The following is a 114547-nucleotide window of genomic DNA, read 5'->3' on the forward strand; positions in this document are numbered from 1 at the left end:
CAACGTTCAACGCCGCACGCACTGACATGCACGACGCAACACAGAGGACAACATGATGGCCAGCGAAAGCCTGAAAGCTCAAGGCAAGAGCATCAAGCGGGCGGTATTGACGGGAAGTCTCTTACGGAGTTGTTAGTCCGACCGACCTGGAGCAGAAACATCGCGTACCCTGCACACCAAGCGAACCAGCTTACGAAAAGAAAACGCTGCACGATGCCAAAGTATGGCTTGATAACAGGCCACAGACTCGCCGGCCGTACCAATGGAATGAGGTTAACTGCAATGGCGAACAACACCACCGCATACATGATGATTGAAAAAAGGGCGATTTGTCTCGCACGTGGCACGTTCCAGCAGACCAGGGCCGCGACCAGAGGGGCTTGCAGGCCCACCGTTTCGGACAAGCCGAAGACGTTATGAAGCGGATGCGGAAAGGAAAATATGCCAACACCTGCACACGAAATTGCCAATGCAACCACGAAATAGGCTGGAAGTGCCGAGCAACCTAGCCCGCGAAGTGAACGCGCGACGGCGCTTGCGAAGATGACAAGGCATGCAGCTATGACGCAAAGTAAGGCGCTGAAGGCAAGTTGCCACGGGGAGCCGAACTCGCCCAGTTCGCTGACCGTTTGGCGAACATGGCTGTAGCCCGGCGTGAATGCGCCGATTGTAAGAGTGCCTGCGATAAAGAGCAGGAGTGCAATGGGACCGAACCAAAGGCGAATGCTTGTCATAAGGCCTGACGCTCACAATAGCCGGCGTTGTCCAGCACGCCTTTGAAGTCGCCGCCGAGGTAGCCGATGTTCGCACTCTCGCCTTTTGGCGCGCCGGGCACCGGGATGTCGAACGTGGGATGCGCGCCACCCTGATGGCGCTGGTCGTTCGACGGATCGCCGTTGACGAAGCGGTCCGTCATCACGAAGTAGATCGCGTTGGACGCGAACGGCGCATCGGTGCCGACGAATTCGGGTGTAGTGGTGGCTTGGGCGAAGCCCGCGACCAAGCTCAGGACCCATGCTGCAACCATGTTCTTTACCATCGTGTTTCCCCGGCAAGACGCGACACACGGCTGGATGTAGGAGCCCGCTGGCGGGCGATGCTGTTGTTTTGATTTTTCCTACCCAACCATCAAAGCAACAGCATCGCCCGCGAGCGGGCTCCTACGGGATGGAGGGGGCTGGTTCGCGCACGCGCAAGGTGACCAGGCCGGCGACCAGCAGGCAGGCGCCGCCCAGCGCCAGTGCCCAGATCGGCTGGTTGTGGAAGCACAGCCGCAGCAGCAGGCCGAGCACGCTGGCGGCCAGCAGCTGCGGGATCACGATGAAAAAATTGAAGATGCCCATGTAGACGCCCATCTTCGCCGCCGGCAGGTTGTCCGACAGCAGCGCATACGGCAGCGACAGGATCGATGCCCAGGCGAAGCCCACGCCGACCATCGAGGCCAGCAGCCACTGCGGATTGCGGATGATCAGGAACGACAGCAGCCCGGCGCCGCCCAGGCACAGGTTCACCAGGTGGCTGATGCGCAGGCCCCAGCGGCGCACCATCAGCGGAATCACCACGGCGGCCAGCGCGGCGAAACCGTTGTAGGCGGCAAACAGCACGCCGACCCAGTTGGCGCCCTCGTTGTAGGCGGCCGAGCCGGTATCGGTGGTGCCGTACAGGGCCTGGGTCACGCCCGGCGTGGTGTAGATCCACATCGCGAACATCGAGAACCACGAGAACAACTGCACCCAGGCGAGCCGGCGCATCGGCCCCGGCATGCCGTACAGGTCGCCCATCACTTCGCGCAGCATGCCGGAGCTGCGGGTGAAGCTGAGCCAGGCGAACAGCAGGCCGAACACGACCAGGCCGCCGGCCAGCAGGTACAACTCTTTCTCCAGCGCGAAATGGCGGATCGCGAACAGCACCAGCACGCCAGCCACCAGCAGCAGCAGACCGAGTTTCCAGGCGGGCGAGGCGTCCACCGCAGGCTGTTCGGCCACGCTGTCGGTGAACGATTGCAGCTGGGCAGGCGGGTATTCGCGCGTGCGCAGGATCGTCCACAGCACCGCGCCCAGCAGCACCGCGCCGCCGGTGTAGAACGCGTACTTCACGGTGTCGGGTATGCCGCCGCCCGCGGCCACGTTGGCCACGCCCAGTTGCGCCAGCATCCACGGCAGCGCCGAGGCCACCACCGCGCCTACCGCGATGAAGAAACTCTGCATCGCATAGCCCAGCGGCCGCTGGGGCGTGGGCAACTGGTCGCCGACGAAGGCGCGGAAGGGCTCCATCGACACGTTGATCGAAGCATCCAGAATCCACAGCAGGCCGGCGGCCATCCACAGCGCCGGAGCGTTCGGCATCCACAGCAGCGCCAGCGAGGCGAACACCGCACCGACCAGAAAGTACGGCCGGCGCCGGCCCAGCCGGGTCCAGGTGCGGTCGGAGAAGTGGCCTATGATGGGCTGCACGATCAACCCGGTCAGCGGCGCGGCGATCCACAGCGCCGGGATGTCGTTCACGTCGGCGCCCAGGGTCTGGAAGATCCGGCTCACGTTGGCGTTCTGCAGCGCGAAGCCGAACTGCAGGCCGAGGAAGCCGAAGCACATGTTCCAGATCTGCCAGAACGACAGCGACGGTTTGGTGTTCAAGTGGGTGCTGTCCTTCATGGGATGGCGTCACCGGCGGCGAGCGGAGCGATCAGCAGATCACGCACGTCGGCCTGGTTCAATGGGCCATCAGTACCGCCGCTGCCACCCGTGTAATGGGCGAAGTGGGCGAGGTAACTCATGTTGAAGCCGTCGCCGAGATCGAACCGGCAGGCGGCGCCGGCCCTGGCGCTGAAGCGGCCCCAGCTGGATGGCTGCATACGCACGCTGTGCGGCATCACGATCGGCAGCTGCTGTTCGTCGCTGCCATCGCAGCGGACGTGCAGCATCTTCACCGCGGCGGTGATGCCTGTATTGATGGGGCCATGGTTGTTGGCGTAGTCCAGCGACACCCGGTAGTCGCCGGTGGCCGGCGCGGTCCAGTTGCGCGGCCAGTGGCCGGCGACCTTCACTACCTCGCCCGCGCAGGTGGTCGGACTGTGCAGCGATTCGATGCCGTACGCATCCACGCGCGTGGCGCTCATGCAGGTGAGGTCGGCCTGCCGTGCAAGGCGGTCGCTGCCTTCGACGTTGCCGTGGCGCCGGCCGTTGACATAGAGCTGCACCTTGCCGTCCACCGTGACCTGCCAGCCATCGCCCTCGGCACGCGCTATCGGCGCAGGCGGCGCAACCGGTGCGTACAGCGGAGCATCGGTGCGCAGTGGCACGTCCTTCACCTGCACCGCCTTGAGCAGCACCGTGGTGGCGGTGCCGTGCGTGGTGCTGCGATCGGCGACCAGCAGGTTGCCGGCGTACTTTTTCGGAAGCTGCAAGGTGATGCTGCGGTCGGCGAGCTTCAACGTGATCGACGTGCGCTGGCCGAACAGCATAGGCACCAGCGAGGTCGGCAGCTTCGGTTCCACCCGGCCGTCTTCGCCGAGGCCGAACACGCCCTCGGTGACCACCGCGAGATACGCCGCCACCGACCACAGCTGGCGCGGCGAATTCACCACCGGGCCGCTGAGCGGGCCTTCGTCAACGTGCTGGCCCTGGGTCAGCAGCTCGTAGTTCTCCATGTTGGAGCCGTACAGCGCCGCGCCGCGCATCACCGACGTGATCTCGTGGGCGATGCGCGCGGGCTGCTCCAGCTTGCGCGCCGCGCGCAACGCATAGGCGCTGACGAAGGGCCAGATCGCGCGGTTGTGATAGATCGGCTGGTCGGATCGCTCGGGCCAGATCACCGGGCTGCCGGCGGGCCAGGTGGGATAGTTCGCCAGCGTCTGCTGCGCGCGCTGACCGTCCGCCACGCCGCTGTCGATCGCCAGTGCGATGCCGAGCAGGTCGTAGGTGTCGTAAGGCGTGCCGTCGCCGCCGATGTAGCTCATGTACATGGCGCGGTCGGCGCGCCAGAAGTGCGCGTTGATCGCGCTCTTCAGCGCGGCGGCCTGGCTGCGGTAGCCGGCCGCCGCCCTCGTGTCGTGCCGCTGGGCGGCCATCGTGGCGGCGAGCTGCAAGGCCTGGTAATGCAACACGTTGGTGGACAGCGCGTACGACTGCGCGATGAAGGTCACTTCGTCGGCCGTCCAGGCCGGATAGGTCTGCTCGCGCCAGTCGAGGAACGAGGTCTCGCCGCGGTACAGGCCGAACGTAGCATCGAACGCGTACTGCCGATCCTGCGCCACGGTGGCGTCCAGCGCCTTGTAGACGTCGCCGGCGAATGTCGGATCGTCGAGCAAGTGCCGTGCGCCGAGAAACCACACCACCCGGTCGGTACTGATCGGCCAGCTGCCGCCCGAGCCGGTGTCCTGCATCGGGTAGGGACCTTGCGGTGCGGCGGGGACGCGCACATCGGACAATTTGAACATCAGCCCGTTGCGCGAACGCGCCGGGTCGAAGCGCCACAGGCCGAGGTCGATCGAATACGCCAGGTCGCGCGTCCACACGTACGGCCACTTCAGGCCGGTCTCGAAACAGTGGCAGGGAATCGGCTGGCCTTGGTCGAACGCGCCGTCGCGGATCGCCGTGACCGAGTCCTGCCGCAGATCGTCCTGCGCCATCGCGAACAGTCCGTCGAACAGCACGCTGGCGGTATCCGTGCGCAGCGGCTGCGCCGCGATCACGCGCTGGCCGTACGGCCACGCCAGCGTGTAGTTGTCCTGCGCATCGCGGCTGATGCCGGCGTGCACGCCATGCCAGTCCAGCCCGTCGTGCCAGGCCGGCGCGCCCGTGCTGGCGGTGATCGCCGCGGCCAGCAGCACGCTCAACATGTGCGCGCCGGGTACTGTTTGCTGCAGGGTTTGCAGCCCATGGTGCTGATCATCGAGTGAGCCCTCCGGTGTCTGTTATGTCACGGTGCGGCCCGTCCTGCATGTTGCAGTTGCAACATCCGCAACGGGCCGGCGCGGGGGATGGACTGCGCATGGTAGGTAGCGTCGCAATGCAGCAACCAGTGGTTGCATACGTATTCATGAGATCGGACGAGACGCGGCGCGCACCGGGCGGTCCACCGCGGCGGCCGCTCCCGGCAGAGCCGGACCTTGTAAAGCGAACGGCGATGGCGGCATAGTCGATCGACACCAGCAATGACAGCGGGAGATTCCATGCGGGTACGCCTCGAAGATGTGGCGCGCGCAGCGAGCGTATCGCCCAAGACGGTGTCCCGCGTGCTCAACGATGAGGCCAACGTAAGCGACGAAACGCGCAAGCGGGTGCGCGCCGCGATGGAGGCGATGGATTACCGTCCGCACCCATCGGCGCGCAGCCTGGCGGGCAGCCGTTCGTTCCTGGTGGCGATGCTGTACGACAACAACGACAACCCGGCCTCGACCTACCTGGCCGAGATCCAGGACGGTGTGCTCGAGGCCTGCGATGCGCATCGCTACAGCATGATGGTGCGCCCGCTGCGCATGCGCAGCGATGATTTCATCCGTCGCCTCGACACCTTGATTTCCGATCACCACCCCGACGGCGTGGTGCTGACGCCGCCGATCACCGACTACGCGCCGCTGCTGAAGCGCCTGCGCGAACGCAACGTGCCGTATGCGAGCGTGTCGCCGATGCAGCGTGGCAACGCCATCGGCGTAAGCATGGACGAGCAGCAGGCCGCACGGGCGATCGTGGAGCACCTGCTGGCACTGGGCCATCGGCGGATTGCCCATGTCATCGGCATCGCCGATCACGGCGCCAGCCGCTGGCGCCTGGCCGGCTACCGCGAGGCGATGGCCGCCGCAGGCCTGCCCGAAGACCCGGCGCTGGTGGTGCAGGGCGCGTTTACGTTCGGCTCCGGCGTCGCCGCGGCGCGCCAGCTGTTCGCGCTGGAGCAGCGGCCTACCGCGGTGTTCGCCGCCAACGACGACATGGCCACCGGCGTGATGTGGGCGGCCGGCGAGTATGGGTTGAAGGTGCCGCACGATCTTTCCGTGTGCGGTTTCGACGATACCCCGCTGGCGCGCCAGCTATGGCCGGCGCTCACCACCATCCAGCAGCCCAGCCGCGAGATGGGAAAGATCGCCGCGCAGCAGCTGCTGAACCTCCTGCGCGGCCGTGGTCTGGGCCAACTGGTGGAGATACCGTTCTCCCTGCAGATCCGCAACTCCACCGCTCGCGTTCCCTGATACCCACCCGCCACGTCACCCTTTGTAGGAGCGACCTCGGTCGCGATGGCCGCGCCAGCGGCCTGTGTCGCGCTTGCCGATGAACGGCAGGAAACCGCGGCACGCTCCGCCGGGTTTCGCGACCGAGGTCGCTCCTACACGCTTCCTGGAAATGTTGCCGGTTCGTGGTGGGTCCCGCGGCGGGTGGCCATGCTGCTAAGCAAATTGACAGCGCTGTCATCCATGTCACTATGCGGTTTCGATGCGCGCCGCCGGCGCGCCAGCCTGGAGCCCTGCCGTGCCCTTGTCGCCCCCATCGCCCCTGTCCCTGCCCCGCATTTTTCTGGCCGTATCACTCGCTGGCGCGTTGCTTATGCCCACTTATTCCGCATCGGCCGTCGACGCCGCCACCGTCCATCCCGCGTTGTGGCCGCAAGGGCGTTCGCCGCTGCCGCGCGATCCCGCGCTCGAGGCCCGGGTCAGCGCGCTGCTGGCGAAGATGTCGGTGGCGGACAAGGTCGGCCAGATGATCCAGGCCGACATCAAGTACGTGACCCCGGATGACGTGCGCACCTACCGCCTCGGCTCGATCCTGGCCGGCGGCAACTCCGGGCCGGATGGCCAGCAATACGGCACGGCGCAGCAGTGGAAGAAGTTGTCCGATGCGTTCTACCGCGCCTCGATGGATACCTCGGGCGGGCGCCTGGCGATCCCGGTGCTGTTCGGCATCGACGCGGTGCACGGCCACAACAATCTGGTCGGCAGCACGCTGTTTCCGCAGAACTCCGCGCTGGGCAACGCGCGCGATCCGGAACTGCTCCACGAAATCGGCCAGATCACCGCGCAGGAGCTGCGCGCCAGCGGCATCAACTGGACCTTCGCGCCCACGCTCACGGTGCCGCAGGATGGCCGCTGGGGGCGTGCCTACGAAGGCTATTCGCAGAATCCGGCGCTGGTGGCGCAGTACGCCAGTGCGGTGATCGGAGGCCTGGAAGGCAAGCTCGGCACACCGCAATACCTGGATGCCGATCACGTGATCGCCACCGCCAAGCACTTCCTGGGCGACGGCGGTACCCGCGACGGCAAGGACCAGGGCGATGCCCAGGTCAGCGAAACCGTGCTGCGCGACGTGCACGCGGCCGGTTACCTGCCGGCGATCAAGGCCGGCGTGCAGGTGGTGATGGTGTCGTTCTCCAGCTGGAATGGCGTGAAGATGGCCGGCAACAAGGCATTGATCACCGACGTGCTGAAGGATCGCATGGGCTTCGGCGGCATCGTGCTGGGCGACTGGAATGCGCACGGCCAGGTGCCCGGCTGCACCAACGAGGATTGCCCGGTGGCGTACAACGCCGGGCTGGACATGCTGGAGGCGCCGGACTCGTGGAAGGGTCTCTACAAGAACACGCTGGCCGAAGTGGAATCCGGCGTGATCCCGATGGCCCGCGTCGACGATGCGGTGACCCGCATCCTGCGGGTGAAGCTGCGCCTGGGCATGTTCGAGGCTGGGCTGCCGTCGGCCAATCCGCTGGCGGCCAGGTCGGCGCAGGTGATCGGCAGCCCGGCGCATCGCGCGGTGGCGCGCCGCGCGGTGCGCGAGTCGCTGGTACTGCTGAAGAACAAGGGTGCGGTGTTGCCGATCGATCCGCGCAAGCATGTGCTGGTCGCCGGCGACGGCGCCGACAACATCTCCAAGCAGAACGGCGGCTGGACGCTGACCTGGCAGGGCACCGGCCTGACCAACGCGAATTTCCCCGGTGCCACCTCGATCTTCGCCGGCATCCAGGCGCAGGTGAAGGCCGCCGGCGGCAGCGCCGAGCTGTCGGTCGACGGCAGCTACAAGCACAAGCCCGACGCCGCCATCGTGGTGTTCGGCGAAGATCCCTACGCCGAGTTCCAGGGCGACCTGCCGAATCTGGCGTACCGGCCGGGCAACGACCACGACCTCGACCTGCTGCGCCGTCTGCACGCGCAAGGCATCCCGGTGGTGGCGGTGTTCCTGACCGGAAGGCCGCTGTGGATGAACCGCGAGATCAACGCGTCGGATGCGTTCGTGGTGGCGTGGCTGCCGGGCAGCGAAGGCGAGGGCATCGCCGACGTGCTGCTGCGCACGCGCGACGGCCGCATCGCCCACGACTTCCACGGCAAGCTGGCGTATGCGTGGCCGCGCACGGCGGTACAGATTCCGGTCGCGGCGGCTGCGCGCGGCGAACAGCCGCAGTTTCCCTACGGCTTCGGCCTGACCTACGCCGACCGCGGCGACACCGGTCCGCTGTCCGAGGATGCCGGAGTCGAACTGAGCGGTGCGCGGGCCGGCGTCTACTTCACCCATGGCAAACCGGCCCAGGGTTTCGCGCTGCGCCTGACCGGCGCCGACAGCGCGGCCGTCAATGTCACCGCCACGCCCGCGGCGACCAGCGACGGCGGCCTGCACATCAGCGCACTCGACTACAAGGCGCAGGAGGACGCGCGCAGCCTGGACTGGTCGGGCCACGGCACGGCGCGTGCCGCGCTGGTGGCGCCCGCGCCGCTGGATGTGGACCGCGAAACGAACGGCGACATGATGCTGGTGACCACGTTGCGGATCGACACGGTGTCGCCCGCAGGCACCACGATAGGCGTCGGCTGCGGCAGCGGCTGCAGCGGCGAAGTGCCCATCGGCACGCAGCTGGCCGCCCTGCCGCGCGGGCAGTGGCTGCGTGTCGGCGTGTCGCTGAAATGCTTCCGCGACGCCGGCGCCGACATGACCAGGCTGGACCGCCCGTTCGAATGGATCAGCAGCCCCGGCGAGAACATCGCCATCACCGAGGTCTCGCTGGGCACGGTGGCGGACCGCACGCTGGACTGCCGCGCGCACTAGGCAGCCCCGTACCCCGAACGCGCCGCGCCGCCGACCGACCGCCCGCGCCGCCGCGTCGACCCCGGCCATGTAGGAGCCCGCTGGCGGGCGATGCTGTTGCTTTGATGGTTGTTGGGTAGGAAGGATTCAGGGCAGGAGCATCGCCCGTTAGCGGGCTCCTACCCCCTCATGGTCCTTGCGGGATTTCGGCGGGTGGGTGGAGGAGCCAAAAAAAAGGATGCCCCGTTGCGGGGGCATCCAGCGGCGACGGGAGGGGAGGTCTCCGTGGCCAGGGGGAAACGATGAAACCTAGAACCACACCCCGAGGTTGACGCCGAAGGTGCGCGGCGGCAGGTACTGCGAGGTGTAGGCGAAGCTGCCGCCCGGCAGCGCGAAGCGGTCGGCACTGGTGCGTACCTTGCCATCGGTGACGTTCTGCACGTAGGCCCCGACCCACCAGCGATCCTGCGGCTCGGTGTAGCGCACGGAGACGTCGCCGCGGCCATACGCCTTCTGCTTGTCGCCGTCACCCAGGTTGAACGTGCTCAGCCACTGCGAGCTCTGGTATTGCGCCGACAGGCGTGGCGTCAGCCGGCCGCCGTTGGACAGGCGGAAGTCATGCTCGTAGATCGCGGTGAGCGAGGCGTTCGGCGCATGCGGCAGATCGTTGCCGCTGACGTCGATACAGTTGCTGATGCCGGATGCCGCAGGGCAGGGGGGCAGGCCCTGGTAGTCGTTGCTGCCGGCATACTTGAGGGTGCCCAGTTCCTTCTTCGGGATCGCCGAGAACACCAGGTTGAGGCGGTCGTTCTCGCTGGACAGCGCCAGCTCGGATTCGAAGCCCAACACCTTGGTGGTGCCCTTGACGTTGGAGAAGCCCAGTCCGCGGTTGCCGTTGGGATAGGTGATCGGCGCGGCCAGCTGGAAATTCTTGAACTGCTCGTAGTAGATCGCGCTGTTCCAGGTCAGGTGGCCGTCGAGGAAGCTGAACTTCGAGCCGACTTCGTAGTTGGTCAGCGTCTCCGGTTCGTACAGCGTGCCGGCGTCCTGGGTACCGCCGGACTTGTAGCCGGTGGACACGCTGGCATACAGCAGGCCGTGCTGGCCGACGTCGGTATCGATCCGTCCCAGCCAGGTGACCTTGCTCTTGTCGTACTTCGCATCGTTGACGGTGGAGACACTGAAGCCCACGTTGCCCGGCTCGACATCCGGCGAGATCGGCACCTGCGGCACGGTCGGATCGTAGGCCCAGCCCCAGCCGCGGCCGCCCTCGTTCTTCTTGATGTCGTTGGACCAGCGCGCACCGCCGGTCAGGCGCAGGCTGTCGGTGATGTGCCAGGTGGCCTGGCCGAAGAACGCCTTGGACTCCACCGTCTCCTTCGGCTGGATGAACGAGCCCTGCCAGGACACCGTGCCCTGCGAGGTGCCGTTGAGGATCGGGATGTCGAAGCGGATGTTGTTGTCCTCCGCCGCGTAGTAGGCGCCGAGGATCCAGTCCACCGCGTTGTCGCCGGTCGACTTCAGGTCGAACTCGTGGCTGTAGTTCTTGTAGTTGGAGAAGTTGGTGCGATCGGCCTGGTAGGACGCGCCGGTGGCGAAGCTGGTCGGCACCTGCACGCCGTTGTCCTGGTCGAAATTGCTCTTGCCGGAAAAGCGATTGAAGCCGAACACGTAGCTCAGCATCATCGAGTCGCCGATCTTGAAATCCATCCGGCTGCGCACCGTGTGGGAGTCGCGCTTCAGGTAGGGCGCGGTGTCGATCAGCGCCGACCAGAAATCCTGTCCGGCTCGCGGCTGCTGCATCAGGCTCATGCCGGGCGTGCCGCGATCGCGGAAGTATTCGTAGGACAGGTTCCAGGTGAAGTTGTCGCTCGGCTGCCACAGTGCGCTGACGCGCGCCGCCGACTGATCCTGCGCGTTGTACTTGTCGCCGCCGGTCACGTAGTCGCTGGCGTTGATCGGCTGGAACGTGGCCAGGGTGCCGCCGCTGGCCAGGTACGCGGCCTGCTGGCTGGCCAGGCTGGGGAGCTGCTTGGACGGGTTCTGGTAGTCCACGTAACCGTCGTGCTGTTCCTGGGCGATGGCCACACGCATGGCGAAGGTGCTGCTGATCGGCAGGTTCACCGTGGCGCGGGTGCCGACGTGGCTGTAGTTGCCGGCCTCGATCTGGGCGTTGCCGTAAAAGCCGCTGAGGTCCGGCTTGGCGGTCTGGAAATTGACCACGCCGGCGGTGGAGTTGCGCCCCCACAGCGTGCCCTGCGGACCGCGCAACACTTCCACGCTGTCGATGTCCAGCAGCAGGCCGGCGGCCGCTTCCGGGCGCGGCGAATACACGCCGTCGATGAACATCGCCACTTCGGGATCGGCGTACTCGGTCTTGGCGCTGTCGTTGCCGATGCCGCGCATGGTCAGGGTGACCACGCCGTGGTCGCCTTGCGAGGTGGCTTCGAAACCGGGCACCAGCTTGGTGATGTCCTGCACCGTCATTACCCGCTCCTTGTCGAGCGAGTCGGCGCTGATCGCACTGATCGCGACCGGGGTCTTCTGCAGCGGCGTTTCGCGTTTGGTCGCGGTGACCTGAACCGTGTCCAGGTCCTTGACCTTTCTGCTGGCCGCCGCGTTCTGCGGGGCGGGATCCTGTGTCGCGGCGTGGACGGCGCCGGCAGCAAATATGGCGGTCATGGCGACGTACAAAGCCGAATAACGTAATTTCATTTCACCCTCTCCCCAATAAATCGTCGTGGACATGCAGGTAGTCGCGAACATGCGGTAGTCTGTACATGACAGCGCTGTCAAATTGAATGACAGCGCTGTCATCGGAGGCGATCCTACTGCGAAAATCTGCAATAGGCTTGTTGCTAAGCAGCAAGTGGGAGGAAAGTGAAATGGCGCGTATCCAAAAGATTCTGGTCGTCGGCGGCGGCACCGCCGGCTGGCTGACGGCTTGCTACCTGGCCAAGGCGCTGAACAGTTCGGAGCCTGAAAGCATTCAGGTCGAACTGGTCGAATCGCCGAACATCGGTCTGCTCGGCGTGGGCGAGGCCACGTTTCCCTCGATCCGCGGCACCCTGGCCGCGATCGGCCTGGACGAGCGCCGTTTCCTGGTCGGCGCCAGCGCGACATACAAGCAGGGCATCCAGTATGTGAACTGGGTGCGCGCGCCCGGCGAGCCCGGGCCGGATCGCTTCTTCCATCCCTTCAGCCTGCCCAGCCAGCGCAGCGGCAATCCGGAGCTGTTGCCGTACTGGCTGCTCGGCGGCGCTCCCGACGGCATGGCCTTCGCCGAGGCGGTGACCATGCAGAAGCGCCTGATCGATCATGGCCGGGCGCCGAAGCGCGCCACCGATGCCGACTACCAGGGACCGATGAACCACGCCTACCACTTCGACGCCGCCTGCTTCGCCGCCGTGCTGGCCGAGCACGGCCAGAGCCTGGGGGTCAGGCGTCATCTGGCCACGGTGGAACGGGCCGAGCTGGACGAATCAGGCGCGATCGCGCGCATCGTCACCAGGGAAATCGGCGAGCTCAGCGCGGACCTCTACGTGGATTGCACCGGCTTGCGCGGTGCCCTGATCGGCAACGCGATGCAGTCGCCGTTCCACAGCCGGCGCGACGTGCTGTTCGCCGACCGCGCGGTGGCGCTGCAGGTGCCGTACCCGCGTCCGGACGCGCCGATCCTGCCGTTCACCCGCGCCACCGCGCAGGAAGCGGGCTGGACCTGGGACATCGGCCTGCAGAAGCGGCGGGGCATCGGCTATGTGTATTCGTCGCGGCATAGCGACGCCACCCGTGCGGAACAGGTGGTGCGCGATTACGTGGGCGACGCCGCAGCCGGACTGGAGGCGCTGCATATCAAGTTCGAGACCGGCTACCGGCCGGAGCACTGGCGCCGGAACTGCGTGGCGGTGGGCCTGGCCGGCGGCTTCGTCGAGCCGCTGGAATCCACCGGCATCGCGCTGGTCGAACTGGCCGCCTACCTGATCACCCACCTGTTGCCCGGCGACGCGGACGACATGGAACGTACCGCGCGCCAGTTCAACCAGATGATGGTGGCGCGCTACGAGCGCATCATCGACTTCATCAAGATGCACTACTGCCTGACGCAGCGCCGCGACAGCGCGTTCTGGATCGACAACGCCGATCCCGCCGGCATCCCGCAGACCTTACAGGACCGCCTCGCGCTATGGCGCCATCGTCCGCCGCACCGGCTGGACTTCGTCACCGACCTGGAAATGTTCATGCCCGCGAGCTGGCAATACGTGCTGTACGGCATGGAGTTCAGGACCGACCTCGAGCCGATGCGCAGCGCGTACCCGCAGATGGCGGCGGCGCAGCGCGAGTTCGCGATGATCCAGCAGATGGCCGGCCGTGCACTCGATGATTTGCCGGATCATCGGGTGCTGGTCGAGCAACTGTGCCGCGAGCACGCGCAGCGGCTGGGGCAGAAAGATCTCGTTGGCGTGAGCTGAGCGGTGCTCAGCGCAGCTCCACCACCACCAGGCCCTGCACCGGCACCGTAATCGCGAACCTGCCGTCGCTCACCGCCACCGATTCGGGCGCGGCCAGTTGGCCGGCCTCGCGCAACTGGGCGATCTGCTCGCGGCTGGGGAAGTCGGGGCGGCCCATCCGGTCGAACGCGGCGACGGCGTTGCCGTGGGTGGCGTCCACCCGCCAGACCGTGGCGCGGGCGCCGGCGGGCAGATGCCGCACGTCGATGCTGAAGTGCTTCGGCGCGCCGACGGGTTCGCCGCGCGTATAGCTGGCGGTGTCGCCGACGGGCGGGGCGTAGTTCCACAATGCGATGACCACGCTGCCGTCCTCGCGCCGGGTGGCCAGCGCGGCATCGGAATCGATTGCGAGCTGTTTGTCGCCCAGCTTGTGCAGCACGGCGAACGCGTTGAAGGCGGGCTTGGGAATGCGGTCGGCGGCGATCAGGCCGAAGCCGCCGTAGAACGGATTGCGCACCACGCCCTGTTCCTCGAACACGTCGGAGAACGACCAGTGGCTCATGATTTGCACCTTGCCGGCGCATTCGCGGATCGTGTTGGCGATCCACGGCCCCATGAACACGGTGTCGGTGACGTTGGGCAGGTTGGCGTAGCTGGCGTTGTGTTCGCTGAAGATCAGCGGCATCTGCGGATACGGCGACGCGGCGATTTCCTTGTGCACCTTGTCCACCGCGCGACAGACCATGTCGGCGCGCGGGATCTTCTCGCTGGTGTGGAACACGTTGTCCGCGGTGTCGTCGCCGTAGACATGCGTGCTGACGAAATCCACCGGCACGTTGTTCTTGTGTGTGTGGGCGAGGAAATCGGCGGTCCAGGCGGCCTGCGCGGTGGCCGGGCCGCCCACGCGGATGCGCGGGCTCACTGCCTTGAGTGCACGGGCGGTGTGGTCGTACAACGTGAAGTAGGTGGCCTGCGGCGGCGTGCCGGCCCAGAACCCGATGTTCGGTTCGTTCCACACCTCGAAATACCAGCTGGCTACTTCGTCGATGCCATAGCGCTCGACCAGGTGTTTCGCCAGCGCGCCTATCATCGCGTCCCACTCGGCGTAGTGCTTGGGCGGCGCGATATTCGGGTGGTACCAGAACGCCTGCAGCGCGTCCGGGTTCGAAGTCAGCTCGGGCGGCATGAAGCTGAGTTCGACGAAGGGTTTCACGCCGCGTTCGAGCAGGCCGTCGTAGATCTGGTCGACGTAGGAGAAGTTGTAGGAAATCTTTCCCTGCGCGTCGCGCTGCACCAGACCCACGTCGCGGTCGAGGATGCCGTGAAAGCGGATGTAGCTGAAGCCGGTGGCCCGATGCACGGCTTCCAGGTCCTTGCGGTAGTCGTCGCGCAAGGCCAGCGAGGCGCGGCCGGAGCCGAGCATCTGTTCCCAGAAATGCGGAAACGGCGAGGCGGCGGCGGTGGCGTCGATGCGCAGGCTGGTGTTGGTTGCCGCGGGTGCCGCGGCGCCGGCCGTGCCGGTGATCAGCAGGGCGGTGCAGGCCGCCAGGGCCAGGTTTCGTAGCAGGGCGGGAATAGCCATGGCAGGTCCTGTTCGATACGTGGTGCGACGCGGATCGGACTGGCCTGGGCCAGCAACCGTCGGGATGTAAACGTTTACATCGAGGCGCAGTTTCCTACACGCAAGCGATGACGTCCAGCCAATCGCCAGCGCTCAGCAGATTTGAGCTGGTCAGCGGTGGTGCCAGCAGTAGCCGCTGACGCCACCATCATGGACTGCGGACCTCGAAAAGCCCGTCATGCCTGCGCAAGCAGGCATCCAGTGACTTTCAAGCTTTTGAAAAGCAACGACACTGGGTCCCCGCTTGTGCTGGGATGACGAGCAACTGCGGGTTTTCGCGGTTCCCTTACTGAGCCAGGATCGCGCCGTAATGGCCGTTCACCGTGACGGTCACGGTGCCGTTCTGCACGGTGTATTGCGTGCCCGAGATCAGCTCGGTGAGATGGCTGCCGTTGATCACGCTCATCTGGCCCACCGGCACCGTCATCGCATGCGCGACGGTATCGTTGTTGAGCGCCACCGCGATGCGGTTGGTGCTGTCGAAACGGCCGTAGGCGTACAGCTTGTTGGTGTCGTCGGTGAGCAAGGTCATGAACGAGCCGGTGCGCAGCGCCGGATAGGCATTGCGGATGGTGGTGAGTTTCTGGGTCAGCGCCACCGCGCTGTTGGTGATGCTGCCGAGGGTCCAGTCGAAGGTGCGGCGGTTGTCCGGGTCGGCGCCGCCCTGCATGCCGTACTCGTCGCCGTAGTAGATCGTCGGCGTGCCGACGTAGGTCATCTGGAAGAACAGCGCGAGATAGGTCTTCCAGATGTCGCCGCCGGCGCGGTTGCCGAAGCGGGTGATGTCGTGGCTGCTGAGGAAGTTGGACATCGCCTGCTGCACGTCGGTCGGATAGTTCGCGCGCGTGCCGTGCAGCCAGCTGTCGAACTGCGAGACCGGTATCGACGCGGCGTTGCCGCTGTAGTCCTGGCCGGTGATCCATTCGGACACCGGCTGGGCGAAGCCGTCGTAGTTCATCGCGCCGTCCCACTGGTCGCCGGTGTCGGTCCAGGGTCCGGCATTGCCCCAGAATTCGCCGAGGACGTCGGCATTGGGGTTGACCGATTTCACCGCGGTGCGCAGCTCGGCCATGATCTGATGGTTGGTGGTGTCGCTGCCGTTGTTGCCGTTGGCGTCGAGGTATTGTGCCGCGTCGAGCCGCCAGCCATCGATCGAGTACGGGGCTTGCAGCCAGGTCTTCACCACCGAGGTGCTGCCGGCATAGATCGCGTTGCGCACGGCCGAGCCGGTGGCGCCGTAGTTGAGCTTGGGCATGCTCGGTACGCCGAAGAACGTGGAGTACGTGCCCGGCCAGCTCTGGAAGTTGTAATAGCCGTACCACGTGCTGGACTGCGACTCGTAGGCGCCGTTGGTGGCCCACCAGTTGTAGCGGTCGAACCACGCATGCGTGTCGCCGGTGTGGTTGAACACGCCGTCGAGGATCAGGTAGCCCCTGGGCCCGTTGCTGGTGCTGTGGATGTCGGCGCTCAGCGTCTGCAGCGTCGCGTTGGTGCCGAACGCCGGGTCCACCGTGGTGTAGTCCTCGGTGTCGTACTTGTGGTTGGTCGGCGAGTGGAAGATCGGGTTGAGATAGATGATGTCGGCGCCGACGGTATTCTTGATGTAGCCGAGCTTCTGGTCGATGCCGGCAAGGTCGCCGCCGAAGAACACCGCGCTGTTGCAGCCGCCTACGTTGGATACCACGCTCGTGCCCCAGGCATGCTTCTCGGTGGCGCAGCCGGCGTAGGTGTACTGGCCGTTGGTGACGTCGTTGGCGGTGCTGCCGTTGTAGAAGCGGTCCGGGAAGATCTGGTACATCACGCCGTTCTTCATCCATGCCGGCGTGGTGAATCCGGGCAGGATGTAGAAATCGCCCGACGAGGGCTCGGCCGAGGTGGTGCCGGCCGCATTGAGCCAGGCGGTCGCGCTGCCGTCGTTGATCTGGAAGCGGTAGTACTTGTGCGAGGCGCTGGCCGGTACGGTGCCCTTCCAGTAGTCGTACACGCCGGTGGCATCGTTCGACGACCAGCTCATCGCCACCCAGTGGAAGGCGCCATCGGCGCTGTCGTAGTACTTGATGTTGGCGCTGGTGATGTCGTTCTTGAACGTGCGCAGGGTCAGCGTCACCGCCTGGGCGGAGGTCGGTTCGACGTGGTTGTCGAACATCGGGCCCTGGTCGTGGAACAGTCCGGCCCATTCCACGTTGTTGTCGTTGCTGGCAGCGCTGGCCGGGCTGTTCAGCGCGGGCAGGGCATAGAGTGCCAGTGCTGCGCAGATCGCCAGCGCCAGGGACGGCTTCACGCCGAGTATCGTCTTTCCGTCATCGCACATCAGGTAGATCTCCTTCAGTGACTGCATGAACGCGCGCCGCGGCGCGGCGCGCGTCGGGCGACGGAGATGGCTCAGCCGTTGTCGCCCAGGGTCAGTGCGATGTCGCGCACTGTTGCCGCCATCACCCGTACATAGGTGACGGCGCCGTATCGATCGTGGCCGCTGGCCCAGCCTTCGCCCTGGCCGTGCTGCAGCGCATCCAGGCTCTGGAATGTCGGCAGGGCGGTGCCGCCGCTGCGGACGGTCGCGGCGGCGGCGCCATGGATCTTCAGCAGATAGAACTTCAGTGCGGGCCGGAAACTGCCGGAGACGGCGCCGGTTTCGAAGCGCACCGTGCTGCCTTGCCGCCGTACGGACAGCGCCTGCGCGAAGTACGCGCCTTTTTCGTAGTCGTAGGTGTTGCCGTCGTCGTCGTAATAGTCGAACTGCGTGCGCGTGGCGGCGGGAAATACGTCGACGTCCAGCTGCGTCAGCGGCTTTTCGCCGACGTAGTCCATCGGCGGCTGGGTCGGGATGATCGCGCCGTCGCGGATGAACAGCGGGATGTCGCCCCAGTGCTTGCTGTCGATGGCGAGGCGGACGGTCTGGCCGCCTCGGTAAGCCTTGCCGCTGAACCAGTCGGTCCAGCGGCCGGCCGGCAGGTAGATGTCCTTCGAAATCTGCCCCGGCTCGACCACCGGCGACGCCAGCAGCCAGTCGCCGAACAGCCATGCGTCGACGTCGTTGCGCAGCTGCGGATCGTGCGGCCAGTCGAACAGCAGCGGGCGCACCAGGCCTAGGCCGCTCGTGTGATGACGCCAGGCGTAGCTGTAGATGTATGGAATCAGCGCGTAGCGCAGCCGGATCGCATCGGTGGCGGCTTTCTCCGCGACCGGCCCGTAGACCCACGGCTGCCGCTTCTGGCCGAAGTCGCCGTGTACGCGGAAGATCGGCGTGAACGCACCGAACTCGATCCAGCGCGCGTAGTTCTCGTCCGACGGGTGGCCATGGAAGCCGCCGCCGTCCATGCCCCATTGCATCGCGCCCACGTCGATCGCGCTGAGCATGCGCGCACGCTGACCGGCCATGCTGGCGAAGCCGGTGGGAATGTCGCCCGACCACAAGCCGTAGGCGTAGCGCTGGGAGCCTAGCCAGAAGTTGCGGTTGATCGACCACACGCGCTGGTTGGAGAACGCGCGCTGGCCGTCGTAGAGCGTGCGCTGCATGTTGAGGAACTGGGTGTTGCTCGGCGTATTGTCGGCCTCGTCGTTCCACCAGCCGGCGATGCCGGTGGCGAAACTCCGTTTCAGCGCGTCGTTGAAGAACCAGGCGCGCGCGGCCGGCTTGTCGAAGTCGATGTCCTTCACCAGTTTCAGCGAAAAGTAATCCGGCGCGGCCGTCTCGTCGGGACGCCACAGGTCGTGCGCCGTGGCATAGCGGCCTTCCACCGTGTCGACGTGCACGCGCGGCTTCATGATGCCGGTGAGGTGGATGCCGCGCCGGTCGAGATCGGATTTCAGCTTGCCGCTGGGTGCGTCCGGAAACTTGGCGGCGTTCCAGCGGAACTCGCCGTAGTTGTCCTCGCCCCATGCCTTCCAGTCGAAGTCGAGCGTGAAGTTGTCGATCGGTATGTGTTTGGCGCGGTAGGTGTCGGCGATCTGCAGCAGCTCCTTCTGGTCGATGCCCCACTGGCTGTTGGTGAAGCCCATCGCCCACTTCGGAAACAGCGGCGACCGACCGCTGAGCTGCGCCAGCGCGGTGAAGATTTCGCGGGGTGTGCCGACCAGGATGTAGTAGTCGGGATGCCGGCGCGCGCTGCTGTCGACGCTGATCGCACCGGGCTTCAGGGTGAACGTGGCGCCATCGCTGTCCAGCAGCACGCCGTAGCCGGCGGTGCTCCACACGAACGGTGCGCCGGCGTGGCCTTGTTCGCCGGCATCGGCGACTTGTTTGCCGGTACGCAGCAGGCCGGCGCCGGCATCTTCGGTCGCGTTGTAGCCGCCGATGCCGTACAGCGCGTCCTGCGGTTCGTGCTGCAAGGTCAACCCGCCGTGTTGCAGCGAAGCGAGGTCGAGCTGCAGCAGGCGGTGATGCTGCGCGTCGTCGATCTGCAGCTGGCGATGCTGCCCGTCCCAGCGGATCGATGCGCGCGCGGTGGCCATGCCCGCGTCGTTCGCGTCGGTACGTACCTGTTCGAACACCGGGTGCGCGGTGTCACGGTCGATCACCAGAGCGGGCGCATCGGCAGGGTCGCTGCGCGTGTTCTGCACGTGCACGACGCCGGGCGCGACGAAGCGGATGCTGAGCTGATCCGCACCCTGGCCGATCAGCATGACGTGGTCGCGGATATGTGCCATGGAGGTCGCCTGCTGCGGCGGTGATGTCGCGGCGGTCGCGCCGATCGGCGCCAGCGCAAGGCCCAGCCAGAACCCTGTCGTCATACCGAATCGGTCGCGTCGTGCTGAACTTTTCATCGCATCACCTCAGTGTTCATTGCAGGATCGCCGTAGTGTAGGGCGGCATCTGCAGTCGGTTGTTCCGCAGCGTGACGCCGGGCCTGCTGTGCAGCAGCACGGCATGGAAACGGCGATCACCCAGCGTCGTGTTCTGCGCCCGGCCGGACAGGTTGTGCACGACCAGCACCCGGTTACCGGCGTCGTCGAGTTGCCATGCGGCGAGGTGCGGGTTGCCTGCGGCATAGGCATGGAAGGTGCCGTCCCGCAACACGCCGAGCCGACTGCCCCAGTGGATCAGCATCGTGTAGTAATGCAGCAGCGAATCCGGGTCGGCCTGCTCCGCCTCGACCGACACCGTCGGACTCTCGTGCGAGGTCGAGGCCTCCCAGGTGGTTTCGCCTGGTGCATCGGTGGCGCGGTTCCAGCGCATCGGTTCGCGCAGATTGGGATCGGGCTTCCGCCCGCGCATGCCCAGTTCCTCGCCGTAGTAGACGAACGGCTGGCCGGGCAGGGTCAGCAGCATCGCGGCGGCCATGCGCATGTGCTGCGGGTTGCCGCCGAGCTGGCTCATCACGCGGTCCTGGTCGTGGTTGGAGAGGAACGGTGCATCCACGCCCGACTTGCCGGCGACCTTGCGATAGGCGGCATCGGTATGCGCGATCCACGCAGCGAGGTCGCCGGCACGTTCGCTCCCGGCGCTGGCGATCAGCCGCTTCGCCAGCGGAAAATCGAACGCCGCATCCAGCGGCTTGAAATACGGCGCCAGCTGGTCGGCCGAGTCGCGGGTCACCTCGCCGACGATGTAGGCGGCGGGGTCGACCGCATTCATGCCGCGACGGAACTCGGACCACCAGGCGATGTTCTTCGCCAGCGTCTTGGGGTTGTCGAGATCCGCCTTGAAGTCGAGGTAGATGTGCTGCGCGGCGTCGAGGCGGAAACCGTCGACGCCTTTCTTCAGCCAGTACTGGCCGACCTTGATCATCTCCCGCCGTACGGCCGGAGTGTCGTAGTCGAGGTCGGGCATGGCGCCGGAAAAGTCGCCCAGGTAATGCGCCGCGCCCATGGCGTGCCACGCCTGCGGTCCGGCCGCGTCCTGCTCCTGCAGGTCGGTGTGCGGACCGGCCCAGCTGTACCAGCCGTGATACGGGCTGGCGGGATCGCGTGCGGCCTTGAACCAGGGATGCTGATCGCTGGTGTGGTTGATCACCAGATCGATGATGACCTTCAGATGGCGCTTGTGCGCTTCGTCCAGCAGGCGCTGGAAGTCGGCCATCGTGCCGTATTGCGGATTGATGCCGTAGTAGTCGGTGATGTCGTAGCCGTGATAGCTGGGCGACGGATTGATCGGCATCAGCCAGATGCCGCTGACGCCCAGCGACTGCAGATAATCGAGCTTCGCGGTGACGCCGTTGAGATCGCCGATGCCGTCGCCATTGCTGTCCGCCCAGCTGCGCACGAAGATCTCGTACCAGACGCCGGAGGGTGCCGATGCGGCAGGGGCGGCGGGTGCGGCCGCGGCCGGCGCGGAGCCGCCCAGCGCGAGCAGGGCGAAGAGCAGTGACGAAGCGATGCATCGGATCATGGTTGGCTCCAGCTGCGGCGAAAGATCGTGACGCTCATGCGGCGAGGCTGCCGCCTGCACGCGCCACGAATTCGTGGTGCGCTGGCAGCGAGTTCTTGGCGCGGCCGACCAGGGAGCGGATGTCGGCGAGGAACCCGTCCAACTGCTCCGCAGTCAGAGCGTCGGCCAGCGGGTTATGGCGTTCCGGCTCGATGTGCTGGCCCAGCAGAACCTGCAACCAGCCGGTCTCGGTGAACAGCTCGTCGGCCTCGCGGAAGATCAAGCCGGTGCGGCGGAACAACTCGATGCGGCGCGCCAGCGACGGCGGGATTTCCATCGCGCCGCATTGCTGCCAGAACGGCGTGTCGGTGCGCTCGGTGGCCTTGTAGTGCAGGATCAGGAAATCGCGTACGCGCTCGTACTCGAAGCGGGTCTGGCGGTTGTATTCGTCGACCAGCTGCCGCTCGCAATGGCGGTCGGGGAACATAGCCAGCAGGCGATTGATGCCCGACTGCACCAGATGGATGCTGGTCGATTCCAGCGGTTCCATGAAGCCGGCGGCCAGGCCCAGCGCGAGGCAGTTGCGGTTCCACGCCTGCCGGCGCATGCCGGTGACGAAGCGCAACGGGCGCGGATCGTCCAGCGCTTCGGTCTCCAGGTTCTCCAGCAGCTGGGCGGCGGCTTCGTCGTCGCTGATGAAGCGGCTGCAATACACGTGGCCGTTGCCAACGCGATGGCGCAACGGGATGCGCCATTGCCAGCCGGCCGTGCGCGCGCTGGCCTGGGTGTACGGGCGCATCGGGCCGCCGGGGGCGCTGGGCACCGCAAGCGCGCGGTCGCAGGGCAGCCAGTGCTGCCAGTTCTCGTAGCCGGTGTTCAGCGCGCCCTCGATCAGCAGGCCGCGGAAGCCGGAACAATCGATGAAGAAGTCGCCTTCGACGACCTCGCCGTTGTCCAGTTGCAGCGATTCGATGAAGCCGTCGCCTGCGCGCAGGTGCACGTTTACTACCTTGCCCTCGGTACGCCGCACCGCGCCCGGCGCGATGCGTTCGCGCAGGTACTGGGCGTAGCGCGAGGCATCGAAGTGGTAGGCGTAGCGGACGCCGCCGATCGGGCTGTCCGGTACTGTTTCCAGCGGCGCGAAGCGGTTCTCGGCTGCGGCCGCTGCGTTGAGCGAGTACGCCCACAGCCCAGGCGCATTGGGGTTCTCGCGCCGGCTGCGCAGCCAGTAATGGTGGAATGGCGCCAGACCCAGCGGCAGGCCGATGTCGCCGAAGGCATGCAGGTAGGAATCGCCGAGGCGGCCAAAGTCGTTGAGCTGCACGCCCAGTTTGTAAGTGCCGTGGACGGCGCGCAGCAGCTCGTCCTCGTCGATGCCGAGGAAGCGGTTGATGTGGCGGATCTGCGGAATGGTGGCCTCGCCTACGCCGACGACGCCGATCTCGCTAGACTCGATCAACCGGATATCCCGTTGTGGACCAAGTGCCTGGGCGAGCAGGGCTGCCGTCATCCACCCGGCAGTGCCGCCACCCACGATCACGACGCGGCGGATGCGGGGGTCGTTCATGTCATCGCTCCTCGGCGTCCTGCCTCAGTTGCCGCGCCACCGTCGCTGCGGATGCGCGGATCATGAAAAAAAACCCCGCCGGAAAACGCACAGCGGGGCACCTTGGGGAGGTAAGGTCGATACGACTTACTTGAACTTGTACGAGGCGCCCACCGAGTAGGTGCGACCGTAGCGTTCCCAGGTCTGTACCTGGCGAGGGTCGTTGTTCTGGAACGTGGTGAAGATCTTGTTCGACAGGTTCTGGCCCTGTGCGATCAGGGTCAGGCCCTTGAAGCGGCCGCTTTCGAACGTGTAGCTCACCTGGGCGTCGTAGGTGTTGCCGCCCTTCAGCGTCTGCTCGATGCGCGTGGCGCTGATGCCCGACACCTCGCCCAGGAAGTTGGAGCGGTAGCTGTCGCTGATGCGCGCCTCGAAGCCGTCGTGCTGGTAGTACAGCGTGCCGTTGGCGACCCACTTGGACAGGCCCGGCACGGTGATCGCCGTGGAGTTGCCGGCATAGACCAGCGAGCTCTTGGTACGGTTGGCGGTGAGGATCGTGCCGAAACCGTCGAGCACCGGGGTGAGCAGGTTGAACGGCAGGTTCAAGGTGCCCTGGATGCCTTTCACGTAGCCGTGGCCGTCATTGGTCGGGCCGGTGACGACGCCGTAGTGGGTGCCCAGCTGGGCCAGCTGCGCCTGAGTCAGGGTGAATGGCAGGAAGGGGCTGAAGTTGTACAGGAAGGACGAGTTCGGGTTGATGTAGTCATGCAGATCGATGAAGTAGCCCGACACCGAGAAGTAGCCGCCGCCGCCGCTGCGGCACAGATCCGAGTTCTTCTGGTCGGCCGAATTGCACTGGAAGCCCGACGCTGGACCCGAGAAGTAGTGTTCATAGCTGACGTTGTAGTTGTCGGCCATGGTGGGCGTGAGCTTGGGGTTGCCGCCCGAGGCGCTGAAGAACGCCTGGTTCGGGTTGGTGCTCTGCAGGAGAGTGACGTTGCCGCTCACCCCGAGGCCGGCGTTCATCTGGTCCATGCGCGGGCGGGACAGGGTGCGGGCGGCGCTGAAGCGCAGGTCGTCGTGGTCGGTGAAGCCGAAGATCAGGTTGGCGCTGGGCAGGTAGCGGGTGTAGCTGGTGCTGCCGGCTACCGGGATCAACTCGATCGCGTTGCCGGTGATGGCGCTGCCCGGCGCCACGCGCTCGCCGGTTGCACGCTGCGCGGTGTGCTGCGCCTGCATGCCGAAGTTGCCGCGCAGGCTGACATCGCCGAGGTTGGTGTCGATGTTGAGCTGGAAGTACGGCGTGAAGACGTTCTCATGCGTCGTCCAGTTCGGCGGCGTGCCGGTATTGGAGCCGAAGGTAGGCACGTTGACCAGCGAGCCGTTGTCGATCAGGGCGAACGGGTTGTAGCAGAGCTCCGGGCCGATGCCCATCCACGACAGCGGATCGCAGCTGCTGCCGCCCTGGATCGGTGCGGTCTTGACGGCATTGCCGCCGCTGAGGGTACCGCCGCCAAGGGTCAGGAAGGCCTGGTCGATGTGGTAGGACTTGTTGCGGCGGCTGTTGCTCACGCCGAACTCCAGGCTTGAGAACGGGCCGCTGGCGAAGCTGCGCTCCACCGAGAGGCGCAGGTTGGCGAGGTAGTCGACGGTGCGCGGCGCGTTGATGAAGCCGGCCTGCACCACGTCGTTGCCGCCGCCCCAACCCTGCGGGTCGGTCAGCATCACGCCCTGGGTGTAGTTCAGCGACGGGCTGAGGTTGAGCAGGCCGTTGCCGAGCTCTTGGAAGCCCACGGTGTCGAGTGCGCCGCCGCTAGAGCCGTAGCCGGTGCCGGAATAGCTTTCGAGTTCGACCTTGCGGCTGGTGGCGCGCGAATAATTCGCGGCGGCATCCACCGACCAGTTCTCGTTGATGGTGAACTTGTTGTCCCAGTTGAAGTTGTAGACCCGGGCACTGTTGCTGTTGTAGTCGTTGCGGATCACCGGCTTGACGTTGCCATAGGTGCCGCTCTGCACGAAGCCGCCGCCGTTGACGTGGGGATCCGGCACTACCACGCCGCCGGGCTGCAGCTGCGCTGAGCTGTAGAACAGCGGAAACTCCATGCCCTTGGCCTGCTGGGTTTCCTTGAAGTTGTCGTAGGTGACGTCGATGGTGCCGGTGTAGAACTCGTTCGGCTGCCACTGCACGGTGGCCAGCAGGCCGTTGCGCTTCAGGGAGTCGGTGATGCCGTAGTTCTTCGAGCCGCCGATCACGGCGTCGCCGTTCGCATCGGTGGCGTAGCCCCACGGCCCCTGGTGCTCGATCTGCGAGGGGTTGTCCTCCAGGTCCACGCCCAGGGTCACGCCCACGGTATGGTTGGCGAACTGGTCCACCCACACGCCGTTGAGGTTGTGGCCCGAGTTGCTAACGCCCGAGCCGTTGGCCAGCTGGGACATGCTGTTCCAGATGTACTTTGCGTTCACCGCCGCCTCGGGGCCGGACTTGTCCAGCGGGCGGATGGTGTGCATGTCCACGGTGCCGGCCAGGCCCTGGCCGATCAGGTCGGCTTCGGGGCTGAGGTGCACCACCACATTGTCGAACCAGCTCGACGGGTACTGGTCGAATTCCACATCGCGGTTGTTGGAGGTGCTGACCTGCTGGCCGCCGTTGACCAGCGCGGTGGAGAAGTCGGGGCCCAGGCCATGGATGGTCAGTACCTGCGGGCGGCCGTCCACGGTCTGCACGGCGAGGCCGGGCAGGCGGCCGAGGGTGTCGGCGATGCTCACGCCAGGCAGCTTGCCGACCTGCTCGGCCGACACCGCCTCGACGATGGTGCTGGCATTGCGCTTGAGCGCGGTGGAGTTCTCGATGCTGCTGATGAAGCCGCTGACTTGGACTGCCTGCAGCTTCTTGGCATCGAGCTGCTGCTGCTTGTTGGTGCTGGCCTTCTTGGTACCGGCCTTGTCGTCCTTGGACGGCGGCGCCTGGGTGTCCTGCTGCGGCGCGCTGCCCACAGGCGTGCTGCCGGCGTGGGCGACGGTGCAAAGTCCAAAACAGATGGATGCGATTGCCACGGCCAGCACGTTGTGTTTCAAAACCATGTCTTCCCCTCCCACGAAAAGTGCCGCCGCAAATCTTGATTTTTGAGTTTCCCCGCGCTTCCGTCGGCGACGACCGTCGGCAGGTGCGCCGGTAGAGAGACTCCATCAGCGTGTCCGCATGGTAGGGCCGCATTTTGCGGGCGAAGCGGTTTGTGCATACGTATTCATTCTGCTGCTTTGCATCGCAAACATGCGCCTGGCGATCTCGCCCAAGGCACATCGAGCACGCAGGTCCCGATATGCCGGACAGTCGCCGACGCCAGCATCAGAAGCCATTGCGCGCCCTCCAGCGGATTTTCATATGGACGTCCAAACGCGCATTCCCTCTGTATGCTGCAATGCGATATCCGTCGCCCATGAATACGTATGCACAGTCACCGCGGCACCCTTATGCAGCCGGTAAGCTCCCCCACAAGCTGCGAAAGCACCGCCTTGGGCGTGTCGCTTAGACTCGGGAAAGAACTTAAGGGACATGCGAATGAGTGATGCACCCTGGTGGCGCGGAGCCGTCACCTACCAGATTTATCCACGCAGCTTCCTGGACACCGACGGCAACGGCGTGGGCGATCTGCCGGGCATCATCGAGCGGCTCGACTACGTGGCCAGTCTGGGCGTCGACGCGATCTGGATCGCGCCGTTCTTCAAGTCCCCGATGGCCGATTTCGGCTACGACATCGCCGACTACCGGGACGTCGATCCCTTGTTCGGCACGCTGGCGGATTTCGATCGCCTGCTGGCCAAGGCGCACGATATCGGCCTCAAGGTGATGATCGACCAGGTGCTCAGCCATACCTCGATCGAACATCACTGGTTCAAGGAAAGTCGCGAGAGTCGCGACAACCCGAAGGCCGACTGGTACGTGTGGGCCGATGCGAAGGACGACGGCAGCGCACCGAACAACTGGCTGTCGCTGTTCGGCGGTTCGGCCTGGCAGTGGGAGCCGCGGCGCGGGCAGTACTACCTGCACAATTTCCTGATCTCGCAGCCGGATCTGAATTTCCATCATCCCGAAGTACGCGCGGCGATTCTCGACAGCGTGCGCTTCTGGCTGGACAAGGGCGTGGACGGCGTGCGGCTGGATGCGATCAACTTCTGCTTCCACGACCGCGAGTTGCGCGACAACCCGCCCAAGCCGAAAGAGAAACGGGTCGGCCGCGGTTTCAGCCCGGACAACCCTTACGCGTTCCAGTACCACTACTACAACAACACGAGGCCCGAAAACCTGGGGTTTCTCGCCGAGCTGCGCACGTTGATGGACCGCTATCGGGATGTGGCCGCGCTGGGCGAGATTTCCTCCGAGGATTCGCTGGCCACGATGGCCGAATACACCCGGCATGGCCGACTGCACATGGGCTACAGCTTCGAGCTGCTGACCGACGATTTCAGCGCCGCCCACATCCGCGGCACGGTGCAGGCGCTGGAAGCGCAGATGACCGAAGGCTGGCCGTGCTGGGCCATCTCCAACCACGACGTCGAGCGCGTGCTGACGCGCTGGGGCAAGGGCCGGTCCTCGACCCAGCTGGCCAACCTGCTCACGGCGATGGTCTGTTCGCTGCGCGGTTCGGTGTGCGTCTATCAAGGCGAGGAACTTGGCCTGACCGAGGCCGAGGTGCCGTACGAATCGCTGCAGGACCCTTATGGCATCGCGTTCTGGCCGCAGTTCAAGGGCCGCGACGGCTGCCGCACGCCGATGCCGTGGAGCGACGATCAGGCCCATGCCGGTTTCAGCCACGGCATGCCGTGGTTGCCGGTGCCGCAGGAACATCGCGCGCTGGCGGTGACCAGGCAGGAGGCCGACCCGCATTCGGTACTGAACGGTTTCCGCACCTTCATGCACTGGCGCCAGTCGCAGCCGGCACTGCGCTGGGGCGACATCGAATTCATCGACACTGTCGAGCCGGTATTGGCGTTCACTCGCCGATTCGACGGGCAGACCACGCTGGTCGTGTTCAATCTGGCCGATGCCGCTGTCGACGTCCGCTTGCCCGCGATGCTCGGCGTGCCGCATCGACTGGACGGCCATGGTTTGCTGCAGGGACATTTCGATGGCGACGAGCTGCAGCTGCCCGGCTATGGCGTATGGTTCGCCAGCGTGAAGTAATGAACCCGGCGCGTCGCGTGGTTCGCCACCGACCCGCGGCATGCGTGCTGTTGGGCATGCTGTTGGGCGGCGGCATCTGTCCCCCAGCTGCGGCATCGAAAGCATCGCATGCGCAGATCTTCGAAAGCACGGTGGTACGTCTGCAGCTCGATGCGCCGGCGTTTGCGCCGGAAAAGATAAAAGTCGACATCTACCTGCCGCCGGGCTACGACCAGACCAGCCGCCGCTATCCGGTGCTGTATGCGAATGACGGCCAGGACATGGCCGCGGTGGGCCTGCGGCCGACGCTGGCGCGACTCTACCGGGTGCATGCGATCGAGCCGGTCATCGTGGTCGCGATCGACATGCTGGCCGATCGCGCCGCCGCATACGGCCTGTCTGACCGTGCCGCCTCGCGCAGTCTCGTCGGCGGCTCGCCGATCGGTCCGATCGGCACGCGGGCGCAGGACTATTCCGCCTGGGTCGCCGGTGCGCTGGTGCCGTACGTCGACGCGCACTACCGCACGCGCAAAGTCGCGCGCGAACGCACCATGCTGGGCTGGTCGCTGGGCGCACTGAACGCGTTCAATCTCGGCTGGCAGTATCCGGACGTGTTCGGCCGGGTCGGCGCATTCTCGCCCTCGTTCTGGCTGGCGGCGGACCGCACGAGCGCCACGGCGGTGCAGCACACGCGGCTGGCGCAGGCGATGGTCGACCGTGGCGGCAAGCGCGCCGGCCTGAAGATGTGGTTTGCGGTGGGTACGGCGGAGGAGGCCAAGGATCGCGATGGCGACGACATCAACGACACCGTCGACGACGCGCAGGACGTGATCGAAGGCTATCGCGGCGCCGATGGTTTCCAGGTCCGCGGCCTGAAGCAGCTCGGCTATTCGGTCGACATGGATTACGCGAAGCATCCGTCGCGGCGCGCAGATGCGTCGCTGTTCCTGCTGCAGGGCGGCGTACACAACCAGGCGTCATGGAAGCAGATGCTGCCGCCCTTTTTGCGGTGGGCCTATGGCAGCCGTCCCGTCGACTAGATTGCGCTGTTGCAGGAGCCCGCGCGCGGGCGATGCTCTTGCTCTGAATCCTGCCACGCGACCATCGAAGCTGAGGGTATCGCCCGCTAGCGGGCTCCTACAGAAACGCGGGCGGTCTGCTTCATGGAGGCGGGAGCTGCCCTCCTTTTTGCCGTGGGGCCTATGGCAGCCGTCCCGTCGACTAGATTGCGCTGTTGTAGGAGCCCGCGCGCGGGCGATGCTCTTGCTCTGAATCCTGCCACGCAACCATCGAAGCTGAGGGTATCGCCCGCTAGCGGGCTCCTACAAAAATGCGCGGGGCCTATCGCCGTTCGGCCGCCGTCTTGTCGCGAATGCCGCAGAATTCCGAATCCGCGTTCCAGTTCGGCCACGCATCGGAATTCGCCAGATCGCCGCCTACCGTGTAGAGCAGCTGCAGATCGCGAGCCATGCCGGTGAACGGCCAGCTGGCCTGCCACTCGTCGGAGGGCTGGTGATAGTGCTTGGCGATGTAGTCGTCTTCCGCGGCTTTGCCGGCGGCAAGTCCGCCGTCGATCCAGTCGTTGCCCGATTCGAACGAGATCGCCGGCACGCCGCGCTTGGCGAACGAGAAATGATCCGAACGGAAGAAGCTGCCGGCCTCCGGCCTCGGGTCAGGCGTGTAGGTCATGCCATAGGTTTTCGCGTCCGCGATCAGGTCGTCCAGCAAACCGAGCCTGGCAATGCCGGAGATGGTGAAGTTGCGGGCGGGCCCGTGCGGATCGAGCGCGTCCACGTTGATCACGCCGGCGGTCTTCGCCAGCGGATACAGCGGTTTCGACGCGTAGTATTCGGAGCCGAGCAGGCCTTTTTCCTCGGCGGTGACATTGAGGAATACCACCGAACGTTCGGGCCGCGATCCCTGCGCGAACGCCCGGGCCATTTCGATCAGCGCAGCGGTGCCGGTGGCGTTGTCGACCGCGCCGTTGTAGATGCGGTCGCCTCTTGCGTCGGGCGCGCCGATGCCAAGATGATCCCAGTGCGCGCTGTAGATCACGGTCTCGTCCGGGCGCTTGCTGCCTTCGATGCGGCCGACGATGTTGTGTGACGTGACTACGCTCGTATCGACCTTGAAACTGGCCGACAGACTCTCGCCTTTCAATATCACCGGCTTGAATTCGCGCGTCTGCGCCTGCTTCTTCAAGGCATCGAAATCCAGACCCGCGTGCTTGAACATCTGCATCGCCAGATCGCGCTGGATCCAGCCCTCCAGCTTCGGATGCACCGCGGATGGATTGTCGCGCACGATGTCGAACATGGCGTTGGTGTTGGAGTTCTTCACCGTGGCCCAGCCGTACGAGGCCGGCGCGGTTTCGTGCACCACCAGCGTGCCCAGCGCGCCCTGCCGGGCGGCCTCCTCGTATTTGTAGGTCCAGCGGCCGTAGTAGGTCATCGCCTTGCCGCCGAAGTCGCCCTTGCCGGTCTCGAAGTCCGGATCGTTGACCAGCACCACCGCGATCTTGCCATGCAGATCGATGCCCTTGAAGTCGTCCCACTTGCGCTCGGGCGCCTTCACGCCGTAGCCCACGAACACCAGCGGCGCGTTCGCGATCGCCACCATGGTCGAGCCGTCCATGGGCGCGCGCATGGCGATCTGTTCACCCTGGCTCAATGCTTCGCTCTTGCCGCCGAGGTCGAGGATCAGCGTCGGCGTGCCGATGATCTGGCTACGCAACAAGGGCACGGCCTGAGTCCATGCTCGCTTGCCGTCTTTCAGGTCGCCGCCGGGCTGCAATCCCGCGGCTTTCATCTGTGCCACTACGTAATCGATGGTTTTTGTCTCGGCCGGCGTGGCCGGGCCGCGGCCTTCGAACGCATCCGAGGACAATGTCCGGACCTCGGCGGACAGCCGCCCGGTACTGAAGGTGAGCGTAGTGCCGGCGGCCAGCGCGACATGGCACGCGGCCGCGAGCAAGGTGCAGAGTAGCAATCGTTTCACGGAGTCACCGACCGGGGATGGGGTACTCCGATACTAAGTGAGCATCGGGTGTCCGGTCCATCCACCGGCGGCCGGCAAGTGATGGCGCGCCGACGGTTTTGCCGTCCGACTTGCCTGTGTCAGCGACTTGCCTGCATCAGTCGATGCCGATCACCTTGCCGGTGTCGGCGTCGATCCTGAGTTTGACCTTGTTGCCGGACGGATTGTGGGCCTTGGCCTTCCAGATGCCATCGTCGAAGTCCACATCATGCACATGGGTATAGCCCTGGGACTCCAGTGCCGCGCGTACGTCCTGCCTGCTCAGTTTCGAAACCAGCTTGTCCGGATAGACCTGGCCGGTCTTGGCGTCGATGCGCAGATCCACTCTGTCGCCGTTGGCGCTCCTGGCCTCTGCACGCCACATGCCGTCCTTGAACTTCAACTCGTGGACCTTGATATAGCCCTGTGCGGTGAGCTCGCTTTGCACCTGCGGTTCGGTCATCGCCTGCTGTTGTGCCATGGCGATGCCGGGAAGCGAGAGCGCGCCAAGCGTCAGGGCGAAAGTCAGTGCGGGGATCTTGTTCATGGACCGTACCTCATTGCTCGCAGGAAACCCGAGTCTTCGCCGCATCATGCAAACGTGCGGTGAATCCCCGCGATGAGACTGAATCGTGGCTGACATCGACCGCGCGGTATGTCAGCTGCGCACCGGCGCCGGTTGCTCGTCGAACCAGTGTCCGGTGTGGTTGACGATGCGCACTACCGACAACATCACCGGCACTTCAACCAGCACGCCGACCACGGTGGCCAGCGCCGCGCCCGAGCGCAGTCCGAAGATGCTGATGGCTGCCGCCACCGCCAGTTCGAAGAAGTTGCTGGCGCCGATCAGTGCGGAGGGTCCGGCCACGCAGTGCGGCACCTTCAGCCAGCGGCTCAGGCCGTAGGCGATGCCTGCATTGAGATACACCTGGATGACGATGGGCACGGCCAGCAGCGCGATGATCAGCGGCTGCGCCAGGATCGCCTCGCCCTGAAAACCGAACAGCAGGATCAGCGTGGCGAGCAGGGCGGCGGTCGACCAGGGATCGATGCGGCGCAGCGCCGTATCGAGCGCCACTTGTCCGCGACGCCGTAGCAGCCATCCGCGCCACAGCTGTGCCGCGATCACTGGTACCACGATGTACAGCAGCACCGACAGCAGCAACGTGCCCCACGGTACACGGATCGACGCCACACCCAGCAGCAACGCCACGATCGGCGCGAACGCGACCACCATGATGCTGTCGTTGAGCGCCACCTGCGCCAGCGTGAAATTCGGCTCGCCACCGCACAGGCGCGACCACACGAACACCATCGCCGTGCACGGTGCGGCCGCCAGCAGGATCAATCCTGCGATATACGCATCGTGCTGCCCCGCCGGCAGCCAGGCGGCGAACACGTGCCGGATGAACAGCCAGCCCAGCAACGCCATCGAGAACGGCTTGATCGCCCAGTTCACCAGCAAGGTGATGCCGATGCCGCGCATCTGGCGTCGCACGCCCGCGAGCTGCGCGAAATCGACCTTGAGCAGCATGGGCACGATCATCAGCCATACCAGCGCGGCCACCGGCAGGTTGATGTGCTGCACCTCGGCCGCCGCCAGCATGGCGAAGAAGCCGGGAAAGAGATGGCCGAGCGCTACGCCGGCGACGATGCACAACGCGACCCACACGCTAAGGTAGTGCGCGAAGAATCCGATCTGCGGCGACGGCACCGCCGCGACGGCTTCACTTTTCATGATTGGCTGCCGTCTGGCCGATGGCGCGCACTTCTCGCTGCGTCGCCAGGTGGTCGAGTTTTTCCAGCGGCAACGCCAGCAACAGATCGACGCGCCGGCGCAACATCAGCCAGGCCGAATGGAACGCACGCCGGCGCGCCTCCTCGTCGCCGTCGGCCGCCACCGGATCGGGTGTGCCCCAATGCGCGGTGATCGGATGGCCGGGCCAGATCGGGCACATCTCGCCGGCGGCGTTGTCGCAGACGGTGATCACCATGTCGATCGACGGCGAATCGGCTTGCGCGAATTCGTCCCAGCTCTTGCTGCGCAGCGGCTCCGTGTAGCCGACCGAGCGGGCCAGTTCGGCGGCGATCGGTTGCACCTGGCCGCTGGGGAAGCTGCCGGCGCTGTACGCACGGAACCGGCCTTTGCCGAGCACGTTGAGCAAGGCTTCGGCCATCACGCTGCGTGCGGAGTTGCCGGTGCACAGGAACAGCACGTTGTACGATTGAGTACGCATGGTCGTCTCAGCAGCAGTTCGCGTTCGGTCCGCATGCAGCGGTGGGCTTGGCATCTGGTGCCGGGCCGCAGCACGACGTACCGGTTTCGTTCGGTGCGTCGGTGTAGCTGGTGGCTTCGCCGTGCGTGTGGAAACTTTCCCAGCGGATGCCTTGCGGATCTTCGGCCCAGAACTTGTCGGAATGCGCGTAACAACAGGTAATGCCTTTCTCTGCCAGGGCCACGGCACCGGCAGCCTGCAGCCGCGCGCCGATGGCGGCGAGTTCGGCGGCGTCTTCGGCCTGCAGGCCGAGATGATCCACGCCGCTCCGGCGGTCGCGCTGCGAGATCGCGAAGTTGACCCGCGGGTCGTCCAGCATCCACTTCGCGTAATCCGGCTTGATCACGCTGGGCGTCGTGCCGAACAATGTCGTGTAGAAACGGATGCTGCTGTCGAGCTGCTCGACGTTCACGTGCACGTGGAAGCGTTTCATCGTTTTCTCCTCGCCGGTTGGCATGTCGTGGCGGGCGCGCAACCGGCGGCAGCCGAACCTGCGCAGCAGTTTTCGGTAAGGAAGCCGAGCAGGGCGTTCATCTGCGGATAGTTCGCGCGGCACTGGATCACCCGCCCGCGCCGCTCGTCGCCGACCATGCCGGCCCGGCGCAGGATGTGCAGGTGATTGGTCAATGTCGCTCCGGCCAGCCCGGTCGCCGCGGCCAGTTCGCCCACCGCCATGCCTTCTTCGCCGGCCTGCACCAGCAGGCGATACAGATTCAGGCGATGCTCCTGGGCGAGTGCGCTGAGGCAGGTGAGGGCATCTGTTGATTTCATATTTCCAGAATTATGGAAATATTGAACGGAGTCAAGCAGGCACTTCCGGTCGAGTGTCGCGGCATGGATCAGGTCCTCGAGGTGATTTGTGCAGAGAGCAGAGAAACGGGTGATGGCCGGGCAACGCGACCCGACCGGGCGGCGCGCCGGCGCTCAGCCGGCATTGGGCGCTTCGGTGGTCTTGCGCGTTCGCCGGGGCTTCGCCTGCGCCGCGGCGATGAGCTGCTGCAGGTAGGCAATGCCTTCTTCTTCGGGAAAGAAAGCCACGACGTCGGCCACGGTCAGGTCATGCCGCTTGCGCAGCACAAGGAATTCCTCGCGCGCCATTGCCATGCGCTGGGCCGCCACCGCCTTCTTGCCCATCGGTTTGGACGGTTGCTGCTTTTCCACCTTGCGTTCGAGTCTGGCGAGCTCTTCCTGGAACTGGCGGAAGTCGTATTTCTGGGAGTTCATGGATTACGCGGGTCATCGAGGAGTGGGAGGATTTTCGCACGTCGCTCCGGTGCCGCGGAGCGATCGAGGGAGGCTCGGGTGAAACCATGACCTTCGGCACTGCTTCCGTCTGCAATTGATACGATATATCGTTACAATCCGGTGTCCTCATTCTCGAAGAAGCGCTCGCATGAACAAGACGTGGGTCGATGCGCCTGCCAAGACCCGAGGAGCGATCGATGAGGCGATGGCGAAAACTTCGCCCGGGGTTCATGCACCGTCATCGCGCGCGCTGCTTTTCATCATGGTTTCCGCTTGCCTGCTGCTTGCCGGCTGCGCCGTCGGTCCCGACTTCAAGAAGCCTGCCGCGCCCGATGTCGGCGGTTACACCGCGCATCCGCTTTCGACCACGGCCAGCAGCGCGAACGTCGCCGGTGGAGAAGCCCAGCGCTTCGACAAGCGCGGCGATATACCAGGCGACTGGTGGACCTTGTTTCATTCCCGGCAGCTGAATGCGCTGATCGAACAATCGCTCGCCAGCAACCACGACCTCAAGGCCGCGCAGGCGGCGTTGGCGGTGGCCAGGGAAAATACGCTGGCGGGGCGGGGTGCCTACTATCCCAGCGTCACGGCAGGATTTTCGGCCAGCCGCCAGCAGGATCCGCCCGGTGCGCTCGCACCGGTGCCCAGCAACAACGCCTTTCTGTACAACCTGTTCACTCCGCAAGTCAGCGTGTCGTATGTACCCGATGTGTTCGGACTGAACCGTCGCACGGTGGAGTCGCTGAAGGCGCAGGAGCAGTCCGTTCGCTACCAGACGATCGCGGCGCAAATCACGTTGAGCGCGAATGTGGTGGCCGCCGCTGTCCAGCAGGCATCGCTGCGGGCACAGATCGACGCCACGCACAAGTTGATCGACATCAACAGTCACATGCTGCGGATATTGCGTTACCAGCTGGCCAAGGGTTACGTCGGCCGGCTGGATGTCGCCGCGCAGGAGTCGCAGCTCGCGCAAGTCAATGCCACGCTGCCGGCACTGGTCAAGCAGCTGGGTCAGCAGGACCACCTGCTTGCCGTCCTGTCTGGCCGGTTTCCAGGTCAGGCTCCGGCTGAAAACTTCGAGCTCGCGGATTTGCAGCTGCCCCGCGAACTGCCGCTGAGCCTTCCGTCGCAGCTGGTGGCGCAGCGTCCGGATGTGCTGCAGGCCGAGGCCAGCATGCATGCCGCCAGCGCGCAGGTCGGCATCGCCACGGCGAACCGGTTGCCGAATATCTCGTTGACTGCGAACGCCGGCAGCACGGCGCTGGCGATCGGTCAGCTGTTCAAGTCGGGTACGGGTTTCTGGAATCTGGGTGCGGCCGCGACGGCGCCGATTTTTCAGGGTGGCACGCTGCTGCATCAGCAGCGCGCCGCGAAGGCCGCCTATGTGCAGGCGGCCGAACAATATCGCAGCACGGTCCTCACCGCATTCCAGAACGTTGCAGACACCTTGACCGCGCTCGAGCAGGACGCGGAAGGCCTGAAAGCGGCGGCAACCGCCGCCGATGCCGCCAAGGTCACGCTGGACCTGTCGCAGCGTCAATGGAAGGACGGCTACGCCAGCTACCTCTCGCTATTGAGTGCCGAGCAGGCCGACCAGCAGGCGCAGATCGCGCTGGTGCAGGCGCAGGCCAATCGTTACGCCGACACCGCCGCCTTGTTCCAGGCACTCGGTGGCGGCTGGTGGCATCGCGCGGAATCAGATCGGGCTGATCCGGCCAAAGCCGATTCAATGAAGGCTGAAAATGAAAAGTGAATCCATACGCCGGGGCAGATTCCCGCGCGCTCTTGCCGCTACCTGCCTCACAGTGGCGACGTTGTGCAGCGGCTGTTCGTCCAAGCCTGACGAAAGCGTACAGGCGGCTGCAGTAACGGCCAGCAACGTGACGCTGACCGCCGCCCAGCGCCAGCACATCCATCTCTATACCGTGGCGCCGTCAATGTTCAGCGAGACGGTCGAGACCACGGGTACTGTGGATTTCGACAACGATCAGGCCACCAGCGTGCTGGCGCCGTTCTCCGGCCCGGTGTCGCGGCTGCTGGTCTCGCCCGGCGACAAGGTGAAGAAGGGCGACCCGCTGGCCGTGGTGGAGTCGGCTGATTTTGCGGCGGCCACCAGCGCTTACAGCAAGGCGCTCGCCACCGCGAGCAACGCTCGCCGGCTTGCCGATGCGGACAAGGATCTAGCCACGCACGACGGTGTTTCCCAGCGCGAGCAGCAGCAGGCGCAGACCGACGCGATCAATGCGGAGGCGGACCGCGACGCCGCGCTGCAGGCGCTGGTTTCGCTGAATGTCGACCCCAAGACGATCAAGGACATCCAGGCCGGCCGGCCGGTATCGCGCGTCGAGGGCACGATCCGTTCGCCGATCACCGGAACCGTGGTGGAAAAGCTGATCACTCCCGGCCAGCTCCTGCAGGCGGGCACCACACCGTGCTTCACCGTGGCCGATCTTTCGCGGGTCTGGGTGATGGCGCAGGTTTCCGGTTCGGAGCTGGCGTCGGTCAGCGTTGGCGATCCGGCGGACGTGGTGACAGGCATCGCATCGAAAAATATTTCCGGCACGGTGACCAACATATCGGCGCTGGTGAACCCCGATACGCGCGCGATGGTGGCCCGGGTGGTCGTCGACAACCCGGGCGATTTCCTGAAGAAGCAGATGTATGTCCGTGTGCGCATCCATTCGCGGCAGCGGAACAGCGGATTGCTGGTGCCGGTATCGGCGATCCTGCGCGATGACGAGAACCTGCCGTTCATCTACGCCTCACAGCGCGACGGCAGCTTTGCGCGGCGGCATGTGACCCTGGGCTATCGCGTCGGCGACCGCTACGAGATTGCCGACGGGCTCAAGGCGGGCGACCGGATCGTGGTCGATGGCGGCATCTTCGTACAGTTCATGCAAAGCCAATGAGTGACCAACTGCCTTCCAGCGAGCCGCCGTCGCGCACGGCTTCGATCATGAACCGGATCGTCTCCACGTCTCTGGTTCAGCCCTTCCTGGTCATCCTGCTCACGCTGGTGCTGACCGGCGCCGGCACGCGCTCGCTGCAGCGCCTGCCGGTGGATGCCTATCCCGACCTCTCGCCGCCCAGCGTGGAGCTGGTCACCCAGTGGCCCGGGCACGCCGCCGAGGAAGTGGAGCGCCTGATCACCGTGCCGGTCGAGCTCGGCATGAATGGCATACCGAAGACGGCCAATACGCGCTCCGTCTCGCTGTACGGGCTTTCCCACGTCGTCATCACGTTCCAGAACGGCACCGACAAAAACTTCGCCCGACAGGAAGTTTTCAACCGGCTTGGCGACCTCAGTCTGCCTGGCGGCGTGACGCCATCGGTATCGCCGCTGGCGTCGCCTTCGGGCTTGATCTATCGCTACGTGCTGCAAAGCTCCGACCGTTCGCCGATGGAGCTGAAGACGCTCGAGGACTGGACCATTGAACCCCAGTACAGATCCGTCCCCGGCGTGGCGGATGATTCGGGTTTCGGTGGCGGCACCATGCAGTACCAGGTGCTGCTCGATCAGGCGAAGCTCGCCGGGGTCGGCCTGTCCGCCACGCAGGTGGAGGCAGCGCTGGCGGCCAACAACGGCAACGCCGGTGGCGGCTTCTATTCGCAAGGGGGCCAGTTCTACTACGTGCGCGGCGAGGGGCGGCTGAGCACGCTGGAGGACATTGGCAATGTGGTGCTGGCCGTGCATGACGGCATCCCGGTGTTGTTGAAGGACGTCGGCCGCGTGGTCATCGGCATTGCTCCACGGCTGGGCGAATTCGGATTCGAGAAACAGGACGACGCGGTGGAGGGCGTGATCTTCCTGCGCACCGGCGAGAAAACCCAGGACGTCCTGCGGCGGGTCGAGGCAAAGACCAAGGAACTCAACGATCACGTGCTGCCCAAGGACGTCAAGATCCATCCGTTCTACGACCGCAGCGACCTGGTCGCCGTGACGACCCAGATCGTCGAGCAGAACTTGCTGCGCGGCATGTTCCTGGTCGTCGTGATCCTGATTTTCTTTCTCTACGATTTCCGCGCGGGCCTGATCGTCGCCACCACCATTCCGCTGGCCTTGCTGTTCGCATTCGTATGCCTCGACCTGCAGAACGCCTCGGCCAACCTGCTTTCCATCGGCGCGGTGGACTTCGGCATCCTGGTCGACGGCGCGGTGGTGATGGTGGAAAACATTTTCCGCCAGCTCGCCGAGCGCAAGGGCACGCCGCTCAACATCCGGGAAATCATCGTCGATGCGGCAGCGGAAGTGGATCGCCCGATCTTCTACGCCGTCGCGGTGATCGTGGTCAGTTTTCTGCCGATCTATGTCCTGTCCGGGCCTTCGGGGACGTTGTTCAAGCCGATGGCGGACACGATGGTGTTCGCGCTGGTCGGTTCGCTGATCGTCACGCTGACGCTGTTGCCGGTGCTGTGCGCGTGGCTGATGCGCAAGGGCGTGCGCGAGCGGCGTAACGGCGTTTTCGAGGCGATCAAATCGGTCTACATCAAGGGCCTCGATTTCTGCCTGGCCCACAAGTGGGGGACGACGTTCGCCTCGGCCATCCTGCTGGTCGGTTCCCTGCTGCTGATCCCGCGCATCGGCGCCGAGTTCATGCCGCAACTGGATGAAGGCGCGTTGTGGGTGCGCGCCACCATGCCCTACACCATTTCGTTCGACGAGTCGGCGAAGATCGTGCCCAAGATACGCGAGATCCTGAGTTCGTTCCCCGAAGTCACCACGGTTGCCTCTGAACACGGCCGGCCCGACGACGGTACGGATTCGACGGGTTTCTTCAATGCCGAGTTCTACGTGGGTCTCAAGCCGTACTCGCAATGGACCGGCAGCTATCGCACCAAGTCCGAGTTGATCGAGGCGATCAACAAGAAACTGCAGACCTTTCCGGGCATCATCTTCAATTACACCCAGCCAGCCGAGGACGCGGTGGACGAGGCCGAGACGGGTCTGAAAAGTGCGCTGGCCGTCAAGGTGTTCGGCCCTGATCTGGGCACGCTCCAGCAAAAGGGCAAGGCGATCAAGAAGGTGCTGGAAAACGTGCGCGGCATCCGCGACGTGACCCTGGTAAAGGAGCTTGGGCAGCCCAGCCTCAGCATCAAGATCAACCGCGCCGCGATTGCACGCTACGGCTTGAACGTCGCCGACATCAACGGGTTGATCACGACCGCCATCGGCGGCGACGTGGCGACCCAGGTGGTGCAGCAGGAAAAGCAGTTCGACCTCGTCGTGCGGCTCGAACGCCAGTACCGGAACGATCCCGAGGAAATCGGCAACATCCTGGTAGCTACGCCGGCCGGGCAGCAGATTCCGCTCAAGGAGCTGGCGGATATTCGTGTGATCAACGGCGCCTCATTCATCTACCGCCAGGACAATTCACGCTACATCGGCGTGCAGTTTTCGGTGGAGGGACGCGATCTGGCCGGCGCGGTGGAGGATGCCATCGCGCAGGTCAACAAGAAGGTCGGCCTGCCGCAGGGCTACCGCCTGGACTGGGGCGGCGAATACTCCGAATACACGGCATCGCGCGCGCAGCTGAATGTGATCCTGCCGTTGACCTTGTCGCTGATCTTCCTGCTGCTGTTCACCCTCTACAACAATTTCAAGTTCCCGTTCATCACCGTGCTCGGCGTGCTGCTGTCGGCTCCGGTGGGTGGCATCGTGGCGCTGTGGCTCACCGGCACGCCATTCTCGGTTTCCTCCGGCATCGGCTTTCTCGCCCTGTTCGGCGTCTCGGTGCAGACGGCCGTCGTCTACATTTCCTACGTCAACGAACTTCGGCGCGGCGGCGGCACCCTGGATGGGGCCATCCGCGAAGCGGCGATCCTCCGTCTGCGCCCGATCATGATGACCGCGCTGGTCGCGGCACTGGGCCTGCTGCCCGCGGCCATGGCCACCGGTGTAGGCACCGATACCCAGCGGCCGTTCGCGCTGGTCATCGTCAGCGGCCTGTTCACCCGGCTGTTGATCAGCATCTTCCTGATGCCCGCGCTGTATGCGCTGGTGGCGCGGCCGGACGACCGTTTGGAGGTATGACGCAGTCGCCGTCGGCGAGTTGCCGGTTCCGGCGGTGGTTCGCCAGTTCCGTCTTTCGGGCCGCTCCGGCGCCGTGCGGGTCCTGGATCGCCCCTTGCATGCGGGGTTGGAGCATTGCAGCGGAGGCGCCGGTGTAGGACTATCTAGAAGGGGGGATATCTCGGGTCGGCTCGGTTCGTGTGTGGGTTCGCAGTTTCGATGCGATTTCGCAGGCATGATCGCAAACGAAGCATGATCCCCAATCGTTCTCGCCGTAAGGACGTCTGATCATCGAGGGGCACCGGATGAGTCATGGAACGCGATGGAATGTATGGCTGCGCCACGGCGCGGTAGCCTTGTCCTATGCGCTCGGGTATGCGCTGCTGCGGCAGGTGTCATGGTCGCACTGGGAACTTTTCACCGGCTATCGCCTGTCCGTGCTTCTGCTGGTTCCCTATCGCTACTGGCCAGCGCTGGTGGTCGGCGAATTGGGTCCTGTGGCTTACGCCAGTCTTTCTTGCGTTGAAACCTTCGGCTGGCTCTGGGCCAGCCTCATGCTGGTTCCGCCGATTGCGCTTGCAATGCCTGTGGTCAAGGTGTGCCGTGACCGTTTGAACATCGTTCCGGATCGTGGCCCGGTGCACATGGGTGTCCTACTGGTATGCACATTGGTAGTTTCCGGGCTGTGGACCCTCGCGAACGTCATAGTTCTTCTGACGGCGAACGTTCCTTCTGGTTCTGCGCCCATAAATTATAGTGTGGTGGCTTCAAGGTGGTTCATCGGAAGCTATCTGGGCATTCTGACGCTGGTGCCGCTGGTGCTGATGGTATGGGAGGGGCGACCGAAACGGGCCGAGCTCTGGCTGCATACCGTCGAGAGGGCCCTGCGTGGGCGTTTAGGTGTCGAGACGGCGGCATTCGTGCTGCCCGCGCTGGCGCTGCTCGTATGGATAGCGCTGGATGCCTCCGGCGATGGATCGCGGCAGATGGCGCGAATGCTGATGTTCCTGCCCGTCATCTGGCTCGCGCTGCGCCACGGCCTGCTTGGTGCTGTGGTCGGTGGCGCGATCGCGAGCATCGCGGTGGCGGTGACGATGCCTGGACTCTACGACACGTCGACACTGCAGGCCGAGGTTTTTGTGGCCTTTGCCACCACGTCGATGTTGCTGTTTGGGGACCGGATTGCCCAGCTGCATAGGCAGAAGGGGCAGGGCGCCGGACACGAGGACAAATCCCTCGATCTGGCCCGTCGCATCCAGGCACAGTGCGAAGCGCAGCTGCGCCAGACCTCGCTGGGGATCGAGCAGGCAAGCGAGGCCGTACATGCAACCGACGAACTGTTGTTCGAGCGGCAGCTACGGCCCGCGGCGGATTCCCGTGAACTGCGGCGCCGGGCAACGGCGGCCAGGGAGCAGTTGTTTCAGCTCGCCGATGGCCTGCACCCGGTAGCGCTGCGCGAGCGAGGACTGGTGGCGGCGCTGCGCCACGGCGGCATCGCGCGAACCCTCAACACCCGCCGCATCGGCTATTGGTGCAACACGCGTGGCGGAGTCAATCAGCTGTCCGACACCTTGCAACTGGCGATCCACCGTCTGGTGTGCGAGGGAGTCAGCTATCTGTGTACCACGCACAGCATCGGCGATCTCACAGTTCACCTGCGCAGCGGCCGATCCGCCGGCCGGCGCTGGGCGGTGGTCCGCATCGACGCGCTGTTTTCGACCGATTCGGATCTGAGGGTGCGCGGCAGCTTTCTGCTTCACCGGCTCGCCGCAAGCGGCCTTGGTCTGGACGTGATCAGGGATCGTGCTGCACTCCATGAAGGCAAGGTTCGCGTTCATGCCACCGAGCATGGCGAGTGCATAAGCGTGATGGTGTACGAACCCGACCCCCAGCCGGTGCGTGCGGTGGAACGAGTGGTGCCGGAAAAGCGCACCACTCTTGAGTTGCTCAATTGATGTGAGTAGTGCACTCGACCGGATTGGTGCAGGTGGCAGCCTGGAAAAGCGTCGCGCCGCTGGTTTGGGGCGTGGCCGTGACCTGTACCGATCCGTCCTGATAGAGCGTTACGCCGCTTGTCGTGGACGTCGTGCTGGTGGTACCGGCCTGCGGCGTTTGAAGGTTGTTCGCACTGCGGCCCATCGGCAGCGGCAGGAACGCCCCGTTCGCCGTGGCCACGGCCACCAGGACATTGCCCGCGTAGTCGTTGACCTGGATGTATTTAACACCTGAATTCGTCCAGGTATAGACGTGGTAACCGGGCGCCAGGCTCACGTCGGTCGCATCGGTGGGCCACGCGCTGCCAAGCCCGGCAGTCGGTTGCTGCTGCGCCGCAGCGGGTCCGGCGAGCGTGATGGCCATCAGCCCCACGAGCAACGCCGTTGAAACGGCGAATCCTTTTCGATTCATCTGGGTATCCCCTTCGTTGTGGAGTGTTGCCGGCCGAATGTAGCACTGTTATCGGCCGACAAAACGTGCCGGGCACCATGACTTTAGTCTGTTCGGGTGGGCTCCGCGGCGCAGGCTTGGCGACGCACAAATGAAAAAGCCCACTTGCGAAAGTGGGCTCGGGCATTGCTGTACATGGTGGCCGAGGACGGAATCGAACCGCCGACACGGGGATTTTCAATCCCCTGCTCTACCAACTGAGCTACTCGGCCGGAAACCTTGTGATCATGGGACAACCACGCGGGTTGCCGTCGATGCGTGGAGCCGCGCATTAGACCCAATGCGCGGCGTTTCGTCAAGACTCGGCATCGGGAGCGGTGAAGCCGGAAGCCTTGGCGAAGTCGCCGCCGAACAGGAATTTCTCCATTTCCTCGCCGAGGTATTTGCGTGCTTTCGGGTCTAGCGGGTTGAGCCGGTATTCGTTGATCAGTGTGGTCTGGTGCGCCAGCCATTGTTGCCACGCGGGCTTGGATATCTCGGCATAGATGCGCTGGCCGAGCGGACCGGGCCACGGGGCGAAATCGAGACCCTCGGCGTCGATGCCGAGTTTGGCGCAGTGAATGATGCGGCTCATGGGTTTTCCTCGGATCTTTGTCGGTGCCTGTAGGAGCGCACCTTGTGCGCGATGCTCTTCTTCATCTCTCAAAAAAGCATCGCGCACAAGGTGCGCTCCTACACGATGGTCTGGAGCAGGGTGCGTACGGGGGCCGGCAGTCCCAGCGCGGCCAGCTCGGCGCTGCTGCACCAGCGCAGTTGGGGATTATCGGCGATGCCGCGGTGCGCTGTCGCGCGATCGAACAGCAGCGGCTCGATGTTCAGCCGATAGTGGCTGAATACGTGGGTGAACGGGGTGAGCATTTGCGCGTCGTCGATCTGCGCATGCTGTTGCGCCGTGCGCCACGCGATGTCCGGATTCGCCGCCTCCGGCAGGCTCCACAGACCCGACCACACGCCTTGCGGTCCGCGTCGCTCCAGCAGCACGCGGCCGTGGGCGTCGCGCAGGATCAGCATCAAGGTGGTGCGGCTGGGAATGGATTTGCCGGGTTTGCGGTTGGGCAGCAGTGCGGTGAGATCGTTGCGGTACGCGGTGCAGTCACCGGCCAGCGGGCAGTCTTCGCAGCGCGGGCGCGCGCGCATGCAAAGGGTGGCGCCCAGGTCCATGATCGCCTGAGTGTAGTCGGCGACGCGGCTGGTCGGCGTGTGCGTTTCGGCGTGCAGCCACAGCTGCTTTTCCACTGCGCTTTCACCGGGATGGCCGTGGATGCCGTGATGGCGGGTGAGCACGCGCTTGACGTTGCCGTCGAGGATGGCGAAACGCAGTCCATGCGCCTGCGCCAGGATCGCGCCGGCGGTGGAGCGGCCGATGCCGGGCAGGGCGCGCAGCGCATCGAAGTCGCGCGGCAGTTCGCCGCCATGTTGCTCGACGCAGATCTGCGCGGTGCGATGCAGGAAGCGCGCGCGACGGTAGTAGCCCAGCCCGGACCACAGCGCCAGCACGGTGTCCTCGTCGGCGGCGGCGAGATCGCGCAGCGTCGGCAGCGCGTCGATGAAACGCTGGAAATAGCCGATGACGGTGGCGACCTGGGTCTGCTGCAGCATCACCTCGGACAGCCACACGCGGTAGGCATCGCGCCGGCCGTCGTCGAGCGCCTGCTGCCAAGGCAGATCCTTGCGGCCGTGCCGGTCGAACCAGCGCAGCAGTCGGGAGGACAGGGGCGCGCTCATGGCTTCTTGCTGGCGACGGGTTTCGCCGGTGCGGCGGCGGTGCCGGCGGCTGCGGGCACGCTGTCGCCGGCCTGTACGGTGAGGCCTTCGATGCTGACGCTGCCGGTTTCGATCCTGGCGATTTCCGCATGGCCGTTCATCGGCGGGACGCTCAGTCGCGAGGTGCGTTCGTCACCGAGCTGATTCCACCAGTGCGCCAGCGCCAGCGGCGGCAGGCGCAGGTCGGCATGGTTGTCGGGGCCGTCGAGTTTCAGTGCGAGCAGCAACGGGTTGTTCTGGTCGGCCGGCGTCAACGCCAGCGAAATGTCGTATTGCCCGGCACCGGCCTGGTCGAGTTTGCCGGTGAAGCGGGCGGAGGCATCGGCGGCGCCGTGCCAGTGGGCGTTGCCGGTGAGCGTGAGCGTCATGGCGCTGCCTTGCGACAGGCGCAAGATGATGTTGTCCAGCTGCAGCGTGTTGCCCTCGATGCGGGGCGTCGCCGACAGCCGCAGCTGCAGCGGCGTGTTCGCCGCGGTGGTGGCGGACAGAGCGAGCGGAAACGGCTGGCCGGAAATCAAGCTGCCGGCTTGCAGCGCCACGTTGTCGAGCAGAACCTCATTGCCGCGCACCACGCTGCCGCGCTTGATGCTGATGCCGGTGTCGATTCGCGGGATGTTCGGCGGCACGCTTCCGGGCTGTGCGGGCAGGGCGGCCAGCCATTCCTGCAAGGCATCCAGGTCGACCCTGGGCGAGTCGATCTGCAGTTGCGAGATCACTGTGGGGCCGCCGAACAGCGTACGCCAGGGCAGCGCGAGCCGGCCGCGCGCGGCAAGCAGGATCGGCGCGTTGGCCCCTTCGGCGTTGAGCGTGATGCCGTCGAGATCCAGCGCCGGGCGCGGGAACAAGGTGGGGCTGGCCGGACTGGCCAGATTCAGTTCGAGTCCGGCCGAGCGGGCCTGGCCTTGCAGCATCCGGGTGAAGCGATCCGGCTGCAGCACCAGGTAGACGGCAATCACCGCCACGAGCACCAGCGTCGTCGCGAGGCCGCCCAGTGCCAGCAGGATCAACCGCAGTCCGCGCGACATCGCTCAGCCTCGCCGCTGCGGTTCAGTCATGGCCATGCCCTTCGCCGAGGCTGGCCGGCAGCAGCCCGTCGACAAACGCCTCGGCCTCGAACACGCGCAGGTCGGTGGCGGTTTCGCCCAGGCCGACGTAGCGGATCGGCAGGCCGAACTCGCGCGCCAGGGCGAACACCACGCCGCCTTTGGCGGTGCCGTCGAGCTTGGTCACGACCAGGCCGGTGACGCCGACGATCTGGCGGAACTGGCGCACCTGGCTCACGGCATTCTGGCCGGTGGTACCGTCGATCACCATCAGCACTTCGTGCGGCGCATCGGCGTCGAGCTTCTTCAGCACGCGGGCGATCTTGCCCAGCTCGTCCATCAGGCCGCCCTGGGTGTGCAGGCGGCCGGCGGTATCGGCGATCAGCACGTCGATGCCGCGCGAACGGGCGGCCTGCAAGGCATCGAAGATCACGCTGGCGGCGTCCGCATCCTGGCCCTGCGAGATCACCGGCACCTGGTTGCGTTCGCCCCAGGTTTTCAGCTGCTCGACGGCGGCGGCACGGAAGGTATCGCCCGCGGCCAGCATCACCGCGCGATGCTCGTCACGCCATCTGCGGGCGAGTTTGCCGATGGTCGTGGTCTTGCCGGCGCCGTTGATGCCGACGACGAGTACCACGAACGGTTGCTTCCCTCGCACCTCCAGCGGGTGCGCTACCGGCTTCAACAGCGCGATCAGCGCCTGGCGCAAGGCGGCCAGCAGCGCGTGCGCGTCGGCGAATTCGCGCTTGTGCATGCGCTTGCGCAAGTCTTCGACCAGTTCGCTGCTGGCCTCGACGCCGACGTCGGCGGTAATCAAGGTGGTTTCCAGCTCGTCCAGCAGATCGTCGTCGAGCCTGGGATGGCGCACGAACAGCAAGCTGAGGCCGCGCGCGAAGGCGTTGCCGGACAGCCGTTCGCGCCAGCTGCGCCTGGCCGGCGCCTGCTCAGCGGCGGGAGCGGGTTCGACGGCAGGCGCGACGAAACGTTCGGCTTCGGGCTGGGTTTCGGTCGGCGCGGGGACTTCCGCCAGCGCTTCCTGCAGCAACGGATCGCCGCTTTCCGGCGCGACGGCATCGGCGGGTTTGTCGCTGGGGGGCTGCGCCGGCCCCGTTTCGGTGGGCTTCTTCTTCCAGAACTTGAGCATTGCGGCAGTGATTCAAAGACAATGGGCGGCATGCTAACACCCCAACCTGTACAGCCCGTTGAGAGTCCGACCGCTGAGCGTCCCGCCGCCGGGGACGCCGCGCCTTGAGCGGCGCACGCAAGGCGGCGCCGGGTCGAATCCGCATCATCGGAGGCAGTCTGCGCAATTCGCGGCTGGAGGTACCTGATCTGCCGGGTCTGCGGCCCACCGCCGACCGGGTGCGCGAGACGCTGTTCAACTGGCTGGCGCCGATGATCGACGGCGCACGCTGCCTGGATCTGTGCGCCGGCACCGGCGCGCTGGGCATCGAGGCGTTGTCGCGCGGGGCGGCCAGCGTGCAGTTCGTCGAGCGCGATCCTCGCGCGGCGCAGGCCTTGCGCGACAACCTGGCGCGGCTCAAGGCCACCAACGGCGAGGTGGTGGCGCTCGATGCGGCGCAGTTCCTGCGCGGTGTGCCGCGGGCGCAGGATCTGGTCTTTCTCGATCCGCCGTTTGCGCTGGAGCTGTGGCCGGCGCTGACCCGGCAACTGGAACAGGGCGGCTGGCTTGCCGCGCAGGCCTGGATTTACGTGGAATCGCCGCGTACCACCGTGCCGGCCCTGCCGCCCAACTGGCAACTCTACCGGGACGGCCATGCCGGCGAGGTGCGTTTTGCGCTCTATCGGCGCGCGCTTCCGTTAAGCTAGGGTCAATTTCAGCTGCCGCTTTCGTCTCGTGAACAAGCTCCTTGGCAACCCGCGCCTGGCCGTCTATCCGGGCACCTTCGATCCGATCACCAACGGCCACACCGATCTGGTGGCGCGCGCCGCGCCGCTATTCGACCGCGTCATCGTGGCGGTGGCCGACAGCTCCAGCAAGGGGCCGGGCTTCAGCATCGGCGAGCGGATCACCCTGGCGCGGCTGGCGCTGGCCGACCTGTCGAACGTGGAAGTGCGCGGTTTCGATTGCCTGCTGGCCACCTTCATCGAGGAGGTCGGGGCCGGCGTGATCATCCGCGGCCTGCGCGCGGTGTCCGATTTCGAATACGAATTCCAGCTGGCCAGCATGAACCGGCATCTGATTCCGCGCGCGGAAACACTGTTTCTGACGCCGGCGGAACAATACAGTTTCATTTCCTCGTCGCTGGTGCGCGAGATCGGCCGCCTGGGCGGGGATATTTCCGGTTTTGTGCATCCGGCGGTACAACAGGCCATGCGGCAGCGCTGGCACAAGAGCCGGACCGGCTCCCACAAGCAACCCGAAACAGAAGGTGATAACCATGCGTAAGTTCGCTCTCATCGCTGCCATCGCACTGACCGCCACCCTTGCCTTGAGCGCCTGCGGCAAGCACGAAAACGATCAGGTCGGCCAGCAGCAGGCGCAGCAGGCGCCCAAGCCGACCGATCCCAACGATTCCAAGGGGTGGAATGCCTATCTCGGACAGATCGTGCAGAAGAACCTGCAGGGCATGAGCGCCAACCAGCCCTACGCGTACATGGTGACAGCGGGAACCACCGACGATGCCAAGGCGCAGAACGACCGCCAGCTGCAGAGCGTGCAGGACACCGTGGCGCGTGGCGTCCTGCCGGGCAACCTGCTGGCTTTCGGTGGTCCGAGTTCCGCCACCACGGCCGATCTGGTCATCGCCGCCTTCAAGGATGCCAAGCCCGGTTCGTTCAAGGACGTGATCATCCTGTTCATCGGCGACCAGGCCGACGAACAGCGCGTCACCGATGCGTTGAAGCCGACCGGCGCCACCGTCCGCTTCGTCGTCATGTAAGAAAGCAGGAGTGAGCAGAGAGGAGCGAGCAGGGAGGGGCTGCGTTTTGCCTCTCTCTTTTCTCGCCTCTCTTCCCTCATTTCTGCTCCGATGCCATGTCCCTGAAAATCCTCGATACCTGCGTCAACTGCGACGTCTGCGAGCCAGCTTGTCCGAACAAGGCGATCTCGCTGGGCGAGGAGTTCTACGTGATCGACCCGGCGTTGTGCACCGAGTGCGTCGGTCATCATGACGAACCGCAATGCGTGGTGGTGTGCCCCGTCGAATGCATCATCAGCGATCCCGAACATGTCGAGTCGCCCGGGCAACTCGAACTTAAATACCGCCACCTGATGGCCAAGGAGTCCGCCGCATGAGCTTTCCCCTGAATTGGCGTGTGCTGTCGCTGAGCCTGCTGCTGGTCGGCAGCACGGCATTCGCGGCCGATGGTGCTCCAAAAACGGCGGCGGCAGTTCATTCCGCGACGCTGCAGCCGCGCCCCGGCCACGCGGCGATCGCCAGCGCGAATTTCATTGCCACCAACGCCGGCCTCGAAGTTCTGGCCAAGGGCGGCAACGCATTCGACGCGGCGATCGCGGTGGCCTCGACCTTGTCGGTGGTGGAGCCGGAGAGCTCCGGTATCGGCGGCGGCTTCATGGCCGTGCTGCATCGGGCGAAGGATGGGCACGACATTTTCATCGACGCCCGCGAGACCGCGCCGGCGGCGGTCGACCGCAAGGACTACGTCAATCCGGACGGCAGCCCGAATCGCGATACCGCGCTGAAGGGGCCGCTCTCGGCCGGTATTCCGGGCGAGCCGGCCGGCCTGGTGCTGATCGCCAAGCGCTACGGTCGCCTGTCGCTGCAGCAGTCGCTGGCGCCGGCGATCCGGATCGCCCGCGACGGTTTCAAGCCGGACGCGCGCCTGCGCGGCGCGATCGCGGGGGAGCAGAAGGATCTGCAGCGCTGGCCGGCATCGGTGGCGAAGTACCTGCCGGACGGCAAACCGCCGGCGGAAGGCGCGATCTGGCGCGATCCGGACCAGGCGCGCGCCTGGGAACTGATCGCCGCGCACGGCGACGACGGCTTCTATCGCGGCGAGACGGCGCAGAAGCTGATCGCGGCGGTGCATGCGGCCGGCGGCAACTGGACGCTGGCCGATCTGGCCAATTACCGGGCCAAGGAGCGCACGCCGATCGTGTTGAACTATCGCGGCTACCGCGTCGTCACCGCGCCGCCGCCGTCCTCCGGCGGCGTGGCGATCGCCGAGATCCTCAACATCCTGTCCGGTTTCGATCTGTCGAAGATGGATCAGGCGCATCGCGTGCACACCATCGTGGAGGCGATGCGCCGCGCATTCCGCGACCACAACGATTATCTGGGCGATCCGGATTTCGTGAAGATGCCGCTGGACATGCTGCTGTCGCCGTACTACGCCGACGGCCTGCGCCAGAGCATCCTGCCGGACAAGGCCACGCCGTCGTCGATGCTGCCGCGCGCCGAGGCCAACGAGCCTGGCATGCACACCACCCACTTCTCCATCATCGATGCCGACGGCAACATGGCGGCAGTGACCTCGACGGTGAACTACACGATGGGCTCCACCTTCGTCGCCGAAGGCACCGGCGTGCTGCTCAACGACGAAATGGACGATTTCGCGCTGGTGCCGAACAAGCCGAATGTCTACGGCCTGCTGGGCAGCACGGCGAATGCGCCGGAGCCTGGCAAGCGCATGCTGTCGTCGATGTCGCCCAGCATCGTGATCGGTGCCGACCGCACCGCGGTGATCGGTTCGCCCGGCGGCTCGACCATCATTACCCAGGTGCTCGAAGGCATCCTTCATTTCATCGACGGCGAGAGCGCCCAGCAGATCACCGCGCACAAGCGCTTCCATCATCAGTACATGCCGGACGAGGTGATGGTGGAGGATGGTACATTCGATGCGGCCACCAGCGACGCGCTGACCAGGATGGGCTACACGCTGAAACAGCGCGAGTCGTGGGGCTTCATGAACGTGGTGACCTGGGATCGCAAGACCAACAAACTCGACGCGGCCAGCGATCCGCGCCGGCCATCGGGACTGGGCAAGGTGCAATAGATGCAGCAGGAGTAAAGGCCTCGAAAACCGGCCGTTGCCCGTCATCCCGGCGAACGCCTGGGTGACGATCCAGGATCGCGGGTTTTCGAGGTTCCCAGTCAAGGCCAAACCATGGAATTGTTCTCGATCCTCGGCAACTCGCAGCAACTTGACGGCGGCGCGATGTTCGGGAATGCTCCCAAGGCGCTGTGGTCGCGCTGGATCGCGCCGGACGGGGAGAACCGCATTCCGCTGGCCTGCCGCAGCCTGCTGGTGAAGGATCTCGACGGCAGGAACGTGTTGTTCGAGACCGGCATCGGCGCGTTCTTCGAGCCGGCGCTGCGCGGACGTTATGGCGTGGTCGAGTCGCGCCACGTGCTGCTCGATTCGCTGGCCGAGGTCGGTCTGACCGACGCGGACATCGACGTGGTGGTGCTGTCGCATCTGCATTTCGATCATGCCGGCGGGCTGCTGGCGGCGTGGGAAAAAGATCAACCGCCGCGGCTGCTGTTTCCGAACGCGCGCTTCGTGGTCGGAGCCGACCATTGGCGTCGTGCCTTGCAGCCGCATCCGCGCGATCGCGCCTCGTTCGTGCCCGAACTGCAGCCGCTGCTGCAGGCAAGCGGGCGGCTGGAGCTGGTCGAGGGCGAGTTTTCGCAGACATTGGGCAAGGCGGTCCGCTTCAGTTTTTCGGACGGCCATACGCCGGGCCTGATGCTGGCCGAAGTCGGTGGCGTGGTGTTCTGCGCCGACCTCGTCCCCGGCCGCTTCTGGGTGCATCTGCCGATCACGATGGGCTACGACCGCTGGCCGGAGAAACTCGTCGACGAGAAACGCGTGTTTCTGGAAGACAAGCTGGCGCGCGATGTGCGGCTGTTCTTCACGCACGACCACGATTGCGCACTGGCACGGGTGACCCAAGACGAACGTGGCCGTTTCGGTACCGTCGACGAGCGGCGCGTGCTGCGCGACATGCCGCCGCACACCTGCGGCGGAGCGGCTTGATGGATATGCGCAAGGGCATTGTCGTGCACTCCCTGGTCCTGAACATGGTCGGCGCCTTGCTGGTGCTGGCCGGGGTCGGACTGGCGGCGACGACGGCCCGCGGCCTGCTCAATTATCGGATGGCGGCCAGCCGGCATGGCGGTGAGGTGACCAGCCTGGGCAGCGACATGCTGCCGCAGGCCGGCCAGTACGGTTACATGGTGCGGCTGGTCGGTACGCCGACCGTGGTGGAGGCGCCCCGCGATCCCGAGTTCAACCTGCGGGTGAACACGCCTGTGCTGCTGCGCCATGTGGAAATGTTCCAGTGGCGCGAGGTGCGCATCGGCGACGCAGTGCATTACGAGATGGACTGGGTGGACCGGCCGCTCGATGCCAGTCGCTTCGAGGAGCCGGCCGGCCACGCCAACCCGGCCAGCTTCCCGATCAGCGGCAAGCAGTTCGATGCCGGTCTGGTGCAGATGGGCGGATTCAAGCTGGATCCCGTGCTGTTGCACGCGCTGCCCGGTTCGCAGCAGGTCGCCCCGGACACGAAGTCGCTGCCGGAAAACCTGGCGGCGAGCTTCACGCTCTACCGCAATCATCTGGTGACCAGCGCGCACCCGGACGATCCTCGGCTGGGCGATCTGCGGGTGAGCTGGGATGAGGTGCCGCTGCAGCAGCTGACCATCGTCGGGCGCGTCAGCGGCGACCGGATACTTGCTGCCGCCGATGCCGCCGACGGCAAGGGCTATGACGTGGAGCTGGGCGACGTGCCGCTGCTCGACATGTTTCCGGACCTGCCGGTGCCGCCGGAATTCGTGATGAGCCGGCAGATACTGGCCGTGCTGCTGGCAGCGCTGGGCGCGTTCCTGTTGCTCTGTGCGCAGCATCGCCAGCGTGACGTCCTGCTGGCGCTGGGGCTGGGCGGGCTGGCGGTGGGAATCGTGGCCTGCGTGATGTGGATCGGAGCGGACTGGCCGGCCACCTGCGGCTGGCTTGCGGTCACCCTGATCGGCTTCTCGCTCACCGCCTGGCGGCTGCGCCGCCGCCGCTGAGCGCAACGGCGGCGGATCAGTTGGTCTGCTTTTCGTTTGCCGTGGAGTAGACCTGGTCCGCCCACTGCGTGGCCTCCAGGTAGATGCCGGCCATCCTGCGGATACGCTGCGGCAGCACATGCTCGCTGGTGAGCTCGCCCACTTCCCAGGCGATGATCTGTTCCAGCAACGGGCCGAACGGACCGCCGCGACGGGTCAGCGCATCGCTGATTTCCGGCACCAGGCGCAGATGGGTCAGCAGGAACTCCATCGGCGCGCACATCAAGGTGTCCAGCAGCGAGAACAGGCCCACGGTGAACGCCATTTCCGAATGCCCGTTGGGCATGCCGCCGGCCAGTTTCTCGCACATGTGCGCGCGGATCAGCGCGGCGCGCAGCAGCTCCGGCGGTCGATCATCCATGCTGCACATCGCCATCGTGTCGATCCAGTTGCGCATGCGCGTGACGCCGAAGAAGATCGCTGCCTGCTGCACCGACTTCAGTTGTCGCGGCAAGGCGAAGTAGGCCGAGTTGACGCAGCTGAGCAGCTTGTAGCTGAGCACCGCATCGTCGCGGATGATGTTGCCCAGCTCGACCGGCCCGGGGTTGCTTTCCTGCAGTACGCGCATCAGCCGCAGCATGCTCAGTCGGTTGGCGGTGAGCACGGGTACGGCCACCGGTTGCGGGATCAGAAGATAGCGTCCCTGGATCGCCTGCAGCGGCAGTTCGAGGCAGCGCTCGTAGGTTTGATGATCGTTGACCTGGCCCGCGATGACGCGAATGCCGCGCGTGTGCAGATATTCGGCGCGCTCTTTCATGGTTTCCATGCTCATGCGGCCGGCGTCCAGCCGCACCATCTGCACCATCTGCAGCAGAGTCTGCAGCGGCAGGCTGCTTTCCAGGTCGACATCGTTGGCGTCGAGCATGAACTGGCAGCCGCGCTCCGCCATCTGCTGCAGACGTTTCATCAACGGCGCGTCGGTGGCGACGCCTGGCTGCAGTACGACACCCAGCCGCGGCTGATGCAGCAATACGTCGGAGTCTTCCGGCAGCAATTCGGCGGGCATGTTGAGGAAAGCACGGTTGCCGCGTACCAGCCGGGTCAGTGCGCCGTCGGTGATGGTCGACAGCACGCTTTCCAGCAGGTGCTGCTCGTCACCGGGTTCGCGATGAAAGACGATCTCGTAAGCGAATAGCTGGCGTTCGCGATCGAGCATCGGCACGCGCAATACCGGCAGCGGAATCGATATCGACATGAGCGCTCCATGGTTGCCTTGTGCACCGGCTTTGGGGGAGACAGCGGGGGAAACGGCAGGGGAGGCGTGGATATTGCTCATGATCAGTCATCGCGATTAACGCAAGAGCAAGCCGGAGGCCGCCTCGCAGTCAGTGGGAGGACCGTCTGCTCGGGCAGGCGGGGGTGCCGTCTTGTGTCATCGATGTCATGCCGCCGCCAGCACCTGCGAACGCAAGCTGGCATGCAGCTCGCCGGAGCGGCCGTACAGTTCGCCTTCGCCCGCATGTCCGGTCAGCACCGCCAGCGCCTGCCGCACCTGGCTCAGGCGCTGGTTGACCGCGCTGCCGTTGCGCTGGTTGAGCAGGTGGCTGTGGCGCAGCGACTGAACGATCCGGGCCCAGACGGGCTCCAGTGCGTCGGCCAGGGCAGGCTGTTCGCGCGAGAGCAGGCGACGCTCGGCATCGAGCTGCTCCAGTTGCTGCATCAGCGCCTGCTTGCGCGCACCGGCGTGATCCAGTGCCTCGCTATTGGCGGTGTCCAGTGCCGTACGCTCGGCTCCGAGCACTTGCACGAGTTGATCGACGGCCTGCTGCATGTCGCCCAGAACGGCCCCGAGCGCATCGTTCAGTTCATTCTGCAGCGGGATATTCATGGCTTGCTTACGCCGCCGAGCTGCTGCTCCAGTGCAAGCATGCGATCGGCGATGCGTCCGGCGTCGATCTTGTAGCTGCCGTCGGCCAGCGCCTTGCGCACCTGTTCCACCCGCTGCGGGTCGATCGAGGCCGTGTCCCCTGGACGCGCGGCCTCCTGCAGGGCCAGCGCCGAATCAGTCAGCTTGAGCTGATCGTCGGACGTCGCCGCGGCGGCAGTGGAGCCCGTTGCAGTGGCCGCTGTCGCCGCCGAGCCGGTGCCCGTGCTGTTGCTGGCTTGTGGAAACTTCGGCAAGCCGTTGTTGGAAATGGTCGTATTCATGGGTCCGTTCTCGCTGGGTGTCGCCCTGTAATTGTCAGATCGGCAGGTTTCGCAGAAACTTTAGAGGCAAACAGTAAAGACTAATGCAGCGGCCTTCGATTCGCCGGTTCACGGCAGCGCGATCACCACGCCGGGTGCGCTGACCATCGCGTCGACCACCTTGCCCGAGCTCTCGTTGCGCACCCGCAGGCGGGCGCCGTTGTCGCCGCTGCCCAGCGCCACGCCGCTGGCGCGTACCTCGATGTCGTCCAGCCGTGCCACCATTTCCACATGGTCGCCGGCGCGCACCATGCGCCGGCCACCCAGCATGCCGGGATTGAGCACGCTGCCGCTGGTCACGTCACGGGCCAGCGACCGGCCCCCGGCCTGGCCCAGGTTCTCGATGTAGCCGTAGCCCAGCCGGGTGACGTCGCGCTCCTCGACATGCACGTCCCCGGCGCTGACGCCGTCGCCGCGCAGCAATGGCCGGCTGGTCACCAGCACATGGCGGAACGACTTCACCTGCAGCGGCACGCGGACGGTCCAGCCGTCGTCCTGCAGGCACTGCACCGGCACGGTCATGCGCGACGCCAGCCGGGCATCGGGGGCGACCACGGCATGCAAGGGCTGCATGCACTGGGCCAGTTGCCGGCGCAGGTCGAGCGAGCCGGCAGTGACTTCGATGCGGCTGCCGGGCATGGCGTATTGCCGACGCAGGGCCTGGGCGGCCGTTGCCTGCACGCTGTCCAGCGACTGGATCGCGCTTGCGCCGGCGGTCGCGCCGCCGCCGCAGAGTGCGCCTAGCCAGAGCAAGGCGATTCCCAGGCCAGTGGTGCGGGATCGCCAGGTTCTCACGCGTCCGCCAGCAAGGCGCCGAGCTGCCCGAGCAGGTCTTCGCGGCCGGCTTCGAGCTGCTGCGAGAGCGCCGCGGCCTGATCGAGCTGGCCGTCGCACAGCAACGTGACAAAGCGGCCGCCGCGTTCGCTCAGTTGCGCACCGGCATCGGTGATGCCGCTGATGTCGCGTTCGTTCTGATGCAGCGCGGCCAGCCGGCCGATGCTGCGGCTGATCGTATGTGTGTCGAACCAGCGCCGGTCCAGTGCGCCGGGTTCCAGCAAGGCCAGTTCCATCGCCTGGCGAAGATTCAGCGCGCCCTCCCGCACGGTCAGGCTGAGGCTGGCCGGATCGTTGCCGCTCACCCCCTCAAGCCAGTCCAGTCCCAGCCGGTGCGCCAGCAACGCAGCGCGGTGGAGCGATTCGGCCTGGCGGCGAGCCTCGACGCCGCGGCGTTGCAGTGCGCCCAGCGCCGCCTGCGCCGCGGTGGCGCGGGCGTGCTGGATGTCGTGGGTCTGCTGCAGCTTGTCGATGCGCTCGCTGGCAGTGCGCAGCGCATTGCTGCCTTCGCCCAGGGTGGTGCCGGACTGGCCCACCCCGGTCTGCGCACGTTCGAGTTGCTGCAGTCCGTGCCGCACATCGCCGTCGAGTTGCAGCGAGAAGTCGCCGATCGAGCCGGTGACGGTTTCTATTTCGGTCGTGGTAAGCGCGGTCCTTTCGGCCAGCTGCTTGACCTCGTCGGCGACCACCGCGAAGCCGCGGCCTGCTTCGCCGGCGCGCGCCGCTTCGATCGCCGCGTTCAATGCCACCAGATTGGTCTGGTGGGCGATCTCCTGCACCGTGCCGGTGAGCTTGCGGATCTGGGCGACCTGTTCGGCCAGCTTGCTCTGCTTGCGGTTCATCGACGACAGCGTGCTGCGCAGCAGCCGCAGCTGGCCATCGAGTTCGCTGACGGTACCTGCGCCGGCCAGTCCGGCCTGGCTGGCCTGCTTCAGTTCGGCGCCCACGTCGTGCAAGGCCGTCGAGATACCGGCGCTGCCATCCGTCAAACGATCGACACTGACACGGCTGTCGCCGGCGGCCTTGTCCAGTGCGGTCTGCTCGCGCGACAACTGCTGTACGGCACCGAGCACCAGACTCTGCTGTTCCACCGTCTGCAACGCCACCGAGGCCGGTGGCCGGCTGGCGACACGGGCAAGCAGGGGTGCCAGTGCCAGCGCCGCGCGCGGATACCTGCGTCGCAACACGGCGACCTGCGCGTCGTTGCCGCTGATGGCGGCCTCGACCAGAGCGACGATATGCTGATTCCAGATCAAGCTCATGGGGCGGGCATCACCTCTGTGGAGTGCGGGAGCGCAACAGCTGCATCGTCAAAACCTTCCGAAACTTGAGAAAGCAAGTCGCATGCCAGCATCGTTCCCCTAAAGCCTGCGGCACCGGGGCCGATAGTTACGCAGAGAGTCGCCGCGGCGGCGCGCATCCTGGGAGTCCGCATGGGCGGCACATTGCTGGAAAAGGTGGAACGGCATACCCGGCTGGCCGGCCACAACCGGGTGGCGATGCTGTTGTTCCGGCTCGGCGACGAGCAGTTGTTCGGCATCAACGTATTCAAGGTGCGCGAGGTTCTGCGGCGTCCGCCGCTGGAGCGGATGCCTGGCGTGCACGAGTTGCTGGCCGGCAGTTGCGACTATCGCGGGCAGACCATTCCGGTGATCGACCTGGCCGCCGCACTTGGTTACGCGCCGTTGCGCGACGTGGATTCGGCTCATCTGATGGTTACCGAGTTCAGCCGTTCGCTGCAGGGTTTTCTGGTGGCCGACCTGCAGCGGATGGTGCAGTGCGAAGGCGAGGCGCTGGTTGCGCCGTCCAGCACGCTGGGCTTCGGCGCGCGGGTCAACGCGGTGACGCGAGTCGACGGCGCACTGCTGGCGGTGGTCGACGTGGAGCACGTGCTGGCCAGCATCGACGGCACGCCGGCCACGCTGTCGGCGCACATGCAGCGGGCTGCCGGTGTGCGGTCGCTGGCGCCACGCCGGGTGATGGTGGTGGACGATTCGGTCATAGCCCGTCGCCGCCTGGTCAGCCTGTTCAAGCAGATGAATATCGAGTGTGTGGTGGCGAAGGACGGCCGCGAGGCGCTCGATCGGCTGCTGGAGATGGCGGCGGCCGATCCGGTCGAAGGGATCAAGCTGGTGGTGTCCGACATCGAGATGCCGCGGCTGGACGGCTACGCGCTCACCCGCGCCATCCGCGAGACGCCGAGCCTGCGCCAGCTCAAGATCCTCTTGCACAGCTCGCTCAGCGGCATGTTCAACGAGGCGATGGTGAAGGAGGTCAAGGCCGATTGCTTCGTCGCCAAGTTCCAGCCGGACCTGCTGGCACAGGCGGTGCTGGAGTTGCTGCCGGAACCGGCACTGCAGCCGGTCCCGGCGTCGACGGACTGATTCCCCGCACCCACGGCGGCACGCGTCAACAAACCGTCTCTCGGCGGCCGCGCCGCGTTGAGGGCGCCGCGCGCTACCGCACCAGCCCAGTCATAGCAAGGGTTTTCCCAGGGTGGCATGCAATTTGCCTCCAGCTCCATGCGGCAACTGCATGCGGAGCGAAGCGATGACCCTGACCCCAGACAACTTATTCGGCATCCACACCCGGGCTCTGGACTTGTGGCAGCGCCGCACCGAAGTGCTGGCCAACAATCTGGCCAATGCGGACACCCCGGGCTATCTGGCCCGAGACGTGGATTTTCGCAAGGTGCTGGCCGCGGCGGGCGGCGGTCCGGGCAACCTGCCATTGCAGGCGGGCACGCCCGGCCAGATCGGGACCGCCGGTCAGGCGGCGGACGGACTGGCCTACCGCGTGCCGACCCAGCCGAGCATGGACGGCAACACCGTCGACGAGCAGACCGAACAGGCCGCCTTCGCCGCCAACGGCGTGCATTACCAGGCCAGCCTTTCCTTCATCACGGCGCAGATCCGCATGTTGCGCACCGCGATCACGGGAGGACAGGGCTGATGTCGCTGTTCTCGATTTTCAACGTGGCCGGGTCCGGCATGGCCGCGCAGTCGCTGCGGCTGAACACGGTGGCCAGCAACCTGGCCAATGCCGACAGTGTGGCCAGTACGCCCGAAGCGGCCTACCGGGCGCGCGAGCCGCTGTTTGCCGCGATGCAGGGCCAGCCGGGCAGCGGCAACGCCGCCGGCGAAGGCGTACAGGTGCTCGGTCTCTCCGAGAGCCAGTCCGCTATCCCCAGCCGTTACGAACCGGGCAATCCGCTGGCTGATGCCGACGGCAACGTCTACGCCAGCAACGTCAACCCGGTCGATGAGCTGGTCAACATGATTTCGGCCTCGCGCTCGTACCAGAACAACGTCGAGGTCATGAATACCACCAAGCAGTTGATGGTGAAGACCCTCGACCTCGGCAAGTGACCGGAAGGAGCATCGCATGACCATCAACACCAATAACACCTTGCCTGGCAGCAGCACGCCTACGAGTTCGCCCAGCACCGCGGCGCTTGCCGGCGGCATGAGCCAGAGCGATTTCCTGAAGCTGATGACGACCCAGCTGCGGGCACAGGACCCCACCAACCCAGTCGACAACTCCCAGTTCGTATCCCAGATGGCGCAGTTCAGCCAGCTCTCGGCCACGCAGGATCTGCTGACCTCGGTGAATTCGCTGGGCAGTACCGTGAGCGGCGCCCTGCAGACTTCCCAGATGCTCGGCTCTTCGAGCCTGCTCAACCGTCAGGTGCTGGTGCCGTCGTCGGCGATCAGTTACAGCGGCAGCAGCGTGACCGGTGCTGCGAATGTCAGCACCGCGGGCAATGTCACCGTGAACATTGTCGACGCGACCGGAAAGGTCGTGCGCAGCATGAATCTGGGCAGCCAGAGCAGCGGGCTTTCCCAGTTCACCTGGGACGGCAAGGACGACAGTGGCAACCCGGTGGCGCAAGGCGCCTACAGCATGGCGGCGAGCAGCAACGGCAGTTCGCTGGATACCTATGTCGCCGGTGCCGTGACCTCGGTGGGTTACGGCGGCACGGGCGTGGGCACTTATCTGCAGGTGGCCGGTGTGGGCGGCGTCGCGCTCAGCCAGGTGGCACAGATTCTCTGACGACGTGTTTCACGCATCCATTCATTCGAGGAATACATCATGGCTCTGAATACAGCGCTCAGCGGAATCAATGCGGCCCAGTCGGACCTCAACGTCATCGCCAACAACATCTCGAACGCCAACACGACTGGCTTCAAGGGCTCGCGTGCGGAGTTCTCCGATGTCTTCGCGGTGACCGGGCTCAATCTGAACTCGACGGCGACCGGCAGCGGCACGCGTCTGCAGGATGTGGCGCAGCAGTTTGCCCAGGGCGACATCACCACCACCAACAACAGTCTCGATCTGGCGATCAGCGGCAACGGCTTCTTCGTCACCAACGACGGCAATGGTGTCGGCTATACGCGCGCCGGCGCTTTCCAGAAAGATCCCAATGGTTATGTGGTCACCAACAGCGGTGCCAAGCTGCAGGTCTATCCGTCCAATGGCGTTGGTGGATTTGATAGCAGCACGTTGACCGACCTGAAGCTGGTGACCGCCCAGAGCAATGCCAAGGCCACCTCGGTGGTGACCATGACCTCGAACCTGCCGGCGAGCGCCGCGGTGCCTGCGGTGCCGTTCAGTACCACCGATTCGACCAGCTACAACGATGCCACGCCCGTCACGGTCTACGACTCGCAAGGCGGTTCGCACCAGGGCACGGTGTATTACGCCAAGACCGGTACCAACACCTGGGACGCGCACCTGTACGTGGATGGCAACGCCGCCGGCGTCCAGTCGCTGACCTTCGACACCACCGGCAAGCTGACCACGCCGGCCAACGGCAATCTGACCTTCAATCCGGTGAATCTGGGCAACGGCTCCAATGCGCTGGCGCTGACGGTCAACGTCACCAACACCACCCAGTTCGGCACCGATTATTCGGCTGGCACGATCAGCCAGGACGGCTACGAGGCCGGCACCTTGTCCAACATCGACATCGACAGCAAAGGTGTGGTGACGGCGCATTACTCGAACAACCAGAGCAGCCAGATCGGCCAGCTGGCGATCGCCAATTTCGCCAACCTGCAGGGCCTGCGCCAGACCGGCAACACCTCCTGGGCGGCCAGCGGCGATTCCGGCACCGCCGTGATGGGAACGGCGGGGATCGGTCAGTTCGGCGCGATCCAGTCGGGTGCGCTGGAAGATTCCAATACCTCCGACACCACCGCGCAGCTGGTCAACATGATCAAGGCGCAGCGCAACTACCAGGCCAATGCGCAAGTGCTGACCACCGACAACACGCTGGCTTCCGCACTGTTCACCGCGGTCTCCAGGTAATCGACCGACATGGATCATTCGATCTATGTGGCAATGACCGGAGCGACGCAGATCATGCGCGCGCAGGAGGCCGTGAGCCACAATCTGGCGAATGCCTCCACGGTGGGTTTCAAGGGCGAGCTGAGCGCATTTCAAAGCCTGCCCGTGCTTGGCGGCGGACAGGCCACGCGCATCAATGCGGTTGCGCAAGGCCTGGGCCAGGATTTCAGCCAGGGTTCGACGACGAGTACCGGCCGTTCGCTGGACGTGGCGGTGCAGGGCAGCGGCTGGATCGCCGTGCAGGCACCGGACGGTTCGGAAGGCTACACGCGTGCCGGCGACCTGCAGCTGACCGCCGACGGCCAGTTGACGGATGCGCGGGGCAATCCGGTCATCGGCAACTCCGGTCCGATCAGCGTGCCCGACAGTGCCCAGATCAGCATAGGCAACGACGGCACGATCTCCACCGTGCCGGTCGGGGAGGGGCCGAACGCGGTATCGGCGCTGGATCGCATCCGTCTGGTCAATCCCGATCCCACCCAGCTGGTGCAGGGCAGCGACGGCTTGATGCACATGGCCGACGGCAGCCAGGCCGATGTGGACACCAGCATGCGCGTCACCTCCGGGGCGCTTGAGAGCAGCAATGTCAACGCCTCGGCCGAACTGGTGAAGATGATCGCACTGTCGCGGCAGTACGACATGCAGGTGAAGGCGATCAAGAGTGCCGACGACAACGCCGCGGCCGCCACCAAACTTCTGCAGTCCAGCTGATACGCGGCTGCCATCATTCACTGGAGTGACTCATGCTTTCTTCCCTCTGGATCGCCAAGACCGGCCTCGATGCGCAGCAGACGCGCATGGATGTCATATCCAACAACCTGGCCAATGCCAACACCACCGGCTTCAAGAGCTCGCGTGCCTCGTTCCAGGACCTGATCTACCAGAACAAGGGCCAGCCCGGCGGCCAGACCACCGAGCAGACGCAGTCGCCTTCGGGGCTGATGCTGGGCACCGGCGTGCGCGTGGCCGGCAGCGAGAAGCTGTTCACCCAGGGCAATATTTCGCAGACCGGCAACTCGCTGGACGTGGCGATCCAGGGCAACGGTTTCCTGCAGGTCAGCATGCCCGACGGCAGCGTCGCCTACACCCGCGACGGCTCGCTGCATACCGACGCCAACGGGCAACTGGTGACCGCCGAAGGTTATTCGCTCGATCCGGCGGTGACCCTGCCCAGCAACGTGCAGAGCATCACGATTGGCAGCGACGGCACGGTCTCGGCGACCGCCGCCGGCTCGGCGACGGCGGTGCAGGTTGGCACGCTGCAGCTGGCCGATTTCGTCAATCCGGCCGGCTTGCAGCCGCAGGGCGACAATCTGTATCTGGAAACCGCATCCAGCGGCACGCCGCAGACCGGGCAGCCGGGCTTGAACGGCATGGGTACGCTGCAGCAGGGCGCACTCGAATCCTCCAACGTCAACGTGGTGGAGGAGATGGTCAACATGATCGAGACGCAGCGCACCTACGAAATGAATTCCAAGGCGATCAGCAGCACAGACCAGATGCTGCAAGACCTCACGGACAAGATGTGAGAACGCCATGACATCGATCAACTCATGGTTGCGCGTCGCCGCCGTCATCGGCGGCTTGACACTGGCCGGTTGCACCATGGCACCCGTGCACGACGACGCACAGTGGGCAGCCACTGCGCCGATAGCTCCCGAGGCTCCGCCACCGGCCGATGGCGCCATCTATCACGATGCGAGGAACATGGAATTGTTCGCCGACCCGCGCGCGCATCGCGTCGGCGACATCCTCACCATCGTGCTGGCCGAGAGCACCCAGGCCAGCAAGAAGGCCACCACCAGCACCAGCAAGACCGACAAGACCTCGATCGAGGCGCCCACGATCCTTGGCCAGGGCCTGAGCATCGGTGGCAAGGCCGCCGGCATCAGCACCAATGGCGACCGCAGCTTTGCCGGCGACGGTTCCAGCAGCCAGAGCAATCAACTCACCGGCCAGATCACGGTGACCGTGGCGCAGCGGCAGTCCAACGGCAACCTGATGGTGCGCGGCGAAAAGTGGCTGACCATCAACCAGGGCCAGGAACTGGTGCGCATCTCCGGCATCGTGCGCCCGCAGGATATCGGCCAGGACAATACGGTCGCTTCCACCCGCGTGGCCGACGCGCGCATCAGCTACACCGGTCGCGGCTCGCTGGCCGATGCCAACACGCAGGGCTGGCTGTCGCGCTTCTTCAATTCCAAGTGGATGCCATTCTGATGCATGCCCCACGGCCTTCTTCCTCCTCCGTAGGAGCCCGCTGGCGGGCGATGCTCCTGCTCTGGATATCCCATGGAAAAGCATCGCCCGCCAGCGGGCTCCTACGGAACATGTGGGGCGTCGTGGCTTTGTGCGCGTGCGTTTCGACACCGGCGCATGCCGACAAGATCCGCGACCTGGCCCAGGTGGCCGGTGTGCGCAGCAACCAGCTGATCGGCTATGGCCTGGTGGTGGGCCTGGACGGCAGTGGCGACCAGACCACGCAGGCGCCCTTCACCACGCAGAGCCTGGAGAACATGCTGCAGCAGTTCGGCATCACCGTGCCGGCCAGCGCTCGTCCGCAGCTGAAAAATGCAGCGGCGGTGACGATCACCGCGGAACTGCCGCCGTTCGCCAAGCCGGGCCAGAACATCGACGTCACGGTGGCCTCGATCGGCAACGCCAAGAGCATTCGCGGCGGCGAGTTGCTGATGGCGCCGTTGCGCGGCGCCGACGGCAATGTCTACGCCATCGCGCAGGGTAGCGTGGTGGTGGGCGGCATCAGCGCGAAAGGCAAGAGCGGCTCCAGCGTGCAGGTGAATATTTCCGCCAGCGGACGTATTCCCAATGGCGCCTCGGTCGAGCGCAGCGTTGCCTCGTCGTTCGGCAACGGCGGCGCCATCATGCTCAACCTCAACACACCGGACTTCGTCACCGCCGCGCGCATCGCCAAGGCGGTGAACCAGGCTTACGGCGCCGGCACCGCGCAGGCCGTGGATGGCGGCTCGGTATCGGTGCGCGGTCCGCTCGATCCGTCGCAGAAAGTCGCGTGGCTCGGCGCGATCCAGGAACTGGATGTGATGCCCGGAGACGCGCCTGCACGCGTGGTGATCAACTCCCGCACCGGCACGGTGGTGATCGGCGCGGACGTCAGGGTCAGTGCCGCGGCGGTGGCGCATGGCGCAATCCAGGTGACGATCAGCGAACAGCCCCTGGTCAGCCAGCCGGCCCCGTTTTCGAACGGCCAGACCACCGTCGTTCCGAGCAGCAACGTGCAGATCAGCGAGGATGGCGCGCACATGTTCAAGTTCGGTCCGGGCGTAAGCCTGGATGCGATCGTTCGCGCGATAAACCAGGTGGGGGCAGCGCCGAGCGATCTCATCTCGATCCTGCAAGCGTTGAAGCAGGCCGGCGCGCTGCATGCGGAACTGGTCGTGATCTGATGGCCGCCGGCGACAGCACCATGCAGAGCGTCAATACCTGGACCGACCTGTCCGGGTTCAACGCCCTGCGCCAGAGTGCCCAGGCCGACAGCAAGGCGGCGTTGCCGGTGGTGGCGAAGCAGTTCGAATCCATCTTCACCCAGATGATGCTCAAGTCGATGCGCGACGCCAATTACGGCGACCCGCTGTTCGACAGCCAGGCGGGCGATGCCTGGCAGGGGCTGTTCGACCAGCAGCTGTCGGTGAATCTTTCCAGCCAGGGCCACGGGCTGGGTATCGCCGACCTGCTGATACGCCAGCTGGGCGGGAAAGACGCGCAGTCAGGCACGCCCACCCCGTCGGCGGCCGCCGCATCTTCGGGGCAGGCGGCGGCAGCCACGCTGGCGGATGAATGGCGCAAGCGTCTGTCGTCGGTTGCCGGCGTGGCGCGTTCGGCCGGGCAGGCGGTGTCCAAGTGGGTGCCGGACGACGCGCAGGAATTCGTCCGTGAGCTTGCCCCCCATGCACTGCAGGCGGCCAAACTGCTGGGTGTCTCCTTGCGCGCCGTGCTGTCCCAGGCCGCGCTCGAGACGCAGTGGGGAAAGCGCATGCCGGTGCGCGGCGATGGCAGCAGCAGCAACAATCTGTTCGGCATGAAGGCCGGTGGAAGCTGGGGCGGCGATCGCGTCAGCGTGCCGACCCTGGAATTCGAGGACGGTGTCGGGGTAAGGCGCAAGGCCCAGTTCCGCGCCTATGGTTCGCCGGCCGAGTCATTCGCCGACTATGCGCACCTGATTGGCGACAATCCCCGATATGCCGAGGCGCTGGGCAAGGGCGACGATGTGCTCGGTTTCGCGCGCGGACTGGTCAGTGGCGGTTACGCCACCGACCCCGCGTATGCCTCGAAGATCGCCGCCATCGCCAACAGTCCGGCCATGCGCCAGGCGCTGGCGGCACTCAAGAATGTCGGCGCAACGCCGACAACCTCCGAATAAAGCGCCCGGGAATCGCTCATGACGAATCTGCTCAATATCGGCATATCGGGTCTTTCCGCCGCCCAGGTGGCGCTCAATACGGTCGGCAACAACATCAGCAATACCAATACCGACGGCTACAGCCGTCAGGTAGTCCAGCAGGTCGAGCGGGTGACCCCGTCCAATGGGCGCTACACGATCGGCAGCGGCGTCGACGTTGTTTCGGTGCAACGCGCCTACAGCCAGTACCTCACCAGCGCGGTGTGGAACAGCAATGCCAGCCTGCAGCACGCGACCACTTTCAACGGCCTGACCGGCACGCTCAATAGCGCGTTCAGCTCAAGCGGCAATCTGCAGGGATCGCTGGATGCTTTCTATGGCGCCTTCAGCACGGTGGCCAATGCGCCGAGCAGCACGTCCGCCCGCGAAGGCTTGCTGGGCAGTGCCGGTTCGATGGTTGCGGTGTTCAACACGCTCGGCCAGCAGATGGGCTTGCAGCAAAGCCAGATCAACAGTCAGATCGGCAGCACCGTCACCAGCATCGACAGCGTCATCGGCAATATCGCCGATCTCAACAAGCAGATCCGCGAGGTCGGCGCCACCGGCCAGCCGAATGCGTTGCTCGATCAGCGCGACGCCCTGGTCAAGACGCTTTCCGGTTACGTGGGCATCTCCACTGTCGCCGAGAACGACGGCACGATGAGCGTGTACACGACCAACGGGCAGAGCCTGGTCAGCGGCAGCAATGCGTATCCGCTGTCCACCGGCGGCAATGCCTACGACGCCACTCGCAGCGATATCTTCGACAGTTCGGGCAACAACATCACGACCCGCCTGAGCGGCGGTTCGCTCGGTGCGTTGCTGGACTATCGGACGAATGTGCTCGATCCGGTGCAGAACCAGCTGGGTCAGGCGGCCCTGGCGCTGGCTTCTAGCGTCAATGCGCAGCAGGCCAAGGGGCTCGATCTCCACGGCAAGCAGGGCAGTCCCATATTCAATACGCCGTCGCCGACCGTGCTCGGTTCCAGCGCCAACCAGGGCAGTGCCGCCGTGACGGCGAAAGTCAGCGACATCTCCCAGCTCACCGCGTCCGACTATCTGCTGAGCTACGACGGCAGCCAATGGAACCTGCGGACCACCGCCGGGCAGAACGTCGCGCTGGCGACGAACGCGGATGGCAGCCTGTCGGCGGCTGGCCTGACCTTCAATGTATCCGGCGCGGCACAGGCCGGCGACAGTTACCAGATCCAGCCAACGCGCAACGCAGCCACCGGACTGGCGGTGAGCATGACCGATCCCGGCGGCATCGCCGCGGCGGCGGCGCTCACCGGCACGGCAGCCGGCGCCAACACCGGGACCGGCGCGGTCGGCACGGTCGGCGTGGCCGATGCATCGAATGCGGGTTTGCTGAGTACCGCAACCGTGAAGTTCAGCGCGCCCAATGCATATCAGGTCACCGATGCCAGCGGCAACGTGCTGGCCAGCGGCAGCTACACCTCGGGGCAGCCGATCACCGCCAACGGCTGGAGCCTGACGCTTACCGGTGCGCCGGCGGCCGGCGACAGTTTCCAGGTCGCGGCCAACACCAACGGCCTCAACGACAACAGCAACGCGCTGACGATGGCCGGGTTGGCCGATACCGGCGTGCTTGGCGCGGGCGCCACGTCGGTGCTCGGCGCCTACGCTAGCGTCACCACCCAGGTCGGCAGCGTGGGCAGCCAGGCGGCCACCACGCTGACCACGCAGACCAGTCTCTACGGTCAGGCCGTGTCGGCCCAGCAAAGCGTGTCGGGCGTCAACCTGGATGAAGAGGCCGCAAACCTGGTCAAGTACCAGCAGGCCTACCAGGCTTCGGCCCAGATCATCTCCACCTCCCAGTCCATCTTCACCAGCCTGTTGACGGCCATTCAGAGGTAATCGTCATGCGCCTTTCCACCAGCTGGATGTATCAGCAGTCGTTGAGCACCATGCTCAACCAGCAGAGTGCGCTGGCGGCGAGCCAGAATCAGGTGAGTACGGGCAAACGCATCAACGTGGCCTCGGACGATCCCGTCGGCGCCGGCAAGGTGATCAGCCTCGGCCACATTCTGGCGGCCAATACGCAGTACACCAGCAACATCGACAGCGCCAACACCCGGCTTTCCACCGAGCAGACGGCGCTCACCGCAGTGACCAACCTGCTGGACAGCGCGCGTTCGATGGCCGTGCAGGGCATCAATGGCTCACTGTCCAGCAGCGATCGCAAGGACATGGCGACGCAGCTCTCGCAGCTCCGCGACCAGCTGGTCCAGCTCGCCAACACGAGCGACAGCAACGGCAACGCCTTGTTCGCCGGCACCAGCACCACCGCGACACCTTTCGTGAAGGGCCCGAACGGTGCGGTGAGCTACACCGGCAACGATGCCCAGCTGATGGCATCGGTCGGTTCCGGCCTGCAGATCTATACCGGCGACGCCGGCAGCGGGCTGTTCATGAACATTCCTGCCGGCAACGGCAGTTTCACCGCCAGTGCCGGCGGCACCAACAGCGGCACGCTGGTGGTGGGCGCGAACAGCGTGAGCGATCCGGTCGCGTGGAACAGTGCCAGTGCGGCAAGCGGTGGCGGATATACCGTCAGTTTCGCCGCCGGCGGCAACTGGACGGCGAACGATGCTCACGGCAACCCGGTTCTCGACAGCAGCGGCAACCCTGTAGGCGGCGCCTATCAGGATGGCGGCAGCATCAGCTTCAACGGGATGTCCATCACGCTCAGCGGCACGCCCGCCGCAGGCGATACCGTCGCGGTGAAATCCGGCGGCAGCCAAGACATCTTCAGTGCGCTAGGCAACATGGTCGCCGTACTGCAGGGCAATGGCAGCGATGCCGATGTGGCCAACGGCCTCAACCGGCAGATCGAGTCGATCGACCAGGCGCTGGGCAGTGCGAGCAATGCCATGGTGGCGGTCGGCGGTCGCATGAATACGCTGGATCAGCAGAAAAGCGCGTATGCCGACCTGAGCGTGACGTACAAGAGTGCGCTGTCCGATACGCAGGATGTGGACGTCTATACGGCCATAAGCAATCTTTCCATGCAGACGGCTTCGTTGCAGGCCTCGCAGCAGGTATTCGCGCAGGTCAAGTCGCTCAGCCTGTTCAACTACATCAAGTAGCGCTCCCGATGTGCAGTGAAGCAGGCAGCAAACTCGCTGGAACGGAGGGCGATCCACGATCCAGGGTACGCAACGGTCGGTACGGCGCAAGTTTTCGGGTTTCCCGCATCAGCTAAGGCTTCCCGATGACTCCATGTCGAAAATAGCCACGGCCAGACGCTCAAGTATTTTTTTCGGGTGCCGAAAAACTCTCTGAGGCGGATGGCATTCCAACGTTGGAATCTTGCCGCTGGGACGCAGAACGTCCAAATAAACCGGCCTTTGGTTCCCGCAGGAGATACCCATGACACTTAGCATCTACACCAACATCAACTCGCTGACCGCGCAGAACAACCTGTCCAAGTCGCAGAGTGCCCTGTCCGAGGCCACTCAGCGCCTGTCGTCCGGCCTGAAGATCAACAGCGCTACCGACAACGCGGCGGGTTATGCGATCTCGACCAATTTCACCACCCAGATCGGCGGTCTCGGTCAGGCGAGCTCGAACGCCAGCGACGCGATCAACCTGGCGCAGACCACGCAGTCCGCGCTGAGCCAGGTCACCGCCAACCTGCAAGCCATCCGCGATCTGGCCGTGCAGTCGGCCAACGGCAGCTACACCAACGCCGACCGCACATCCATCGACACCGAAGTGCAGCAGCGTCTGTCGGAGATCACCCGCATCGCCAACCAGACCGATTTCAATGGTCAGAAGGTGCTGGACGGTTCGCTCGGCAACCTGAGCTTCCAGGTCGGCGCCAACGTCGGCCAGACCATCAGTGTCAACGTGAGCCAGGGCGTCAAGACCAGTCAGATCGGCGCGATCGCCGAAGTTTCCAGTGGCGCGATTCCGGCAGCCGCGTTTACGGCCAGCTCCGGCTCGGTCACCGGTTCGGCGGCAGCGGATGTTACCGGTACGCCGTATACCTTCAGCGTCGACGGCCATTCCGTCACCACGGCGGCGGCCGATACCTCCGCTGCCCTGCTGCAGACCGACGTCCAGAACCAGCTGAACGCCTCGGCACCCGGCGCTTACACGGTCAGCAACACGGCCGGCAAGTTCACCATCACGAACAACGCCACCGGCACCGCGTCGACGGCACCGGTGATCAGCGGCACGGGCACCACCAACTTCGTCGGCGCTGCGCCGGTTTCGGTGGCAGGTGCCGCCAACAGCCTGGGCAGCGAAGGCCTTTCGGTCAATGGAACGGCGATCAACCTGAGCGGCGTAACCAATGTGCAGGGGCTGTCCGACGCCGTCAATGCAGCGAATATCTCGGGCGTCACGGCCGCGGTGAATGCGGCGGGCACCGGCATCAACTTCTACTCCAGCGATGCCACCAAGGGCCTGACCATTACCGATACCGGCGCTCAGGTGGTCACTGCCGCGGCGACGAATGGCAACGGCGGCGCCTATACCGTCGGCACCAAAGCAGCGGTCGGCGGCAGCCTCGCCACCGGCACGGTGGGTACGGTGGACGGGGCCAATGACCTGATCTCGCGCATCGATGTGGCGCTGAACACGGTGAGCAATCTGAACAGCACCCTGGGTGCGGTACAGAACCGTTTCCAGTCGACCATCTCGACGCTTGGTTCGCAGCAGAACAACCTGGCCTCCTCGCAGAGCACCATTCGGGACGCCGATTTCGCGGCGGAGACGGCCAACCTGAGCAAGGCCAACATCTTGCAGCAGGCGGGTATCTCGGTGCTCGCACAGGCCAACTCGGCGCCGCAGCAGGTACTGAAGCTGCTGCAGTAACAGTAGTAACCGGGCCTGCCGCGGGAATCGCGCGACAGGCCCGGGCAGGCTTTGAAGCGATCGGGCGGCGCATGCGAAAGCATCGTCGCCCGGCCGACAGGAGCCGCCGGCAAAGCCCTTGCTCGCGATTGCGAGGTCTTTGCCGGAGACTCGCGGCTCTCGCCCCCGATGGGCGGGGCAGGATTCAACCCAACGAGACTCGCCATGACCAGTGTCACATCCGGAGGCAGCCTGAGCTCACTGCTCAATGCTTTGACCGGCTCATCCAGCTCCAGTGGTACCCCGAGTTCTTCCACCGGGACCGGCCAGGCGATTCTCAGCTCCGCCGGCATCGGTTCGGGCCTGGACGTGACCTCGATCGTGACCGCCCTGGTCAACGCCAAGCAGGCGGCGCCGCAGGCCCAGATCACCAATGCCGTCAATGCGGCCAACAGCACGTTGACCGGCCTCGGCACGCTGAGCAGCACGCTGAATTCGCTGCAGTCGGCGGTGACTGCGCTGACCAATGCCAGCACGTATGACAGCTACACGGCCTCGTTGGCCGCCACCACGATCGGCACCGTCAGTACGCTGAGCAATGCGTCGCCGGGAAGCTATGCCCTGAATGTGACGCAGCTGGCCACGGCGCAGCAACGCACCAGTTCGGCCTATGCCGGCACCGCCGCCATTGGCAGCGGCACGCTGAATATCGCCGTCGGCAGCAGCAACGTCAGCATTGCCGTCTCGTCCACCGCCACCTTGTCGGACATCGCCACCGCGATCAATGGCGCATCGGGCAATCCCGGCGTGATCGCCACGGTGATCAACGGCACCGGTGGTTCGCAGCTGTTGCTGAGCTCCGGCAAGACCGGCGTGGTCAACGGCTTCACGATCAGCGCGGCCGGCGGCAGCAGCTCCGGACTGGCCAGCCTGGCGACCGGCCTGAATACGGCGGGCAGCAGCGAAGCCAAGGATGCGCAGCTGACGCTCAACGGCATCGGCGTCAGCAGTGCCAGCAATGCGGTCAGCGGCGCCATCGATGGCGTGACTCTAAACCTGGCCGCCACGGGCAGCACCACCTTGAGCGTGACGCAGGACACCAGCAGCACGGTGACCGCCATCCAGGCCTTCGTGACCGCCTACAACAGTTATGCGAGCTCCATCGGCACGCTTTCCAGCTACAACGCCACCACTCATGCGTCCGGCCCGTTGCTGGGTGATTCCACCCTGAACTCGGTACAGAGCCAGATCTCCGGCGCCCTCAGCAAGAGTGTGCCCGGCAACAGCATCGGTTCGCTGGCCAGTCTGGGGATCACCCGTCAGGCCGACGGCACGCTGTCGGTGAACTCGACCACGCTGAACGCCGCTCTCAGTGCGAACCCGGCCGCGGTGAAGGATCTCTTTTCCGGAACGAACGGCTATGCGACCCATCTCGACACGGTCATCGGCACGTTCACGTCGAGTACCGGGATCATCCCGACGCGGCAGCAGAGCATCACCAGCAGCCTGAGCACGCTCTCGACCCAGCAGACGGCCTTGAACGCCCGAATGGCGGTCTATCAGCAGCAATTGCAGGCCCAATACACCAACCTCGACACGTTGATGTCAAGCCTGAACAACACCAGCAGCTTCCTGACGACCACGCTGGCCCAGTTGAACAACACGTCGAAGAACTGATCTGGCAGGAGACCGAAATGACCAACGGGTACATGCGCAAAGCCAGCGCGATCTATCAGCAGAACAGCGCGCGCGGCAGCGTCGAGGACGCCGATTCCCACCAGTTGATCGGCATGCTGCTGGAGGGCACCATCGATCGGGTCATCCAGGCGCGCGGCCACATGATCCACGGCAACACGGCCGAGAAGGGCGGCAACATCACGCGGGCGGTGGCCATCGTGGGCGAGCTGCGCAATAGCCTCGATCACAAGGCGGGCAGCGCCATCAGCGAACGGCTCGATGCGCTGTATGAATATGTTTCCCGCCGGCTCCTGTTTGCCCAGCTCAATGACGATCCCGCTGCACTGGACGAAGTGGTGCAACTGCTCACCCCCATCCGTGATGGCTGGCAGGGAATCCGCGGCAGCTATCTGGCGGGCGGCCGGCAAGCGGCAGGTGCGATGCGATGAGCGGCCTGGGGCAAGCCGCATCGCAGCAGGCCGCATTGCAGCAGGCGCTGCAGTTGAGCGCGCAGATGCTTGGCGCGGCACGGGCACAGGAGTGGGGTGTCATTGTCGACCTGCGTCCCGGATACGATGCCGTACTCCAGCGGGGAACCCCGGCGACGGAGGCAAACCGCGGGATACTGCTGGAACTCCAGTGCCAGCATCGGCAGCTGGTGGAGCTCGTCGACCGGGCCCGCGACCGGGTACGCACGGAGCTGGAGCAGCAGCAGCGCAATCACCGGGCGCTGAACGCCTATCTGATGCCGTGCGACGAAGATTGATCGGATCGCAGCAGACGCGGGTAGGTCCAGTGCGCCTTATCGGTTATGGTGGCCACCGCACGGTTTGATTGCCCGCCTTCGCCGCAGGGCAAATCCGTCTGCCGGCGGCCGGGTGGATCCAATACAGGATGATTGCCTCATGCAAGACGATGCGTGGCTGACATTTTCAGAGCGCGTGAGCTGCGAGGACGACTGTCATTTCGACTGCGAACCGCTGGAGAACCCCCTTTCGCCGGCGCAGGCCCTGCGCCAGAGCGAACGAAACGCCCATGTGCTGGCCACCATCGGCGCGCTCGAGGAGCACCACGCGGATGCCGGCGAGGACGACAGTCCGCTGATGCAGGAAATGCTGCGGATGGACGCGAAGCTCAACGCACTGATCGAGATCGTCAATCATCTGCTGGTGCGCGGAGGGGACCTGTCGCCGCGGCAATCGCTGCGTTTCAATGCGATTGGTGCGGTGTTGCCTGCGGCGGCTGTGCCGGCAGGTCGGACATCGTTGCTGCTGCGCCTGCGTTTCGATGTCTGTCGCAGCCTGCCGCTTGAGCTGGCCGCGCGCGTAGAGCGCGCGTTGGACGACGGACGGATCTTTGTGGTGTTTGCGCCGCAGAGTGACGCGGTGAGTGACGCAATTGAGCGTCTGGTTTTTCGCCATCACCGACGCAAAGTGGCAGAGGCGCGCCAGGTATCCATCTGACTTGGTCTGACTTGCGAATCCAGTCGACATTTTTCGTGTGATGCAATTCGCATATTCGAGCGTCGACCCGCGAATCTTTTGACTCCCGTCGCACATGCCACCAGCGGCACGTCACATTGCGGATTGCAAAAAACATTCTCTGTTTCATGCAGTTACGTCGTATTTCTGCACATGGCCCAGGTGGTCGCGGCCTCCAGTTTTTCCGACACGTGACGTTTTGCCGGCACGATCGCCCGAAAAGCTGGCCCTCTTATTGCTCATGGTTCATCAGGCCGGCGACGGAAAGTCGGCGACGATGAAAAAGGCAGTCCCGCTGGAAGCATGGGGTTTGCCAAATGTGCAATACGGAGAGAGTGATGCAGAAATTCGACTTCCTGGTAATCGAGTCCAACGAGACGCGCGCGAATTCCATGCTCTCGGCACTCCATTTCCTGGGCTACCGGCCGCAACACGGAGCGACCTGCAGCGGGATCGACGAATCCACTCATGCGTGGCGCGCGGTCTATATAGGCGGCATCGACGACGCGGCCGAGGCAGAGCGCCAGTTCTCGATGCTCGGCGCCGCCGCCGCTCACATACCGGTACTGCTGGCTGAGGATTCGCCGTGGACCGAACGCTTCAGCGCAGCGGCCTCGCCGTTTGCGACGCGGCTGGCCACGCTGGCGTTTCCGTTGAGCTACGGCAAGATGGTCGAGGCCATGCGCAGCATCTATGCGCGACTGCTCGGCAGCCAGGCCAGCGGCCTGCGCTTCGTCGGCAACTCGGCGCCGATGGTTCGCGTCAACGCGCTTATCCGCCAGGTGGCGCCGTTCGATTCCAGCGTGCTGGTGCTGGGCGAGTCGGGCACCGGCAAAGAGATGGTGGCGCGCGCCATCCATGAAGGTTCGCCGCGCCGCGACAAGCCGTTCGTGGCGATCAACTGCGGCGCGATTCCGGCCGAGCTGCTGGAGAGCGAGTTGTTCGGCCACGAAAAGGGCGCCTTCACCGGTGCGATCACCGCGCGCAAGGGCCGCTTCGAAATGGCAGAAGGCGGCACCTTGTTCCTGGACGAGATCGGCGACATGAGCCTGCCGATGCAGGTGAAGCTGCTGCGCGTGCTGCAGGAGCGCGCCTATGAACGGGTCGGCGGCAACAAGACCCAGCGCTGCGACGTTCGCATCATCGCGGCGACCCATCGCAACCTGGAGCAGTCGATCGCCAACGATCGCTTCCGCGAGGACCTGTTCTATCGCCTCAGCGTGTTTCCGCTGGAACTGCCGTCGCTGCGCGAGCGGCTGGAAGATATGCCGCTGCTGATCACCGAATTCAACCAGCGGCTGGCCCGCCGGGGGCTGGGCGTGGTGCGCTTCAGCGCCGGCGCGATGCAGTCGCTGCGCGCCCATGCATGGCCGGGCAACGTGCGCGAGCTTTCCAATCTGGTCGAGCGCATGGCGATCCTGTTTCCGCACGGCGAGGTGCGCAGCAGCGACCTGCCGGAAAAATATCGCGGCGAGCACGCCGGCGACGAAGTGCACGGCGCGGCATTGCTGGCGCTGATGGAAGACGAGATGCCACTGGGCGAGTGCGCATTGCATCCGGTATCCGAATCGCAGCGCATGTTGCCTGAGAACGGACTCGACCTTAAGGATCACCTGGCCGACATCGAGGTGGGCCTGATCCGCCAGGCGCTGGACGCCACCGGCGGCGTGGTGGCGCATGCGGCGCGGCTGCTGCACATGCAGCGCACCACCCTGGTGGAAAAGCTGCGCAAGTACGGCCTGCAGAACGGCCTCGCGGCCTGATCCGCATGCGGGTTTCAGGGGAACGGCAAACCGCAGCGGCGCGACACGCGCGGCCGGTTCGCGCCGGTCATGCACGGTCCCGCGGCGCTGTTTTCCCTCTGCATTCCGATGGCACGGCTCGTGCTTTTACCCCTGTAAACCCGTCACGCGCCGGGATTCCGTCATGAGGCAAGCGACATGAGCACGATCGACGTCAACAACCTGCTTGCCCAGATGCGCCAGATGTCGGCGCAGGTGCGTGCGCCGGAAACCGCGTTCAAAGCGGCGCCGATCGGCGCGCAGCCGGATTTCTCTTCCCTGCTCAAGCAGTCGATTTCCGCCGTGGGCCGCAGCCAGATGGAGGCGGGCAATATGGCCGCGAGTTTCGAGCGCGGCGATCCCGGCGCGGATCTCGGCCGCACGATGGTCGCGGTGCAGAAGGCCGACCTGTCCTTGCGCGCGATGGTTGCGGTGCAGAGCAAGCTGGTGGATGCCTACAAGGACATCATGAACATGCCGGTCTGACGCGTCTCGCGTCGATCTTCACCTTATTCTAGACAACGAGCAGCATCATGGCCGACAACGCCATCGCGAATACCGGGAACAACGGTTCGCGCCTGGATCCCTTCAAACAGATCGCCCGCAATCCGGCAATGCGCCAGCTGGTGCTGCTGGTGGCGATAGCCGCCGCGGTGGCGCTCGGCGTAGCCGTGGTGCTGTGGTCGCGCGGGCCGAACTTCGGTCTGCTGTATGCCGGCCTGGAACAGAAGGACGCCTCGGCGATCACGCAGGAGCTGCAGTCCAGCAACACCCCTTACCAATTGAGCGCCGATGGCTCGTCGATCATGGCGCCGGCCGCCGACCTGGCGGCGCTGCGGCTGAAGCTGGCGGCGAAAGGATTGCCGCAGGGCAGCGCCGCCAGCATGCTGCCGGCCGCCGATTCGCCGTTCGGCATGAGCGACCTGGCCGAACGCACGCGCTATCAGCAACTGCTGGAAACCGATCTGGGCACCACCATCGGCGGGCTGCAATCGGTGCGTGCCGCGCGCGTGCACCTGGCCCTGCCCAAGCCGTCGGCCTTCATCCGCGACAATCGCGCGGCCAGCGCATCGGTACTGGTCACGCTGTATCCGGGCCGCCAGCTCGACGCCGGCCAGGTGGCGGCGATCGTGCATCTGGTGTCGGCCAGCGTGCCGGACCTCGATGCGCGCCAGGTTTCGGTGATCGACCAGCAAGGCCAGTTGCTCACCAGCGATCCGGACAGCCCCGGCGCGGTGGACGACAACCGTCTGCGCATGGCAACGCGGATCGAGAACACCTATGCCCAGCGCATCGAGGATCTGCTGACGCCGCTGGTCGGCCCCGGCCGGGTGCGCGCGCAGGTATATGCGGATCTGGATTTCAGCCAGAGCGAGAAAGCCACCGAAACCTTCGGTCACGATCATCCTGCGCTGCGCAGCGAGCAGACCAGTAGCGAGCAGCACGGAGGCGACGCGGCGGCCGCCGGCGGCGTCCCCGGTGCACTGAGCAACCAGCCGCCGATACCGACGGCTCAGCCGACGGCGGCCAAACCCAATGCGGGCAAGGCAGCGGCGGCCACCGGCGCGGCCACCAGCACGACCAGTTCGGGCGACAGCTCCAGCAGCGCCACCCGCAATTACGAGCTCGACCGCACGATCAGCCATGTCAGCGATCCGGCCGGCCGGCTTGCCCGCCTCACCGTGGCGGTGGTGCTGGACGACAAGCTGGTCAATCCCGCCGCGCCGGCCAGCAGCTCGTCGAGCGCGACCGAGAACAAGACGGTGCCGTTCACCGCGCAGGAGCTGCAGCGCCTGACCGAGCTGACCAAGAACGCGGTGGGTTTCGACGCTGCCCGCGGCGACAGCGTCAGCGTGGTGAACCAGGCCTTCCATCACGGTGCCGTGCCCGATGCATTGCCGGAGACGCCGCTGTGGGAGCGCCCCGGCGCGATGGACCTGATCAAGCAAGGCCTCGGCGTGCTGATGGCGCTGCTGGTGGCGTTCGGCCTGCTGCGTCCGCTGCTGAAGGGGCTGGCGCGGGGCGAGACCGCATCGCGCGCATTGGCCGCGCCGATGCCCAAGATTTCGGTAAGAGTCGATGACGAACCCGCCGCCAACGAACCGGTGCGGCTCGCCGGCGCCGTGCCGACGCTTGCGTACGAGCAGCGCATCGGCCAGGCCCGGCGGATGGTGGGCGAAAACTCCAAACAGGTGGCGCAGGTCGTGAAGAACTGGGTGAGCGAAGATGGCAACTAACCGGTCCGACGCGCCCATCAACGGCGCACAACGCGCGGCGATCCTGCTGCTCACGCTGGGTGAGCAGGATGCCGCCGAGGTGCTCAAGCATCTCAGCGCACGCGACGTGCAGGCCGTCGGCACCGCGATGGCCGCGCTCTCCAGCGTGTCGCGCGAACACGTCGAACACGCGCTGGAGAAACTCAACGAAGACATGGGCCGGCAGACCTCGCTGGGCGTGGGCACCGAGGAATACATCCGCAAGATTCTGGTCAACGCGCTGGGCGAGAACAAGGCCGGCGGCCTGATCGACCGCATCCTGCTGGGGCGCAGCAGCAAGGGGCTGGAATCGCTGAAGTGGATGGAGAGCCGCGCCATCGCCGAGATGATCAACCAGGAGCACCCGCAGATCATCGCGCTGGTGCTGGCGCACCTCGAGCCCGACCAGGCGGCCGAGGTGATCGGTTACCTGCCGCCGCGCGTGCGCTCCGATGCGGTGATGCGCATCGCCACGCTGGACGGCGTGCAGCCGCATGCGCTGAACGAGCTGGACGAGATCATGGAGCGCCAGTTCTCGGGCAACAACAAGAAGCTCAAATCCGCCAACGTTGGTGGCCTGAAGGCCGCCGCGGACATTCTCAACGCGATGGAAGGCAGCCGCGAGGCCGAGCTGATGACCGCCATCCGCAGCCATGACGATGCCTTGGGCGGGCGCATCGAGGACTTGATGTTCGTATTCGAGGACCTGGCCGAACTGGACGACCGCGGCATGCAGACGCTGCTGCGCGAAGTGCCGTCGGGCACCTTGATCACGGCGCTGAAGGGCGCCGAGCCGGAGATTCGCGAAAAGATTTTCGCCAACATGTCCAAGCGTGCCGCCGACATGATGCGCGACGATCTCGAAGTGAAGGGGCCGGTGCGTCTGAGCGAGGTCGACGCCGCCCAGAAAGAAGTGCTGGCGATCGCCCGCAAACTTTCCGACGCCGGCCAGCTCAGCCTCGCCAGCGGCGGGGATGAGTTCGTCTGATGGCCGTCGCGATCCACACCCTGGCACAGGATTTCCAGCGCTGGGAACTGCCCAACGTGGGTACCCAGCCGACGGCATCGAAGGCGGCCAATGCATCGCCCCAGCCCACCGTGCACGAACTGGCTGCGCTGGAACAGCAGGCGCGCGACGAGGGCTACGCCGCCGGCCAGGCCGAGGGCAGGGCCGCAGCGCAGGTGCAGTTGCGCCAGCGCATGGCGCAGCTCGATGCGTTGTACGAGGCGGCCGCGCGGCCGTTGCAGACTCTCGACGAACAGACCGGACAGGAACTGGCCCGGCTGGCGACCATAGTGGCCAGCCGGGTGATCGTGCGCGAGCTGAAGCTGGCGCCGGGACTGATCGCCAACGCCGTACGCCAGGCGGCCAGCGCGCTGCCTGCGGCCACCCGCGAGCTGCGCGTGCATGTGCACCCGGACGACCTGGCCTTGCTGCAGGAACTCGGCGCGGCGGAAAGCCATTGGCAGCTGCTGGCCGATCCCGCGCTGGCGCGCGGCGATTGCCAGCTGGAAAGCGCGCGTTCGCGGCTCGACGGACGGGTGGAAACCCGCCTGGCCGCGATCGTCGATGCGGTGCTGGGCGACGACGCCAACGGCCCCGACGAATGAACAACCCTCCCCACAATCCCCGTAGGAGCCCGCTAGCGGGCGATGCTCTTGCTCTGATGCCGATATCACGTAGGAGCCCGCTAGCGGGCGATGCTCTTGCTCTGATGCCGATATCACGTAGGAGCCCGCTAGCGGGCGATGCTCTTGCTCTGTTGTCGATATCACGTAGGAGCCCGCTAGCGGGCGATGCTCTTGCTCTGATGTCCGGTAGGGAAAATCAAAACAGAGGCATCGCCCGCGAGCGGGCTCCTACGGGTTTGGGGTTGGGTGGGGGAATTCAAAACAGAGGCATCCCCCGCGAGCGGGCTCCTACGGGTTTGGGGGTGGGTGGGGGGAATTCAAAACAAAGGCGGCCGATGGTGGTGTCGCGGGAGTGTGGCGCGTGACCACAGGGGCAATCCTCGCCGCGCGTCAGGCGCGCTGGCAGCAGCAGCTGGCGCGGCGCAGTGCGCGGGCCGAGGTGGCGCGCACGTTGACCGTGGAGGGTAGCCTGCGCCGCGTGGTTGGCCTGACCCTGGAAGCGGAAGGCTGCGAGGCCGCGCTCGGTGCGCGTTGCCTGGTCGATACGGCCGATGGCGCGAAACTCGAAACCGAGGTGGTCGGCTTTGCCGACGAACGCCTGCTGCTGATGCCGGTAGGCGACATGCATGGCGTGCTGCCCAATGCGCGGGTTCGCCCGTGCGTACACAGCGGCGGCCTGCCGGTGGGCTTGGGCTTGCTGGGCCGGGTGATAGGCGCCGATGGCGTGCCGCTGGACGGGCTGGGTCCGCTGGACTCGGACGAGCATGCCGCGCTCAAGCGCGAGCCGATCAACCCGATGGCACGCAAGCCGATCGACGCGCCACTGGATGTCGGCGTGCGCGCGATCAACGCGCTGCTCACCGTCGGACGCGGCCAGCGGCTAGGCCTGTTCGCCGGCTCCGGCGTCGGCAAGTCGACTTTGCTGGGCATGATGACCCGCTACACCAACGCCGACGTGGTGGTGGTCGGACTGATCGGCGAGCGCGGCCGCGAGGTGAAGGAATTCGTCGAACACACGCTGGGTCAGGAAGGTCGTCGGCGCGCGGTGATCGTCGCCGCACCGGCCGATGCGCCGCCGCTGAAGCGGCTGCGCGGCGCGCAGTACGCCACCGCCATCGCCGAGTGGTTTCGCGATCGGGGCCAGCGCGTGTTGCTGCTGATGGATTCGCTGACCCGCTACGCCCAGGCGCAGCGCGAGATCGCGCTGGCGATCGGCGAGCCGCCTGCCACGAAGGGATATCCGCCGTCGGTATTCGCGATGATGCCGGCGCTGGTCGAGCGCGCCGGCAACGATGCGGAGGGGCGCGGTTCGATCACCGCGTTCTACACCGTGCTGACCGAGGGCGACGACTACCGCCACGATCCGATCGCCGATGCCGCACGGGCGATTCTGGACGGCCATATCGTGCTGTCGCGCGATCTGGCCGAGGCCGGCCATTACCCGGCCATCGACATCGAGGCATCGATCAGCCGCGTGATGCCCGCGGTGGTGACACGCGAGCATCTGCGCTCCGCGCAGCGCTTTCGCCAGGTCTATTCGGCCTATCGCCAGCAGCGCGACCTGATCGCGGTGGGCGCTTACCAGAGGGGCTCCGATCCACAGGTGGACCAGGCGATCGAGATGTGGCCGCAGCTGCGCGCGTTCCTTCTGCAGGAGGTCGACGAACCGATGACACTTGAAGTGGCGATCGCCAATCTGGGCGAACTGGCCAGGCAGGTGGCCGGATGAATTCGCGCGCCAGGCAATTGCAGCCGGCGGTGGAGCAGGCTCGCCAGCGCAGCGAGGATGCCTTGTTGAAGCTGGCCGCGCAGCAACAACTGCTGGCCAGGGCCGAGCACCAGCTGGGCGAGCTGCGCCGCTATCGGCAGGAATACGCGGAGAGCGGCGCGGGCGCCCTGAGCGTGGCGGCGCTGCTCAACCGGCAGACTTTCATCGAACGGATCGATCAGGCCATCGTGCAGCAGACCGCCGAGATAGCCCGCCAGGTCCGCCAGCTGGAACAGGTGCGCGATCACTGGAAGCGATCCCATGCGCGCGAAAGCGCGCTGGACAGCGTCGTCGCGCAGCACCTGGAACACGAGCGCCGTGCCGAGGACCGGCATGAGCAAGCCGAAGTCGACGAGCGCCAGCAGCACCGGCGGCCGCGATGAACGGCTTTTACCCGCACCGACGGTTGTCCGCCGCCAATCCATGCATTGAAGGAGCGATCACACCATGACCGCCTACGCTGTTGGTTCCACGCCCGCCGCCGTGCCGGCTCCGAGCAGCACGCCGGCTGCCGGCGCGCAGGATGGGGCCGCGCCAGGTCATTTCGAAAACCAGCTGGATGCCGCCAGGCAGCGCGCCGCACCGCGCGATCGCGAGCCCAGGCCGACGGAGCCGAATGCCCGTGACTCGGCTTCGAAGCCGAGCACGCCGAACAACCATCGGACAGACGCGGCGCGGACGACCGATCCGCGGGACCCGTCGAAGACAGCCTTGGCAAAACCGCCGGCGACCACGCCGGCGGACGTGCCGACATCGGCGGCGCTCGGGATGCCGGTGGTGGCGGCTGCCGAAGCCGGGGCGGCGGACGCGAAGACGTCGACCGATGCCACCAAGGTGGACGACCACGCCGCTTCCGCACTGGCCGGCGCCATGCTGGCCCTGATCGGGCCGGCGGTGGCCGGCGCGTTGCGGCCCGCCGCCGCTGCCGGAGCCGCCGACGCGCTCGGGCAGACCGGCAAGATCGTGGCGACGGATGCACAGGCGGCGATGCTGTCGCTCGCCGATGCCGCGGGTGCGGCAGCCGCAACCACCAGTCCTTGGCCCGGCATGTTGACCGCGGCGAAGGACCTGCTGCCGGTTTCCACGACCGCAAAGGATTCCTCCACAGCCGATGCCGCGCCGTCGATGGCGATGTCCGCCTTGCCGACGCCGGTCACCGCGCCGGCGTTGCCGGTGCTGCACCTGCAGTCGCCGGTGGGAAGCCAGGGCTTTGCCCAGGAGCTCGGCCAGCAGGTCGCCTGGCTGGGCGGCCAGGACATCAAGCAGGCGCGGATCCGTTTGCATCCCGCGGAGCTGGGATCGCTCGACGTGCAGGTCAGCCTGAGCCATGGCCGTGTCGATGTGGTGTTCAGCGCGCAACACCCTGGCGCGGTGGCGGCGGTGCAGCAGAGCCTGCCGCAACTCGATCACATGCTGGCGCAAAACGGTCTTTCGCTGGGCCACGCCGAGGTCGGCCAGCACGATCGCGGCGATCGCCAGGGTCGGGCCGCCGACGCAGGCGGCGCGACCCTGGACGAGCCGGGAGAGATCGACGCCGTCGGCAGCATCACGCTGGGTCAGATCGGTCTGCTCGACGCGTTCGCCTGACCCTTTCCGGCGCCATCGCGCGCCGTTCCGCTCCGCAGGAAACCCCCGGCACCGCTTGCCCGCCACCGTGCGTTCGCAGCCGTCGCCGCGCCCGCCGTGATCGCGTCGTGACGCGATCACGGCGGGCGTCAAGAAAGCGCCGCGAGTCTCCGCCCGACGTGCTCGCGAAGACGGCAAATCCAGCAGCAGCAACGTATTTCAACGATGGCACGCGGATTGCATTTGCTTCATGGCACGGCGTCAGACCCACCGCCCCACAACCGGGCACATCCCAGCCGATGCGCTTGCCCATCAATGAAGGACGAAGTTTTCATGGTCGACGAAGAACAGCCCGAAGCGGTGGCGGACACGCCGGCGGAACGCCGCAGCCGCATGCCGCTGGTGATCGGCGCAGTGCTGCTGCTGGCGCTGGGTGGCGGCGGCTATCTGTGGCAATCGCACCGGGCCGGGCATGCCACGACCAAGGCGGCCGCGGTGGACCTCAGCAAGGCCGAACTCTATCTGCCGCTGGAGCCCGCGTTCGTGGTGAATTTTCGCGACGACGAATCGCTGCGCTATCTGCAGGTGGGGGTCACCTTGATGTCGCACGATCCCGATGCGATCAACGTGGCGAAGGCCGCCGATCCGGTGTTGCGCGACGGCCTGGTGGCGCTGTTCAGCAATCAGAAGTTCTCGATCATCAGCGATGCTGCCGGCCGCCAGAAGCTGCAGGAACAGGCGCTTGCCGTGGTGCGCAAGATCGTCCAGGCGCGGCTCGGCCGCCCCGGCATCGATGCGCTGTATTTCACCAGTTTCGTGATGCAGTGAGAGCCTGCTTATGGTCCCCAAGCACCCCGCGTTGTCATCGAGTGGCCCTCAGGTGGTAGTGCGTGGCGCAGCGCTTGACCGGCCGTCAGGTCAAGCCGCGCGCTGCCGCGTGGCGGCCACTCGATGGCAATCCCAGCACCTATCAAATCGGGGACCGGGTCTGTTTGCCCGCATGCCGGCGTCATCACTCAGTCGTGGACGGACGTCCACTCCTTCGTTCTTCCCTGGCCTGCACGCAAACAGCTCCCGGCACGGGGTGCTCGGAGAGCATAAACAGGCTCTGAGGATGCCGCGCCCATGAGCGACCTGCTTTCCCAGGACGAGATCGACGCGCTGCTCGATGGCGTCGCCGGCGGCTCGGTGAGCACCGGCAACGACGAGCCGTTGCCCGCCGATGCAGTGATCTCCTACGACTTCACCCAGCAGGACCGCATCGTGCGCGGCCGGCTGCCCACGCTGGAAATGGTCAACGACCGCTTCGCACGATTCTTCCGCACGGCCATCTTCAGCGTGCTGCGCAAGACCTGCGAGGTCTCCGTGCTGGGCGTCAAGATGGTGAAGTTTGCCGAGTACGTGCACGGCCTGGCGGTGCCCAGCAACCTCAACCTGGTACGCATCAAGCCGCTGCGCGGTACCGCGCTGGTGCTGTTCGAGCCGCGCCTGGTGTTTACCGTGATCGACAACTTCTTCGGCGGCGACGGCCGCTTCCACGCGCGTATCGAGGGCCGCGATTTCACTGCGACCGAGAGCCGGGTGATCCAGATCATGCTGGACGCCCTGTTCGGCGCGATGTCCGAGGCGTGGGCACCGGTGCTGGATCTGCAGTTCGAATACCTGAGTTCGGAAATCAACCCGCAGTTCGCCAACATCGTCAGCCCGACCGAAACGGTGGTGGTGTCGCGCTTCCACGTCGAGCTCGACGGCGGCGGCGGCGACATCAACCTGACCTTGCCGTACGCGATGGTCGAGCCGATCCGCAACCTGCTCGACGCCGGCGTGCAGAGTGACCGCGTCGACCGCGACGACCGCTGGGCCGAGATGCTGCATGAAGAAGTGCTCGATGCAGAGGTGGGCCTGAGCTCGCTGCTGCTGGAGAAGCAGCTGAGTCTGGGCGAGTTCCTGCACCTGCGTCCGGGCGATGTGATTCCGGTTCAGCTGCCCGAGCTGGCCACCGTCTACGCCGAGGATGTGCCGGTATTCCGCGGCCGCTACGGCCAGTCCAACGGCCGCAACGCCGTACGTTTCCATGTCCAGGCCGGCCGGCGCGAAAGGCGCACGGCCGGCGACCATTCCACAGAGAAGAATCCCGCATGATCCAGTCCACCGATGGTGCCTTCGCCGACGCCGGCGAGCGCGTTCAATTCGATCCGCTGCATGGTGCCGCCGCAGACGGCGGCGACGTCAACCTCGACATGATCCTCGATGTGCCGGTGACGCTGGCGATGGAGGTTGGGCGCACGCGCATCAGCATCCGCAACCTGCTGCAGCTGAACCAGGGTTCGGTGGTGGAGCTGGATCGCGCCGCCGGCGAGCCGCTGGATGTCTTCGTCAACGGCACGCTCGTGGCGCATGGCGAGGTGGTGGTGATCAACGAGAAGTTCGGCATCCGCCTGACCGACGTGATCAGCCCGGCCGAACGCGTGCGTAAGCTGCGCTGATGGTCGCCCTGGCCCTGATGCTTGCCGCGGCTCCGGCGGCGACGCCGGAGTTCAACGCGGCTGGCGAACTGGTGCGTGTCGTGCTTAGCCTGGTCGGCATCATCGGGCTGATCGTGGCGGCCGGCTGGCTGACCCGCCGCATGCAGCGCCGCCCCGGTGCAGCCGGGCGGCGCATCCGCTGCGTGGAAACATTCGCGGTAGGCGCGCGCGACCGGCTGCTGCTGCTGGACGCCGACGGCAAGCGCCTGCTGATCGGCATGGGTCCGGGCGGCATGCGCACGCTGCATGTCTACGACGGCACGCTGACCGAACCGGCCGTTGCGGAGCCGCCGGCCGTGGCACCGATACCGGCATTCGGCGAGCTGCTGGCCCGCTGGAAGCGCGGCTCATGAAGACATGGCGCTGGATCATCGCCGCGTTGCTGCTGGTGTTGCCGCTGGCGGCACTGGCGGCGCCGCCGGGCATTCCGCTGGTGAACGTGCAGAACGCGCCGGGCGGCGGCCAGAACTGGACGATGTCGCTGCAGGTGGTGGCGCTGATGACGGCGCTGACGCTGCTGCCGGCGATCGCGCTGATGATGACCTCGTTTACCCGCATCATCATCGTGCTCGGCTTTCTGCGCCAGGCGCTGGGTACGCAATCGACGCCGCCGAACCAGGTGCTGTTGGGGCTGGCGTTGTTCCTCACGTTGTTCGTGATGTCGCCGGTGCTCACGCGCGCCTACGACGATGGCGTGAAGCCGTATATGGACGGCCAGATCACCGCCGAGCAGGCGCTGCCTGCCGCGTCCGCACCGTTCAAGCGTTTCATGCTCGACCAGACCCGCGAGGCCGACCTGCAGCTGTTCACCCGGCTGGCAAAGGAAAAGCCCTATGCCAGCAAGGCCGATGTGCCGTTCAAGGTGGCGATGCCGGCGTTCCTCACCAGCGAGTTGAAGACCGCGTTCCAGATGGGCTTTCTGCTGTTCATCCCGTTCCTGATCATCGACCTAGTGGTGGCCAGCGTGCTGATGTCGATGGGCATGATGATGGTGTCGCCGATGATCATCTCGCTGCCGTTCAAGATCATGCTGTTCGTGCTGGTGGATGGGTGGACGCTGCTGCTGGGTACCTTGGCCGGGAGCTTCTACACATGATCGTGCGGGGTATCGCGATTGGACGGACCGTGGCTTTCGTAGGAGCCCGCTGGCGGGCGATGCCCTTGCTTGTTCCTGCATCCGGAGCGAAGAGCTTTCGTGCGCCTTTGGCGCCCGAGTCACTTTTCTCTTGTGTGGCCAAGAGAAAAGTAACCAAAAGAGAAGGCCACCCCGCTTGGCGCTTGCCGCCCATCCATGGGCGGCAAGTCCGTGAGCCGGGGCCGGGCTTTTCGACAGGGCATCCTGCCCTGGCGAAAAGGCATCGACATCCTTGTCGATGCCCGCTTCGCGGCCTGTCGACCCCGCCTCACCGCCGCACAGGGGCCCCAGGTAGAGCAGCGGGTCATCCTGCCCCGCACTCGGTGCGCAACGGCTGTGCCGCTGCGAAAGCGGAAGAGCATGTGGCTTCGTCGTTTCCCCCAATCCCCGTTCGCCCCAGCTTTTTGCGCGCTCGTGCCTCTGTTTTTGACTCTGCTGTTTCCGTCTTTGCTTTTGATCGAGCTCTTCCCGGAGTGCGCGCAGGATGCGCGCCGCTCTACCGGGGCTCCTGTGCGGCGGTGAGGGACGGACGACAGGCCCGCAGGGGGATCGGCAGGGATGCCGATCCTTTTTCGCCCGGACAGGAGTCCGGTCGAAAAACCCGGCCGGCCCTCACGGACTTGCCGGGCAGGAAGCCCGGCAAGCGCCAAGCGGGGTGTCGTTTTCTCTTGGTCACTTCTCTTTTGGACAAGCAAAAGAGAAGTGACTCGTCCTCCGCAGGAGGACGAAAGCGCTTCGCCCCAGATGCACAAACGAGCAGGAGCATCGCCCGCAAGCGGGCTCCTACAGGGAGTCTGCCATGACGCCTGAATCCATCATGGAGATCGGCCAGCACGCGCTGTACGTGGCGATGCTGGTGGCTGCGCCGCTGTTGCTGACCGCGCTGGCGGTGGGCTTGCTGGTGGGTGTGATCCAGGCGGCCACGCAGATCAACGAGATGACTTTGAGCTTCATCCCGAAGTTGATCGCGATGGCGCTGGTGGCGCTGATCACCGGGCCGTGGATGTTGCGTCTGCTGGTGCAGTACACCACCCAGTTGATCGAGAGCCTGCCCGGTGCGGTGAGATGACAGCACTGGATCTGGCGCAGTTGCCGATGTGGCTGGGCAGCCTGTTCTGGGCGATGGGGCGGGTGGCGGGACTGTTCCTGGTGGCGCCGGTGTTCAGCGCCACGGTGATTTCGGTGCGGATCCGCATCGGCCTGGTGGTGGTGCTGACCCTGGTGCTGGCGCCGCTGGCGCCGGCGACGATCGATCCGTTGAGCGGCGCCGGCGTGGCGACCATGGTGGGGCAGGTGCTGGTCGGCGCGGCGGTGGGTTTCGTGCTGAAGCTGGTGTTCGAGGCCGTCTCTTTCGGCGGCGAGCTGGTGGCGCAGAGCATGAGCCTGGGTTTTGCCGAGGTGGTCAATCCGCAGGCGGGCGGCAGCTCCACCGTGTTGAGCCAGTTTTACCTGTTGCTGGTGACTTTGTTGTTCCTCGCGATGGACGGCCACCTGCGCGTGATCGCGCTGCTCGCCGACAGTTTCCGCAGCCTGCCGCCGGGGATGCCGGCGATCGACGCGAACGCATTGCATGCCGTGGTCGGCTTCGGTGCGGAGCTGTTCTCCGGCGCGGTGCGCGTCGCGCTGCCGGCGATGACTTCGTTGCTGGTGGTGAACATCGGCTTTGCCGCGATCAGCCGTGCGGCACCGTCGATGAATCTTTTCGCGGTGGGTTTCCCGATCACCGTCTCGCTGGGCTTCATCGCGCTGTGGCTGGCGTTGCGCAGCCTGCCTGGCGCGTTCGAGGCGCTGCAGAACGATGCCTGGTCGATGATGCGCCATCTGCTGGGGAGCTGACGGCGATGTCGGACGACAGCGACCAGGAAAAAACCGAAGAACCCAGCGAAAAAAAGCTGCGCGAATCGCGCGAGAAGGGCGAGGTTCCGCGATCGCGCGACTTGTCCGGCGCGATCGTGGTGCTGGCCGGCGTGGCCGCGTTGATGAACAACGGGCAGAGCGCGTTCCTGCACGCCCGGCGCATCTTTGCGCTGGGCCTTGGCTACTCGCGCGAGGCGCTGTTTTCCGATGCCTTGCCCGGGCGCGCATTGCATGCGGCGATGCACGAGGCGTTCAACCTGTTCGCGCCGGTGGCGGTGGCCACGATGCTGGCCACGCTGGCCGCGCCGCTGCTGCTGGGCGGACTGAATTTCAGCGCGCAGGCATTGCAGCCGAAGTTCGAGCGGCTCGACCCGATCAAGGGGCTGGGCCGCATTTTCGCGATGCGCGGCCTGGTCGAGCTGGGCAAGGCATTGCTGAAGTTGCTCTTCATCGGTGCGGTGCTTGGCCTGCTGCTGCGGCACTGGCAGGACGAGCTGCAGGCCACCGGCCGTGGCTCGGTGGTGGCCGGCATCGCGCAGTCGATCGGTCTGCTCGGGCGCGCGGCATTGTGGTTCGGCTCGATGCTGGCGCTGATCGGCGGCATCGATGCGCTTTACCAGAAGTTCGACCACGCGAAGAACCTGCGCATGACCAAGCAGGAGATCCGCGACGAGATGAAGGAAAGCGAGGGCAACCCCGAGATGAAGGGGCGCATCCGCCAGGTGCAGCAGGCGCAGTCGCGCCGCCGCATGATGGAGGAATTGCCCAAGGCGGACGTCGTGGTGGTCAATCCCACGCACTTCGCCGTGGCGCTGCGCTACGACGACGGACGCATGGGTGCGCCGCGGGTGATCGCCAAGGGCGTCGACGTGCTGGCCCAGCAGATCCGCCTGGTGGCGGGCAGTCATCGCATCCCGATGGTCGAGTCGCCGCCGTTGGCACGCGCCTTGTATGCAACCACTGAACTGGGTCGGGAAATCCCCGCCGCGCTGTATGTGGCGGTGGCCCAGGTCCTGGCCTACGTCTACCAGCTGAAGCAAGCCGCGGCGCAGGGCGAGACACCACCGGCAGCGCCAACTCCTGAGGTCGATCCCGACCTGATGGGGCCTTACCGCGAATAACGACGAGTCAAATCCATGACGGGTGCAGACGTACTAGGCAATTTCAAACACCTGGCGCGACGTGGTGTTGGCGCTCCGGTGATGCTGCTGGTGATGCTGGCGATGCTGATGCTGCCGCTGCCGCCGTTTCTGCTCGACATGCTGTTCAGCTTCAACATCGCCCTGTCGCTGGTGATCCTGCTGGCGGTGGTCTACGTGATGCGCCCGCTGGAATTCGCTGCGTTCCCCACCGTGGTGCTGATGGCCACCTTGCTGCGGCTGGCGCTGAACATCGCCTCCACCCGCGTGGTGCTGTTGCACGGACATGACGGCCCCGGCGCTGCCGGCAAGGTGATCGAGGCATTCGGCGAGTTCGTGATCGGCGGCAATTTCGCGGTCGGCCTGGTGGTGTTCGCGATCATCACCATCATCAACTTCGTGGTGATCACCAAGGGCGCCACCCGCGTGTCCGAAGTGACCGCGCGCTTCACCCTCGATGCCATGCCCGGCAAGCAGATGGCGATCGATGCCGATCTCAACGCCGGCCTGCTGACCCAGGAGCAGGCGCGCGAGCGCCGCCAGGAGGTGCGCGAGGAGGCCGACTTCTACGGCTCGATGGACGGTGCGTCCAAGTTCGTGCGCGGCGACGCCACCGCCGGCATCCTGATCCTGATCATCAACATCGTCGGCGGTTTCTTCGTCGGCGTGATGCAGCATGGCCTGTCGGCAAGCGAAGCGGCCAAGACCTATACCTTGCTGACCATCGGCGACGGCCTGGTGGCGCAGGTACCGGCGCTGATGCTGTCGGTGGCCGCGGCGATCATCGTCACCCGCGTGTCCAAGTCGCAGGACATGGGCAAACAGGTGATCGGCCAGGTGTTCGGCCAGCCGCGCGCGCTGGGCGTGGCGGCGGCGGTGCTGATCGTGATGGGCGTGATCCCCGGCATGCCGAACGTGGCGTTCCTGCTGCTTGGCGCGGCCTGCGCCGGTGCCGCGTGGCTGCTGTTCAAGCGCGAACGCGATACCCGCACCAAGCTGGCCGAGTCGGTCGCCGCCGCGCCCGCGCCCGCCACGCCGGCTGAGCGGCTGGAACTGGGCTGGGAAGACGTCGCCAGCGTCGATCCGCTGGGGCTGGAGGTCGGCTACCGGCTGATCCCGCTGGTCGACGTGCACCAGGGCGGCGAGTTGATGGGGCGGATCAAGTCGGTGCGCCGCAAGCTGTCGCAGGAGCTGGGCTTTCTGGTCCCGGCGGTGCATATCCGCGACAACCTGGATCTCGGCCCGAACACTTACCGGATCACCTTGATGGGCGTGCCGATGGGCGAAGCCGACGTGCACAACGAACGCCTGATGGCGATCAATCCCGGCCAGGTGCACGGCAGCTTGCAAGGCATCCCCACGCAGGACCCGGCGTTCGGGCTGGAAGCGGTGTGGATCGAGGTGGGCCAGCGCGAGCTGGCGCAGAGTTACGGCTACACCGTGGTCGACCCGGCCACGGTGATCGCCACCCACCTGTCGCACATCTTGCAAGGCCACGCGCACGAGCTGCTCAGCCATCAGGACGCGCAGCAGCTGCTGGACCGGCTCGCCGCCACGGCGCCGAAGCTGGTCGAGGACCTGGTGCCCAAGCGGCTGTCGCTGGGCGTGGTGGTCAAGGTGCTGCAGAACCTGCTGGCCGAGCGGGTGCCGATCCGCAACATGCGCAGCATCGTCGAATCCTTGGCGGAGCACGCCGGGCAGAGTCAGGATCCCGGCGTTCTGACCGCCGCCGTGCGCGTGGCGCTGGGCCGGCAGATCCTGCAGGAGATCACCGGACTGGGCACCGAGGTGCCGGTGATCACGCTGGCGCCCGAGCTCGAACAGATCCTGCTCGGCTCGCTGGCCAGCGGTGGCGGAGTGGCCGGCGCCGCGGTGGAACCGGGCCTGGCCGACCGCCTGCAGCAGAGCGTGGCCGACGCCGCGCGCCGGCAGGAATTGAGCGGCGAACCCGCGGTTTTGCTGGTCGCGCCGCTGTTGCGGCCTTGGCTCGCGCGGTTCACCCGCCATGTGGCACAGAACCTGCACGTACTCGCCTACAACGAAGTGCCCGACAACCGTCGGGTGCGACTGGTACAGGCCCTAGGTCGATGAAAAGCCGGGAATCGGGAATCGGGAATAGGGAATCGGAAAGGCAAATGACGCCGCGATCGTGCGGCGCCCCTGTTTTTGACGATTTCCGATCCACCATTCCCGATTCCCGCTCCCGGAGCAAGCAATGAAGATCAAGCGATTTGTCGCAGCCGACATGCGTCAGGCGATGCGCGAAGTGCGCGAGGAGCAGGGGCCCGAAGCGGTGATCCTGTCCACTCGCCGCATGGAGGACGGCATCGAGGTGATCGCCGCCATCGACTACGACGAAGCGTTGATGCGCGAAGCGTCCCGCCACGGCGCGCCGGCGGAGACGCCGCCGGCCGACAGAAGCGAGCCGACGCTTCACGTCGCGTCCGAGCCGGTCGCGCGCGCGCCGCGGGCTTCGGCCGCGCCAGTCGCGGCAGCGGCCGAACCGCCGGGCATGCGACCGCTGATGGAGCGTGCCGCGCAGGACACCGCGCAGCTGCGCAGCGAACTGGGCAGCATGCGCGAGATGCTGGAAATGCAGCTGTCCAGCCTCGCCTGGAACGACATGGAGCGGCGCCAGCCGCTGCGTGCGCGTGTACTGCGCGAGATGACCCGTCTGGGCATCGAGGCGGATGTGGCGCGCGCGCTGGTCGACGAACTGCCCGACCAGATCAACGCCGAGCAGGCGCGCTACCTGCCGCTGGGCATGCTCAGCCGCCATCTGGCGGTGAGCGGACGCGGCTTGCACGGCGACGACCGCGGCATCACCGCGCTGGTGGGTCCCACCGGCGTGGGCAAGACCACCACCATCGCCAAGCTGGCTGCCCGCGCGGTGATGCGTCACGGTGCCGACCAGGTGGCGCTGGTCAGCACCGATCATTACCGCATCGGCGCTGCCGCCCAGCTGGAACATTACGGACGCCTGCTCGGCGTGCGCGTCTACCCCGCCTACGACGCGGAAAGCCTGCGCAAGGTGCTGGAGATGCTGCGCAGCCGCCACACGGTGCTGATCGATACCGCCGGCGTGGCCGGCAGCGATCCGCGCCTCACGCAGCAACTGGAAATTCTGGCCGATGCCAGCGAACTGCGCGCCTGCCTGGTGCTGGCCGCCAACGCGCAATCGCAATCGCTGGACGATGCGGTGCGCGCTTATCTGCCGCTGAAGCCGCACGCCTGCATCCTGACCAAACTCGACGAGGCACCGAGCCTGGGCGGCGCGCTGTCGGTGCTGATCCGTCACCGGCTGCCGCTGGACTACACCACCGACGGCCAGCGAGTGCCCGAGGACATCGCCACGGCGGATGCGCGCGTGCTGGTCTGCCGCGCCGCGCAGTCGGCGAGGAGCCACGCACCCGACGAAAGCCTGATGGCCGAGCGTTTCGGCCTCGCCGTGGCAAGCGCATGAACGGAGTACTTGCAATGGATCAGGCGTCGGGACTGATGCACATGTTGTCGAACATGGTCGGCCGCGGCACGCCGCCGCCGGCGGTGGCCGGCGACCACCAGGCCAGCAGCCTGCTGGCCACCGCGCCGGCCGCGCGCCGGCATTGCCGCGCGATCGCCGTGGCCGGCGGCAAAGGCGGCGTCGGCAAGAGCACCGTGGCGGTGAACCTGGGCATGTCGCTGTCGATGGCTGGCCGCGACGTGATGCTGCTGGATGCCGACATGGGGCTGGCCAACGTCGACGTGATGCTGGGCCTCACGCCATCGCGCCATATCGGCCATCTGCTCGACGGCGACTGCACGCTGGAAGAACTGCTGATGCCGGCGCCGCGCGGCCTGCAAGTGGTACCGGCCGGTTCCGGCACGCGCCGCCTGGCGCAGCTGGACAACGGCGAACATGCGGCGATCATCCGCGCGTTCGACGAGCTGGCGCGGCCGCCGGAATTCCTGCTGGTGGATACCGCCGCCGGCCTGTCCGACAACGTGACGATGTTTGCCGCCGCGGCCTCCGAGGTGATCCTGGTGGTGTGCGACGAACCGGCTTCGCTGACCGACGCGTATGGGTTGACCAAGGTGCTCAGCCGCGACTTCGGCGTGCGCCGCATACGCATGGTCGCCAACATGGTGCGCAACGAGGGCGACGCGCGCCAGTTGCACCAGAAGCTGGCGCGGGTCAGCGACCGCTTCCTCGACGTGGTGATCGATTTCAGCGGATGGGTGCCGCACGACGAACGTCTGCGCCAGGCCATTCGCAGGCAGTGCGCGGTCGTCGATCTGTGGCCATCGAGCCAATCGGCGCTGGCATTCAAGAATTTGGCTGGTGCGGTCGATAAATGGGCGGAACCCGACCGCGCAGGTCTCGACCGGATCGCCTTCTTTGGTGGCCGGACCACACCGGCCAGTGGGGTCCCGAGATGAGTGTCGCTTCGGAATATCTGCAAGTCTCCCGCGAAAGCGCCGACGAACTGGTACGTCGGCACGCGCCGCTGGTTCGGCGGATCGCCTATCACCTGATGGGGCGGTTGCCTGCCAGCGTCGACGTGGGGGACCTCATTCAGGCGGGAATGATCGGTTTGCTGGAAGCATCGCGCCACTTCGCCCTCGATCGGGGGGCCAGCTTCGAGACGTATGCGGGTATCCGCATACGTGGCGCCATGCTGGACGAATTGCGCCGCACCGACTGGACCCCGCGTTCGGTCCATCGCAAGGCCCGCGAGGTGGCCGAGGTGATCCGCCAGATCGAGACCGAGACGGGTGCCGAGGCGGACGACGCGGAAGTGATAAGGCGACTCGGGATCAGCGCGGAGGAGTACCACCAGGTGCTCGCCGACGCGGCCTGCGTGCGTCTGCTCAGCCTGACCGCGTCGGACGACAGCGAGGAGAGCGGGGTACTCGACGTGGCCGACGAAAGCGGCCTGAGCCCGCACGAGAACATCGAGCGCGACGGCATGCGCGACGCTCTGGCCGAGGCGATCGGCGCCCTGCCGGAGCGAGAACAGTTGGTGATGTCGCTGTATTACGAGCAGGAGCTGAACCTGAAGGAGATCGGCGCCGTGCTGGGCGTGAGCGAGTCGCGCGTGTGCCAGATCCACGGCCAGGCGGTCATCCGGCTTCGATCGAGGCTTACCGGCTGGCGTGGTTGACCGAGCGGCATCCAGAAATCCCGGAATGAATTCCCGAGGCTGCGCAGTGGCCTGTATTGCATGTGGAGAGAGCGTTTGGACAAGAACATGAAAATCCTGGTGGTGGACGACTTTTCCACCATGCGGCGAATCGTCCGCAACCTGCTGGTCGAGCTGGGTTTCAGCAACCCGCTGATCCAGGAAGCCGACGACGGCGAGAGCGCGATCGCGATGTTGCGCAGCCTGCCATTCGACCTGGTCGTCACAGACTGGAACATGCCCAACATGACTGGCATCGACCTGCTGCGCGCGATCCGTGCGGAAGGCGCGCTGAAAGGCTTGCCGGTACTGATGGTCACGGCCGAGAACAACCGCGACCAGATCATCGCGGCGGCGCAGGCCGGCGTGAACGGCTATATCGTCAAGCCGTTCACCGCAATCACCCTCAAGGAAAAGCTCACCAAGATATTCGAGCGGATCGCTGCCAGCGGAGCCAGCGCATGAACGTCATTTCGCCCCTCGCCATCGACGACTCGCTGCCCGCCGAACTGCGCGATCTGCTGAACAGCCCCGATGGCCTTGCGTTCGAACAGGCGCTGGACGTGATGGTGCGCCAGCGCGAGCAGCGCCTGTTCCGCGCCCTGGGCCAGCTCGCGCGGGACCTGCACAATGCCGTGCGCCGGCTCGGCGGCGACCTGGCGCAGGACGGCGTGCCAGGCAGCGTCGCCGACGCTCGCCAGCATCTGCAGGACGCGCTGGAAATGAGCGCGCAAGCTGCCCACCGCAGTCTCGATTTCGCCGAACGCATGCGGCCCCAGGCCGAGTCGCTGGCGCACAACGCGGGCGAGGTTCTGGAGTGGACCAACGGCAACGACGCCGCCGCCGTGCTGGCGCGCGAAGCCGTGGAGTTCGCCGGCAACTGCCGCGACGGCCTCGCCGACATGGTGCTGGCGCAGTCGTGGCAGGACCTCACCGGCCAGCGCATCAAGAAGGTCGCCAGCTTCATCGGCACGGTCGAATCGTCGCTGCTGGAACTGGTGCGGCTGACCGGCGCACTGGCCGGCAGCGAGGCGCCGGCCAGTGTGGAAAAGGTATCCAGCCAGGACGACGCCGACCGCCTGCTCAGCGAATTCGGGTTTTGAGGAGAGCCTGCTTATGGTCCCCAAGCACCCCGCGTTGTCATGGCAATCCCAGCACCTGTCAATTCGGGGGGCGGGTCTGTTTGCCATAAAGGCAGGGCCGCGATGAATGCGGAATTCGATCTGGAGCTGCGCCAGGATTTTCTGGTCGAGGCCGGCGAGCTGTTGCAGCGGCTCGGCGAGCAACTGGTCGGACTGGAAACGGCGCCGGGCGACAGCGAGCTGCTGAATGCCGTGTTCCGCGCATTTCACACGGTCAAGGGCGGCGCCGGCTTCCTGGCGCTGGACCCGATGGTGGTGCTGTGCCACCACGCCGAAGATCTGCTCAACGAGGCCCGCAACGGCAACGTGGTGCTCGGCACCGGCCATATGGACGCGCTGCTGGAGGCGCTGGACCTGCTCAACGACATGATGGCCGCGGTGAGTGCGGACGCGCCGCTGAGCATGCCACCTGCTGCTCTGCTGACCTCACTACTGCCGCGAGCACCAGCGCCGGTGACCGCCGTGATGCCGACGCCGGCGGCACCTGCGGCAGAAGGCGCCGCGATCGACGACAGCGAATTCGAGGCCTTGCTGGACAGCATGTACGGCACCGCCGCGCCCGGCAGCATGCCGCCGGTCGTGCCGCCGGCCGCGCCAAGCGCGAATTCGGGGATCGACGACGACGAGTTCGAGGCCTTGCTGGACGCACTGCACGGCAAGGGCGGCCAGCCCGTCGCCGCACCCACGGCACCCGTTGCAACCGCGGCGCCCGCACCGGAAAACGTGCCGGCCGCTGCCGCGGCGCGCCACGCGGTGCCGGTGGAAAACACCGTGCGGGTGGATACCGCCCGGCTCGACGTGCTGGTCAATCACGCCGGCGAACTGGTGCTGGTGCGCAACCGGCTGCTCAGCCTGGCCGCGCGCGACGGCAGCGAGGCGCTGGTGGCCGCCGCCGGCGAACTGGACCGCATCGCCGACGCATTGCAGACCGCCGTGATGGGCATGCGCATGCAGCCGGTAGGGCGCCTGTTCCAGCGCTTTCCGCGCATCGTGCGCGATCTGGCCCGCCAGCTCGGCAAGGACGTGGAGCTGGTGCTGGAAGGCGAGGGCACCGACCTCGACCGCAGCCTGGTCGAGGCGCTGGCCGATCCGTTGATCCACCTGCTGCGCAACGCGCTGGACCATGGCGTCGAAATGCCCGCCGAACGCGAACTCGGCGGCAAGCCCCGCAAGGGGCGCATCTGCCTGTCGGCCAGCCAGCGCGGCGAGCGCATCGTGATCTCGGTTAGCGACGACGGTCGCGGCATGGATCCGGAGGTCCTGCGCCGCAAGGCGGTGGAGAAGGGCGTAATCGATCCGGCGCATGCTGCGCGGCTGACCGAAAGCGAATGCTACGAATTGATCTTCCGCCCCGGCTTCAGCACTGCCGCGACGGTCTCCGACATCTCCGGCCGCGGCGTCGGCATGGACGTGGTGAAGACGCGCGTGGCCGAACTCGGCGGCACCTTGCAGGTGCACTCCCGCCGTGGCCACGGCAGCGAACTGGAACTGACCGTGCCGCTGACCCTGGCGGTGCTGCGCGTGCTGATGGTGCGGGTGGAGGCGCGCCTGCTGGCGCTGCCGCTGAGCAACGTGGAAGAGGTCTTCGAGCTTGTCGACGGACAGGATCGCCTGCTGGATGGCCGTCTGGTCGCCCAGCATCGCGGCCGCGCGCTGCCGCTGGCCGATCTGGGCGGCTGGACCGGTGCTTCGGGAACGGGCCGCCATGTGGTGGTGGTGCACATCGGCCACCAGCGGCTGGGCTGCCTGGTGCACGAAGTGCTGGGTCGCGAGGACGTCATCGTCAAGCCGCTGGGTCCGCTGTTCGCCGATGTCTCGGGCATCGCCGGCGCCACCGTCACCGGCGACGGCCGGCTGGCCCTGGTGATGGATCTGGCGGGCCTGGCCGGCGGTGCCGGGCAATGGCTCACTTCATTGCAACCGGCCGGCTGACCGTCATGGATATCGTAAGCATCATCGGCACGATCCTGGGCTTCGTGGTGATCATCGTCGGTACCGTGCTGAAGGGTTCCACGGTGGGTGCGCTGTGGAATCCCGCGGCCTTCGTCATCGTGTTCTTCGGCACGCTGGCCGCCTTGCTGGTGCAGAACCAGGGCAAGGTGCTCAAGCATGCGTTGTCGATGATGCGGATGATTTACCAGCCGCCGGCGCATCAGCCCACCGACCTGATCAGCCGCATCGTGGGCTGGAGCGAGATCTCCCGCCGGCAGGGCCTGCTCGGGCTGGAGCCGCAGATCGAGGCGGAAACCGATCCGTTCATCAGCAAGGGTCTGCAACTGCTGGTCGACGGCAGTGAGCCGGATGCCATCCGCGGCGTGCTGGAAGTGGACCTGGATACCCGTGAAGCGATCGATCTGGCGGGCGCCAAGGTGTATGAGAACGCCGGCATCTACGCGCCCACGCTGGGCATCATCGGCGCGGTGATGGGGTTGATGGCGGTGATGCAGAACCTGGCCGATCCCAGCAAGCTCGGCCACGGCATCGCGGCGGCATTCGTGGCGACCATCTACGGCGTGGCGCTGGCCAACATGTTCATGCTGCCGATGTCGGCGCGACTCAAGGGGCTGGTGGGCAAGCAGACCAGGATGCGCGAAATCCTGATCGAAGGCCTGGTGTCGATCGCCCAGGGCGACAACCCGCGGCAGATCGAGGCGCGCCTGCAGGGTTACGTCGCATGAGAAAACACAAACATGAGGAACACACCAATCACGAGGCATGGGCGATCCCCTATGCCGACCTGATGACTTTGCTGCTGGCGTTTTTCGTGGTGATGTACGCGGTGTCGGTGGTCAACGAAGGCAAGTTCCGGGTGATGTCCGAATCCCTGATCGAGGCGTTCAACGGCTCCAGCCACGTGATTGCGCCACTTCCGCCGACGCAGGTCCGGCCGCACAACGTCAGCCCGTCGATAGCCGCGCCGGCCGGCCAGCCCGGCTCGTCCATCGTGCCGATCGCGGTGCCGATTCCGCCGCACCCGGTGCCGATGCAGGGAGGCAAGGGGCGCGAAGCGGGGCATCCGGCCAGCCAGCAGGAGAACCTGGGGCGCATCGAGGACCAGGTGCGCAAGGCGTTGCAGCCGCTGATCGACCGCAAGCAGGTGATCGTGCGGCTCACGCCGGACTGGCTGGAGATCGAGATCCGCACCGACATCCTGTTCCCCAGTGGCGTGGCCCAGCTGTCGGCACCGGCCAATGCGGTGCTGCGCGATCTGGCGACGATCCTGGCGCGCTTCCCCAATCCGCTGCGGGTGGAGGGTTTTACCGACGACGTGCCGATCAACACCCCGCTCTATCCGTCGAACTGGGAGCTGTCCGCGGCGCGCGCGGCCAGCGTGGCGCGGCTATTCGCCTTGAGCGGCGTCGTGGCGGACCGGCTCGGCATCATCGGCTGGGGCGAGGTGCGGCCGAAGGCCGACAACGCCACGGTCGAAGGCCGCAACCAGAATCGGCGGGTGCTGGTGGTGGTGATGAGCAATCGCACGGCACCGAAACGCGACCAGCGCGATCCCCAGGGCGTCGCCGAAATCGCGGCGCTGGAGAAACCACCGACGCCGGCGTCCGACCTGCTGCCCACCGTAAGCGTGCAAGGCATCGGCACCGCGTCGCCGGAGGTCGCCCATGACGGTGGCGCGGCCGACGAGCCGGAGCGTCCGGTATCGGCGTCCCTCGCCAAGGAACGACCCGACGGCCTGTCCCGTCATGCCAGCTCGATCCGATGAAACCGATGCCCTTGTCAGCCGATTGTGGAGTTCATGCATGAGCGCTCTCGTTTCCGCGATCGATCAGGGTGGTCAGCACTGGCTGTCATTCCGCATCGGCACGCAGTTGTATGCGGCACCCCTGGTCGACGTGAGCGAGGTGATTCGCGACGGCGACATCACGCCGGTCCCGGGCGCCGCGGCCGACTTGCTGGGCGTGCGCCATCTGCGCGGGCGCATCGTGCCGGTGCTGGACGGGCGCAGGCGGCTGGGACTTCCGGCGCTGCCGCCGGTCGATCCGGCGACGGTGCGCATCGTGATGCTGACCCATGCCGGCCAGCTGGCCGGCGTGCAGGTGGACGCGGTCGGAGAATTGTTGTGCAGTGACGGCATCGACATCGCACCGCCGCCTCCGGGCCGGGCCAGCCGCCCCGATGACCCGGTCGGCGGCGTACTCTCCTGGCAAGGTGGCTTCGTGGCATTGCTCGACGTCCGTCAACTGTGCCGGTTCGGTGGAGAGGGTAATCATGTGGCTTGAAACGGGGATGGCGGTCCTGCTGCTGCTGGCGCTGGCGCAGTCGGCCCTGCTGGTCCATTTGTGGCGGCAGTCGCGCCAGCTGCAGCAGCGCATCGATGCGCTGTCGCACGGTGCGGTCCGCGGCTTTACCGATGTGCCCACCGCGATGCTGGTGACGGCGCTGGGGCGGCTGGAACGGCAGGTGGGTTTGATCGAACGGCAGCCGCAGCCCGAGCGACAGTCCTACGAGCTGGCCCAGCGGCTGGCGCGCGAAGGCGCCGGTGTGGAACAGCTGATCAGCCAATGCGGCCTGTCGCGCGACGAGGCGAAACTGATACTGCAGATGCATCCGGTCAGCCCGTAGGGAACGGCCTGAATAAGTCCACTGCGGTCTGCAGAAAGGTGCACCTTGGCCGCGGCTTATTTTATGGGAGCGACTTCAGTCGCGATGGCGCAGCAGTGTGCTGCGCCGCCCGGTTGCGCATCGAGCAGCTGCAACGCCGAGATGCTGCAGGCCGCTGCCGCGGCCATCGCGACTGAAGTCGCTCCCACAGGCAAACGTGCATCTTGGCGACGAGCAGAAGCTTGTTCGGACGTTCCTTAGGGCAGACCGCCGCGCGCCGGCTATTCTTCGGCCGCGTCGTAGACCGCGGCCAGCACCGAGGCTGCCGCCGCATAGAGCAATACCGGCACGTCGTCGCGTAGTCGCAGCGCCGCCAGCAGCGCAGCGATCTGGGGATCGTGATGCAGCGGCACGCCCAGCGCTTGCGCGCGGGCCAGCAGGATTTCCAGTGATTCCGGAGGCATCGCGCCGACTTCGCTGCCGCCGCTGGCCAGCCGCAGGCTGACCCGGCGCAAAGCGGATGGCGGCGTGTTCATGCCGTCGCCTGCAGCAGCACGGCGCTGTGCCGGCCTGGCGCCTGCGGCAGACCGACCTGACAGCTCAATTGATCGAGCAGTACGCCGCACGCGGCCAACCGCTGGCGCATCGGAATGAACTGGCGTTCCAGCCGCTGGGCGGTATCCGCTTGCTCGGCCCACAGGCGCACCGACAGCCGCGGTTCGCGCAGCTGCAATTCGCCTTGCACCGGTCCAAGCGCCGGCAGGTCCAGCGCGAAACCCAGGGTCCAGCCATGGCCACCTTCGGCCGCGTCGTTGACGTATTCCAGCTGGATCTGCAGTACGTCGCGGCCACCATCGCCTTGCAGCGGAATCTCGATGATCCAGGCGGACAGCTGGCTGGCGCTGGCATCCAGCTGGGCGACCTCGACCCGCGCCAGCGCCGCTTTCACGTCGCCATGCAACTGGTCCAGCAAGAGGCCTACGCCACCCTCGGCGCCTTCCTCGGCAAGCATCGTCGGCACTGGCAGCCGCGGCTGCGCCTGCAGCCCACGCTGCAGCAGCGGCGGCTCGGTTTCGCTGCGGCTGGGCGGCGGGGGCGCCGCCGAGCGCCGGTCCAGCAGCCCGGCCAGGCGCAGCAGCGCGCCCTTCCAGTCGTCGCCGGTCAATGCCGGCGTGTCGCCTTGGGGACCGAGCAGTTTGGATTCGAAGAACATGCCGCTACGGCTGATCGCCTCGCGCAGACCCTCGCCGCGAGTGATTTCCGCCGGCGTGCGCAGGGATTGCTCAAGCAGCGCCAGCGCGGTGCGCAATTCCGGCGGCAGCTGGCGCAAGACCGGCCGCTGGGCCAGCGCACCCAGCGTGGCCAGCAGGGGCGCGTAGCCGTTCTGCTGCGGCAGGCGTTCGCGCAGGACACGCTGGAAGGTCCGGTCGGCCGGTTGGGAAAGCACTTCCAGCTGCGGTTGCGCGCCCAGGGTCAACACGCGCACCTGAAACTGCGTCGGCAACTGGGCGTTGGGCACGTCGGCCTCGACGGTCAGGGCGCCGATCCGCAAGATCAGCAGCCCCTGCGGGTTCACCCCCAGCGGCCGCGCCGACAGCACGGTGCCGATGCGCCAGCTCTGGGCGGTGGTGCCGGAGGCGGCACCGGCCCAGGTAAGCGCGGCAAGGCTGATCGGTGGGATGTTCAAGTCGGTTCCTGCACCGGACGCGGTGCTGGTAGGGGGTCGTCCCGGAGGACATCGGCCGGGTTCGCGCGAACTTTAGCCCGCTGCAGCGGGAATCCGTCGCGGTGCCGTAGCGCCGGCGCCAAACGCCCGGCGCTGCCCGGTCAACATGCCCGATCGACGTGCCGATCAACCGGCCGCTAAAGCGATCCGCCGTCTGGCCGATAGCCATGACATCAGCGCATACGGCGCGAGCGGAGTCGAGGCATGGCCGGCAAGCGGGCGAGGCAACAAGGTACCGGCGAATCGGGCATGGAAGAGTCCGACGCCGCGTCGGCGGATGTCGCAGCAGCGGCGCCGCTGCTGCTGCTTCCGGCGGATTGCCGCATGGCGGCGCAAGCGGCCTTGAAGGAGGATTTGCTGGGTGCACTGAAGGCCGGCGCCATCGTGCTCGATGGTACCCAGGTGGAGCGCGTCGACACCGCCGCGCTGCAGTTGCTGGTGCTGTTCCGGCGCGAGCTGGATAGACAAGGCGGCACGTTGCACTGGCATGGCACGAGTCATGCTCTGAACGAAGCAGCCGGCCTGCTCGGGCTGGCGCAGTTATTGAACCTGCCAGCGTCAACGCTGGCCTGAACGAGGTGGCGGCATGGCAAAGATTCTTGCGGTAGACGATTCGGCTTCGATGCGGGGCATGGTGGCTTTCACCTTGCGCGGCGCCGGCCATGAAGTGACCGAGGCGGAAAACGGACAGCTGGCGCTGGACGTGGCGCGCGGAAGTTCATTCGAGCTGGTGCTGGCCGACGTCAACATGCCGGTGATGGACGGCATCGCCATGGTGCGCGAGCTGCGTGCGATGGATGGCTACAAGGGCGTGCCGATCCTGATGCTGACCACCGAGTCGCATACCGAGAAAAAGATGGAAGGCAAGGCAGCCGGTGCCACCGGCTGGCTGGTCAAGCCGTTCGACCCGGAGCAGCTGCTGGCTACCGTCAAGCGCGTGCTGGGTTAAGGAATGCCATGAGCGCGGTCGACCTGACTCAGTTCCACAAGACCTTCTTCGAGGAAAGTCGGGAAGGCCTCGATGCCATGGAGGCGGCGCTGCTGGCGCTGGATTCGGGCTCGACCGACCACGAGCTGGTGCACACCATCTTTCGCGCCGCGCACTCCATCAAGGGAGGCGCCGCGACGTTCGGATTCGCCGACGTAGCGGCATTCACCCATGTCGCCGAATCGCTACTGGAAGAGGTGCGCAGCGAACGCCGTGCGGTGGACTCCGAGCTGATCGAACTGTTGCTGCGCTCGGTCGACTGCATGCGCGCGATGCTGGAGCGATCCAGTCGTGGCCAGGCGGTGGCCGATGCCGACAGCGAGGCGCTGCGCGTCGAGCTGGTGCGGCTGGTCAGCGGCGAGGTGGCCGCAGCGGCCACGGCGGCCACGGCGGCCACGGCGCCGACCAGCGGATGGAATATCGCGTTTACCGCGTTGCCGCATCTGCTGCAGACCGGCAACGATCCACTGCGTCTGTTTCGCGAACTGCAGCAGCTGGGCCGGCTGGAGGTCGTGCGCGCGTTCGTCGCCGACGGCGCGCCGGCGCAGCTGAGCGAGCTCGATCCCAGCCAGTGCCATCTGGGTTGGGAATTGCGTCTGCATGGCGCCGTCGCCCGCGGCGACATCGATGCGGTGTTCGACTGGCTCGATGGCGATTGCGAGCTGGCTATCGCGCCGCTGGTCGAGGTTGCGGCAGCCGAGGCCAAGCAGGCCCCGGATGCAGCAGCGCCGGCGCCGGCGGCCGCGCCGCGGCCGGTGCGCGAAACCGCCGCCGCTTCCGGCGAAGGCAGCTCGATCCGCGTGGGCATCGACAAGGTCGATGCGCTGATCAACATGATGGGCGAACTGGTGATCACCCAGTCGATGCTCAGCGACATCGGCGAGAAATTCGAACCGTCCCAGCTGCCCCGGCTGCGCGACGGGCTGGTGCAGCTCGAGCGCGCCACGCGCGAGCTGCAGGACAGCGTCATGCGCATCCGCATGCTGCCGATCGGCTCCGTGTTCAACCGTTTTCCGCGTCTGGTGCACGATCTGGAGCGCAAGCTCGACAAACGGGTCAGGCTGGAGCTGCATGGCGAGCACACCGAGCTGGACAAGACGGTACTGGAGAAAATCGGCGATCCGCTGGTGCATCTGGTCCGCAACGCGATCGACCACGGCCTTGAGTTGCCCGCGCAACGCAAGGCCGCCGGCAAGTCCGAGACCGGCACGCTCAAGCTCAACGCGTACCACGAGAGCGGCAATATCGTGGTGCAGATCAGCGACGACGGCGCCGGGCTCAACCATGCCGCGATCGTGGCCAAGGCGCAGCAGCGCGGCATGATCGCCGCGGGCCAGGAACTCAGCGACGCCGAGGTGGCCGAGCTGATCTTCCAGCCGGGCTTTTCCACCGCCGCCCAGGCCACCGACCTTTCGGGGCGCGGCGTCGGCATGGACGTCGTGCGCCGCAACGTACGCGATCTGGGCGGCAGCGTGGGCGTGCGCAGCGTATCCGGCAAGGGCAGCACATTCACGATCACCTTGCCGCTGACCCTGGCGATCATCGATGGCCTGGTCACGGCGGTGGGCAGCGAACGCTACATCGTGCCGCTGACCTCGATCGTCGAATCGCTGCGTTTGCGCGCCGATGCGGTACGCCGGATCGCCGGCGGCGGCGAGGTGTTCCACTTCCGCGACGAATACCTTCCGGTCATGCGGCTGCATCGCGCCTTCGCCTGCACCGACGCGGTCACCGAGGTCGAACGCGGCATCGTGGTGGTGATCGAGGAGGACGGCCGGCGCGTGGGCCTGCTGGTCGACGACCTGCTGGGCCAGCAACAGGCGGTCGTCAAATCGCTGGAGGCGCATTACCGGCGCGTGCAGGGCATCTCCGGCGCCACCATCCTCAGCGACGGCTCGGTCGCGCTGATCGTCGACGTGGGCGGCGTGGTGCGGCTGGGCCAGCGCAGCAGAGCGGCCTGATCGCGCGCGATCAGGCGCTCGATCTAGCCTGCACCGCACTCAAGTTCCCGGCGCTTGCGCCGACACAGTCAAGGAAGCAGGACGCGCAGACGTCCGCCACGAGGTTACGCCCCATGAACCAAGACCCCATGCACGAAAACCCGATGCGCGAAGACAGGCGGGCCGCTGCAGCGCCGCTGCAGCAACTCACCTTCAGCCTGGCCGACGAAGAGTACGGCGTGGACATCCTGGCCGTGCGCGAGATCCGCAGCTGGTCGCGCGTCACCCGCATTCCGCAGACGCCGGATTACGTGCTGGGCGTGCTGAACCTGCGCGGCGCGATCGTGCCGATCATGGATCTGCGTCTGCGTTTCGGCCTGCGGCGCGAAAGCTACGGCGACGACACCGTGGTGATCATCGTGGCTATCGCCGAGCGCCTGTTCGGCATCGTGGTGGACGCGGTTTCCGACGTGGTCGACATCGAACCGTCGGCGATCAAGCCGGTGCCGGACATGGGCGCGGTGGTGGATACGCGTTATCTGAAAGGCCTCGCCACCTATGCCGAACGCATGGTGATGCTGCTGGATGTGGAAAAGCTGATGCGTCCGGAGGACGTGGAAACGCTGGAGGCGGCGCTGCCGACCATCCAGGAAGTTGAAGTTGCCGCCTGACCCGGGAATCGAGATGAAGATGAAGAATTTGACGGCGCGCTTGTCCCGCCTGACCACATTGACCGTCAAGGCTCGCCTCATCGGCGTGCTTGGCCTGTTGTGCGCCATGTTGCTGGTAGGCGCCTGGATCGGACTTGGCGGCATGGCCAGGGCGAACGAGAGCGCACGCCAGATCTACCAGGAAGAACTGATCCCGCTGACCAACATCAACCAGGTGGCGCGCGGCTCGCTGGACAGCTTCATTTCGCTGAGCGAGGCGGCGTTCCACAAGGATGACAAGGCGATCGTCAAACAGAAGCTCGACGAGGTTGCCAAGACCCAGGCGGGTGACGCGGTGCTGCTGAAGACTCTTGGGGCGACCGCGATGTCGCCGGCAGTCAAGAAGCAATGGAGCGCGTTCGAAAGCGCCCGCGGCGACGTGGCATCGTCGATGACCGAGATCACTGATGCGCTGAACAAGGCCGATGACGGCGCCAGCAGCCTGCTGTACTCCGACGTGCTGCCGAATATGACGATCATGGATTCGGAGATGAACAAGCTGATCGCCATGCAGATCGACGAGAGCCGCCTGCAGTACGAGTCGGCCGTCACCAGCTACCAGCGCATCCGCCTGATGACCTTCGCCGCGCTCGGCGCCGGCATGCTGCTGGCGGTGTTGATGGCGTTCTTCCTGATCCGTTCGATCGTCGGCACGCTCAACCGGGCGGTGCATCTGGCCAACGCCATCTCGCAAGGCCAGCTCGGCCACCACATCACCACGCGCCGCAAGGACGAACTGGGGCGTTTGCTGGAAGCGTTCCGCACGATGGACGACCGGCTCACCCTCACCGTCGGCGAAGTCCGCCGAGGCTCCGATGCGGTCAGCACGGCGGCGCAGCAGATCGCGCACGGCAACGACGACCTCAGCCAGCGCACGCAGGAACAGGCCTCCAGCCTGGAAGAGACCGCCTCGTCGATGGAGCAGATGACCTCCACCGTCAAGCAGAATGCCGAGAACGCCAGCCATGCCAACCAGCTCGCCCGCGGCGCCCGCGAGCAGGCCGAGCGCGGCGGCGAAGTGGCCGGCAAGGCCATCCTGGCCATGAGCGAGATCAACGCGTCCAGCGGCAAGATCGCCGACATCGTGGGGCTGATCCAGGAGATCGCGTTCCAGACCAACCTGCTGGCGCTGAATGCCGCGGTGGAAGCAGCCCGTGCCGGCGAGCAGGGCCGCGGCTTCGCCGTGGTCGCGACCGAGGTGCGCAGCCTGGCCCAGCGCAGCGCCGGCGCAGCGAAGGAGATCAAGGGGCTGATCAACGACAGCGCGGAGAAAGTGCGCAGCGGCTCGGAGCTGGTGAACCAGTCGGGCAAGGCGCTGGCGGAGATCGTCGAGAGCGTGAAGAAGGTCACCGACATCGTGGCCGAGATCGCCGCCGCCAGCCAGGAACAGTCCGCCGGCATCGACCAGGTCAACAACGCCGTGATGCAGATGGACGAGATGACCCAGCAGAACGCCGCGCTGGTCGAAGAGGCCGCCGCCGCCGCCCGCGCCATGCACGAGCAGGCCGGTGAACTGACCCGCCAGGTCGGCTTCTTCCACTTGAGCGACGACGGCGCGGCATCCACGGCGTCGGCGGCGTCGGCGCGGGCGAAGACGGTGGCGGCGGAGGCCGAGGCGGTATTCGCCGCCGTGCGCAACACCGCGCCGATTGCCGTCCGCCCGGCGCGCGCACCGGCCGAGCCCGCCAGCGCAACCGGTGTATGGAAGGAATTCTGACGTGAATGCGGTGTCCGCTGCCCTCGACGACAAAGCCATCGCGACGGGCCCGGCGGGCCCGCTGCTGGGGGACGCCGATTTCCAGTATCTGCGGGCCTTCGTGCTGGAGCATTGCGGCATCGCGCTGGGCGACCACAAGCACCAGCTGGTGCAGGGGCGCCTGTTGCGGCGGCTGCGCGCGCTGGGTCTGTCGAGCTTCACCGGTTATTGCGAGTTGCTGCGGCGCGATCCGCACAGCGAACTTGGCGAGCTGGCCAGCGCCATCAGCACCAATGTGACGTCATTCTTCCGCGAAATGCACCATTACGACCTGCTGGTCGACGAGCTGCTGCCGCGCTGGCTGCACGAGAAACGTCGCGAAGGCGACCGCCTGCGGATCTGGTCGGCGGGCTGCTCCACCGGCGAAGAGCCCTACGCGCTGGCGATGGTGCTGGCCGAGGCGATCGAGCAGAGCGGCAGCAAGGTGGACGCCAGGATCCTGGCCACCGACTTGTCGCCGCAGGCGCTGGAAACCGCGCGCAGGGGCGAGTATTCGCTGGAGCGCCTGGCCGGCATCAGCGCCGAGCGCTGCCGGCGCTGGATGCTGCGCGGCGAGGGCGAGTACGAAGGGTTGGCCTGCGTGCATCCGCGCCTGCGCGAACTGGTCACCATCGAGCCGCTCAACCTGCTGCATCCGTGGCCGATGAGCGGTCCGTTCGACGCGATCTTCTGCCGCAACGTGGTGATCTATTTCGACCAGCCGACCAAGCAGCGGCTGTTTCGCCGCTACGCCGAGCTGCTGCCGGTGGGCGGCTACCTGTTTCTGGGTCATTCCGAATCGCTGCACGGTGTCAATGACCAGTTCGAGCTCATCGGCCGCACCGTCCATCGGAAGATCGCCGAATGACACTGCTGGCCGACCGCCGCGCCAATGCGTCGGACCCCGCTTTGGTGCTGCCAGGCTTCGAGCACCTGCGCCGCTACTGGGACCCGACGCAGGCGTGCATGACGGTGAAGGTGCTGCCCGGCGAGTTCTATGTCAGCACGCAGAATGAACTGGTCACGACCGTGCTCGGATCCTGCGTGTCGGCGTGCATCCACGACCCGCACCGCGGCATCGGCGGCATGAACCATTTCATGCTGCCGGAGCCGCGCGGCGAGCGCGACAGCTGGACCTCCACCGTGGGCCGCGCCGCGCGTTACGGCAGCGATGCGATGGAACAGCTGATCAACGCGATTCTCATCGCCGGCGGCCAGCGCGCCCACCTGCAGGTCAAGATATTCGGCGGTGGCCGGGTGCTGGCGCAGTTGACCGATATCGGCCGGCGCAACATCGATTTCGTGCAGCACTACATCGCTACCGAAAAGCTGAACCTGTGCGCATCGGATCTCGGCGACGTGTATCCGCGGCAGGTGCAGTTCTTTCCCAGCAGTGGCCGGGCGCGCGTGCGTTTGTTGCGGCGCCACGACGACGTGCAGCTGGTGGCCGATGAGCCTGGCTACCTCAAGCGTTTGGCAAATGACCCGATAAAGGGTGAGGTCGAGCTCTTCTAGCGACGGCTTCATCGCGGAAAACCGGCGAGGCCGCCGTCGATTGCGACGCGGCTCGAGCTTCATGGCAGGTAAGTTGAATGGCAATGGAAAGAGTACGTGTCCTGGTAGTCGACGATTCGGCGTTGGTTCGCAAGCTGATGACGACGATGCTTGCCTGCGATCCCGAGATCGAGGTCGTGGGCACCGCCGCCGATCCGCTGATTGCCCGCGAGAAGATCAAACAGCTCAACCCCGACGTGTTGACGCTGGACGTCGAGATGCCGCACATGGACGGCCTGACATTTCTGGAAAACCTGATGCGGCTGCGGCCGATGCCGGTGGTGATGGTGTCGTCGCTGACGGTGCAGGGCGCCGAGGTGACCTTGCGCGCGCTGGAGCTGGGCGCAGTGGATTTTCTGGCCAAGCCCAGCAGCGACCTGGCCAACAGCTTCGGCCAGAGCGCGCAGGAAATCTGCGCCAAGGTGAAGCTGGCGGCCAAGGCCCGGCCGCGCGCACGTACGGCGGTGCGCAGGCTGGATGTGCCCCCGCGCCTGTCGGCGGACGCGGTGCTGCCGCGCGTGCAGACGTCGGGCACCCGCGGCGGCAGTTCGATCATCGTGATCGGCGCCTCGACCGGCGGCACCGAGGCGGTGCGCGTGGTGCTGGAATCGATGCCGCCCGATGCGCCGCCGATCCTGGTGACCCAGCACATTCCGGCGGCCTTCAGCGGCCCGTTTGCCGCGCGCATGGACCGGTGTTCGGCCATGCGCGTGTGCGAGGCCGAGGACGGCCAGCCGATCCAGTCCGGCCATGCCTACATCGCTCCCGGCAGCCACCACCTGCTGGTGATGTGGGACGGCGCCAAATACGTGTGCCGGCTGCACGACGGGCCGCCGGTCAACCGGCACAAGCCCAGCGTGGATGTGCTGTTCCGCTCGATGGCCGCCAGCGCCGGCGTGGGCACCATTGCCGCGCTGCTGACCGGCATGGGCGACGACGGTGCCCGCGGCCTGCTCGAACTGAAACAGGCCGGCGCGGCGACGCTGGTGCAGGACGAGGCCAGCTCGGTGGTATGGGGCATGCCCGGTGCTGCATGGAAACTCGGTGCGGCTGCGGAAATGCAGCCGCTTGATCACATTGCCGCGCGCCTGCTCGCACTGGCGCGCCAACCCCACGACGGTGTTTCACGCACCTGACATCGGATATCGGCTCATGGCTGTCCTATCTCACATCGCCCGGATCTTCGCTGACCGCCCGCTCTACGGCTGGATCGCCAGTACGCTTGCGCTGTTGCTGGCGCTGCTGTGGCATCCGACATGGCTGGCGCCGCTGCTGATCGTCGTGCTCACCGCGGTATGGATCGTCGAGAGCCGGCGCCAGCCGCCGCTGGCCGCGCCGTCGGCCGAAGCCGGCAACAGCACTCCCGTGCGCGAGGCGCTGGAGGACGTGCGCGGCGCCCTGGTCGACGAGCTCGGCCACGCCACCCGCGAGCTGCACCAGGGACTGGACCTGCTGCGCGACGCGGTGTCCGAACTGGGCGGCGGGTTCGATGGCCTTTCGCACAAGACCGGGCTGCAGCAGTCGCTGCTGAAGCAGATCATCGACGCCCAGAACGGCGGGGTCTCGGTGCAGGATTTCGCGGCCCGCACCGGCGACCTGCTGCAGCACTTCGTCGGCATGATCGTGCAGATGTCGCGCGAAAGCCTGCGCATCGTCTACCGCATCGACGGCATGGCGAAGGAGATGGATGCCGTATTCGGGCTGCTGAAGAACGTCAACACGATCGCCGAGGAAACCAACCTGCTGGCACTCAACGCGGCGATCGAGGCGGCGCGCGCGGGCGAGTCCGGCCGCGGCTTCGCCGTGGTGGCCGGCGAGATCCGCAACCTGGCCAGCAACTCCAACCAGTTCAACGAGCAGATCGGCAGCCACGTCGAACGCGCACGCACCGCGATGGAGCAACTGCGCGGGCTGGTCGGCACGATGGCCTCGCAGGACCTCAACGTGGCGCTGTCGGCCAAGGGCGGCATCGACGCCATGATGGCGCACGTCACCGAAAGCGACGCACGCACCAGCGCGGTCGCCGACCAGGTGGTCGAGATCAATCGCGGCCTGGGCAGCGATGTCTCCACCACGATCAGGTCGCTGCAGTTCGAGGACATCCTCAGCCAGCTGCTGCGGCAGACGCGCACCCGGCTCGTCGAACTGCAGGAGGTGGTGGGCGAATGCACCCGCGACATCGAGGAGCTGGCTTGCGCGCCGGTCGACGCCGACAACCTTGCCGAGCATGCGCAACGGGTGCGCAGCCGGCTGGCCGTTCAGCGTGAAAAGGCGCGTCTGCGCTCCCGTGGCCCGGCATTGCAGAGCTCGATGGATGCCGGCGAAATCGAATTGTTTTGAGGAGCACAGCATGATCGTCCATCACGACAGCGAACACGATTGCCTGACCCTGCAACTGGGCGAGCGTTTCGATTTCAGCATCCATCGCGATTTTCACGAGGCCTGTCTCGGCGCCGGTGGCGCCGCACGCAGCTACGTCATCGACCTGGGCGAGGTGACCAGCATGGACAGCTCGGCGCTGGGCATGCTGCTGCTGCTGCGAGAACACGCCGGCGCCGACCGCGCCGAGATCCGCATCGTCAACGCCGGCACCGAATTGCGCAGTACCTTGCGCGTGGCCGGCTTCGACAAGTTGTTCATGCTGCACTGATTCCTGCAGCGACTGACGGGCCTCGATGCCTTCCCGGCCTGCGATACATCCCTTTGGCGCGTGCGTTGTGCCTCAAGGCTCCGGATTCCGGAGCCTTTTCGTATCTGCGGGGAATGGGCGGGGAGTGCGGGGCACTCCGGCGTTGCAGCCAGCCTGCAGCCGCATCGATGAGCCGGCGGGGCAGCGCATGCAGGCAAACGAATCCGGGCCGCCGTGATGGCGGCCCGGATTCGTTTGCTGCTTGTCGGCGACGATCAGAAAGCCCCGGTCAGGCCCGCACCGATCGTCGCGCTGCGGCTTACCAGGCGCGAACGCTGGCGATGCCGGCGGCGTAGGTCTGCATGCTGGGGTCGTAATGGAACTGGCGGCCGAGGTCGAATTCCACCGACTGCCCCGGCCCGATATTGGTGGTGCCCGCCGGCCAGCCCTTCTTGCTGGCGATCACGTTGCCGCTGGCGTCCTTGGCCTGGATCTCGATCTGTGCGGCCGCCGCTTCGGCGCAGTGGTTCACCAGCTGCCCTCTCATGGTCATCTTCGAGCTCATGCCGCTGGAACCGGCGGCGACCTTGAAATCCTGGATCGCGAAATCGGTGGCCGAGCAAGCCGCGTGTGCCGCCATGGGGGCGGCAAGGAGCAGGGCGGAGGCAATCAGAATGTTCTTCATTTCGGGTTATCTCATCATCGGGTGGGGGAAGGACACCTGATAAACGGCAGCGACCCGGAAAACTTTAGAGCGGACGTGCGGCCGGCCGGCAGTGCGCGCGTCGGCGCGACATCCCTTGACCGGCCGCGGATGGCGCCATCCGTCGCCGGCTTACCAGCTGCGCACGCTCACGATGCCGGCAGCATAGGTCTGCATGCCGGGGTCGTAGTGGAATTGACGGCCGACGTCGAATCGCACCGATTTGCCGGGCGCGATATTGGTGGTGCCTGCCGGCCAGCCTTTCTTGCTCTGCAAGACGTTGCCATTGCTGTCCTTGGCCTGGACTTCGATCTGGGCAGCGGCAGGCTCGGCGCAGTTGTTCACCAATTCGCCTTTCATGACCATCTTGGTGCTCATCCCGGTGGAACCGGCGCTGACGGCGAAATCCTTGATGACGAAATCCGTGGCGGCGCAGGCCGCATTGGCTGCCATCGGAGCGAACAGGCACAGGGCGGAAACAAGCAGACGAGATTTCATGATGGGCGTTCCGGGATCAGGGGACCATGACCCTGAAATCGGCCGCGCCGGGGAAATCTTTAGAGTCCGGGAGCGGCCGAACTGAAATGTTCGATGAACCACAGCCCCGCAAACAGCTTGGGGTCGATCGAATAACCCTCGGCGGAACGGGCGAACAGCCAGGCGCCGGCTTCCAGGCGTGGCACTTCGTGCACCACGATGTTTTCGGTTTCGTCGCCGCCGCCCGGGCCGACTCTGGTGAGCTCCCACGCCCGCACGAAGGTGATCATCTCGGTGCTCATGCCCGACGACGACGGGCCGCAGTGCACGAACTCCACCCGCTGGCAGCGATAGCCGGTTTCCTCTTCCAGCTCGCGCTGTGCGGCGAGCAGTGCGCTCTCGTCGGTCATGCCGACTTCGTCGCCGACCAGTCCGGCCGGCATCTCGATCGTGTTCCGCAGGATCGACACGCGGTATTGCTCGACGAACAGCACACGGTCGTCGGGAGTCACTGCCAGGATGATGACCGCTCCGCCGGGATTGTTGCGCTCGGCATACTCCCAGCGGCCGCGCTTGCGCAGGCTCAGCCAGCGGCCTTCGTACAGGGTTTCCACCGTTGCGCTGGCGTCGGCGGGGATACGGCTGTCTGGATGGTTCATCGGCATCGCATCAGGGTGGCAACAAACCGTCATGGTGCCGCGCCTGTGTGGCAGTCACAACCACACGCTCAATCATCTGCCACGATCTCGATGGGACTGGGCCTGATGCGCGTTGCCCAGGCCACCCCGGCGATCAGCAGAGCGATGCCGCTCAGCGTGAGCGGGCCGGGAGCGCGGCCGCGCAAGGCGAAGGCATAGCCCAGCGCCGCCAGTGTCTCGAACACGATCAACTGCCCGGCCAGCGCGGTGGGCAGGCGCTGGCTGGCGGCGTTCCAGCACAGCGTGCCCAACCAGGAAGCGAACAACCCGATGGCCACCATCAGCCCGGCGAAGCGCAGCGGATGCGGGCCGAACGGCATGGCGAACGGGTGGCCGCCGACGCCCATGAACAACCACAGCAGCAGATAGCCCACCAATGCCAGCGGCAGCGTGGCGAGGCCCTGCGCGGTGGCCCAGGTACGCGGGCTGCGATTGGCATGGTGACGTAACCAGTCGGCGTTGCGCAGTGGATACCAGGTCCAGCACGCCAGCGCGACGAAGGCGAGCAGCGCGCCTTGCGCGTAGCGCGAGAGATCGCCGGTGGCCTGCAGGTCCAGCGTCGCCAGTTCAGCCCGATTGACGCAGGCGATACCGGCGGTGATCAGCACCAGCGACGGTGCCAGTCGCAGCCACGGCAGCCGGCCATCGCGGCGGGCATTGCGCAGGTTGGCGGTGATCGCGATCACTGCCGGCAGCGTGCCGATGATCATGGTGGGCAGCGGGGCGCCGGCGCGCTGGATCGCACTGGCAAGGCACAGGTAGTACAGCAGGTTGCCGATCGCGGCGAGCTTCAGCGCCTCCAGCCAGTCGGCACGCCCGAGCTGGCGCAGCGCACGGCGGTCCATCCATGCCAGCGGCAGGGCGATCAGACCGAAGGCGAGATAGCGCCCCACCGACTGCAGTGCGGCCGGATACTCGGGCAGCAGCAGCGGGCTGATGAATACCAGGCCCCACATCAGGCCGGCAGCGAGTGCGTAGAGCGTTCCTGTCCACATGGCGCGTAGCGTGACTGTTGGCAGGGGCGCGGTCTTGTACCAGATTGCGGTGGGTGCTTGGGGGCGGGTGGTGGCATCGGTGATGACGTTGCGGAATCACCGGTCGTTGCTTGTCATCCGGGCGTGCGTTTGGCGATCGTTTTTACGCTCGTCACCCCAGCTCAAGCTGGACCGGCGCGAAGCGCGCAGA

The 114547-nt window shown here is 66.0% G+C and carries 103 protein-coding genes, 1 tRNA gene and 1 pseudogene; 70 read left to right on the forward strand and 35 right to left on the reverse strand.

From position 1 onward, the window contains the following. Positions 1–92: 92 nt before the first annotated feature. From ACFPPB_RS03635 to ACFPPB_RS03650, 4 genes and pseudogenes are all read right to left on the reverse strand, one after another. Positions 93–734, reverse strand: coding sequence for a DUF998 domain-containing protein (locus tag ACFPPB_RS03635; protein WP_377324511.1), 642 nt, complete (start codon positions 732–734; stop codon positions 93–95). Between the two features lie 17 nt (positions 735–751). Then, positions 752–1027: pseudogene (locus ACFPPB_RS03640) on the reverse strand (alpha-amylase family glycosyl hydrolase); the annotation flags it as partial. Between the two features lie 133 nt (positions 1028–1160). Beyond that, positions 1161–2651 carry an MFS transporter gene (locus ACFPPB_RS03645; protein ID WP_417715088.1) on the reverse strand — a complete coding sequence of 497 codons (1491 nt, stop codon included), beginning with the start codon at positions 2649–2651 and terminating at the stop codon, positions 1161–1163. Then, entirely contained in the window at positions 2648–4837 is a 2190-nt protein-coding gene (locus tag ACFPPB_RS03650) for an alpha-L-rhamnosidase-related protein (protein WP_377324515.1), read from the reverse strand. The genes ACFPPB_RS03645 and ACFPPB_RS03650 overlap by 4 nt, the downstream gene beginning before the upstream one ends. Before the next feature lie 333 nt (positions 4838–5170). On the opposite strand from ACFPPB_RS03650, the gene ACFPPB_RS03655 reads away from it, so the two are divergent. Beyond that, the gene (locus ACFPPB_RS03655) at positions 5171–6184 is read left to right on the forward strand and encodes a LacI family DNA-binding transcriptional regulator (protein ID WP_377324517.1); all 1014 of its coding nucleotides are present in this window, start codon (positions 5171–5173) and stop codon (positions 6182–6184) included. Between the two features lie 241 nt (positions 6185–6425). Beyond that, positions 6426–9020, forward strand: coding sequence for a glycoside hydrolase family 3 protein (locus tag ACFPPB_RS03660; RefSeq protein ID WP_377324519.1), 2595 nt, complete (start codon positions 6426–6428; stop codon positions 9018–9020). Between the two features lie 288 nt (positions 9021–9308). On the opposite strand, the gene ACFPPB_RS03665 is transcribed toward ACFPPB_RS03660, so the two are convergent. Further along, entirely contained in the window at positions 9309–11714 is a 2406-nt protein-coding gene (locus ACFPPB_RS03665; RefSeq protein WP_377324521.1) for a TonB-dependent receptor, read from the reverse strand. 170 nt (positions 11715–11884) lie between these two features. Here ACFPPB_RS03665 and ACFPPB_RS03670 point away from each other — a divergent pair, with 170 nt between their 5' ends. Further along, complete coding sequence (locus ACFPPB_RS03670; protein ID WP_377324523.1) at positions 11885–13468, forward strand: tryptophan halogenase family protein; 1584 nt, start codon at positions 11885–11887, stop codon at positions 13466–13468. 7 nt (positions 13469–13475) lie between these two features. Here ACFPPB_RS03670 and ACFPPB_RS03675 read toward each other — a convergent pair whose 3' ends face one another. The 6 genes from ACFPPB_RS03675 to ACFPPB_RS03700 all read right to left on the reverse strand — a co-directional run bounded on the left by ACFPPB_RS03675 (position 13476) and on the right by ACFPPB_RS03700 (position 26002). Continuing rightward, the gene (locus ACFPPB_RS03675) at positions 13476–15029 is read right to left on the reverse strand and encodes a GH39 family glycosyl hydrolase (RefSeq protein ID WP_377324525.1); all 1554 of its coding nucleotides are present in this window, start codon (positions 15027–15029) and stop codon (positions 13476–13478) included. A 325-nt stretch (positions 15030–15354) separates the two neighbouring features. Beyond that, entirely contained in the window at positions 15355–17379 is a 2025-nt protein-coding gene (locus tag ACFPPB_RS03680; protein WP_377325038.1) for a glycoside hydrolase family 13 protein, read from the reverse strand. Positions 17380–17450: 71 nt separating this feature from the next. Beyond that, on the reverse strand, positions 17451–19799 hold the full coding sequence (locus ACFPPB_RS03685) for a glycoside hydrolase family 31 protein (RefSeq protein ID WP_377324527.1): 2349 nt from the start codon (positions 19797–19799) through the stop codon (positions 17451–17453). Positions 19800–19848: 49 nt separating this feature from the next. Next, positions 19849–21396: an alpha-amylase family glycosyl hydrolase gene (locus ACFPPB_RS03690; RefSeq protein WP_377324529.1), complete on the reverse strand. Its 1548-nt coding sequence runs from the start codon at positions 21394–21396 to the stop codon at positions 19849–19851. Between the two features lie 34 nt (positions 21397–21430). Further along, positions 21431–22942 (reverse strand): tryptophan halogenase family protein, encoded by a 1512-nt coding sequence (locus tag ACFPPB_RS03695; protein ID WP_377324531.1) that lies wholly within the window; start codon positions 22940–22942, stop codon positions 21431–21433. A 126-nt stretch (positions 22943–23068) separates the two neighbouring features. After that, the gene (locus ACFPPB_RS03700; RefSeq protein WP_377324533.1) at positions 23069–26002 is read right to left on the reverse strand and encodes a TonB-dependent receptor; all 2934 of its coding nucleotides are present in this window, start codon (positions 26000–26002) and stop codon (positions 23069–23071) included. A 478-nt stretch (positions 26003–26480) separates the two neighbouring features. Between ACFPPB_RS03700 and ACFPPB_RS03705 the strand changes: the two genes are divergently transcribed. Both ACFPPB_RS03705 and ACFPPB_RS03710 read left to right on the forward strand, forming a co-directional pair. Beyond that, a complete protein-coding gene (locus ACFPPB_RS03705; RefSeq protein ID WP_377324535.1) occupies positions 26481–28103 on the forward strand; it encodes an alpha-glucosidase family protein in 1623 nt (540 codons plus the stop codon). Between the two features lie 17 nt (positions 28104–28120). Beyond that, entirely contained in the window at positions 28121–29122 is a 1002-nt protein-coding gene (locus ACFPPB_RS03710) for an alpha/beta hydrolase (RefSeq protein WP_377324537.1), read from the forward strand. A 301-nt stretch (positions 29123–29423) separates the two neighbouring features. Here ACFPPB_RS03710 and ACFPPB_RS03715 read toward each other — a convergent pair whose 3' ends face one another. The 7 genes from ACFPPB_RS03715 to ACFPPB_RS03745 all read right to left on the reverse strand — a co-directional run bounded on the left by ACFPPB_RS03715 (position 29424) and on the right by ACFPPB_RS03745 (position 34597). Next, positions 29424–31079: a M28 family metallopeptidase gene (locus ACFPPB_RS03715; protein ID WP_377324539.1), complete on the reverse strand. Its 1656-nt coding sequence runs from the start codon at positions 31077–31079 to the stop codon at positions 29424–29426. A gap of 136 nt (positions 31080–31215) precedes the next feature. Continuing rightward, positions 31216–31644 carry a PepSY domain-containing protein gene (locus tag ACFPPB_RS03720; protein WP_377324541.1) on the reverse strand — a complete coding sequence of 143 codons (429 nt, stop codon included), beginning with the start codon at positions 31642–31644 and terminating at the stop codon, positions 31216–31218. Between the two features lie 111 nt (positions 31645–31755). Next, entirely contained in the window at positions 31756–32835 is a 1080-nt protein-coding gene (gene arsB / locus ACFPPB_RS03725) for an ACR3 family arsenite efflux transporter (RefSeq protein WP_377324543.1), read from the reverse strand. After that, positions 32825–33334 carry an arsenate reductase ArsC gene (locus ACFPPB_RS03730; protein WP_377324545.1) on the reverse strand — a complete coding sequence of 170 codons (510 nt, stop codon included), beginning with the start codon at positions 33332–33334 and terminating at the stop codon, positions 32825–32827. The genes arsB and ACFPPB_RS03730 overlap by 11 nt, the downstream gene beginning before the upstream one ends. A gap of 7 nt (positions 33335–33341) precedes the next feature. Beyond that, entirely contained in the window at positions 33342–33806 is a 465-nt protein-coding gene (locus ACFPPB_RS03735) for an ArsI/CadI family heavy metal resistance metalloenzyme (RefSeq protein WP_377324547.1), read from the reverse strand. Beyond that, positions 33803–34144 carry an ArsR/SmtB family transcription factor gene (locus tag ACFPPB_RS03740; RefSeq protein WP_377324549.1) on the reverse strand — a complete coding sequence of 114 codons (342 nt, stop codon included), beginning with the start codon at positions 34142–34144 and terminating at the stop codon, positions 33803–33805. Before ACFPPB_RS03740 ends, ACFPPB_RS03735 begins: the two co-directional genes overlap by 4 nt. A gap of 153 nt (positions 34145–34297) precedes the next feature. Beyond that, the gene (locus ACFPPB_RS03745) at positions 34298–34597 is read right to left on the reverse strand and encodes a 2-hydroxyacyl-CoA dehydratase (RefSeq protein ID WP_377324551.1); all 300 of its coding nucleotides are present in this window, start codon (positions 34595–34597) and stop codon (positions 34298–34300) included. A 169-nt stretch (positions 34598–34766) separates the two neighbouring features. Between ACFPPB_RS03745 and ACFPPB_RS03750 the strand changes: the two genes are divergently transcribed. The 4 genes from ACFPPB_RS03750 (at position 34767) to ACFPPB_RS03765 (ending at position 42583) form a co-directional block, all read left to right on the forward strand. Then, on the forward strand, positions 34767–36371 hold the full coding sequence (locus ACFPPB_RS03750) for an efflux transporter outer membrane subunit (RefSeq protein WP_377324553.1): 1605 nt from the start codon (positions 34767–34769) through the stop codon (positions 36369–36371). Beyond that, complete coding sequence (locus tag ACFPPB_RS03755) at positions 36361–37527, forward strand: efflux RND transporter periplasmic adaptor subunit (RefSeq protein WP_377324555.1); 1167 nt, start codon at positions 36361–36363, stop codon at positions 37525–37527. The genes ACFPPB_RS03750 and ACFPPB_RS03755 overlap by 11 nt, the downstream gene beginning before the upstream one ends. After that, positions 37524–40649, forward strand: coding sequence for an efflux RND transporter permease subunit (locus ACFPPB_RS03760; RefSeq protein WP_377324557.1), 3126 nt, complete (start codon positions 37524–37526; stop codon positions 40647–40649). Before ACFPPB_RS03755 ends, ACFPPB_RS03760 begins: the two co-directional genes overlap by 4 nt. 335 nt (positions 40650–40984) lie before the next feature. Continuing rightward, a complete protein-coding gene (locus ACFPPB_RS03765; protein WP_377324559.1) occupies positions 40985–42583 on the forward strand; it encodes an MASE1 domain-containing protein in 1599 nt (532 codons plus the stop codon). Here the strand turns inward: ACFPPB_RS03765 and ACFPPB_RS03770 are convergent. The 6 genes from ACFPPB_RS03770 to ftsY form a co-directional block, all read right to left on the reverse strand. Further along, positions 42576–43034 carry a hypothetical protein gene (locus ACFPPB_RS03770; RefSeq protein ID WP_377324561.1) on the reverse strand — a complete coding sequence of 153 codons (459 nt, stop codon included), beginning with the start codon at positions 43032–43034 and terminating at the stop codon, positions 42576–42578. The two genes, ACFPPB_RS03765 and ACFPPB_RS03770, sit on opposite strands and share 8 nt — an antisense overlap. Positions 43035–43209: 175 nt before the next feature. Continuing rightward, positions 43210–43285, reverse strand: a tRNA-Phe gene (locus tag ACFPPB_RS03775). An 83-nt stretch (positions 43286–43368) separates the two neighbouring features. Continuing rightward, positions 43369–43647, reverse strand: coding sequence for an oxidative damage protection protein (locus ACFPPB_RS03780; protein WP_377324563.1), 279 nt, complete (start codon positions 43645–43647; stop codon positions 43369–43371). A gap of 98 nt (positions 43648–43745) precedes the next feature. Further along, complete coding sequence (gene mutY, locus ACFPPB_RS03785) at positions 43746–44798, reverse strand: A/G-specific adenine glycosylase (RefSeq protein WP_377324565.1); 1053 nt, start codon at positions 44796–44798, stop codon at positions 43746–43748. Further along, positions 44795–45862 (reverse strand): AsmA family protein, encoded by a 1068-nt coding sequence (locus tag ACFPPB_RS03790; protein WP_377324567.1) that lies wholly within the window; start codon positions 45860–45862, stop codon positions 44795–44797. The genes mutY and ACFPPB_RS03790 overlap by 4 nt, the downstream gene beginning before the upstream one ends. Before the next feature lie 22 nt (positions 45863–45884). After that, positions 45885–47024, reverse strand: coding sequence for a signal recognition particle-docking protein FtsY (ftsY, locus tag ACFPPB_RS03795; RefSeq protein ID WP_377324569.1), 1140 nt, complete (start codon positions 47022–47024; stop codon positions 45885–45887). Between the two features lie 104 nt (positions 47025–47128). On the opposite strand from ftsY, the gene rsmD reads away from it, so the two are divergent. The 7 genes from rsmD (at position 47129) to ACFPPB_RS03830 (ending at position 52878) form a co-directional block, all read left to right on the forward strand. Further along, the gene (gene rsmD, locus ACFPPB_RS03800) at positions 47129–47710 is read left to right on the forward strand and encodes a 16S rRNA (guanine(966)-N(2))-methyltransferase RsmD (RefSeq protein WP_377324571.1); all 582 of its coding nucleotides are present in this window, start codon (positions 47129–47131) and stop codon (positions 47708–47710) included. 28 nt (positions 47711–47738) lie between these two features. Continuing rightward, positions 47739–48290, forward strand: a complete 552-nt coding sequence (gene coaD / locus ACFPPB_RS03805; RefSeq protein WP_377324573.1) for a pantetheine-phosphate adenylyltransferase — start codon at positions 47739–47741, stop codon at positions 48288–48290. Next, the gene (locus ACFPPB_RS03810) at positions 48283–48783 is read left to right on the forward strand and encodes a hypothetical protein (protein ID WP_377324575.1); all 501 of its coding nucleotides are present in this window, start codon (positions 48283–48285) and stop codon (positions 48781–48783) included. Before coaD ends, ACFPPB_RS03810 begins: the two co-directional genes overlap by 8 nt. A 95-nt stretch (positions 48784–48878) precedes the next feature. Then, on the forward strand, positions 48879–49139 hold the full coding sequence (locus tag ACFPPB_RS03815; RefSeq protein ID WP_377324577.1) for a YfhL family 4Fe-4S dicluster ferredoxin: 261 nt from the start codon (positions 48879–48881) through the stop codon (positions 49137–49139). Further along, positions 49136–50860, forward strand: a complete 1725-nt coding sequence (gene ggt / locus ACFPPB_RS03820) for a gamma-glutamyltransferase (protein WP_377324579.1) — start codon at positions 49136–49138, stop codon at positions 50858–50860. Before ACFPPB_RS03815 ends, ggt begins: the two co-directional genes overlap by 4 nt. A gap of 111 nt (positions 50861–50971) precedes the next feature. Continuing rightward, complete coding sequence (locus ACFPPB_RS03825) at positions 50972–51844, forward strand: MBL fold metallo-hydrolase (RefSeq protein ID WP_377324581.1); 873 nt, start codon at positions 50972–50974, stop codon at positions 51842–51844. Continuing rightward, complete coding sequence (locus tag ACFPPB_RS03830) at positions 51844–52878, forward strand: TMEM43 family protein (RefSeq protein ID WP_377324583.1); 1035 nt, start codon at positions 51844–51846, stop codon at positions 52876–52878. The genes ACFPPB_RS03825 and ACFPPB_RS03830 overlap by 1 nt, the downstream gene beginning before the upstream one ends. Before the next feature lie 16 nt (positions 52879–52894). On the opposite strand, the gene ACFPPB_RS03835 is transcribed toward ACFPPB_RS03830, so the two are convergent. The 5 genes from ACFPPB_RS03835 to ACFPPB_RS03855 form a co-directional block, all read right to left on the reverse strand. Next, complete coding sequence (locus ACFPPB_RS03835) at positions 52895–54112, reverse strand: EAL and HDOD domain-containing protein (RefSeq protein ID WP_377324585.1); 1218 nt, start codon at positions 54110–54112, stop codon at positions 52895–52897. A gap of 186 nt (positions 54113–54298) precedes the next feature. Beyond that, the gene (locus ACFPPB_RS03840; protein WP_377324587.1) at positions 54299–54745 is read right to left on the reverse strand and encodes a flagella synthesis protein FlgN; all 447 of its coding nucleotides are present in this window, start codon (positions 54743–54745) and stop codon (positions 54299–54301) included. Next, positions 54742–55065, reverse strand: coding sequence for a flagellar biosynthesis anti-sigma factor FlgM (flgM, locus tag ACFPPB_RS03845; protein WP_377324589.1), 324 nt, complete (start codon positions 55063–55065; stop codon positions 54742–54744). The genes ACFPPB_RS03840 and flgM overlap by 4 nt, the downstream gene beginning before the upstream one ends. Positions 55066–55173: 108 nt before the next feature. Continuing rightward, positions 55174–55857, reverse strand: coding sequence for a flagellar basal body P-ring formation chaperone FlgA (gene flgA / locus ACFPPB_RS03850; protein WP_377324590.1), 684 nt, complete (start codon positions 55855–55857; stop codon positions 55174–55176). 38 nt (positions 55858–55895) lie between these two features. Beyond that, positions 55896–57200: a methyl-accepting chemotaxis protein gene (locus ACFPPB_RS03855; protein ID WP_377324592.1), complete on the reverse strand. Its 1305-nt coding sequence runs from the start codon at positions 57198–57200 to the stop codon at positions 55896–55898. Positions 57201–57371: 171 nt separating this feature from the next. On the opposite strand from ACFPPB_RS03855, the gene ACFPPB_RS03860 reads away from it, so the two are divergent. The 44 genes from ACFPPB_RS03860 to ACFPPB_RS04075 all read left to right on the forward strand — a co-directional run bounded on the left by ACFPPB_RS03860 (position 57372) and on the right by ACFPPB_RS04075 (position 100223). Continuing rightward, positions 57372–58322, forward strand: a complete 951-nt coding sequence (locus ACFPPB_RS03860; RefSeq protein WP_377324594.1) for a chemotaxis protein — start codon at positions 57372–57374, stop codon at positions 58320–58322. A 166-nt stretch (positions 58323–58488) separates the two neighbouring features. Then, the gene (gene flgB, locus ACFPPB_RS03865) at positions 58489–58890 is read left to right on the forward strand and encodes a flagellar basal body rod protein FlgB (RefSeq protein WP_377324596.1); all 402 of its coding nucleotides are present in this window, start codon (positions 58489–58491) and stop codon (positions 58888–58890) included. After that, on the forward strand, positions 58890–59306 hold the full coding sequence (flgC, locus tag ACFPPB_RS03870; protein WP_377324598.1) for a flagellar basal body rod protein FlgC: 417 nt from the start codon (positions 58890–58892) through the stop codon (positions 59304–59306). Before flgB ends, flgC begins: the two co-directional genes overlap by 1 nt. 16 nt (positions 59307–59322) lie before the next feature. Then, a complete protein-coding gene (locus ACFPPB_RS03875) occupies positions 59323–59991 on the forward strand; it encodes a flagellar hook assembly protein FlgD (protein WP_377324600.1) in 669 nt (222 codons plus the stop codon). A gap of 39 nt (positions 59992–60030) precedes the next feature. Next, complete coding sequence (flgE, locus tag ACFPPB_RS03880; RefSeq protein ID WP_377324602.1) at positions 60031–61248, forward strand: flagellar hook protein FlgE; 1218 nt, start codon at positions 60031–60033, stop codon at positions 61246–61248. Positions 61249–61257: 9 nt separating this feature from the next. After that, on the forward strand, positions 61258–61998 hold the full coding sequence (flgF, locus tag ACFPPB_RS03885; protein WP_377324604.1) for a flagellar basal-body rod protein FlgF: 741 nt from the start codon (positions 61258–61260) through the stop codon (positions 61996–61998). Positions 61999–62030: 32 nt separating this feature from the next. Then, positions 62031–62816 (forward strand): flagellar basal-body rod protein FlgG, encoded by a 786-nt coding sequence (gene flgG / locus ACFPPB_RS03890; protein WP_377324606.1) that lies wholly within the window; start codon positions 62031–62033, stop codon positions 62814–62816. 7 nt (positions 62817–62823) lie between these two features. Beyond that, a complete protein-coding gene (gene flgH, locus ACFPPB_RS03895; RefSeq protein ID WP_377324608.1) occupies positions 62824–63507 on the forward strand; it encodes a flagellar basal body L-ring protein FlgH in 684 nt (227 codons plus the stop codon). 110 nt (positions 63508–63617) lie between these two features. Further along, positions 63618–64709, forward strand: coding sequence for a flagellar basal body P-ring protein FlgI (locus tag ACFPPB_RS03900; RefSeq protein ID WP_377324609.1), 1092 nt, complete (start codon positions 63618–63620; stop codon positions 64707–64709). Next, positions 64709–65683 (forward strand): flagellar assembly peptidoglycan hydrolase FlgJ, encoded by a 975-nt coding sequence (gene flgJ, locus ACFPPB_RS03905; protein ID WP_377324611.1) that lies wholly within the window; start codon positions 64709–64711, stop codon positions 65681–65683. The genes ACFPPB_RS03900 and flgJ overlap by 1 nt, the downstream gene beginning before the upstream one ends. An 18-nt stretch (positions 65684–65701) precedes the next feature. Further along, positions 65702–67579: a flagellar hook-associated protein FlgK gene (gene flgK / locus ACFPPB_RS03910; protein WP_377324613.1), complete on the forward strand. Its 1878-nt coding sequence runs from the start codon at positions 65702–65704 to the stop codon at positions 67577–67579. Between the two features lie 5 nt (positions 67580–67584). After that, positions 67585–68811 carry a flagellar hook-associated protein FlgL gene (flgL, locus tag ACFPPB_RS03915; RefSeq protein WP_377324615.1) on the forward strand — a complete coding sequence of 409 codons (1227 nt, stop codon included), beginning with the start codon at positions 67585–67587 and terminating at the stop codon, positions 68809–68811. 283 nt (positions 68812–69094) lie between these two features. Continuing rightward, positions 69095–70546 (forward strand): flagellin N-terminal helical domain-containing protein, encoded by a 1452-nt coding sequence (locus ACFPPB_RS03920; RefSeq protein ID WP_377324617.1) that lies wholly within the window; start codon positions 69095–69097, stop codon positions 70544–70546. Positions 70547–70750: 204 nt separating this feature from the next. Then, complete coding sequence (gene fliD, locus ACFPPB_RS03925; protein WP_377324619.1) at positions 70751–72202, forward strand: flagellar filament capping protein FliD; 1452 nt, start codon at positions 70751–70753, stop codon at positions 72200–72202. 17 nt (positions 72203–72219) lie between these two features. Next, a complete protein-coding gene (gene fliS / locus ACFPPB_RS03930) occupies positions 72220–72651 on the forward strand; it encodes a flagellar export chaperone FliS (protein ID WP_377324621.1) in 432 nt (143 codons plus the stop codon). Then, the gene (fliT, locus tag ACFPPB_RS03935) at positions 72648–72968 is read left to right on the forward strand and encodes a flagellar protein FliT (RefSeq protein ID WP_377324623.1); all 321 of its coding nucleotides are present in this window, start codon (positions 72648–72650) and stop codon (positions 72966–72968) included. Before fliS ends, fliT begins: the two co-directional genes overlap by 4 nt. A 271-nt stretch (positions 72969–73239) precedes the next feature. After that, a complete protein-coding gene (locus ACFPPB_RS03940) occupies positions 73240–73665 on the forward strand; it encodes a PilZ domain-containing protein (RefSeq protein WP_377324625.1) in 426 nt (141 codons plus the stop codon). 356 nt (positions 73666–74021) lie between these two features. Next, a complete protein-coding gene (locus ACFPPB_RS03945; RefSeq protein WP_377324627.1) occupies positions 74022–75446 on the forward strand; it encodes a sigma-54 dependent transcriptional regulator in 1425 nt (474 codons plus the stop codon). A gap of 177 nt (positions 75447–75623) precedes the next feature. Further along, on the forward strand, positions 75624–75950 hold the full coding sequence (gene fliE, locus ACFPPB_RS03950; protein ID WP_377324629.1) for a flagellar hook-basal body complex protein FliE: 327 nt from the start codon (positions 75624–75626) through the stop codon (positions 75948–75950). A 47-nt stretch (positions 75951–75997) separates the two neighbouring features. Further along, the gene (gene fliF / locus ACFPPB_RS03955) at positions 75998–77701 is read left to right on the forward strand and encodes a flagellar basal-body MS-ring/collar protein FliF (protein ID WP_377324631.1); all 1704 of its coding nucleotides are present in this window, start codon (positions 75998–76000) and stop codon (positions 77699–77701) included. Between the two features lie 16 nt (positions 77702–77717). Further along, complete coding sequence (fliG, locus tag ACFPPB_RS03960; RefSeq protein ID WP_218587798.1) at positions 77718–78707, forward strand: flagellar motor switch protein FliG; 990 nt, start codon at positions 77718–77720, stop codon at positions 78705–78707. Continuing rightward, the gene (locus ACFPPB_RS03965; RefSeq protein WP_377324633.1) at positions 78707–79330 is read left to right on the forward strand and encodes a FliH/SctL family protein; all 624 of its coding nucleotides are present in this window, start codon (positions 78707–78709) and stop codon (positions 79328–79330) included. Before fliG ends, ACFPPB_RS03965 begins: the two co-directional genes overlap by 1 nt. A 382-nt stretch (positions 79331–79712) precedes the next feature. After that, a complete protein-coding gene (gene fliI / locus ACFPPB_RS03970) occupies positions 79713–81080 on the forward strand; it encodes a flagellar protein export ATPase FliI (protein ID WP_377324635.1) in 1368 nt (455 codons plus the stop codon). Next, positions 81077–81502, forward strand: coding sequence for a flagellar export protein FliJ (gene fliJ, locus ACFPPB_RS03975; RefSeq protein ID WP_377324637.1), 426 nt, complete (start codon positions 81077–81079; stop codon positions 81500–81502). The genes fliI and fliJ overlap by 4 nt, the downstream gene beginning before the upstream one ends. 64 nt (positions 81503–81566) lie before the next feature. Continuing rightward, a complete protein-coding gene (locus ACFPPB_RS03980) occupies positions 81567–82706 on the forward strand; it encodes a flagellar hook-length control protein FliK (RefSeq protein WP_377324639.1) in 1140 nt (379 codons plus the stop codon). A 312-nt stretch (positions 82707–83018) separates the two neighbouring features. Continuing rightward, positions 83019–83513: a flagellar basal body-associated FliL family protein gene (locus tag ACFPPB_RS03985; RefSeq protein WP_377324641.1), complete on the forward strand. Its 495-nt coding sequence runs from the start codon at positions 83019–83021 to the stop codon at positions 83511–83513. A gap of 297 nt (positions 83514–83810) precedes the next feature. Next, a complete protein-coding gene (fliM, locus tag ACFPPB_RS03990; protein ID WP_377324643.1) occupies positions 83811–84827 on the forward strand; it encodes a flagellar motor switch protein FliM in 1017 nt (338 codons plus the stop codon). After that, complete coding sequence (gene fliN / locus ACFPPB_RS03995) at positions 84824–85171, forward strand: flagellar motor switch protein FliN (protein ID WP_377324645.1); 348 nt, start codon at positions 84824–84826, stop codon at positions 85169–85171. The genes fliM and fliN overlap by 4 nt, the downstream gene beginning before the upstream one ends. Continuing rightward, a complete protein-coding gene (locus ACFPPB_RS04000) occupies positions 85171–85563 on the forward strand; it encodes a FliO/MopB family protein (RefSeq protein ID WP_377324647.1) in 393 nt (130 codons plus the stop codon). Before fliN ends, ACFPPB_RS04000 begins: the two co-directional genes overlap by 1 nt. Next, the gene (gene fliP / locus ACFPPB_RS04005) at positions 85560–86306 is read left to right on the forward strand and encodes a flagellar type III secretion system pore protein FliP (protein ID WP_377324649.1); all 747 of its coding nucleotides are present in this window, start codon (positions 85560–85562) and stop codon (positions 86304–86306) included. The genes ACFPPB_RS04000 and fliP overlap by 4 nt, the downstream gene beginning before the upstream one ends. A gap of 838 nt (positions 86307–87144) precedes the next feature. Continuing rightward, entirely contained in the window at positions 87145–87414 is a 270-nt protein-coding gene (gene fliQ / locus ACFPPB_RS04010; protein WP_140653449.1) for a flagellar biosynthesis protein FliQ, read from the forward strand. After that, positions 87411–88181, forward strand: coding sequence for a flagellar biosynthetic protein FliR (gene fliR / locus ACFPPB_RS04015; RefSeq protein ID WP_377324651.1), 771 nt, complete (start codon positions 87411–87413; stop codon positions 88179–88181). The genes fliQ and fliR overlap by 4 nt, the downstream gene beginning before the upstream one ends. 5 nt (positions 88182–88186) lie before the next feature. After that, a complete protein-coding gene (gene flhB / locus ACFPPB_RS04020) occupies positions 88187–89323 on the forward strand; it encodes a flagellar biosynthesis protein FlhB (protein WP_377324653.1) in 1137 nt (378 codons plus the stop codon). A gap of 15 nt (positions 89324–89338) precedes the next feature. Then, positions 89339–91432, forward strand: coding sequence for a flagellar biosynthesis protein FlhA (gene flhA, locus ACFPPB_RS04025; protein ID WP_377324655.1), 2094 nt, complete (start codon positions 89339–89341; stop codon positions 91430–91432). A gap of 124 nt (positions 91433–91556) precedes the next feature. Further along, the gene (flhF, locus tag ACFPPB_RS04030; RefSeq protein WP_377324657.1) at positions 91557–92804 is read left to right on the forward strand and encodes a flagellar biosynthesis protein FlhF; all 1248 of its coding nucleotides are present in this window, start codon (positions 91557–91559) and stop codon (positions 92802–92804) included. Further along, the gene (locus tag ACFPPB_RS04035) at positions 92801–93760 is read left to right on the forward strand and encodes a MinD/ParA family ATP-binding protein (RefSeq protein ID WP_377324659.1); all 960 of its coding nucleotides are present in this window, start codon (positions 92801–92803) and stop codon (positions 93758–93760) included. The genes flhF and ACFPPB_RS04035 overlap by 4 nt, the downstream gene beginning before the upstream one ends. Continuing rightward, positions 93757–94485: an RNA polymerase sigma factor FliA gene (locus ACFPPB_RS04040; protein ID WP_377324661.1), complete on the forward strand. Its 729-nt coding sequence runs from the start codon at positions 93757–93759 to the stop codon at positions 94483–94485. The genes ACFPPB_RS04035 and ACFPPB_RS04040 overlap by 4 nt, the downstream gene beginning before the upstream one ends. 75 nt (positions 94486–94560) lie before the next feature. After that, positions 94561–94968 (forward strand): chemotaxis response regulator CheY, encoded by a 408-nt coding sequence (locus ACFPPB_RS04045; protein ID WP_072757874.1) that lies wholly within the window; start codon positions 94561–94563, stop codon positions 94966–94968. Further along, positions 94965–95606: a protein phosphatase CheZ gene (locus tag ACFPPB_RS04050; protein ID WP_377324663.1), complete on the forward strand. Its 642-nt coding sequence runs from the start codon at positions 94965–94967 to the stop codon at positions 95604–95606. Before ACFPPB_RS04045 ends, ACFPPB_RS04050 begins: the two co-directional genes overlap by 4 nt. 102 nt (positions 95607–95708) lie before the next feature. Then, positions 95709–97577, forward strand: coding sequence for a chemotaxis protein CheA (locus ACFPPB_RS04055; protein WP_377324664.1), 1869 nt, complete (start codon positions 95709–95711; stop codon positions 97575–97577). 5 nt (positions 97578–97582) lie between these two features. Then, positions 97583–98323, forward strand: coding sequence for a flagellar motor protein (locus ACFPPB_RS04060; protein WP_377324666.1), 741 nt, complete (start codon positions 97583–97585; stop codon positions 98321–98323). Further along, positions 98320–99363: a flagellar motor protein MotD gene (motD, locus tag ACFPPB_RS04065; protein ID WP_377324668.1), complete on the forward strand. Its 1044-nt coding sequence runs from the start codon at positions 98320–98322 to the stop codon at positions 99361–99363. Before ACFPPB_RS04060 ends, motD begins: the two co-directional genes overlap by 4 nt. 37 nt (positions 99364–99400) lie before the next feature. After that, the gene (locus ACFPPB_RS04070) at positions 99401–99880 is read left to right on the forward strand and encodes a chemotaxis protein CheW (protein ID WP_377324670.1); all 480 of its coding nucleotides are present in this window, start codon (positions 99401–99403) and stop codon (positions 99878–99880) included. Next, complete coding sequence (locus ACFPPB_RS04075; RefSeq protein WP_377324672.1) at positions 99870–100223, forward strand: DUF2802 domain-containing protein; 354 nt, start codon at positions 99870–99872, stop codon at positions 100221–100223. The genes ACFPPB_RS04070 and ACFPPB_RS04075 overlap by 11 nt, the downstream gene beginning before the upstream one ends. A 260-nt stretch (positions 100224–100483) precedes the next feature. Here the strand turns inward: ACFPPB_RS04075 and ACFPPB_RS04080 are convergent, their stop codons facing one another. Continuing rightward, positions 100484–100738 carry a flagellar biosynthesis protein gene (locus tag ACFPPB_RS04080; protein WP_377324674.1) on the reverse strand — a complete coding sequence of 85 codons (255 nt, stop codon included), beginning with the start codon at positions 100736–100738 and terminating at the stop codon, positions 100484–100486. Further along, complete coding sequence (fliK, locus tag ACFPPB_RS04085) at positions 100735–101889, reverse strand: flagellar hook-length control protein FliK (RefSeq protein WP_377324676.1); 1155 nt, start codon at positions 101887–101889, stop codon at positions 100735–100737. Before fliK ends, ACFPPB_RS04080 begins: the two co-directional genes overlap by 4 nt. 243 nt (positions 101890–102132) lie before the next feature. On the opposite strand from fliK, the gene ACFPPB_RS04090 reads away from it, so the two are divergent. The 10 genes from ACFPPB_RS04090 to ACFPPB_RS04135 all read left to right on the forward strand — a co-directional run bounded on the left by ACFPPB_RS04090 (position 102133) and on the right by ACFPPB_RS04135 (position 111505). Further along, complete coding sequence (locus ACFPPB_RS04090; protein ID WP_377324678.1) at positions 102133–102501, forward strand: STAS domain-containing protein; 369 nt, start codon at positions 102133–102135, stop codon at positions 102499–102501. Between the two features lie 13 nt (positions 102502–102514). Next, positions 102515–102877 (forward strand): response regulator, encoded by a 363-nt coding sequence (locus ACFPPB_RS04095; protein WP_072757857.1) that lies wholly within the window; start codon positions 102515–102517, stop codon positions 102875–102877. An 8-nt stretch (positions 102878–102885) separates the two neighbouring features. Next, positions 102886–104877: a chemotaxis protein CheA gene (locus tag ACFPPB_RS04100; protein ID WP_377324680.1), complete on the forward strand. Its 1992-nt coding sequence runs from the start codon at positions 102886–102888 to the stop codon at positions 104875–104877. A gap of 143 nt (positions 104878–105020) precedes the next feature. After that, on the forward strand, positions 105021–105527 hold the full coding sequence (locus tag ACFPPB_RS04105; RefSeq protein WP_377325040.1) for a chemotaxis protein CheW: 507 nt from the start codon (positions 105021–105023) through the stop codon (positions 105525–105527). 13 nt (positions 105528–105540) lie between these two features. Next, on the forward strand, positions 105541–107283 hold the full coding sequence (locus ACFPPB_RS04110) for a methyl-accepting chemotaxis protein (RefSeq protein ID WP_377324682.1): 1743 nt from the start codon (positions 105541–105543) through the stop codon (positions 107281–107283). Between the two features lies 1 nt (position 107284). Next, positions 107285–108169 (forward strand): CheR family methyltransferase, encoded by an 885-nt coding sequence (locus ACFPPB_RS04115; RefSeq protein WP_377324684.1) that lies wholly within the window; start codon positions 107285–107287, stop codon positions 108167–108169. Continuing rightward, entirely contained in the window at positions 108166–108816 is a 651-nt protein-coding gene (gene cheD / locus ACFPPB_RS04120; protein ID WP_377324686.1) for a chemoreceptor glutamine deamidase CheD, read from the forward strand. Before ACFPPB_RS04115 ends, cheD begins: the two co-directional genes overlap by 4 nt. 83 nt (positions 108817–108899) lie before the next feature. Continuing rightward, positions 108900–109991 carry a protein-glutamate methylesterase/protein-glutamine glutaminase gene (locus ACFPPB_RS04125; protein ID WP_377325042.1) on the forward strand — a complete coding sequence of 364 codons (1092 nt, stop codon included), beginning with the start codon at positions 108900–108902 and terminating at the stop codon, positions 109989–109991. 16 nt (positions 109992–110007) lie between these two features. After that, the gene (locus ACFPPB_RS04130) at positions 110008–111195 is read left to right on the forward strand and encodes a methyl-accepting chemotaxis protein (protein ID WP_377324688.1); all 1188 of its coding nucleotides are present in this window, start codon (positions 110008–110010) and stop codon (positions 111193–111195) included. A 10-nt stretch (positions 111196–111205) separates the two neighbouring features. Beyond that, entirely contained in the window at positions 111206–111505 is a 300-nt protein-coding gene (locus ACFPPB_RS04135) for an STAS domain-containing protein (protein WP_377324690.1), read from the forward strand. Between the two features lie 298 nt (positions 111506–111803). Here ACFPPB_RS04135 and ACFPPB_RS04140 read toward each other — a convergent pair whose 3' ends face one another. The 4 genes from ACFPPB_RS04140 to ACFPPB_RS04155 form a co-directional block, all read right to left on the reverse strand. Further along, a complete protein-coding gene (locus ACFPPB_RS04140; protein WP_377324692.1) occupies positions 111804–112169 on the reverse strand; it encodes a hypothetical protein in 366 nt (121 codons plus the stop codon). Between the two features lie 150 nt (positions 112170–112319). Further along, positions 112320–112685, reverse strand: coding sequence for a hypothetical protein (locus ACFPPB_RS04145; protein WP_377324694.1), 366 nt, complete (start codon positions 112683–112685; stop codon positions 112320–112322). A 59-nt stretch (positions 112686–112744) separates the two neighbouring features. Continuing rightward, complete coding sequence (locus ACFPPB_RS04150) at positions 112745–113323, reverse strand: NUDIX hydrolase (protein WP_377324696.1); 579 nt, start codon at positions 113321–113323, stop codon at positions 112745–112747. Positions 113324–113391: 68 nt separating this feature from the next. Continuing rightward, positions 113392–114357 carry a DMT family transporter gene (locus ACFPPB_RS04155; RefSeq protein ID WP_377324698.1) on the reverse strand — a complete coding sequence of 322 codons (966 nt, stop codon included), beginning with the start codon at positions 114355–114357 and terminating at the stop codon, positions 113392–113394. Positions 114358–114547: the final 190 nt, after the last annotated feature.

Origin of the sequence: Rhodanobacter terrae (genome assembly GCF_042657005.1) — a bacterium.
Lineage (GTDB): Bacteria > Pseudomonadota > Gammaproteobacteria > Xanthomonadales > Rhodanobacteraceae > Rhodanobacter > Rhodanobacter terrae.

Coding starts and splice junctions, on each gene's coding strand:
- ACFPPB_RS03965 (WP_377324633.1), top strand. CDS start 78,707: ATGGCCGTCGCGATCCACACCCTGGCACAGGATTTCCAGCGCTGGGAA.
- flgF (WP_377324604.1), top strand. CDS start 61,258: ATGGATCATTCGATCTATGTGGCAATGACCGGAGCGACGCAGATCATG.
- ACFPPB_RS03660 (WP_377324519.1), top strand. CDS start 6,426: ATGCGCGCCGCCGGCGCGCCAGCCTGGAGCCCTGCCGTGCCCTTGTCG.
- ggt (WP_377324579.1), top strand. CDS start 49,136: ATGAGCTTTCCCCTGAATTGGCGTGTGCTGTCGCTGAGCCTGCTGCTG.
- flgC (WP_377324598.1), top strand. CDS start 58,890: ATGTCGCTGTTCTCGATTTTCAACGTGGCCGGGTCCGGCATGGCCGCG.
- ACFPPB_RS03675 (WP_377324525.1), bottom strand. CDS start 15,029: ATGGCTATTCCCGCCCTGCTACGAAACCTGGCCCTGGCGGCCTGCACC.
- ACFPPB_RS03645 (WP_417715088.1), bottom strand. CDS start 2,651: ATGAAGGACAGCACCCACTTGAACACCAAACCGTCGCTGTCGTTCTGG.
- ACFPPB_RS03855 (WP_377324592.1), bottom strand. CDS start 57,200: ATGAGCTTGATCTGGAATCAGCATATCGTCGCTCTGGTCGAGGCCGCC.
- ACFPPB_RS04040 (WP_377324661.1), top strand. CDS start 93,757: ATGAGTGTCGCTTCGGAATATCTGCAAGTCTCCCGCGAAAGCGCCGAC.
- ACFPPB_RS04055 (WP_377324664.1), top strand. CDS start 95,709: ATGAATGCGGAATTCGATCTGGAGCTGCGCCAGGATTTTCTGGTCGAG.
- flgB (WP_377324596.1), top strand. CDS start 58,489: ATGACCCTGACCCCAGACAACTTATTCGGCATCCACACCCGGGCTCTG.
- ACFPPB_RS04155 (WP_377324698.1), bottom strand. CDS start 114,357: ATGTGGACAGGAACGCTCTACGCACTCGCTGCCGGCCTGATGTGGGGC.
- ACFPPB_RS03755 (WP_377324555.1), top strand. CDS start 36,361: ATGAAAAGTGAATCCATACGCCGGGGCAGATTCCCGCGCGCTCTTGCC.
- ACFPPB_RS04050 (WP_377324663.1), top strand. CDS start 94,965: ATGAACGTCATTTCGCCCCTCGCCATCGACGACTCGCTGCCCGCCGAA.
- motD (WP_377324668.1), top strand. CDS start 98,320: ATGAGAAAACACAAACATGAGGAACACACCAATCACGAGGCATGGGCG.
- fliP (WP_377324649.1), top strand. CDS start 85,560: ATGAAGACATGGCGCTGGATCATCGCCGCGTTGCTGCTGGTGTTGCCG.
- ACFPPB_RS03700 (WP_377324533.1), bottom strand. CDS start 26,002: ATGGTTTTGAAACACAACGTGCTGGCCGTGGCAATCGCATCCATCTGT.
- ACFPPB_RS03815 (WP_377324577.1), top strand. CDS start 48,879: ATGTCCCTGAAAATCCTCGATACCTGCGTCAACTGCGACGTCTGCGAG.
- flgL (WP_377324615.1), top strand. CDS start 67,585: ATGCGCCTTTCCACCAGCTGGATGTATCAGCAGTCGTTGAGCACCATG.
- ACFPPB_RS03770 (WP_377324561.1), bottom strand. CDS start 43,034: ATGAATCGAAAAGGATTCGCCGTTTCAACGGCGTTGCTCGTGGGGCTG.
- ACFPPB_RS03750 (WP_377324553.1), top strand. CDS start 34,767: ATGAACAAGACGTGGGTCGATGCGCCTGCCAAGACCCGAGGAGCGATC.
- ACFPPB_RS04140 (WP_377324692.1), bottom strand. CDS start 112,169: ATGAAGAACATTCTGATTGCCTCCGCCCTGCTCCTTGCCGCCCCCATG.
- flgM (WP_377324589.1), bottom strand. CDS start 55,065: ATGAATACGACCATTTCCAACAACGGCTTGCCGAAGTTTCCACAAGCC.
- ACFPPB_RS04135 (WP_377324690.1), top strand. CDS start 111,206: ATGATCGTCCATCACGACAGCGAACACGATTGCCTGACCCTGCAACTG.
- ACFPPB_RS03680 (WP_377325038.1), bottom strand. CDS start 17,379: ATGTGCGATGACGGAAAGACGATACTCGGCGTGAAGCCGTCCCTGGCG.
- ACFPPB_RS03900 (WP_377324609.1), top strand. CDS start 63,618: ATGTGGGGCGTCGTGGCTTTGTGCGCGTGCGTTTCGACACCGGCGCAT.
- flgG (WP_377324606.1), top strand. CDS start 62,031: ATGCTTTCTTCCCTCTGGATCGCCAAGACCGGCCTCGATGCGCAGCAG.
- fliM (WP_377324643.1), top strand. CDS start 83,811: ATGAGCGACCTGCTTTCCCAGGACGAGATCGACGCGCTGCTCGATGGC.
- ACFPPB_RS04090 (WP_377324678.1), top strand. CDS start 102,133: ATGGCCGGCAAGCGGGCGAGGCAACAAGGTACCGGCGAATCGGGCATG.
- ACFPPB_RS03655 (WP_377324517.1), top strand. CDS start 5,171: ATGCGGGTACGCCTCGAAGATGTGGCGCGCGCAGCGAGCGTATCGCCC.
- ACFPPB_RS03830 (WP_377324583.1), top strand. CDS start 51,844: ATGGATATGCGCAAGGGCATTGTCGTGCACTCCCTGGTCCTGAACATG.
- ACFPPB_RS04075 (WP_377324672.1), top strand. CDS start 99,870: ATGTGGCTTGAAACGGGGATGGCGGTCCTGCTGCTGCTGGCGCTGGCG.
- ACFPPB_RS03920 (WP_377324617.1), top strand. CDS start 69,095: ATGACACTTAGCATCTACACCAACATCAACTCGCTGACCGCGCAGAAC.
- fliD (WP_377324619.1), top strand. CDS start 70,751: ATGACCAGTGTCACATCCGGAGGCAGCCTGAGCTCACTGCTCAATGCT.
- ACFPPB_RS04150 (WP_377324696.1), bottom strand. CDS start 113,323: ATGAACCATCCAGACAGCCGTATCCCCGCCGACGCCAGCGCAACGGTG.
- flgH (WP_377324608.1), top strand. CDS start 62,824: ATGACATCGATCAACTCATGGTTGCGCGTCGCCGCCGTCATCGGCGGC.
- ACFPPB_RS03760 (WP_377324557.1), top strand. CDS start 37,524: ATGAGTGACCAACTGCCTTCCAGCGAGCCGCCGTCGCGCACGGCTTCG.
- ACFPPB_RS03730 (WP_377324545.1), bottom strand. CDS start 33,334: ATGCGTACTCAATCGTACAACGTGCTGTTCCTGTGCACCGGCAACTCC.
- flhA (WP_377324655.1), top strand. CDS start 89,339: ATGACGGGTGCAGACGTACTAGGCAATTTCAAACACCTGGCGCGACGT.
- ACFPPB_RS03985 (WP_377324641.1), top strand. CDS start 83,019: ATGGTCGACGAAGAACAGCCCGAAGCGGTGGCGGACACGCCGGCGGAA.
- ACFPPB_RS03810 (WP_377324575.1), top strand. CDS start 48,283: ATGCGTAAGTTCGCTCTCATCGCTGCCATCGCACTGACCGCCACCCTT.
- fliS (WP_377324621.1), top strand. CDS start 72,220: ATGACCAACGGGTACATGCGCAAAGCCAGCGCGATCTATCAGCAGAAC.
- ACFPPB_RS03705 (WP_377324535.1), top strand. CDS start 26,481: ATGAGTGATGCACCCTGGTGGCGCGGAGCCGTCACCTACCAGATTTAT.
- ACFPPB_RS03745 (WP_377324551.1), bottom strand. CDS start 34,597: ATGAACTCCCAGAAATACGACTTCCGCCAGTTCCAGGAAGAGCTCGCC.
- ACFPPB_RS04145 (WP_377324694.1), bottom strand. CDS start 112,685: ATGAAATCTCGTCTGCTTGTTTCCGCCCTGTGCCTGTTCGCTCCGATG.
- fliR (WP_377324651.1), top strand. CDS start 87,411: ATGACAGCACTGGATCTGGCGCAGTTGCCGATGTGGCTGGGCAGCCTG.
- ACFPPB_RS04130 (WP_377324688.1), top strand. CDS start 110,008: ATGGCTGTCCTATCTCACATCGCCCGGATCTTCGCTGACCGCCCGCTC.
- ftsY (WP_377324569.1), bottom strand. CDS start 47,024: ATGCTCAAGTTCTGGAAGAAGAAGCCCACCGAAACGGGGCCGGCGCAG.
- fliN (WP_377324645.1), top strand. CDS start 84,824: ATGATCCAGTCCACCGATGGTGCCTTCGCCGACGCCGGCGAGCGCGTT.
- flhF (WP_377324657.1), top strand. CDS start 91,557: ATGAAGATCAAGCGATTTGTCGCAGCCGACATGCGTCAGGCGATGCGC.
- ACFPPB_RS03720 (WP_377324541.1), bottom strand. CDS start 31,644: ATGAACAAGATCCCCGCACTGACTTTCGCCCTGACGCTTGGCGCGCTC.
- ACFPPB_RS04110 (WP_377324682.1), top strand. CDS start 105,541: ATGAAGATGAAGAATTTGACGGCGCGCTTGTCCCGCCTGACCACATTG.
- ACFPPB_RS03690 (WP_377324529.1), bottom strand. CDS start 21,396: ATGATCCGATGCATCGCTTCGTCACTGCTCTTCGCCCTGCTCGCGCTG.
- ACFPPB_RS04000 (WP_377324647.1), top strand. CDS start 85,171: ATGGTCGCCCTGGCCCTGATGCTTGCCGCGGCTCCGGCGGCGACGCCG.
- ACFPPB_RS03650 (WP_377324515.1), bottom strand. CDS start 4,837: ATGTTGAGCGTGCTGCTGGCCGCGGCGATCACCGCCAGCACGGGCGCG.
- ACFPPB_RS03695 (WP_377324531.1), bottom strand. CDS start 22,942: ATGAACGACCCCCGCATCCGCCGCGTCGTGATCGTGGGTGGCGGCACT.
- fliT (WP_377324623.1), top strand. CDS start 72,648: ATGAGCGGCCTGGGGCAAGCCGCATCGCAGCAGGCCGCATTGCAGCAG.
- ACFPPB_RS03635 (WP_377324511.1), bottom strand. CDS start 734: ATGACAAGCATTCGCCTTTGGTTCGGTCCCATTGCACTCCTGCTCTTT.
- ACFPPB_RS03945 (WP_377324627.1), top strand. CDS start 74,022: ATGCAGAAATTCGACTTCCTGGTAATCGAGTCCAACGAGACGCGCGCG.
- ACFPPB_RS04070 (WP_377324670.1), top strand. CDS start 99,401: ATGAGCGCTCTCGTTTCCGCGATCGATCAGGGTGGTCAGCACTGGCTG.
- ACFPPB_RS03825 (WP_377324581.1), top strand. CDS start 50,972: ATGGAATTGTTCTCGATCCTCGGCAACTCGCAGCAACTTGACGGCGGC.
- fliQ (WP_140653449.1), top strand. CDS start 87,145: ATGACGCCTGAATCCATCATGGAGATCGGCCAGCACGCGCTGTACGTG.
- ACFPPB_RS03780 (WP_377324563.1), bottom strand. CDS start 43,647: ATGAGCCGCATCATTCACTGCGCCAAACTCGGCATCGACGCCGAGGGT.
- ACFPPB_RS04095 (WP_072757857.1), top strand. CDS start 102,515: ATGGCAAAGATTCTTGCGGTAGACGATTCGGCTTCGATGCGGGGCATG.
- ACFPPB_RS04100 (WP_377324680.1), top strand. CDS start 102,886: ATGAGCGCGGTCGACCTGACTCAGTTCCACAAGACCTTCTTCGAGGAA.
- ACFPPB_RS03860 (WP_377324594.1), top strand. CDS start 57,372: ATGGGCGGCACATTGCTGGAAAAGGTGGAACGGCATACCCGGCTGGCC.
- fliE (WP_377324629.1), top strand. CDS start 75,624: ATGAGCACGATCGACGTCAACAACCTGCTTGCCCAGATGCGCCAGATG.
- fliJ (WP_377324637.1), top strand. CDS start 81,077: ATGAATTCGCGCGCCAGGCAATTGCAGCCGGCGGTGGAGCAGGCTCGC.
- fliF (WP_377324631.1), top strand. CDS start 75,998: ATGGCCGACAACGCCATCGCGAATACCGGGAACAACGGTTCGCGCCTG.
- ACFPPB_RS04080 (WP_377324674.1), bottom strand. CDS start 100,738: ATGAACACGCCGCCATCCGCTTTGCGCCGGGTCAGCCTGCGGCTGGCC.
- ACFPPB_RS03735 (WP_377324547.1), bottom strand. CDS start 33,806: ATGAAACGCTTCCACGTGCACGTGAACGTCGAGCAGCTCGACAGCAGC.
- flgE (WP_377324602.1), top strand. CDS start 60,031: ATGGCTCTGAATACAGCGCTCAGCGGAATCAATGCGGCCCAGTCGGAC.
- ACFPPB_RS03685 (WP_377324527.1), bottom strand. CDS start 19,799: ATGACGACAGGGTTCTGGCTGGGCCTTGCGCTGGCGCCGATCGGCGCG.
- ACFPPB_RS03740 (WP_377324549.1), bottom strand. CDS start 34,144: ATGAAATCAACAGATGCCCTCACCTGCCTCAGCGCACTCGCCCAGGAG.
- ACFPPB_RS03665 (WP_377324521.1), bottom strand. CDS start 11,714: ATGAAATTACGTTATTCGGCTTTGTACGTCGCCATGACCGCCATATTT.
- ACFPPB_RS03790 (WP_377324567.1), bottom strand. CDS start 45,862: ATGTCGCGCGGACTGCGGTTGATCCTGCTGGCACTGGGCGGCCTCGCG.
- ACFPPB_RS04060 (WP_377324666.1), top strand. CDS start 97,583: ATGGATATCGTAAGCATCATCGGCACGATCCTGGGCTTCGTGGTGATC.
- flgK (WP_377324613.1), top strand. CDS start 65,702: ATGACGAATCTGCTCAATATCGGCATATCGGGTCTTTCCGCCGCCCAG.
- flgJ (WP_377324611.1), top strand. CDS start 64,709: ATGGCCGCCGGCGACAGCACCATGCAGAGCGTCAATACCTGGACCGAC.
- ACFPPB_RS03670 (WP_377324523.1), top strand. CDS start 11,885: ATGGCGCGTATCCAAAAGATTCTGGTCGTCGGCGGCGGCACCGCCGGC.
- cheD (WP_377324686.1), top strand. CDS start 108,166: ATGACACTGCTGGCCGACCGCCGCGCCAATGCGTCGGACCCCGCTTTG.
- ACFPPB_RS03875 (WP_377324600.1), top strand. CDS start 59,323: ATGACCATCAACACCAATAACACCTTGCCTGGCAGCAGCACGCCTACG.
- flhB (WP_377324653.1), top strand. CDS start 88,187: ATGTCGGACGACAGCGACCAGGAAAAAACCGAAGAACCCAGCGAAAAA.
- ACFPPB_RS03840 (WP_377324587.1), bottom strand. CDS start 54,745: ATGAATATCCCGCTGCAGAATGAACTGAACGATGCGCTCGGGGCCGTT.
- arsB (WP_377324543.1), bottom strand. CDS start 32,835: ATGAAAAGTGAAGCCGTCGCGGCGGTGCCGTCGCCGCAGATCGGATTC.
- ACFPPB_RS04125 (WP_377325042.1), top strand. CDS start 108,900: ATGGAAAGAGTACGTGTCCTGGTAGTCGACGATTCGGCGTTGGTTCGC.
- mutY (WP_377324565.1), bottom strand. CDS start 44,798: ATGAGCGCGCCCCTGTCCTCCCGACTGCTGCGCTGGTTCGACCGGCAC.
- ACFPPB_RS03835 (WP_377324585.1), bottom strand. CDS start 54,112: ATGTCGATATCGATTCCGCTGCCGGTATTGCGCGTGCCGATGCTCGAT.
- ACFPPB_RS04035 (WP_377324659.1), top strand. CDS start 92,801: ATGAACGGAGTACTTGCAATGGATCAGGCGTCGGGACTGATGCACATG.
- ACFPPB_RS04105 (WP_377325040.1), top strand. CDS start 105,021: ATGCGCGAAGACAGGCGGGCCGCTGCAGCGCCGCTGCAGCAACTCACC.
- ACFPPB_RS03980 (WP_377324639.1), top strand. CDS start 81,567: ATGACCGCCTACGCTGTTGGTTCCACGCCCGCCGCCGTGCCGGCTCCG.